Below are 115,343 nucleotides of genomic sequence, written 5' to 3'. Positions count from 1 at the left end.
ACGTTACTTCTCCAGCTTTCGCTGACAAGTCCACCAGACCACCAACCTTTATTACCAACGCTTGTGATGTTACCAATAAAGGCTACATTACGCATATTGGATTCATCTAGTTTGTTGACCATACCTGTAACGTCGTTATTACCAACCACATTACCTGTAACTTTAATATTCTCAATCGTTGAGTTCTTAAATAGTTCTCCAAGTGGAGCTGTTTTATCAGCCCACGGCATATTGATATTCACATTACCAAAGTTGATATCATGAATATGAGCGTTTTCCACACGATTGAACAACGGACGAGCTAGGTTGTGAATGGTATAACGTTTATCACCTTCACTATACAACTTACCTTTAAAGGTGTTCGTCACGTATTGTTTATTCGGAGTCGGAACATTCACAGCATTCAAGTCTGCACCAAGTTTGAACTCACCCCTTGGATTAGCTTGCATATCTTTTACAAGCTCGTTGAAGTTGTAGTAAACGTTACCTTCTTTTGATTTTTGTTTTTCAAAGTAATGAACATACTCTTCACTTAGTGTATCATCTTCTCTACGTTGAACTAAGTCTGGTGCTTTTGCTACCACTTTGTACAATGTTTTCCCATCTACAACAACTTCTTCAACAGAACTTACTGCAAGTCTTGTCACTTTGTTGTCATGAGTTGTCACACGTAAATATAATGGAGAAATATCTGTCGGTTTTTCAGTCAGTAAGCTCTTATCTGTTTCGTTACCTGCATCATCTACACTCATTAAGCTTGTTTCTTTGATGTTTTTGATTTCAACTTTTTTAAGGTCTAATTGAATTTGTTTATCTTCTAACTTCTCAGTTTCTTCACCTTCTCCACGATCATAAACCATTGTAGTAGATAGGGTGTAACCTTGATAATATTTCAATTTATCTAAAGTAGCGTTTAAATTATTTTCAGCTACTGTTACTTCTTTAACAACTTGTCCATCTTTATCTTTTAGCGCTAATTTGATGGATTTAATTTCTACTCCAGCTGGCTTAGTCAATGTATAACTAGCTGTCGCACTCTTCTTCAAGACATCTTTTTCAGTATTAGCCCATTGTAATGTTGGTTTTTCTAACCCTTTTGTACCATTCTTAATAATTTTATCTTGAGGTGCTTGAAGAACTTTTTCTTCTACTGTTGGAGCGTCATTTGTTTTTTCTCCACGAATCGTTTTATAGGTTTCAGTAATTTGTTTCTTACCATTTACACCTTCTTGAGTAACTTTAGTTGTTCCACGTTTTAAAGTGTCATCATCTTCTGTTTTTGTAGCGAAAGGAATGACTTCTTCTCTTGTTTCAACTTTTGTTCCTTCAATCGGTTTTGTACCTTTTTTAATAATTTTAGAAATAGCAGGAGTTTTCACTTCTGTAGTTGTAGAAACGACCTTATCTGTTTCTACACCTTCCACTGTTTCATAAGTTGTTTTCGTAACTTGAACTCCTTTAGAACCAGGGCTTTCAACTACTTCGTCACCCACATATTTTGTATCATCCGGAACTACTTCTGTTGTGAAATCCAATTCACTTTCGGTAGACTTCTCAACTGTACCTGTTGTTACTTTATATTCTGGATTGACTTCTTGTACTGGTGCTTGACCTTCTTGACCAGGTTCTTGAGTTCCCTTTGTTGAAACTGGTTTTTTATATTCAGGAAGTTCTGGCTGTGTGAGAGCTTGTCCTGTTTTCCCCTCCTCTTGAGTTCCTTTTTCTTCTACTGAGGCCTCTGGTAATTCAGGTTGCGTTAAGGCTTGGCCTGCTCTACCTTCTTCTTGGGTTCCTTTAGCTACTTGATGTGTTTGCTCAGTTTGTGGTACTGGAGTTGGGGCAGGTTGTACCTCTTTCTTCGTTCCGACTGCAATGACTTGCGACACAGGATTTTGAATCACTTGGTCTTCAATGACTTCTCTAACTTCTTGACCATTGACCATCGATACTTTAGATACAAGACGACGCTGACCATTTACTCCAGCTGTGACAATACGAGTCTCTCCTTCTGCTAGATTCGCATCTGGTCTTGTGACCGTTTCAAAAGAAATCTCCACCAAGCTCTCTTCCTGTCTTGTCTGAGGCTTCTCAGAAACTGGTTTTACTTCAACCGCAGGAGCAACTGGAGTCTCTACTACAGGATTCTCAACGATAGTTTCTGGAGCAACAGCAGGTCTTTCTTGAACTACTTCTGTTTTCTCGATTTCATTTGCACTTTGCTTTTCTACTGGCAACTGAGGCTGCTCAGCTGAAGCTGGTCTTGAGGGATGGAGTTCTGCTTCCTTAAAGTATCCAATATATTCATAGCCATCAATGTGGATGATTCCTTCAGCCAAGCCTTCATGGGTAGTAGTCGAAATAGTTTGGTTATAAGAAAGCAATTCTTTATTTTCAAACGCAAATGTCCCATAAGGTACAAAGGTGCTGGCTCCTAAAGAACCAATCAAGAGAACACCTAGAACCTCTTTACGACCTTTTTTTGACACCAAAAAGACTGCTAGCGAGGCCGTTGCTAAGCCAAGGCCTGCCAAGGTTAATTCTTTACTTCCTGTGTAAGGAAGTTGTTGACTGTCAGTTGCCTTCTTGCGATAAACTACATAGAGAATATCATCATCTTGAAACTCTGTAGGAACTTCATGGTGAATTAGAGCTTTTTCAGACTCGGTCAATTCCTGCTCCGCCAAATAACGGTAATGAACGCTATGAGCACCACCGACTTCATTGGCTTGAACCTTATCTACTAAAAGGGTACTGGCACCAAAAAGGAAGGCCCCAATGGCTACAGGACCTACCCCAACAGTTAGCTTACGAATCGAATATTTTGTGATTTTTTCTAGTTGTTGTTTTGTTTTTTTCATTTTTACGACTTTCTGATAGAATCTTGTGGATAATGCGCACGCGCACCTCCGATTAATTTTGGACGGCTAGCAAGAGCCGTTACATGGGCATGCCCAATTTCTCTCAAAAGAGGGCGAATCGGAACCTGAACATGCTTGACATGCATGCCAATTGCAGTGTCTCCGATATCCAATCCAGCATGGGCCTTGATAAATTCAACCTCGACTGGATCCTGCATAAACTTGAAGGCTGCCAACTGACCTGAACCTCCTGCATGGAGAGTAGGAAGGACACTGACGATTTCCAAACCAAACTGCTCTGCCACCTGACGTTCAACGACGAGGGTCCGATTGACATGTTCACAACCTTGAACAGCTAGATGAATTCCTTTTTTCTCTAAGATATCTAGGATGGTCTTTACAATGATTTCCCCAATTTCTTGGCTGGATTCCTTGCCAATCTGACCACCTATCACCTCACTAGAAGAAAGGCCCAAAACAAAGATAGATCCTTGCTTCAAATTGGCCTTTTCTAATACATCTTTTACAATCTGGCTTGTTTCTCTTTGAATGTCTTTTTCCTTCATACTTGATACCTCTTTTGTCATTATCTATCATATCGTTTTTTCTACGTTTTAGCAAGATAGACAACCTAGAAAGCTTGCCCAATTACGCATAAAACTCCCAGAATGAACTGGGAGTTAGCTAATTTCTATTCCATTTATGTATATTTCAACCGTCGTCCCTTTTGAGGGGACAGAATCGATCTTCATCTGGTAGTGTTCTCCAAAATGAAGTTTGAGCCGTTGATCAACATTTTGAAGACCAACTCCCCCACGTTTGAGTTGACTTTGACTACTATCGCTAGCATCTTGGAAACCAACTCCATCATCCTCAATACGGATGACCATTCCTGAATCCTGTTTCTGAACAGAAACTCTAATATGTCCCTTACCTTCCTTTTCCTTAATGCCATGGTAAAGAGCATTTTCTACCAAGGGTTGTAAGACCAACTTGGGCAAGACTAGATTATCAAAGGCAGGATTTTCCTCAATCTCATATTCCAGCTTATCCCCATAACGTTGTTTCTGGATAAAGAGATACTGGCGGACATGATTGATTTCGTCAGACAGGCAAATCAAGTCCTTTCCTTGATTGAGCGCTAAGCGGAAATAGGTTGCCAAAGACTTTGTCACCTGCACCACTCGCTGACTATCTTGAAATTCAGCCATCCAGATGATGGTGTCCAAGGTGTTATAGAGGAAATGCGGATTAATCTGGCTTGATAGGGCTTGAAGTTGGTACTGACGGGTCGTTTCTTCCTGCCTGAGAACATCTGCCATCAGCTGATCAATCTGATCCAACATGGTATTAAATTGGCGAGTCACTTCTCTCAGTTCATGGGCACCAGTTTCCTTGGCACGCAGATTCTGATTACCAGAAGCAATCTCCAGCATGGTTTCTCTCAAGTCATTCAGAGGAGCAATCCAGCGTTTAAGACTAAGCCACACCAAGCAGAGACAGGCAAGAAGAGAGGCGAAACTGGCTCCAAGCAAGGTCCACATGAGTTGACTCCTAACCTGGTCTAACTTCTCCAACGAAGACACACCAAGCACCGTCCAATCAGTTCCAGCAATCTTTTCTTGGCTGACATAGGATTTGTGGTCTGGAGTATAACCCTTCCCTGTCTCGATGTAGGGTTTCATGGCCTCCATTTCGCTAGACGAACTATAAACTGTGTGTTGAGGATGGTAAACAAATTCATGGTTTTCATTGATGATAAAGGCAAAGCCCTGCTGCCCCAACTGGAGTTGATTGAGATAGGCTTCCAGAGTTTCGTAGGAAATATCCAAACGAAGCACGCCCAGATTGGCTCCCTTTGCATCAACAAGTTCCTGAGTGACAGAAATGACCCACTGACTATCTGATTTACGAGCTGGTGTCAAAACTGGCTTAGACCCCTGATGAATAGCCTTTTGGTACCAATCCTCAGCCATCATATCAGAAGAAGTTTTCATCTGCACACTATCATCTGTAGAAATGATTTGACCGGATTTGGTCACCAGCACAACAGTTTTCAAGTCCTGATCTGCCTTTAAGATGGTCAAAAACAGATCTCGAATTCCCTTGATCTTGTCTTGACTGGGATTCTCAGCATAGGCCAGAACATCCGTCTGCTGGGTCAAACTAGTCGAGGTGGTTTCTAATTTTTTGATATAAGACTGAATAAAGTGGCTAGTCTGGCTGATGGTCGTTTGGCTGTTGCCCTCAATGGTGGCCTCAATGGCTGAAGAACTAGATTGATAGTAAAAAGTCCCAACCAGAGCTAGGAGAATGAGAAAGACCAGAAAGATGGAAATAACCATTCTGACTAGGAGAGAAGAACGCTTCATCGACCTCCCCCTTTCTTAAACTGACGAGGCGTCACACCTGCAATCTGTTTAAAACGTTGGGTAAAATAGTTCATATCTTCAAAGCCAACCTTCTCTGCGATCTCATAAATCTTCAGATCTGTAGTTAAAAGCAAGAGCTTGGCTTGTTTGACACGCTCTCTTACCAGATAATCCTGAAAAGGCAAGCCCAACTCTTTCTTAATCAAGGAGCTCAGATAAGTTGGACTAAAGCCCAAGTCACTGGCCAAAGACTTTAAACTAAATTGGCTATCAGCCAGATGGGAGTGGATTTTCTGAGCCAGGTTTCCCTCAAACTTATCGGTCAATAAATCTTGTAACTGCTCTTCCTTTTCTTCCTTGTCTAGTTTTTGCTTGATTTTCCCCAACATCTCCTCAATGTCCTGACGGGAAAAGGGTTTGAGCAGGTAGTCATCCACACCGAGTTTGACAGCAGACAAGGCATAATCAAAATCATCGTAGCCTGTCAAAAAAACTAGATGCACCTGAGGATAGGTTTCTCGTACCAGACTGGCCAACTGGATTCCATTTAGCTGAGGCATGTTGATATCGGTTAAAATGATATCTGGCACCTGCTTTTGAATCAATTCCCAAGCCTGCCTTCCATTTTCAGCCTGACCGATGATTTCCATATCGTAGGCTGCTACATTGACCAACTTGGTCAAGCCTTGTCTTACCAGATATTCATCTTCTACGATTAAGATTGTGTAGGTCATGCTTCTCTCCTTTGTCACTTACTAGTATCAGTATAGCAAAATTCTCCTCTAACTGCTTAGGAAAGACTTCTTATACTCAATGAAAATCAAAGAGCAAATTAGGAAGCTAGCCACAGGTTGCTCAAAATACAGCTTTGAGGTTGTGGATAGAACTGACGAAGTTAGCTCAAAACATGGTTTTGAGGTTGTGGATAGAGAGACTGGGCAAAAAGTCTTTTAAATTAGAAAACGCATAGTATCAGATGTTAAAAATTCTTGATATTATGTGTTTTATTGTTAGAAAATTTGCTTTATTTTCTCCTCAAATTGAGTTTTTGCCCAGTCTCAACCCTACCCACTGTAAGCCGATTCTGACGTGGTTTAAAGCGATTTTCGAAGAGTATTAATCGACATAATCTAGTAAATAAGCATAGCCTTTTTCTTCCATTTGGTCTTTGGGAATAAAGCGAATGGAAAGACTATTGATACAGTAGCGCAAGCCACCCTTGTCCTGTGGTCCGTCCGTAAAGACATGGCCAAGGTGAGAATCTCCAACTCGGCTCCGCACTTCCATGCGTGTCATATTGTAGGACTTGTCTTCCTTGTAGGTGGCAACATCTGGGCTGATGGGCTGGGTGAAACTAGGCCAACCACAACCAGACTCAAACTTGTCCTTTGATGAAAAGAGAGGTTCGCCAGTTGCCACATCCACATAGATACCAGATTCAAATTTATCCCAGTAGCGGTTTGAGAAAGCTCGTTCTGTTTGATTTTTCTGGGTAACTGCATACTCCTCAGATGACAAGGTTTTTTTCAATTCCTCATCACTTGGTTTGGGGTATTTGCTGGCATCAATGACGGGATAGGCTGCCTGATTGACATTGATATGGCAGTAGCCATTTGGATTTTTCTTGAGATAGTCTTGGTGGTAATCCTCTGCCACTACAAAATTCTTCAAGGTCTCCTTTTCAACTGCTAGAGGTTGATCGAATTTCTTAGCCACCTCATCAAAGACTTGGTTAATTACCTCTAAATCCTTGTCATCTGTGTAATAAACACCAGTACGGTACTGGGTTCCCACATCATTTCCTTGTTTATTTTTGCTAGTTGGATTGATAATGCGGAAATAGTGAAGCAGGATTTCCTTGAGAGAAATTTGCTTGGCATCATAGGTGACATGAACAGTCTCCGCATGACCTGTTTGGTTAATCAATTCGTACTTGGTTGTTTCCCCTCTACCATTTGCATAGCCTGATACGGCATCTGTCACCCCAGGAACGCGTGAGAAATATTCCTCCACTCCCCAGAAACATCCCCCAGCTAGATAAATTTCATGCAAGTCTGTATCTTTACTCACTTCTGTTTTTTTCACTGTTTTTCCTCCTTGGCTAACTGCCGCTTTCTCAATTTGCGAGGCATCTGTCTGCCCTGCATTTCGCATCAATAGAAAATAGAAACCGGTTATGGCTAGGAAAAAGATTCCTGCCAAGACAAACAATTTTACTTTATCATTCATGGCCTTTCTCTACCCCACTTCTTTCAATGTTTTTAAAATCATATCCTTATCCATAAAACCAGGTTGCGTTTTGACCAGCTTTCCTTCCTTGTCTATAAAGGCTTGAGTTGGGTAAGAACGGACACCATAACTTTCCAATAGTTTGCCCGACGGGTCAATTAGAACTGGGAAATTTTTATAATCCAAACCCTTGTACCAATTCTTAAAGTCCGCTTCTGCTTGTTCTCCCTTGTGACCAGGAGATACCACTGTCAAGACCACATAGTCGTCTCCAGCATCCTTAGCAATTTCATCCGTATCCGGAAGACTAGCCAGACAGATAGAACACCAAGAAGCCCAGAATTTGAGATAGACTTTCTTGCCCTTGTAATCAGACAAGCGGTAGATCTTGCCGTCTACTCCCGTTAGTTCAAAATCAGATACCTCTTTTCCTTTAGCCGCGCTTGTTTTGCTAGCTGTCTGCTCCATCTTCATTTCATCTTTCATTTGGTGTTCACTAGTCATGGACTTGCCTGAACAAGCCGTCAAACAAAGGAGCGAACCTGCTCCAAGAACACATGTTTGCCATTTTTTCATTTCTTTTTCCTCTCTATTCAAATAATGTAGTCAAAATGGAAGCATTTCCCAAAAGCACCAAGATTCCCATCACGATAATGAGGAAACCACCCACTTTTTTGAGAATCCCGAGATAGGGATGAAGTTTTCGGAAATGTTTCAAAACATAACTAGAGGCTAGAGCTAGAACCAAAAATGGTAGCGCCAAACCCAACGTGTACACCAACATGAGACCCGCTCCCTGCCAAGCACCTGAGCCACCTGAAGCCGCCAAGGCCAAAACAGAGCCAAGAACCGGCCCCACACAAGGCGTCCAAGCAAAACTAAAGGTCAAGCCCAATAAAAATGCCTGACTATAGCCCTTACCATTTTGCCCCTGTCCTTGCAGTTGTAACCTCTTTTCCTTATAAAGCCCCTTAAAGCGTAGAATCTCCATCTGGTGCAAGCCTAAGAGAATGATAACCGCACCCGTCACATATTGGAACCAAGAAGCATAAAGCAAGTCGCCTAAAAAACCAGCTCCATAACCCAGTAAAATGAAGATAAAGGATATCCCTGCTATAAAGGCCAGAGTTTGCAATAAACTGACAACTGAGATTGAAAATTTGCCACTAGAAGCCTGAGCACCATCTTTATCATCCAACAAGACCCCTGCATAAACCGGTAACAAGGGTAAGATACAAGGAGAAAAGAAGGAGAGAATTCCAGCAAGAAAAACACTGATAAAAAAGATAATATTATCCATTGCCTTCCTCCATTCTTTGATTTGATAGGACTATTATAGCCCCAAAACTCAAGAAAAAACAGGGACAATGATAGGGAAAAATAGGAATTTAATCAGGTTATTTAGAAATCTTGCAAAAAAAGCCAGACAAAGTCTGACTTGGATGGAAACAGAAAAGAAAATTCACTAGTCTTCCCTACTTATCTGATAATAAATAAGGTCCGCAAGATAGCCTTTTCTCTCTACACCATTGCTAATAGTCTTTAGATAGGACATCCCTGCTTTCTCCATGACACGACCTGAAGCTGGATTGAGACTGGCATAACGTGCCTTGACTTTTTGAAAGTCTACTTGAGTAAAACAGAAGTCCAAGACAGCTTTCAAGGCCTCTGTCATCATACCATGACCCCAGTATTTCTTGCCTAGCACATAGCCAATTTCACAAGAAGAATCGTTCTCATCTATTGCAACGATGCTGATATCTCCTATCACCTGCTCCGGGTTTTCTTTGAGACAAATGGCCCATTTGTAATAGTTGGTATTAGCATAGGAGGCAATCCAATTACGAATCGAGTTTCGAGTCACATCGACATCAGGATGGGGATCCCAAGTGACATAGGTTAGATTCTCAGCAGACGAAGCCCAATTCTGAAACATGGCTTCTGCATCACTTTCCACAAATCTTCGTAATATTAAACGATCTGTCTGTAACATTTGCGTACCGATAGATTTCATTACGCTACCTCGCTTTCTGATAGATGATTCTCTGCCCAACCTCAATTTAAATTTACTTTGCTTTTGAATTTCCAGGTAAGAAGCTAAAAAGGTCCACTGGACCTTCTGCGCTTTCTCATTTATAGGCTCAGGGTAAAAAGACTAAACTCAGTAATAACTAAAAAACAAGTTTTTCATCTAGTTCCTTGACGCAGTCGCTGTCTGGTTTGAAATGCGCTCTAGCAAGCTTTTTCAAACCTAGTCATCGTTGCGGGGGTGAGACGACGAAATCGAACTCTGTGAGTTACCGGACCTTCCTCGTTTTCTTGTTTCCGTGCTCGGGGTAAAAACCTCCACTGGAGGTTCCTCATTTTCTTATTTCTAAACTCGGGGTAAAAAGGTCCCCCGGACCTTTTTACTCCCAAAAGTCATCGAATACGGTGATGGGTAGGTGGCGTTTATGTTGGCCTTTGTGCCACCAGTTTTCGATTGTTACTTGGGCTTCTGGGCTGATTGTTTTGCCTTCTAGGTAGTCGTCAATCTCTTCATAAGTGACTCCGAGGGCTACTTCGTCAGCTAGACCTGGTTTGTCTTCTTCTAGGTCTGCTGTTGGGATTTTTTCATAAAGTGCTGGGTCTGCACCAAGTTCCTGCAAGAGTTGTTTTCCTTGGCGTTTATTGAGGCGGTAAAGAGGGAGAATATCCGCACCACCGTCACCAAACTTGGTAAAGAAACCTGTGATATTTTCCGCGGCGTGGTCTGTTCCAATGACCGCTCCGCTATGTGCACCTGCCAGGGCATACTGAGCAATCATACGGCAACGTGCCTTGATATTGCCCTTGTTAAAATCTGAAACAGGACTACCTGTCGCTTCAACTGCTGCCGTCATGGCGTCAGCTGATTCCTTGATATTCACAACCAAGCTGATATCTGGTTGGATGAAAGCAAGAGCTTTTTGAGCATCTGCTTCATCAGCTTGCACTCCGTATGGCAGGCGGACAGCGATAAATTTGTAGCTGTCATCTCCCGTTTCAGCTCGCAGTTCTTCTATAGCTAGTTGGGCTAAACGTCCTGCTAAGGTTGAGTCTTGTCCTCCAGAAATCCCTAGTACAAAGGTTTTTAGGAAGGGATGTTTTTTCAGATATCTTTTTAAGAAATCAATAGAACGACGGATTTCTTCCTGGGCATCAATCACTGGTTTCACGCCCAGTTCTTGGATAATCGTTTCTTGCAAACTCATTCTTCTTCTCCTTCACCAAGGGCTTCCTTACGCATTTTGTCAATCAAGTCCATCTTATCTTGCCATACATCACGCGCCAAATCCACTGGATAATGCTGAGGATTGAGCACGCGCTTGTACTCATCCCAAAGCTTGTCAAATTCCTTACGAGCATAATCCTGAATCTCAGTCAAACTAGGCAAGCTGTAAGTCAATTTCCCATCTTTAAAGATATCCACCAAGAGAGGAACGGCATCAAAATTACGAACCGTCTTCTTGATGTAAGTATAAGTCGGATGGAACATCTTGATTTCTGTCATACTGGAAACATCTACGCCATCATAAGTGATATAGTCGCCTTCTGACTTGCCTTTTTCACGACTGGTAATGCGCCACACCTGCTTCTTACCTGGCGTAGACACTTTTTCCGCATTATTAGACAGCTTAATCGTATTGCGCATGTTCCCATTTTCATCTTCGATGGCCACAATCTTATAAACTGCCCCAAGAGCTGGCTGGTCATAGGCTGTAATTAGCTTGGTTCCCACACCCCAGACATCAATCTTGGCCTTTTGCATCTTGAGGTTGAGGATGGTATTTTCATCCAAATCATTAGAAGCATAAATCTTAGCCTCTGTAAATCCAGCCTCGTCCAGTTGCTGACGGACTTTCTTAGAAATGTAGGCAATATCCCCAGAGTCAATCCGCACACCCATAAAGTTAATCTGGTCACCCAGCTCACGCGCCACCTGAATGGCCGCTGGCACACCGATACGAAGGGTGTCATAGGTATCCACAAGAAAAACGCAATTTTTGTGGGTCGCAGCGTAAGCCTTGAAGGCCTCATAGTCGTTACCATAAACCTGCACCAAGGAATGGGCATGGGTCCCCAAGACAGGAATGTCAAAGAGTTTACCAGCGCGCACGTTGCTGGTTCCATTGGCTCCACCAATCACCGCTGCGCGTGTTCCCCAGATAGCCGCATCCATTTCTTGAGCCCGACGTGTCCCAAACTCCATCAAGGGTTCATCTTCAATAACCGAGCGAATACGAGCTGCCTTAGTCGCCACCAAGGTTTGGTAGTTGACGATGTTCAAAAGAGCCGTTTCGACCAATTGACATTGGGCTAGAGGGCCTTCAACTTGCACAATCGGTTCATTAGCAAAAACCAAGTCCCCTTCTTGGGCAGAACGAACGGTCAGCTCCAACTTGAAATTGCGGAGGTAGTCCAAGAATGCCCCATGATAGCCTAGAGACTCCAAATAGGCAATATCACTATCTGAAAAACGCAAGTCTTCAAGATAACTCACAATTCTTTCCAAACCTGCAAAAACCGCATAGCCATTCTTAAAAGGTTGTTGGCGGAAATACACCTCAAAGACCGCCTTTTTATTGTGAATCCCTTGGTCAAAGTAAACCTGCATCATGTTGATCTGGTACAAGTCCGTGTGCAATGTCAAACTATCATCTGGATACATACTTTTCCTACTTCCTTAACTAGAAATACATGAAAATTTTCAAAAACTTTCATGCATTCCAATAAATTAGTACTATTATATCACATTTTAGCTGGATTGAGAAAAGAGTAACAAGCTATTCTCCACTCTCCAGTTCATCCATATCTTGTTCAAACTTTTTCTGAGCCCATTCGCCATAGCTCTTAAGACCAAGATTGCCAATAAAGACCCAGGGAAGGTAAATAACATAAGTAATTGCCCAAGCAGATAGGTATTTAACGTTCAAAGGATTGTGCTGATAAATTTCTATGTTGAATTGATAATTCTGTAACATCAAAAGAGCCGTAATAGCCAAGGTTAAGAAAAAACAACCCAAAATCGTAAAATGAAAACGACTATAGTAAGTTACTCCCAGATAACGAGCACGATTAAAAAAGAAGAAAATTCCTACTATCAGTGTATACACTAGAAAATTCGGATTAAAAAGAGAGGGAGCTAATACAGCCACCAAATAGCTTAGAAGTACAAGCCCAATAAAGAGTGAAAAGGATTCTGCCCCAGCTTTATTGATTAATTGTTCTTCTCTTTCGTCAAGTAATTGATAATGAATGAATTTATTTACCATCTTCTTCCTCCCAAAATAGTTGGTCTAGAGTTTTCCCTAAACATCTGCAAATAGACTGGCAAAGCGAGAGACTGGGATTATATTTTCCCGCCTCTATCAAACCAATAGTCTGGCGCGTCACCCCCACAGCCTCTGCCAATTGACCTTGAGTTAAATCAAGCTCTACCCGAGCTAATTTTAATTTTAAATTTTTAGCCACCTGCGTCCTCCTTATAGTTTTAAAAAGTTGCGCCTCTTTTTAACAACATTATATCATATATCTAACTTAATGCAATATATAAATGTCATTTTGTAAAATTTTATTAACAAAAACTCTCTACCATAAAAAATAGAGAGTGTTGAATCTAAATATATGATTTCAAAATTTCGACGACATCACTTCTTTTCTTAACCTGATAAGCCTTGATTCCCACCTTCTCAGCTGCGATTGTATTGTCCTCAATATCGTCTAGAAAGACACAATTTGTAGGATTTAAGGGGTATTTTATCGAGACTTATGTCAAGCTCCCCTCTTTGCTTTATTCTCCTTACAAATCCTTTTGGTAATAATATCTTTTTCCTGTGTAGGGATAGTCTTGCAAAGAAAAGACTTCCTTGTAGCCATGCCTTTTATAAAAATCAGGAGCTTGAAACTGGTAAGTATTGACAAAAGCAAAACGACAGTTTCGATTCTTAGCTTCAGTTTCTGCTTGCTGCAATAGTCTTGAACCGATTCCTTGCCTTCTCAGTTCCTCTTTTACAAATAAATACTCGATTTCTAGCCAATTTCCAAAAGTCTCTGCTACTAAGCCTGCCAGGAGATTGCCCTTTTCATCTTCGACATAAAGATTAAGTGGCTCACTTTCAGCTTCTTCTCTTTTTGAACGATTATAAGCACGAATCAAATTCCCAATTTCCTGCGCTTTCTGGGATTCCTTATTTTCCAATCTAAAGTACATCCAAACCTCCTTAAAAACTGATACAGCTTGATTATAGTCTTATTTCAAAAGACTGTCAAACTAGCAAAAACCCACCAACCTGAGTTGATGAGTTTCAAATCTATTTTCTAAATTTCCACTGGCTGTAAATCCCGAAACCGATAATCCAAATAGCTGAACCAATTGCTCCGACAAATGTAGACTCTTGTAAAAAGAGAGTTACAAAGACAAAGACAAAGAAGAGCATGGTTAAGGGATTTAGGAAACGATAATGGGGCATGAGATAGCCATCCGCCATAAAGTCTGGTGACTTACGATACTTAAGGTGCGCCAGCATAATCAAGATATAAATGGCGATATAGACACCTGATGATGATGCTGTAATCAAGGCAAAGGCATCGGAAACACCTGGCAATACGTTGATAAAGGCTGCTAGGGCAATCAAGATTGCTGAAGCGATGATGGCATTTTGTGGCACATTATGGCGAGAAAGAGTATCTGCTTTGATAGCCTTTAAGAATGGATTTGGCGAATCATGAGCAATTTGGTATAAATGACGTCCTGTTGAATAAAGGGTTGAGTTAAGAGCAGATGCTGCTGACGTCAAGACGACAAAGTTAATCAAGGCCGCTGCCCACTTGATACCTGCCAATTCAAATACTGTAACAAAAGGTGAATCAGCAGAAGCCAGTTCACGCCACGGAATGATAGCCATGATGGCTAAGAGGGCACCACCGTAGAAAAAGGCGATACGCAAAGGAATTTCCTTAACGGCTTTTGGCAAGACCTGACGTGGATTTTTGGTTTCAGAAGTTGTTACCCCGATAAACTCAATCATGAGATAGGCAAAGAAAACCATCTGGAAGGCCATGACAAAGTTCACTCCACCATTAGGGAAGAGGGAGAAACTGTCGGTGATATTGGCCAAACTTGCTACTCCATGAGGTGTCTTAAAGCCAGTCAAGACCATAAAGACTCCTGTGGCGATCATAGCTAAAATAGCCACAATCTTAACCATCGCAAACCAAAACTCAACTTCCCCAAAGAGCTTCACCGCAATCAGATTGACCAAGGCTAGAATAGTCAAAAATCCAATCTCAATCATCCAACTTGGCCAGCTAGGGAACCAAAACTGAACATAATGAGAGATGGCTGTGATTTCCGCCATACCGATAAAGACAACGGATAGCCAGTAGGACCAAACTGAGAAATAGCCCCAGCCCTTACCCAAATGGCGCGTGATAAAGTTGATAAAGGTATGTTGCTCAGGATCTTGATAGAGCATTTCCCCAACCGCACGCATCATGAGGAACATAAAGGCTCCAGTAATCATATAAATCAGTACAATGGAAGGACCTGTTAGGCTGATAGAGCGACCTGCTCCCAAAAAGAGTCCTGTTCCGATTGTTCCAGCGATGGCCATAACCTGCACGTGACGATTGGTCAGACCACGCTCCATCTTATTTTTTTCTTCTTTGAACTCATATCGTCTCCAATTCAATTTAAAATGGAAAAAGGAGTGAGTGAAGCGCACTGCCTCCCCACTCCTTTTTTCTGTTTTTAGGCTGTTTTTTCAACCTTCAAGATTTTTACATCATAGCTACCAACAGGTGTTTCAATGGTTGCTGTGTCACCTGTTTTCTTACCAATCAAGGCTTGTCCAATTGGGCTTTCATTTGAAACCTTACCTGCAAAGGCATCTGCACCAGCTGAACCTACGATAATATAAACTTCTTCTTCGTCCTCACCAATTTCTTGGATAGTTACTGTTTTACCAATCGCTACTTCGTCTTGGGCAACTGAGTCGCTATTGACGATTTCAGCATAACGGATTTTCGTTTCCAAGCTAGAGATTTGTCCTTCGACAAAGGCTTGTTCATCCTTAGCTGCTTCGTACTCACTGTTTTCAGAAAGGTCACCGTATGAACGGGCAATCTTAATGCGTTCTACCACTTCTGGACGGCGGACCAATTTCAATTCTTCTAATTCTTTTTCAAGTTTTTCCTTTTCCTCAAGGGTCATAGGATATGTTTTTTCTGCCATTTTTCTCAACTTTCTTTCGATAGTATTGAATCTCTATCTGAGATTCTTATTTTTGTAGTCTTAGTTTGAACTACTATTTTGAGTAAGCTTGCTATTAACGTGCTCAGCTACATTACGATCATGTTCTTCTTTATTGCTAGCATAGTAGACCTTACCATCTGTCACATCTGCAACAAAGTAAAGGTATTCACTCTTAGTCTGATTGATACTTGACTCGATAGCATCTAAGCTTGGACTATCTACCGGACCAGGCATGAGGCCTAGATTGGTATAGACATTATATGGTGAATTAATAGATGTATCAATTCCAGCATCGTCAGCAAGACTAATCTTCTGACCAAGTTTTCCTTGGGCATACAAGATGGCAATATTGCTTTGAAGTGGCATACCAAGATTCAAGCGATTGTAGAATACACCTGCAATCAACTTACGATCGTCAGTCTTAGCTCCTTCTTTTTCTACAAGTGAAGCAATCGTCAACAATTCATTGACCGTCAAATTCTTAGACTTAATCGTACTGTAATGAGGTGCCAAAGTCTTGTCCATAGCTGCCAACATCTCATCAATCAAGCTTTCAACAGTTGTGCTTTCTTTGATAGAGTAAGTAGCTGGGAAAAGGTACCCTTCCAAACGATAACGAGCCCCACTTTCCTTTGTAGGCAAGCTTTCAAGTAGACTCGGATATTTGGCAACTTCCTGACTGATAAAGCTATCATCTTGAACTTTTGCTAGGAAAGCATCTGCTGTCAAAGGCTCTTTGAAGTCACCTTGCAATTGACCTACAGCTTGGGCCATTTGATCAATCGTATAACCTTCTGGAATTGTCAAAGTCGCAAGGACAGGTTCTTGAGCTTCAGCTGTTCCACCTTTTTGTAGTTCGTGGATGATATCTTCTGTACTCATGCTCTTTTGCAAATTATAGTAACCTGATTTCAAATCAGCATAATTTTTGTACTTAGCATACAAGCCAAAAACTAAACCGTGTTTAATCAAGCCGGCATCTTCAAGTGTCTTACCGATTTCTTGAACATTAGCTCCTTCTGGGATTTGCAGCGTTACATATTGCTTAGAATCAGCGTCAACAGGCTGTAAAGATGACTGAACATACTGATAACCGAAGTAACCACCTGCCGAAATCAAGGCAAGGAAAATCAATAGAGAAATGAAGAAGGCCTTAAAGCCAGATTTTTTCTCTTTCTTCGGCTTAACGGGTTTCGCTCCTTCTCTACGGCTACGACGTGGTGTATCGCTGATGATATCCACTGTTTCTTTAGCAGGCGTCGGTGTTTCTGGACGTGCTTGTTCTTCTTTTTTCTCTGCTGTCTTATAGGAAACAGCTACCCTTGTTGGGGTTTCATTGTATTCTCTTTCAACTTTGCTAGGTCTAACAGGACCTGGTCCTGGTCTTGAGCCACTTTCTTCTGCTGGAGAAGAAGGTACATCTTGACTTGGGTGAGTAGGCACGGTAGGAGCTTTTCTCATAATCTCCTCTACCGTTGACAAGGAATCAGCCATGAGTTCTTCAGCTGAAGGTTCATTTGCAGGAGTGCGAACTACTGCCTTATCTTCTCTCAGAACTTCATCATAGCCTTTTACTTTTTCTAAATCTCTCAGAATCTGCTCTTTAAAGCTTAATTTCTCTTCTTCTCTTGACTTTTCACTCAAAAGTTTTTCCTCCTTGTTGACAATCCATAATATTATATCTTAAAAGTCCAAGAAAAGCAACCTATGATACTTTTCCTAGCTTATTTTTTATACTCAATGAAAATCAAAGAGCAAACTAGGAAGCTAGCCGCAAGCTGTACTTGAGTACGGTAAGGCGACGCTGACGTGGTTTGAATTTGATTTTCGAAGAGTATTAGCTTCCCAGACCATATCATACCAAGTTTCCCCTGCAAAGGTTGACTGGGACAGGCCTTCATTGACAAATCCATGTTTTTCATAGTAGGCAATGAGATAGTCATGACAGGTTAGGTTTATACCTTCTCTTTCGTGTTTAAGAGCCAGTTCTTTCAAGGCTGTTAGCAATGTCTGACCAAGTCCGAGACCCTGCGCCTCTTTGGCAATAGAGAGACAGGTGACAGAGATATAGCCACCCGACTCATGGCTATGGTCTTCAATCTCTTCTGTAAAAGACTGATCTTGCAGATGACGGTGGGGGCAAACTGGCCCTTCTATATAGCCCATGATTCTGCCTTCTTTTTCCGCAACCAGAAAAGAGGTCTGTATTTCTCGCAAATGTGCCTCAAAAACAGATCGAGGAATGGCTTCTTCAACCGAGAAATTCTCTAGTTCAATCTCGACGATACGATCCAAATCTTCTAATCTTGCTTGTCTGATTTTCATTGTGCCTCCAGATAAAAGGGATTAAACCAAATCATACTAAAGCCCTGGCTAGTTGCAGTTTCTTCATCAATAAAACCGTTCATTTCAAAATAGGAAAGAAGCTCATCAGGACTCTTCAAACGAATCCCTTTGTAATCCAGCTCAACTGCCACCTCTTTCAAAGCCGCAAGAAGCAGCGTGCCCAAGCCCTGTCTCTGATGATCAGACTCAATGACTAAAGAATGTATTTTTAGACATTGCGAATTGTCTGACTGGGGACTGCCTAGAATATAGCCTAAAAGCTGATTTTCATCCCTAGCTAGAAGAAAGGTATCCGCAGACTTACGGATACTTTCTTCTAAGATATGGGAAGTCAGATGATTTTCAGCTGGATAAGATGTGGCCTGAAGTGCCTCTATCTCAGCCAAATCAGACTTGCTTGCCTGAATGATCTTAATTGGAATTTCCATGGGAGCATCCTATTGAACATTGCTTGTCAAGTTTGACAAGAGACGCTCAAATGAGTATTCATAGGTTTGGATGTCTCCTGCTCCCATAAAGACGTAAACAGCATTGTCATGGTCAAGGAGTGGGGAAACATTTTCAACAGTGATCACTTGGTGTTTTTTGTTGATTTTTTTGGCTAGGTCTTCTACCTTAACGTCACCATGATCTACTTCACGAGCAGATCCATAAATTTGCGCTAGGTAAACAGCATCTGCTTGGTTTAAAGCATGGGCAAAGTCGTCCAACAAGGCAATGGTTCTTGTAAAAGTATGTGGTTGGAAGACCGCTACAATTTCCTTGCTTGGGTATTTCTGACGAGCCGCATCCAAGGTCGCAATAATTTCTGTTGGATGGTGGGCAAAGTCATCGATAATCACTGTATCATTGACAATTTTCTCAGTGAAACGACGCTTAACACCGGCAAATGTTTTCAAGTGCTCACGCACCAAGTTCAAATCAAATCCTGCTGTGTAAAGAAGACCAATAACGGCTGTCGCATTCATGATATTGTGACGACCAAAGGTTGGGATGTGGAATTGACCTAATTCTTGTCCACGGAAATGAACTGTGAAGGTTGAACCAGTTGTAGAACGAAGAAGCTCACTAGCTACAAAGTCATTACCTTCTGCTTCAAAGCCATAATAATAAATTGGTGCATCAGACGTAATTTTACGCAATTCTGCATCTTCACCATAGACAAAAAGACCCTTGGTAATTTGTTTAGCATAGTCGTTAAAGGCATTGAAAACATCCTCGAGACTTGTGAAATAGTCTGGATGGTCAAAGTCAATGTTGGTAATAATAGAGTATTCTGGGTGATAAGGCATAAAGTGGCGCTCATATTCGTCAGATTCAAAGACAAAATATTTGGCATTGGCCGAACCACGACCGGTCCCATCCCCAATCAAGAAGCTAGTGTCTGTGATGTGAGACAAGACATGAGACAACATACCTGTCGTTGAAGTTTTTCCATGCGCTCCTGCTACTCCCATGCTAACAAAATCACGCATAAAGCTACCTAGAAACTCATGATAACGTTTGTAGCTGATACCATTTTGGTCCGCATAGGCAATTTCGACGTTGTTATCTGGACGAAAGGCATTTCCAGCGATAATTTCCATGTCACCGTCTAGGTTCTTTTCATCAAAAGGAAGAATAGTAATTCCTGCCTGCTCAAGACCACGTTGAGTAAAGTAGTACTTTTCAACATCTGATCCCTGTACCTTATGCCCCATTTGGTGCAACATCAAGGCCAAGGCACTCATCCCTGATCCCTTAATTCCGATAAAATGATATGTCTTTGGCATGTTTTCTCCCCTATTCTGTAATTCTGGTCAGATTCAACTCTTGGGCAACCCGACGTTCTTGTTCTGTTTGTTTACTTTTTTTATTATAGATTTGGCTCTTTTTCAGAAAATCATAGTTGTTTTTCTTTGGAGCAGGTACTGACACTTCTTCATTCTTGGTAGGGATAGAATTGACTTCTTCCGCCAAGATGTACTGAGACTGGGTCAATTTTTGGCTATATTTGACAAATTCACCAGGATTTTCCTTTTGGAAAGGCGCTGTCGGTTGATTGCCCTGTCTAAGAAGGCCTGATTTAGAATGACGTCTCGCACGGCTGAAATCCTGAGTTAGATAGTTAGCAGAGCGTTTCTTTTTCAAGTCTGCACGCGCTTCTTCACGCGCCGCCTCCGCATAGCTCTTTCCTTCTTTTTTAACCCCTAAAGGAGCTTTTTTAGATTTCTCGACTTGCTTTTCAATCGGTTTTACTGGCGCCTCTTCAGTAATAGGAGCCCATTCTAAATAATTTTTATCTCGATACTCACCCTTGATATTACTGATCAGATCAGACTCATCATACAAGTTCATGACTGGCATTTCAGTCAACATGATCTCGTCATCTGACACCAATGGAAATCGTTCTTGTTTCATTTTCTATTTCCTTTCAACACTTCATTATAGCGTATTGTCTTGATTTTTCAAGTGCTGGCTTCAGAAATTCCCAAAATTTCTCTAATTTCTGCTAGGGTCAGACTGCCACGTGACTCTGTGCCATCCAATACTTGTGACACCAGATGTTTCTTCTGTTCTTGGAGTTCCTGAATTTTTTCTTCAATGGTTCCCTTGGTCACCAAGCGATAGACCTCAACCGTTTCTTCCTGACCCATCCGATGGGCACGGCCAATGGCTTGCGCCTCCACCGCAGGATTCCACCAAAGGTCAACCAAAATAACCGTATCAGCACCTGTCAGATTCAGACCGACACCACCAGCCTTGAGGGAAATCAGAAAGGCATCTCTTTCCCCTTGGTTAAAGGCCTTGGTCATGTCTTGTCTTTCCTTGGCTGGGGTTGAACCCGTAATTTTAAAGGAAGTCATGCCCAAGTCTGGCAATTCTTGTTCTATTTTCTCCAACATTCCCTTGAACTGCGAGAAAATCAAGACACGGTGTCCACCGTCTGCCACCTGTACCAGCAGGTCTCGGAGACTATCCAGTTTGCCACTGGCTCCCTGATAATCCTCCATAAAGAGGGCAGGAGTGTCACAGATTTGGCGCAAGCGCATCAGACCAGACAAGATTTCCACACGACTTCGCTGGAATTCCTGGTCTGAAACTTGAGCCAATCTATCTCTCATCTGTTGCAACTGGGCTAGGTAGATAGCCTTTTGCTGGTCTTCCAGTTCATTCTTATAAACCACTTCAATCAAGTCTGGCAATTCAGTCAGCACTTCTTCTTTCTTGCGTCGCATCACGAAAGGCTTGATAAACTGAGCCACGCGTTCAGCTGGCAATTTCATAAATTCTTTCTTGCTTGGCAAGAGTCCTGGCATGACGATTTGGAAAATAGACCACAACTCACCCAAATGGTTTTCAATCGGAGTTCCTGACAAGGCAAAAACTGACGGCACCACAAATTGTCTCAAGGTCTGGGCGATCTTAGTCTGAGCATTTTTCATGACCTGAGCCTCATCTAAGAAAAGGAAGTCAAAGGCCAGCCCCTGATAAAGCTCACTGTCCTGACGGAAGGTAGCATAGCTCGTCACATAGATTTGATGACTCTCAGCAAGAATCTCCTCACGACTAGCTTTCAAACCATGAACAACAGCCACATCTAACTGTGGGGCAAATTTTTGAAACTCATCTGCCCAGTTGTAAATCAAACCTGACGGTGCTAAAATCAAGACCCTACTTTCTTTTGTCACTTGACTGGTCAAAAAAGCAATGGTCTGAAGGGTTTTACCAAGTCCCATATCATCAGCCAAAATCCCACCAAAACCATAATGATGGAGCATTTGTAGCCAGCCGATTCCCTTTTCCTGATAATCTCGTAAGTCAGCCTGAACCTGAGTTGCTTGTCTAGGGAAGTCCTCTGGATGCGTCAAATCGTGAGCCAGATTCTGGAATTCTTGTGAAAAAGAAACACGGTCACGTCCTTCAAAGAGATGAGCTAAACTATAAGCCAAGGATTTCCGAGCCTGCAAGGCCCCATCTTTTAATTCAAATTGTCCTAGTTCCTGTAGATTTTGGCGAATTTTCTTGGTTTCTTCATCGAAAAAGTAGACTTGATTGGACGAATCGATATAAAAATCTTGATTGGCAACCAAGGCCTGCATGGCTTGGTCGATTTCCTCCTGGGCAATATCTTGAAAATCAAACTGGATTTCCAAGAGACCTCCCTTGGAAGCAATCTGCACTTGAGGACTCGCTAAGCTATAAAGCTCTTCTAGCTTGTCTGATAGGTCAACATGACCGAGTTTTTCAAAGACTGGAATGATTTCATGGAAGAAATGATAGACAGACTCTGCTTTTATGACCTGACGCCAAGATTGAAAGTCTGCTTCAAATCCCGCTGCCAAACAGACTTGGAAAATTCTTTCTTTTAAGTCAGCATCACTTGAAAATGGTAATTCTTCTAGCTCTTGTCGGCTTGATACCTGCCTATCCCCATAATCAAACTGAATTTCTAAACGAATCCGATTATCTTCTTCCCTGTCAAAGTAAAAAGAGGGCGCAAAAGTTTTGATTTGTAAACGTTCTGGAGCTGAAACAGTGCTCATCTGGCCAAAGAGCGTTAAACAAGAAGCTAACTTATCTCGGTCACTGCTATCAAATTGCAGGTATTTCTTTCCTTGTTGATCCACAGGTAGCGCTTTAATTTCCTTGAGAAGACGCATCTGCTGGTCTGTTTGAAAATAAACCTGTCCTTTATGGAAAAGCACAGCTCCCTGATAAAAGACATTGACCCTTGGACTCTCACTGATTTCCATTTCAAAATAATCCGAGTATTCTGTTACTGTAAAGGCAAATAGATTGGCATCAGCATGCATATCCTGAAAAAGCAGAGTCTGATAGCTATCCACTTGATGGTCAAATTGAAAATGAGGCAAGGTCATCAGTAAATTCACACCCTGCTCAAAAAAAGTCAGAGGAAAAAAGAGATGCCGACCCTGGTTTTGGAAAAAGAGGTCTGGAGCCTGTCCTTCCTCCATCAGTCCTCGTAAGAAATTCAGAAGTTCTTGACTGGCCTCATCAAAGGCTTCCCAAGAAAGAGACTCCTCATAAATCTTGCCAATCATATAAGACTTTCTCTGCTCGACAATCCTTAAAAAGAGTGGAATATCCCGAATGACGTAGTATTTTTGGCTATTGATTTGGCCGATTCTCAGAGTCCACAAGATATGATTGGTTCCTGCTTCCACCTGACCCACAGCCGATAATTCATAGACTCGGTCTGATTTTGGAGACAAGATTCGGTCCAAAAATTTGCCACCCAAGGTCACCTTGGTTTCAACGGCCTCTTTTTCTTCATGACCTTCTTCCAGACTCTGCAAGATTTCCTGACCACGCTCATCATTTTTTAGAAAATGCTCCAGAGCCGCCAAATGCACACAGTAGCCCCTCTTTGGGAAAAAATCACAGGCACAAAAAACCAAATCATCCTCTAAACTATAGCGCAGTTCTTCTTCTGCAACGCGAGCGTAGAGCCGATTGTTCTTTTCCTTGATGATGTCAACTTTACCAGTTTCATAAAGGGCAACGCCTTCGATACGGATTTTTCCCGGAATCAATTTAGCCATATTTTTACCTTTACCTTATCTTTTTATTATACCATATTTTCACCTATGAAAATAGCCTTCTAGGAAGACTTTTCTCCTAGAAGACTAGATTTTTAACGTTTGGCAAAAGTCGTCACAATCCGCTGACACACTTCTTGCAGCAGAGATTTAGGCATGGCTACATTGAGACGGGCATGGAGACTTCCTTCCTCTCCAAAATCCAAACCACGGTTGAGGATAACCTTGGCTTCATTTCTCAAAAGCTCTTGCAATCTTTCATCAGTCAGGTCATAGGCTGAAAAATCAAGCCAAATCAAGTAGGTTCCTTGCGGTTTCATGACCTTGATTTTAGTCTCTTTTCCAAATAGTTCCACCACATAATTAATATGGTCTTCAAAGACTTGCTTGAGTTCCTCTAACCAATCTTTACCGTATCGATAGGCAGCTTCTGTCGCCAAATAACCCAAGCCTGAAATTTCATGCTGGTTATTGGCTAACTGGCGTTTCTGGTAAGTCAGTCTCAACTTAGGATTTTCAATGACTGCATAGGAATTTTTTGTCCCAGCAATATTAAAGGTTTTAGTGGCACTGCTCAAGACGATAGCAAATTCTTTAAAGTCAGGGTTGACAGTATTGAAGGAATGATGCTTGTGACCAAAGAGGGCCAAATCTTGGTGAATCTCATCTGAAACCAAGAAAACACCGTATTTTTGACAGAGTTGACCAATCTTCTCCAACACTTCCTTTTCCCACACACGTCCACCAGGATTGTGAGGGTTACAGAGGATATAGAGTTTGACCTCCTCTTCCACCAAATCTTTTTCAAGTTGATCAAAGTCAATCTCAAACAGTCCATCCTTTTCCACCAAAGAATTGGTAATCAATCTACGGTTGTTCAACTTGACACTGCGAGCAAAAGGTGGATAGACAGGTGTGTTAATCAGAACAGCCTCACCTTCTTTTGTAAAGGCTTGAATGGCTGTTGAAATGGCTGGTACCACACCCTCGATAAAGACAAGGGCTTCTTTGTCAAAGTAGTAACCGTGTTGTGTAGCTTCCCACTTTTGAACTTCCTTAATTAACTCTTCACTTGCATAGGTATAGCCATAAACCAGTTGGTCTGCGTAAGTTTGCACGGCTTGGCGGATTTCAGGCAAGACTACAAAGTCCATATCCGCTATCCAAGCTGGTAGGACTTCACTATCCGTTTCCGCCTCTTTCCATTTATAGGTATGGTGCCCTAAACGATTGGGCAGGCTTGTAAAATCATATTTTCCCATCTTTGTCTTATCCTTCCAAGGCTTGGCGCAAATCTGCAATCAAATCTCTAGCATCCTCAATCCCAATCGACAAACGCAAGAGGTCATCTGTCAAACCATAAGAATGGCGCACTTCTGCTGGAATATCAGCGTGAGTTTGAGTCGTTGGATAAGTAATGAGACTTTCTACCCCACCCAAACTTTCCGCAAACGAGAAGACCTTGAGACTGTTCAAAATATGAGGAATGCGCGTTTCATCGACTACTTTAAAGGAAATCATCCCCCCACGACCAGTATAGAGAACCTCCTTGACTGCTGGAGAATCCTTCAAAAAGGCAACCACTTCTTGGGCGTTAGCTGTTGAGCGCTCCATACGAAGAGACAAGGTCTTGAGACCACGAATCAACTGGTAGCTGTCAAACGGTGACAAGACTGCCCCTGTCGTATTGAGATTGTAAAAGAGTTTCTCGTATAGTTCTAAACTATTGGTCACAACCACTCCAGCCAAGACATCATTGTGGCCTGCTAGATACTTGGTTGCTGAATGGAGAACGATATCTGCTCCATCTTCAATCGGACGTTGGTAGATAGGGCTGTAGAAGGTATTGTCCACCACCACTTTGGCACCCTTAGCATGAGCCAATTTTGCCAGTTTTTCGATATCAAATTCCAACATCAAGGGATTGGTTGGCGTTTCGATATAGAGAACGTCAACATCCTTTTCTAACTCAGCAATCAACTCTTCTTCTGTATTGGCATAGGTAAGATGGAAACGGCCTTCCTGCTCCACTTGGTTGAACCAGCGGAAAGAACCACCGTAAAGGTCACGGACAGCCACAACCTTACTTCCTACTGGAAAGACGCTAAAGGCCAGTACAATAGCTGACATCCCTGAGCTAGTCGCTAGGGCATAGTCTGCGGACTCAATAGCCGCCAAGACTTCTTCCGCCTTACTGCGAGTTGGGTTTTTGGTGCGCGTATAGTCAAATCCAGTAGATTTACCAAACTCTGGATGCTGATAGGTCGTTGAAAAATGAAGCGGTGTCACCAAAGCTCCTGTCGCTTCATCTGACTTGATACCCGCCTGGGCCAAAATTGTGTTAATGTGTAATTCCTTGCTCATACAATACCTCCAAATCTATAGTAACTATTGTACCACTTATTTTCATCAACTCATTTTCTTCTTTTCAAGAGCTAGTTATAGTTTCAAACTATAGACTTATCGAGTAAAGCTAAAAAAGAATCCAGAAAAGCTTCCAGATTCTTTTGTGAAAATGATTGCTAGTTCTTACTTAGACTGAAAGAAATTCTGTTGGGCTAAATAGTCATAATGGTCTTTGTTAAATTGGTACTGACCTACATGCTGACTAACCTGACCGACATCCACGGAAAAAATATAGGCTTCATTTTGATAGTTCCAGTTCAGCCTAACTGTATTCAAGACTGGCTTATAAGTAAAATCTTGAACTTGATTCCAAGGCATCTCTACGACTTGATTAGAACGATTTCCAGTTACATCACTGATGTCCATCAAGTAGATTCCCTTAGGCGTGAATGCCAGAATCTTAGGCTTCACACTCGACTGAACATAGTAGGCTCCTCCTACAATGAAAAAATCAATAAAGGATTTGAACCATGTCTTTTTCTTGAAAGCCATCAGAAAATTCTTTTGCCCTTCAATGTGGCAAGTTGAAAGAAATGATGCAATCTGTTTTTCTGTTGCAAACTCCATAATAGCGCCCATGATGTTACCTCCATAAAAATCACTAAATAGACAGTTAAGAATTCTTCACTTAAAGAAGAACTTATCATTTGTTGCATTTTATCTTACTTTTTCAGTAGACGGCATCCCTCCTATAAAATCATCCTAGCATGTGTATACTTCAATCAACATTGGGTAGATTTTCGAAAATATCGGCTCACGTTTTTGTTATATTCATTATAACATAAACTCAAGAAACAAAGAAAAAAATGTGAGATTTTTCTTCCAAATTTACCATCATTCTATTAAAAAACGACAGCTTCTTTCGAAACCATCGTTTTTCTTGAAAAATCCCTATTTGACATGTTTTGCCAATTCTTCTTGGGCTTTTTTATTGGATTCTTCTTTTTCTTTCAGCCATTTTTCTTTGGCTTTTTCATATTCATCTTTTGTGACTGTTTTATCTTGTACTTTGAGATATTTATATGATTCGATACCTTTATTACCAGCTAATGAATATGGTTCTGAGAAAGGAACTGTTTTTCTCAATACTGGTGTTCCGCCCTTAGAAACATTTGGAATTGCTAGAGAGCTATCCACCAACCAAGCTTGGATATCAGCATACTTTTCATAGCGTTTTGCAAGATCTTGTTCCTTATTGGCTTCTTCCAACATTTGAGTGTAGACATCTAATCCAACAGCCTTGGCCTTGTCATTGGCTTCACCTGGCTCTATACCTAGATTTTGCATCAAACCACCAGAATTAACGTTAAAGACGTCAAGATAGGTTGAAGGATCTTGGTAATCAGGACCCCAACCACCGTTGTAAAGGTCATAATCCTTCTGAGCTGCTGTCTGAGCCAAATAGCTTGTATTATCATAATCTTCAGTAGTGAGTTGTTGAATATCAATTACAACGTTCTCTGCACCTAAGGCTGCTTCAATAGATTGCTTCATAGAGTTTGCCTCTTGGACACCCTTTTTAGCAGCTTGGTCAACTGTCATGTCCAAGTGGATAGGGAATTGGACTCCTTTGGCTTGGAGTTCTTTCTTAGCTTCAGCAAATTTAGCTTTAGCTTTTTCAGCATTATAGTATGGATCCTGAGCATCCGCAAAGCTGATTCCTTGCCATTCCTTACCATAATTCACCATCTTAGAGGCTACTACTTCACCAAAGTCTTTTCCATTGATACTTACAAATGTTGGAGGAACGACGAGGTTACGCAAAATCTTAGTTGCACCATCTTCTCCTTGAGATTGGGCCCCGTAAGCTGTACGATCATAGGCAAAGTTAATGGCTTGACGGAAGTTTTTGTTAAGAACCGCTTCTTGTGTAGACTTCTTCTCAGCATCACTTGTTTTTGAAGTAAATTTATAAGATTTTCTATCCAAGTTGAAGTTTAAGAAGTAAGATGTAGCATCTTGCAGACTATAGATGATATTGTCTTTATTCTTCTCTTTGATTCCTTCGAAGCTTGAGCTATTTGGATAAAGACGAGCATAGCTATAGGCTCCCTCTACATAGTTACGAGCCAGTGCATCTTGGTCACTACCATCATAATAGGCCAATTTCACATCATCTACAAAGACATTTTTAGCATCCCAATAGTTAGGATTTTTCTTGTATTCGATGACCGATTTTGAAACAAAGGATTTCATCAAGAAAGGTCCATTGTACAAAATGCTAGATGGATCTACCTTACCAAAATCATCCCCTTTTGATTTCAAGAAATCCGCATTGACTGGGAAGAGAATGGTTGAGGTTGTTTTTGAGTTCCAGTAAGATTCTGGTCGTGTCAAAGTATATTGAACGGTTTGGTCATCTAGAGCCTTAACTCCGACAGTTGAAAAGTCTGTTGTTTTACCAGTGATATAGTCATCTAAACCTGCAACGGATTCTTGCACTAACTACAAGGCTTCTGATTTTTTATCAGCCGCATATTTCAAACCAGTTACAAAATCTTGGGCAGTTACAGGAGCATATTCCTCTCCATCTGCAGTATACCATTTAGCATCTTTCCGCAGTTTGTAGGTATAGGTCAAACCGTCCTTAGAAACACTCCAATCCTCTGCCAAGGATGGGATATAGTCCCCATACTGGTCATTTTCCATGAGCCCATCTACCAAATTAACCACGATATCATTGGTTGTTGCACGATTTTCTGCTAGATAGTTCAAACTTGATGGGTCACTTACGTAAACATAGTTATATGTTTTTGACCCTGTGCTAGAATTTCCACAGGCACTTAACAAAATACCTGCACTTAACACGACACCTGCAAGCGTTGCATACTTGGCCTTAGACTTTTTCATTTCCAGAACCTCCTGATTTAAATATTTGTTTTATTATACAGACTAACTACTTTTTAGTCAAGTGTTTTTTGACATAAAATTCAATTACTTTCGTTATTTATTCTCTGTTTTACATTTCATATCCAATTCTAACAATAAAAAATGAATAAGAGAGTGTTTTGGCTTTTAAAAAACTCAACTTATTCATTTTATTTATAAATTATTTTTTTAAGAAATTTTTAATTTTACTCGCAGGCGATCTGCTTGGGCTTTCCCAATCACCTTATCCAATAAACGAGTACGGAGACTCATGACTCCATATACTCCTCCACCCATGGCACCGACAAGAGCTACATAAAGGAAGCTCCACAAACGTCCACTTGGTTGGAAGACAAATCCAAGTATCCACTGGATGGCACCGACACCGAGAAACATAACAAGGGTCAACAAACTGATTAAAATGGTTCGCTTCAAAATCACCTTGCGCTTAACACCGGTTACTTGACAAATGTCCCGATACATCAAGACATTAGGAATAATGAGGCCGATTGTAGTGGAAATCAAAGGACCATAACTGTGGAAGAGGGCGATGGTAGGTATTTGCAAGACCAGCTTGGCAATGGAACCATAGATAAAATAGAGAACTGCCTTGCGGTTGCGGAACATGGCCTGAAGCATTGGAGACAAGACCATGTACAAGCCTAAAATAGTAGACTGCAAAACTGCAAAGACAAACAAGCCCATGGCCAAACTATCTGGCTTCCCATAAAAGACTGTGTAGAGGGGTTCTCCTACCATAACCACTCCAACCGTTGCTGGTAGCAGGAATACGAAAAGCATGGTAATGCTGTCCTGAACCAGACGAGAAGCCGCCTTCAAGTCCCCCTTGACATAGTTTTCAGTCAAAAGTGGTAAACCGACACCCCCAATTGAAACCCCAACAGAAATCAAAATCATAGTGATTTTATTAGGATTGGCTGAGAAATAAGAAAACATGACAACCAAGTCCTCGTTGCTGTAGTTGGTAAACCAGCTCATACTATTGATAAAGGTCATCTGATCCAGAATCTGGAAAAGCTGGATGGCAGACCCTGTCAAGATAAAAGGAATGGCTTCCTTAATGGTATCGACCAAGAGACGCTTGCTGTTAATCTTATCCCCTGTTTCAAAGACTCTTTTGAGTAAACCTTCTTGAGCAAGGAAATAAATCAAAACTGCAAAACTGGCTACCATACCGACAAAGGCCGCAAAGGTCGATTGGGTAACGGCTGCTAGGTAATCTCCTGAACCGAGCTTCATAATGATAAAGGTTGCTAAGAGCATCCAGATAACACGAATGACCTGCTCAGCGATTTGGCTCATGGCATAAGGTTTCAGGTTATTCATCCCTTGGAAAAATCCTCGGATAACACTCATAGAAGGGAAAATCAAGACTCCCCAAGCCAAGCTCTGCATGATCGGTATCAAGTCTTTGCCCACGCCAGATAAGTCTGCTAGCCAAGGAGCAAAGACATACAAGATTAGGGCAAAAACCAAACCTAGTCCTGTCATAAATCCTAAAAAACTCCGAATCAGGGCAAAGCTATGCTCCTCTTCTCTCATGGTATTGTATTTAGCAACTTGCTTGGCCACCGCAACTGGAATCCCCGCTGTTGAAACCAGCAAGAACCAGGCATAGATATTGTAGCCCATGGTAAAGAGACCATTGGCCGTAGCCGCATAAGACCCCATCCAGATGTACCAAGGGATAATGTAAATAGCCCCAAGCAGGCGACTGATAAAGTTACTAGCCGTTAACCAAGCAGTCCCCCGTAACATCTGGGCCTGCTGGTGATTGTTTTCGTGCGACATAGATTCCTCATTCAATTTTGATAACTAGGAAAAACTCCTTATCTTCCATTATAAACTTTTCCTTGTTACTTGTAAATTTGCGACTTTCGGTTTACAATAGAAAGTATGATTAAGATTGAAACCGTATTAGATATATTAAAGAAAGATGGTCTCTTCCGCGAGATTATCGACCAAGGACACTATCACTACAACTACAGCCATATCGTATTTGACACCATCTGCTATGACAGTCGCAAGGCCAAAGAGAAGAGCCTCTTTTTCGTTAAAGGTGCTGCCTTTAAGAAGGAATTTCTGATTTCTGCCATCTCTCAAGGCCTCGGTTGGTATATGGCTGAAGAAGACTATGAAGTTGATATTCCTGCCATTATCGTCAGCGATATCAAGAAAGCAATGAGTTTGATTGCTATGGAATTTTATGGAAATCCACAGAAAAAACTTAAACTCCTTGCCTTTACTGGTACTAAGGGTAAGACAACAGCAGCCTACTTCGCCTATAACATTTTATCTCAAGAGCATCGACCTGCAATGCTGTCGACCATGAACACAACTCTAGATGGCAAGACTTTCTTTAAGTCAGCATTGACAACCCCTGAGAGTATTGACCTCTTTGATATGATGAATCAAGCTGTGCAAAATGACCGCACCTACCTCATCATGGAAGTCTCCAGTCAAGCCTATCTGGTCAAACGTGTCTATGGTCTAACCTTTGATGTGGGAGTTTTCCTCAATATCAGCCCCGACCATATCGGCCCGATTGAACACCCTAGCTTTGAAGACTACTTCTACCACAAGCGTCTCTTGATGGAAAATAGCCGAGCAGTCATCATTAATAGTGACATGGATCACTTTTCTGTCTTGAAAGAACAAGTGGCAGATCAAGACCATGATTTCTATGGTAGCCAATCAAATAATCAAATCGAGAATTCCAAAGCCTTTAGTTTTTCAGCTATGGGTAAACTCGCTGGAGACTATGATATCCAACTGATTGGTCACTTCAACCAAGAAAATGCCGTTGCTGCAGGACTTGCTTGTCTCCGTCTCGGGGCTAGTCTTGAGGACATCAAAAAAGGAATCGCTGCAACCCGCGTCCCTGGTCGTATGGAAGTCCTCACTCAGAAAAATGGCGCTAAGATCTTTATCGACTATGCCCACAATGGGGATAGTCTGAAAAAACTCATCAATGTGGTTGAAACTCATCAAACTGGAAAAATTGCTCTGGTTCTGGGTTCGACAGGAAATAAGGGAGAAAGTCGTCGTAAGGACTTTGGACTTCTCCTCAATCAACACCCTGAGATTCAAGTCTTTTTGACTGCTGATGACCCCAATTATGAAGACCCAATGACCATTGCGGATGAAATTAGTAGCTACATCAATCATCCTGTTGAAAAGATTCCAGATCGCCAAGAAGCCATCAAGGCGGCAATGGCCATCACTGAACAAGAACTCGATGCTGTAATTATTGCAGGTAAGGGAGCTGATTGCTACCAAATCGTCCAAGGTAAGAAAGAAGCCTATCCAGGAGATGCAGCCGTCGCAGAAAATTATTTATAAGATAGTAAAAAATCAAGGGAAATGAAACCCTTGATTTTTTCTATTTTTATTTGAAAGCGTTTTTCAAACCTTCAACGGCACCTTCTACAGCACCTTTAGCATCTTCAACTACTTCTTTTGCCTTAGCAACTGTCTTTTCTACAGCGCCTTCCGCTTCAGTCTTGCTATCCCCAGTAACCTTACCAAATCCTTCTTTGATAGCGCCTGTTGCTTGTTCCAATTTGTTTTCAAGTGACATATGATTGTCTCCTTTAGTTTATTCCGATATGTGTTACCGGTTACATATAGTTTATACCGAATACTAAGGAAAGTCAAACAATGTGCTCAGAAACAAGAAATTACGCCAAGTAGAAAGTTAATCTTTCCTTATCAAAATCGATAGCCAACTCATACTTTCCATCTTCATTTTGGAAAATATAACCTAGGACAACTAAGCTGTCCACAAAGATATCACGGCGTTTCTGCATAAGCTGGTCTTTTTTGAGAAATTTCAACAAAAAAGTCGTCATATATTTGAGAGCATACTCAGGATTGACATCTCCCAAAATGTCATAGAGATCCTGCTGTTTTTCTGTCAAAGGATACTGATGTTTGACCTTGTAGAAATAATTGGACAGGGTCATTTTTGATCTCGCAAAGTCCGTTTTTTCAACTAAAATAGCTGCATTGGTTTGATTTCGTAATTCTGTCTCAAAACGCTGCTCCAACAAAGTTTGATAGGCCGGACTATCTTCGCTGACAAAAATCTCTTGATCCAGTTCGAGACTATCGAGTGATTCAAGCATAGGAAGATTGAGGTAATAACGCTTATTTTCCCGTAGAATCAAGTCAGCCTTTATATACTCTTCCATGAGTTTGTCAACTGCAACATCTGGAAATTGAGCCTTAATTTCCCGTAGAATCACATCATCATGCTGGTCCAGATAGCGGATCAATTCTCCAAAAAATGGCTGTCTCGTCAAACGAGATGGATTAAAAATCTGAATCATGAAGATTCCTTTCTTTACATTCTAACAGAGGCGATGTTGCCAATTGACTGGGATTGGTCCCAGCTTGGTTCAGAGGAACAGGCAGACCTAGTTCTCTGTAATACTCTCTCCAAAAATCACTAATCTCCTGCTCCCCATTCCCAAATTTCATAGGTATGGTCTCAAAAATCGGTAGGATTTCTGCCATGTACTGGGAACAGTAAAAACCATGTCCATCTGGATAGAAAGAAGCATTGTAGGGTGCCCCAAGATGTTTGCAAGCATTTTCCTTCACAGACTGGATATCCATTTCTGGGTAAACATAGATGTCGTACAAATGATTGGGCGCAAAGAAGTCTGCTGGTTCCTGACAGATAACACCCGCCTTTCCACTAGCGTGGTAAATCATCCCATCCAAATAAATGGCAACATGGTTATAGTTGCCTGTGGAAGTCTGGATAGCCTGTCCCATGTCCGACTCATCTCTCACAAAAATCAAATCGCCATTTTCTAACATGCTTCACTCCTAGAAAAAAAGGAGCCGAAACTCCTTTCGATATAAGGCAAACTAGCCTTTCCTAATTTGAATTAACACTCAAAATCTTAAGCATTAAAGCTTTCAGTCAATTGAGGTACCACTTGTTTCTTACGTGAAACGGCACCAGCAAGGAAGGCGTGGTTGTCTGCAAGTTTGAAGTTGAAAGCTGCTTCAACCTTGTCCATGTTGGCACCAAGAGCCACGATTTCTGAGTTTGAGTTGACGATATCTGTAATCATCAAGACAAAGTCAGAGTAGCCGTTTGCTGCGTTAGCAGCTTGCATTGCAGCTTCAATTTCTGCTTGGCGCTCCAATACTTCAGCGATGTCAACTGTGTTTACTTGAGCAACACGGACATTATTTCCGTTCAATTCAAAAGTCTTAGCATCGATGTCAATCAATTCTTCAGCAGATTTGCTAGCCAAGTTTGTACCAGCTTTCAACATTGCCAAACCATATTCTTCCAAGTTGACACCAGCTAATTCAGCCAATTCAGGAGCAATGACTGTATCTGTTGGGTGTGTTGTTGGTGATTTCAAAAGAAGTGTATCTGAAATCAAACCTGAAAGCATCAAACCAGCAATCTCTTTAGGCACAGCCACACCATGTTCTTTGAACATACGATAAACGATTGAAGACGCTGAACCAACTGGCTCCAAACGCATGTAAAGTGGACTTGCAGTTTCAAAGTTAGCCACACGGTGGTGGTCTACAACACCATAAACTTCTACTTCAGCGATATCTGATACAGATTGTTGGAATTCATTGTGGTCAGTCAGGATAACTTGCTCTGCGCCTTCTGCTTTGGCAGAAGTGATGACACGCGGTGCTTCCACACCAAAATAGTTCAAGACAAAGGCTGTTTCTTCATTTGGAGTTCCAAGGGCAACAGCTTCCGTATCCAAACCGTAAGCTTCTTTTGCAAGGTAGGCAAAAGCTACAGATGACCCGATGGCATCTGAGTCTGGATTTTGGTGACCAAATACTAGAATCTTAGACATGATAATACCTCATTTTGTTTATTCTCTTTATTGTAGCATTTTTTTCACTTTTTGACAAAAGTAAGAGGAGTCAAAGGGCTCCTCACGATTCTTCAAAATAACTGAGTAAATTTCTATCTTGATTTTCAGATAAAAATTGCTCCTTCTGTGGCCTCTTCTTACGCTTGAGAAGTGCTTCAGCTGACATGGCTTCTTCCTTACTGGCAAAACCTTGAGCATAGATAAGTTTGACTGGCAAGCGTGCTCGTGTATATTTGGCTCCCTTCCCACTATTGTGGACAGCGAGGCGTCTTCTCACATCAGTCGTATAGCCTGTATAGTAGGAGCCATCACGGCACTCCAGCACGTACATATAAGCCTTATGATCCATAATAAATCTCTTCGAGTTCGGGCGTATAAGAGCCATCATCATTGTGAACAATAAGAGGTGGCAAGACCTTAAAGCCACTTGTCGAGCCATCCTTAATGGCCTCAATCAAGAGCATATTGGCTTCCTTTTCTCTTTTTGGATAAACAAACTGCAGACGCTTAGGTGCTAAATTATGTCGTTGCAAGCTGTCCAAGATATCTAAGAGCCGATCAGGACGATGAACCATAGCCAAACGTCCATTGGACTTAAGAATACTCTGGGCACTACGACAGATTTCCTGCAAATTGGTCGTGATTTCATGGCGCGCCAAGAGATAATGTTCGCTCTCGTTCAGGTTTGAATGAGGATCCACCTTGAAATAGGGCGGATTACACAAAATCATATCCACCTTACTCCCCTGGATGTAAGCAGGCATATTTTTCAAATCATCACAGATGACCTGCATCTGCTCCTCTAATCCATTCAAACGGACAGAGCGCTCAGCCATATCCGCCAAACGCTCCTGAATCTCAACAGCCAAAATCTGTGCCTGAGTACGAGTGCTAGCAAATAGCCCCACTGCTCCATTTCCAGCGCAGAAATCCACTATCAAGCCCTTTTTAGGAAAACGTGGAAAGCGTGACAAGAGAACACTATCCACCGAATAGCTAAAAACCTCTCTATTTTGAATAATTTTGATATCTGTCGAAAAGAGCTGGTTAATGCGCTCTCCTGATTTTAATAATTGTTCTTCTTCCATGGTTCTATTATAGCAGATTTATATTAACATTACAAAAAATATAAAATTCTAAACTACTTCTTCTTTTTTAAATAGTGCAGGGCTTCTCTAGTCCAAATTGGCATCATTCGTTTAAGAGGCGCAAAGCCGTAGTTAAAACGGTCGCTTGAAAAGCGTCGCCGTCTCGGAAACTGGTGCTTTTCTTCCTCCAAAGTGCGGATAGAAAGACTTGCTTTCCCTGTAAATTCATCTAAATCCACTACCTGAACCTGAACCTCTTCATCGACTTTCAAGGCTTCATGAATATTTTCAATAAAGCCTGTCCGAATCTCTGAAATATGAATCAGCCCCGTATCACCTGTCTCTAGCTCAACAAAGGCACCGTAGGGCTGAATCCCTGTAATACGACCCTTTAGCTTATCACCGATTTTCATCTTAGTCCTCGATTTCAATTGTTTCAATCACAACATCTTCAACTGGCTTGTCCATCGCCCCCGTCTCAACAGCAGCAATGGCATCCAAGACAACGTAAGAAGCTTCATCAGCTAACTGTCCAAAAACCGTGTGACGGCGGTCTAGGTGAGGTGTCCCTCCTTGGTTGGCATAGATTTCCGCAATCGGTTCTGGCCAACCACCACGAGCAATTTCTTTCTTAGAATAAGGCAAATGCTGATTTTGCACGATAAAGAACTGGCTGCCGTTGGTATTTGGACCAGCATTGGCCATGGAAAGAGCACCACGGATATTGTAAAGTTCTTCTGAGAATTCATCTTCAAATGATTCGCCGTAGATTGACTCGCCACCCATACCAGTTCCAGTTGGATCTCCACCTTGGATCATAAAGTCCTTGATAATACGGTGGAAAATGACACCATCATAGTAGCCATCTTTTGAAAGAGCTACAAAGTTAGCCACTGTTTTAGGAGCATGTTCAGGGAAGAGCTTGATCCGCAAATCTCCGTGATTGGTCTTAATAGTCGCGATAGGACCTTCTACTGTTTCAATGTCTACTTGTGGGAAATGCAATTCTTTTTCTACCATACCAAATCCTTCTAAGGCATCAAAAATGCCATCTTCTTCTAATGTTTTTGTAATGTAATCTGCTTTTTCTTTGATGTTATCATGAGAAATTCCCATTGCAACGCTGATTCCAGCATAATCAAAGAGTTCCAAGTCATTCAGCCCATCTCCAAAAACCATGACGTTCTCTGGTTTCAAGCCAAGGTATTCCACAACCTTTTCCACACCCGTCGCTTTGGAGCCTGAAATCGGCACAATATCAGACGAATGTTGATGCCAACGAACCATGCGAAGTTTGTCTGAGAGACTGTCAGGCAAGTGCAAGTCATCTCCTTTATCTTCAAAAGTCCACATCTGATAGATGTCTTCTTTCTCATGGAAATCTGGATCCACATCTAAATCAGGATAAATTGGATTGATAGCCTCACTAATCATATCGGTGCGAGTAGACAACTTGGCATCATGGCTCCCAACCAAGCCATACTCAATTCCTTCTTGCTTAGCCCAAGTGATATACTCCTCAACATCTGATTTCTCAATCTGATGTTGATAAATGACCTGACCTTTTTTATCTTCGATATAGGCCCCATTTAAGGTCACAAAAAAGTCAGGCTTGAGCTCACGAATCTCCGGAACAACACCAAAAATCCCTCGTCCAGAAACAATACCTGTCAAATTTCCTTTCTCACGTAATTGCTTAAAAACAGTTGGGATTGAAGCTGGAATAAAACCTGTCTTTGAATTCCTCAATGTATCATCAATATCAAAAAAGACAATCTTGATCTTCTTTGCCTTGTATCTTAATTTGGCATCCATCTCACTACCTCTTTCAATCTAACTCTTTCCATTATACCATAAAGTAGAGAAATCCCCTATCTTCAAAGAAATTCACTATCTCTTATTCGAATTTCTTGGATAAATACAGAACTAAATCATCATTATTTTGAATAGTAGCATTCATTTCCAACGGCTGATTTCGATACCAAACGCCTGAACCATCTGGAATATAGCCTCGTTTGATGTACAATCTCTGGGCAGGTCCATAGCCTGAGTGCAAACCTACACCCAACGTCACTTTGTCTGAAAAAAACTTAACTCGATTTTCTGCCTCTTCCATCAAGAGGTTTCCAATACCTTGATTTTGAAAGGGCTCAAACACATTAAAATCTGATAATTCTGGATAGACTTCTGCAAAAGGACCATGTTTAGCAGAGGGCAAAATGGTAACGTAGCCCGCTACAGCACCATCAATCTCTGCAACTAAGACTTCTCTCTCCCCACTTTCCTGTTCCAGAAAATATCTAGCCAAAATTTCCTCTCTACCAGGCCAACCTTGATTGATAAATCCATGAGATAAGGATTCAATATCAGACTTAATCATATTTCTAATCGTACAATTCATCTTTGACTTACCCACCTTTACTCTTTCTATTACCATTATAGCACGCCAAGATCAGAAAAAAACTATCTCGTGAAAAAAAGACCCAACCGGGTCTTAATTCGCTTTCTTGTTTCCAAGCTCATGAAAAAGAGGTCCACCCGGACCTGAAAAAAAGACCCAACCGGGTCTGAAAAAGAGGTCCACCCGGACCTCTTTTTTAATCTTCGTTTACGAAAGGCATCAAAGCCATTACGCGAGCGCGTTTGATAGCTGTTGTTACTTTACGTTGATTTTTAGCTGAAGTTCCTGTTACACGACGAGGAAGGATTTTCCCACGTTCTGAAACGAAACGGCTAAGAAGCTCAGTATCTTTGTAATCAACATATTCAATTTTGTTTGCTGCGATGTAATCAACTTTTTTACGGCGTTTGAATCCGCCACGACGTTGTTGAGCCATGTTTTTTCTCCTTTATAATTTTAGTTGTCCATTAGAATGGTAAATCATCATCTGAAATATCCAACGGATTTGTTGCTCCAAATGGATTTTCATCACGTGAAAAGTCTGGTACTGAATTTGTAGGTGCTGAATAGTTTGCAGTTGGTGCAGAGTAAGCTCCACCTGTGTGACCCTCACGCACACTACGGCTTTCCAACATTTGGAAATTCTCAGCCACGACCTCTGTCACGTAGACACGTTGTCCTTGCTGGTTATCGTAACTACGAGTCTGGATACGGCCTGTCACCCCGATAAGCGAGCCTTTTTTAGCCCAGTTAGCAAGATTTTCAGCCTGTTGGCGCCACATAACGACATTGATAAAATCAGCCTCACGTTCGCCATTTTGACTCTTAAATGTACGGTTTACTGCAAGAGTAAAAGTCGCAACTGCTACATTTGATGGGGTATAACGCAACTCAGCGTCACGTGTCATACGCCCTACAAGTACAACATTGTTAATCATAGTTTACCTTCTTACGCGTCAGTTTTGACGATCATGTGACGAAGAATGTCAGCGTTGATTTTTGAAAGACGGTCAAACTCTTTAAGAGCTACGTCGTCGTTTGCTTCAACGTTAACGATGTGGTAAAGTCCTTCACGGAAATCTTTGATTTCGTATGCAAGACGACGTTTTTCCCAAGATTTTGATTCAACAACAGTTGCACCGTTGTCAGTCAAAATAGAGTCAAAACGTGCTACCAAAGCGTTTTTAGCTTCTTCTTCAATGTTTGGACGAATGATATAAAGAATTTCGTATTTAGCCATTGATATGTTCCTCCTTTTGGTCTAATGACCCCAAGACTTTGCAAGGGGTAAGTGAGGTTCGCTCACAATAAACTATTATACTAGAAAAAATTTTTTTACGCAAGTAAAAACACTAAAATAAAAAAAGAAGATGACGAATCATCTTCTCAAAAACTATGAGTTTTTAGTCCTCTTTTTTCTTGCGAGCAAGAAATCCAAATCCACTCAAAGCTCCAAGGAGTCCAAGTGCAGCTAGACTAGCATTAGCTTCTGTACCTGTGTTAGGTAACTCTTTTTGACCTTCAACATATTTAGGTGTTGCTGGTTGAGTAGCTGAATCAGTTGCTACTGATGTTTCAGCTGGTGTTGGAACAGCAGGTTGGGTTGGAGTTGTTGGTTGTTCCGGTTGCACTGGAGCTACTGGTTGTTCAGGAGTCTCTGGTGTTGATGGAACTGGTGCTGGTTCCGGCTTAGGCTCTAGTTTAGGCTCTGGCTTAGGCTCTGGTTTAGGCTCTGGCTTAGGCTCTGGCTTAGGCTCTGGTTTAGGCTCTGGCTTAGGCTCTGGTTTAGGCTCTGGCTTAGGCTCTGGCTTAGGCTCTGGCTTAGGCTCTGGCTTAGGCTCTGGCTTAGGCTCTGGCTTAGGCTCTGGCTTAGGCTCTGGTTTAGGCTCTGGTTTAGGCTCTGGTTTAGGCTCTGGTTTAGGCTCTGGTTTTGTATCTGCTTCATAGTATACATCAATTGTTTTATCATCTGTTGTTGATGTTACTTCTGTCGCTTCTACTCTTGTGACACTTGGAACTTTGTAGTTTGCTATTGATTCTGGTATTACTTCTGACCAACTGCCCTTGCTCCATTCTCCGTATGTAACTTCTCCAGTGACTTTGTTTGTTGTTTTTGTTCTTGATAACGTCACGCTTTGTACCGCTGGATCTTTCAAGACTTTATTTGTACCTTTTTCTAGGTAGTTGATCCTACGTGTGATGACTTTTGTTTCTACTTCGTCTTCTTTTGCTTGTGGATACTTCACGACTACTTCGGCATTTTCCATTGTTGGTGTTACTGCCACTGACGCTACACTTGCTTTATCTGGTGTTCCATAGTTTGCTACTGTTGGCGAAGCTTGTTCTGCCCAACTTCCTTGTGACCATGTTCCTTCTTCAAGTGCATTCGTTACTTTGTTTCGCTTGTTTGTTCTTGTTAGCGTAACATTCTGAACAACTTTTGGCGATACTTCTGTAGTTTCGTCGTTTGCATCTACATACTTAATTGTACGCGTGATGACTTTTGTTTCTACTTCGTCTTCTTTTGCTTGTGGATACTTCACGACTACTTCGGCATTTTCCATTGTTGGTGTTACTGCCACTGACTCTACACTTGCTTTATCTGGTGTTCCATAGTTTGCTACGGTTGGTGAAGCTTGTTCTGCCCAACTTCCTTGTGACCATGTTCCTTCTTCAAGTGCATTCGTTACTTTGTTTCGCTTGTTTGTTCTTGTTAGCGTAACATTCTGAACAACTTTTGGTGATACTTCTGTAGTTTCGTCGCTTGCATCTACATACTTAATTGTACGCGTGATGACTTTTGTTTCTGGAACATTTTCATACAAAGTATCATAAACATAAGTCACTGTAATTTCTTCACTGTTAATAATACCTTCAACCGGAGCCGAAGTTTCTTTGACTCGCATATATCTATACGCTATGCCATTATATGTAAATTCATCAGGACGATATTCTTCTGTATCTACATTATAATCTTTTGTATAAGCTCTTTTTTCAATAGCTGTTATTGTTGGTTTAATCGCATTTCCCTGCATATCTTCATATGCAATTTTGACAGCTCCATTTTTTATATTTTCTATTTTAATAGTAACAGAAGCTACATTCGCCTCATTATATATTTCCTCCGCATTTGTTTTTGCTGCTGCTGAAATATAAGCTACCTGTTTATCTTTTGCATCTTTAGAAATTCTTGCTGGTACTAAAAATTCATTTGATAATCCCGGATTTAATGTAGTTCCTTGATTAGAAACAAACTTAACTGCTGTAACCTTGCTCCAATCTGTCACTTGATCAGCTGTTAAAGTTGTTGCTGTAGCAACTTCATTTGCATTTCCATTAATTGGAGAAGTTGAGTAGTATGCTGTCCATCCTGCAGGAGCTATTGCTTCTCCTGTAGCTTCCACATCAAATGCAGAATTACGAGCTATACTTGTATCAACAATATTCTTGTCCCCTTGTTTAGGTAATGTCACAAGCACTTCATTATTCGATAATTTTGAATTATCTGTATTTGATAATGTAAAACGATATGTCACATCTGTTTTTGGAGCTAAATTCTGTAACGATGTTGTGTAACCTTCTCGTTGATCATTTTTATCGGTTACATCTACGTGTAATCGTGTCGCTGATGTATTACTTACAGGAATTTCATAAGTGAAAGTTGATGTATTGATAATTGTCTTATCTCCATCAAACTCATTATTAGGATTTAACCCATGTAGGAATCTATTTTCATCCCAAACTAATGTATATTTCAAACGATAACTACCTGTTTGAACCCATTGTGCTACATTAAACTCTAAATTCGGAGTTACATTCTCACGAGTATTTGAATCTTTCGGGTCAATAATCAATACACGTTTACCAGTATTTTGATAATTATCATCTTTAGTTACAAGTGGGCTATCTCCTGCATAACTAAAGCCATCCGGCAATTCCACAATAATTTTAGGATTCTTCGCTCCAAGATAATCTAATTTTTTATCAGTAGTAGCAAGGTGTGATGTCAATGTACTATATACACGATTCCCTAAACCTGAAGGTGAGTAATCATAAGCTTCTATTCCAGAACTTAATGATTGTGTTTTATTCCCTGCTAGAACCGTTTCTATTTTCCCAGTTCTCGATGTCAGTTTTAAAGCTGTTCTAGTATCTGCTAAAATCGTTTTAGAAATACTTGTATTGACCACATCTGTATCTTGAGTTGAAACTTTTGCAGTAACGATACTCTTAGCTTCTTTTCCTTCTAAAACCATTTGTTTAGCTTTTTCTAAGCCTTTTAAGTTTTGATGTAAATAAATACCCGCTTGACTAAGCGTATCATTTGTAAATGTCATTTCACCTTTTGGCTTTAATAAAACTCGGGTTGTACCTTCAGGTAAATCTATTGAAGTACCTCCATTCTTTTTAAATGCGATCTCTCCAATTTTTGTTTCATTTGTTCCAGTCACTGTATACACTTCAAAAGTATTACTTGTTCCTAGATTATCCGGTGCATACCAAGCTGCATATGCTCCATTCTTATTCCAAGTCCCATAAAATTCAATTGATCTCTTTTGATCAAAATCACTATCAATCGTTAATTCAACTTCCTTAACTTTTGTTGGAGTATCTACACTTCTCCAGAAAACAATAATTCTCTTATCATCTGTTTCCGTATTAATTCCAGGAATTGCTATATTCACTCTATTTTCATGATTTTGTTCATTAGTATAGTTATTAATTACTAATGGAGGTTGTGCTCCTGCTACATTTGGCGTTGCTCCATCTCCGTTATCTTTATATGGATTCACAGCCTTCACAACTAACGAAGTTGTTCCTTGACTTGTATTCGTTTCTCCTGATTTATCTGTATAAGTTACATTATCTGTAAAAGTAAATTCTTTTCCTTTAAGAAACTCTTCTAAGGTTCCTGTTTGACGCATGTTTAAGCGAAGTGTATCATCACTAGTATTATTTCCTTGATCAAATACAGGTTTCGCATCTGGTATTATTCTTGTATAACGAGCAATATTTCCTTCCTGTGTCCATCCTGCATTCTTAGATGTTTCTGATACTATAGCTCCTGTCGGTAAAGTAATAGCATGTTGTATTTTATTGACAGCAGCAACTTCTTTATTTAATGTCGTTAATTTTAAAACTAATTCTTTATTCTTAGTTTCATCAATAGAGTCGCCGGGTGCATTTGTGTTAAATAAAGCTAAATCTCTAGCACCACTTTCACTGTCCACATGAATACTAGCATATCCACTCTTATTTGTATTTGCTACCACTGACTTAGTAGTCTTTTCAGGTGAAATTGGATTCCCATTTTTATCCATCACTTGAGAAGTGATAGAAGTTTGAGAATTACGGCCAGTTCTATATTTATCAAATTTATAACTAATATTGAAATTACCATAAGAACCACTTGGAACTTCTCCAGTATAAATCTTATACTGTGTATCCGTTACTTTTTCCACTCTTAAAGCTGTACCAAATTGTACATCAGTAATAGGTTCATTCTCAGGTAAATTCACTAAAATATAAGAACCTTCTTCTAATTTTGAAGGAGCTGATACATCTAATCTAAATGTTGAGATGATCTGTTCTCCTACATTATATTCTGTTTGATTTCCGACAAGATGCCCTTGTAAACTGACTCTATTTTCAGCAGTTGGTTGTGTTTGATTAGCAGTAGCTGATGTAGAATCTGAATTATTAGAATTTTCTATAGTAGCTACAGATTCTGTTGTAGTATTCGGTTGATTTGTTGTAGTAACCGGTACATATGTAATTTTATATTTATTTATTCCAACAAGTTGTAAGCTTGTCGCAGTAAATCCTGGATAATCTTTCTTTAATTGATCAAGATTTTCTGAAAAATTTGATTTTAAAATAGCTACATCTTCTACTACACCACCTGGTTTCTCATGTGTCACCATTACAAATTCTTGCGCGTCTACTACTTCTGAATTACCAGTTCCAGTTCTGTTGTAACCACTATCTGTTACATTTGCAATCGATGCATCTTTTTCACTAGCTTCAACATGATAACCAAACAAAAATCCTGCCCCGATTAAAACACTCGCAGCACCAACTTTTAATTTTTTGATCGAATATTTTTCGTATCTATTGCCACAAAAATATCGATGATCTTTTTGTTGTCTCGACAATTTAAACATTGTTTACCACCTTATATATATATATATATATATATATATGCACTCGCGAGTACAGATATATTTTGTTAATTGTATCATATTCCAACGTAATTTTTAAGTAATTGGTCTATTTTTTCAAAAAAAAGATTATTTTTGTGTCCTAGGTACAGAAAAATAATATTATTAGGCTACTTCCAAGTATGCTTGAATGTATATTTATATATATTGCATAAAAATGCAAATAAATAGGGTGATAAATCATCTTTTAAAAAATTATAATATTTTTCAATTTCGACATCAAAAAAAGTAAAAGGCCGATAGAACCTTTTACTTTTATCTCATTATTTATGGTTTAATACGGTGCAACATACGTGGGAACGGAATGGCTTCACGGATGTGTTTTGTTCCTGCCGCGAAGGTTACCATACGCTCGATACCGATACCAAATCCACCGTGTGGAACTGTACCGTATTTACGAAGGTCAAGGTAGAATTCGTACTCTGTACGATCCATACCAAGTTCATCCATCTTAGCTACAAGAGCATCGTAGTCTTCCTCACGCATAGACCCACCGATAATTTCTCCATAGCCTTCTGGGGCAAGCAAGTCCGCACAAAGCACGCGCTCTGGATTTCCAGGAACTGGTTTCATGTAGAAGGCCTTGATGGCTGCTGGATAGTTCATGACAAATGTTGGCACACCAAAGTGGTTTGAGATCCAAGTTTCATGTGGTGAACCAAAGTCATCACCATGCTCAAGATGCTCGTAGTCAGCATCTTCATCATTTTCATGCTCTTGCAAGAGGTCAATAGCTTGATCGTAAGTGATACGTTTGAATGGCTCTGCAATGTAGCGTTTCAAGAGTTCTGTATCACGTTCCAAGGTTTCCAAGGCTTGAGGCGCACGGTCAAGAACACCTTGAAGAAGAGCTTTTACATAAGCTTCTTGCAAGTCAAGCGACTCATCATGTGTCAAGTATGAGTACTCAGCATCCATCATCCAGAACTCAGTCAAGTGACGACGTGTTTTTGATTTTTCAGCACGGAAAACTGGACCAAAGTCAAAGACACGGCCAAGGGCCATAGCTCCTGCTTCCAAGTAAAGCTGACCTGATTGGCTCAAGTAGGCTGGCGTTCCGAAGTAGTCTGTTTCAAAGAGTTCCGTTGAATCTTCAGCCGCATTTCCTGAAAGAATTGGGCTATCAAACTTCATGAAGCCGTTCTTGTCAAAGAACTCATAAGTTGCGTAGATGATAGCGTTACGAATTTGCATCACAGCTACTTGCTTACGAGAACGGAGCCACAAGTGACGGTTGTCCATCAAGAAGTCTGTTCCATGTTCTTTTGGTGTGATTGGGTAGTCTTGAGATTCACCAATCACTTCGATGTCTGTAATGTCCAACTCATAACCAAATTTAGAACGTTCGTCTTCTTTGACAATTCCTGTCACATAAACAGAAGTTTCTTGGCTCAAGCGTTTGATGATATCAAACTTCTCAAGTCCCACTTCTTCACCAAATTTTTCGACAAAGTTTGGTTTAAAGGCTACACCTTGAAAGAAGGCTGTTCCATCACGCAATTGCAAGAAGGCGATTTTCCCTTTTCCTGATTTGTTGGCAACCCAAGCGCCAATCGTCACTTCCTGACCAACATAGTCTTTTACATCAATAATCGTTACACGTTTTGTCATTGTTTTTCCTTTTTCTTTTTTATTCTTTATGGCAAACCACTTCTATATTGTTCCCATCTGGGTCAATCACAAAAGCAGCGTAGTAAATCGGATGCTCACTGCGATAGCCAGGATCTCCATTGTCTCGCCCACCTGCCTCTAAACCAGCCTCATAACAAGCTTGAACCTCTTCCTTATTTTCTGCTAAAAAAGCAAAGTGAATAGGATTTTGCTTCCCCTGAGCCAGCCAAAAATCACCACCAGGATGAGGGCTGTTTGGGGCAAGAAAACTGATTAGAGAAGTGGTCTTAAAAGCCAATTTATAGCCCAAAGGAGCGAGAAAACTCCTATAAAATCCTTCTGAAATTTGTAAATCCTTTACCTTAATTTCAAAATGATCAATCATTCTCACTACCCATAAATGCTTTCAAGCGTTTAACTGCTTCTTTAAGCGTGTCTAGGTCTGTCGCATAACTGAGGCGCACATTTTCTGGTGCTCCGAATCCTGCTCCTGTAATCAAGGCTAGACCAACTTCTTCAAGAATAGCCGTCGTAAATGCTGTTACATCGCTATAACCTTTCATCTCCATAGCTTTTTTGACATTTGGAAAGAGATAGAAAGCTCCTTGTGGTTTGACAACTTCAAAACCAGGGACTTCACACAAGAGTGGATAGATGGTATTGAGACGTTCTTCAAATGCTTGACGCATAACTTCCACAGAATCTTGCGGTCCAGTTAGGGCTTCGATAGTTGCATATTGTGAAACAGCAGTTAGGTTAGAAGTTGTTTGACCTGTCAATTTGCTCATAGCAGCAATGATTTCTGGATCACCCACTGCATAACCTACCCGCCAACCCGTCATTGCATAGGCCTTAGATACACCGTTAATGACAATGGTTTGCTTGCGAATGGCTTCTGATAGACTAGAGATTGGTACGAACTCATTCCCGTTATAGACCAAACGACCATAAATATCATCTGCTAAGATGAGAATGTCATGTTCAACTGCCCAATTTCCGATAGCCAAGAGTTCCTCGCGAGTGTAAATCATACCAGTCGGATTAGATGGCGAATTCAGCACCAAAACCTTGGTTTTGTCTGTGCGAGCTGCTTCCAACTGCTCTACGGTCACCTTAAAGTGATTGTCTTCCTTAGCAGGAACAAAGACTGGCACACCTTCTGCCATCTTGACCTGATCTCCATAGCTGACCCAATATGGGGTTGGGATGATAACTTCATCACCTGGATTGACCACAGCCATAAAGAAAGTATAGAGGGAGAACTTGGCACCTGTGGCAAAGGTAACCTCATTACTTGCGACAGAATAGCCATAGTAACGCTCGAAGTAGGTATTCACTGCAGCTTTTAATTCTGGTAGACCTGAAGCTACTGTATAGAAGGAAGCCTGTCCTTCTCGAATAGCTTTAACTGCTGCATCTTGAATATTTTTGGGAGTATGGAAATCGGGCTGACCTAAAGTTAAGAAAAGTACATCTTTTCCTTCAGCCTTTAACTTCTTTGCTCTCGCATCACTAGCTAAAGTAACACTTTCTTCCATTTCTAAAACACGCTTGGATAGTTTCATAGGCCCTCCTTATCGACCAATGCTCCTGTTTCAAAATCTACTAGATAAAAATCAGAGCCTGACTTGACTTCCCAGATTGGCTTATCTTGATAACGACCAAAAGTAATCTTATCAATTTCGCCAGCTCCTTTTTCCTTAGAAACCGCTTCTGCTTTTTCTTGTGAAACACCTTGATTTAGCTGATAAACGTAGATCTTATGGTCATCTTTCCCAATCAGGACAGCAAGTGCTTCTTGTTTTTTATTACGACCAAGAACGCTGTAATAAGATTCCAAGCCATTGTATAAGTCAACCTGATCAGCCTGCTCTAATCCTGCATACTGCTGAGCTAATTTTTCTCCTTCACTTTTAGCTGTTTGATAAGGTTTCATACTCAGAAACACTAGATACAGAAAGGAAGCACTGATAACCACAAACAAAATCGTCATCCCTAGACCATACTGCCACAGTAGATTATTTTTTGCTTTGTTTTGTCTTTTTTTCACTCGTCTATTTTACCATCTATCTTGCTTTATTACAAGTGAATATAAGAATACTCTGCGAAAATCCAATTCAAACTTTGTCAGCGTCGCCTTGCCGTACCCAAGTACTGTCTGCGGCTAGCTTCCTAGTTTGCTCTTTGATTTTCATTGAGTATAAGAAACCAATTCTATTTCTCCCTTCAAAGCAAACAGATTTTTCTTAGTTAAAACCGAGCAAGAAAATTAAAGACAGCTCCAAAATCAACCTATTAAAAAACCTGAGCTTGGCACTCAAGTTTTCGTAAGTTCTTTTAATCTATGGAATTATTTTATCATCTATTCTTTTAGCCATTTTTCCTAAAAATACAGGCAGTAGAAGGCTAATCATGACTAAAAAGAATCCTAGATAAAGAAATGTTACTACAAAGCCTAAATGATCAATCAACCAGCCTGTCAGTGGGAAGAAGACAATCATACTCAGGCTAAACATCATAGAGTAGACACTCAGCATGGTTGCCCTTACTTCACTTGGAAGGCGCTCTTGCAAATCGTTGTCAAAAATCGGCTGAAAAAGAGCATATAGAGCATTACTAATCAAATAAATCAAAATATAGATTAGAGGTGTTCCAAAATAGGACAGTAGGTAGGTAACTCCAGTCAGCAGGACGAGGACAGGGAAAAGCTTCAAGGCAGCATAGTTCTTTCCAATCCTACTCGCTAGATAGACTGCGACGATATTCAAGAGACTACCAAGTAGCATAACTGCTGAAATTTGCCAACCACTTAAATCTGGTAACTGATTTTGATAGTAAAAGTAAAACATGCACATGAGTACTCCGACAATCTGAGACAAAATCATCCAGTTGAACAGCATGGGATTTCGCTTCAACTCATCCTTAACGGTCCAAATAATCTGTTTCATGCTCACACTATCAGCTTTTTCTAGCTTGACACTAGGTTCTTTCAGCATCCAAATCAGGAAAAGAACTATGATAGAAGTCGCAATCATGATATAGTAGGTCAGGTGCAATTGACCATGGACAAAAAATCCCGCCAACACTGTCCCCAAAGACCGAGTTCCTTCTGACACTCCTGACATAAAACTTGAAATAGATAAGTAACGCTCCTTTAGTCCAGCCTCTACAGCCGAGTCATAGACCATTGCTGCGCTTGTGCCTGAATCAAAATTATAAGACAAGGCACTCACCGCCATTGCTAGTGCATAAATCCAAAAATTTCCCTGCCCAGCCAACATGAGAATAGAAGACACAATCCCTGCTATACGACTTAAATAAAGGTTGGTCTTATAGGAATAGCGGTCAGCTAACATTCCAGATGGAATTTCACAGAGAAGACTGGTCGTATGAAAAATACTTTCCAGAAGTCCAATCTGCCAAAGAGACATTCCGTTTTGACTGAGAAAGAGAATCCAAAAACTGGTAATCCCTAAAAATGCAAAAAACTCAACTCCGGCCATCAGGCCAATATTTTTCCGATAATTTCTTATTAACATCTTTTCTCCTTAACAAGTGTATTATTATTTCTTTTGTCCGTCACTTGTTAATCTGTGCCTTACATGATCTCCACCCCTTTTTAGAAGCATTCTTCAATGCCATTATTGTTCCTTTAATAATTTATGAAATGATACCGGAAAATAGCTGTTCTGCGGTTTCTATTGCGAGTTTTCTTGTTTATTTTAGCACTTATGTCATCATATTACAAGAGAATATAGGAACAATCGCACTTTATTTCTTCCTGCAAAGCAAACCAGAATCCAAAAAACAGTTCTTACTTTTCCAGTGGCAACTGACCAGAGCTTCTGTAATTTTATAATTTTCAAATAAACTCTGAGCAAATTTCTTGCAAGTCCTTTTGTTTTGTTGTAATATATTTCATAACAACGAGAGAGCTCTCGGAAATTTAAGAAAAAGGAGACACATCATGTCTAAAAAAGTATTATTTATCGTCGGATCACTACGTCAAGGTTCTTTCAACCACCAAATGGCTCTCGAAGCTGAGAAAGCACTTGCTGGTAAAGCAGAAGTTAGCTACCTTGATTATTCATCCCTTCCTCTCTTCAGCCAAGATTTGGAAGTTCCAACACATCCAGCTGTAGCGGCTGCTCGCGAAGCGGTTCTCGCTGCGGATGCCATCTGGATCTTCTCGCCAGTCTACAACTTCTCTATCCCTGGAACAGTGAAAAACTTGCTTGACTGGCTATCTCGTGCCCTTGACTTATCTGATACACGTGGTGCTTCTGCTCTTCAAGACAAGTTTGTCACAGTATCATCTGTAGCCAATGCAGGTCACGATCAACTTTTCGCTATTTACAAAGACCTCTTGCCATTTATCCGTACACAAGTCGTTGGTGATTTCACTGCTGCACGTGTCAATGACTCTGCCTGGGCAGACGGAAAATTGGTTCTCGAAGAATCAGTCCTAAACTCACTTGAAAAACAAGCTCAAGACTTGGTCAATGCGATCTAGTAACACATAATAAAAGCGAACAAGACTACTTTTCTGACACTCAGAAGACTAGCTTGTTCGCTTTTTTCTCATTTATAAACTAAAATAGCTGATGATACATATTGCCAAATACAAAATATCTTTTCATACTTCCTTTACAAAAACCAATTCCTGTGGCTGTGACAAATCTTCTCGGTAGTTAAATCCTGCAAAGCTTAAGCGACGAGCTTCCTCAACCGTCTGTACTTGATTTTCTATCAGGGCTGTCAGGAAAGAACCACGCGCTTTCTTAGAAATGGTTGAGTGAATCTTCAGCTGACCACCTCTGCCCTCCATGAATTTGAAGGTCACCATCTTTTCTCTAATTTCCTTAGAAAATACAGTCTCAAATTCTGATGACAAGAGAGAGAAAATCACTTCTTCCTTCTTCACAGCTTCATCATAAGCTGCCTTCCAATGGCTCTTCAAAGTCTTACCAGCGACTTTCAACTTCATCAAAAAATCCAAACGGTGAGGAGCCATAGGTGACAAGACTGGAACGACACCGTACAACGCTGAGGTAATAAAGACATGGTTTTCAAGATAGGCTTGTTCTGCCTCGGTCAGTTTGTCTCGCTTGATATGACGGTACATAAGCCCATCAAAAAGTTTCAAGGCTGGGTAGTGTTGAGCAGTTTGCCTTTTCAAAGCTTGGATATGTTGAAATTCTTCCGCAGCTTTCTCGGCTGAAACTTTGTAAAAACTCTCCAATTGACTAGCAGAATAGAGGACCAAGGCATCAAGCACGGCCTGACTTTCTGGTTTTAAAGGAGTTGCCTCGATACTTGGCAAGTCTGTGTTCATTTCTTTTGCTGTTGGGATTAAAATTTTCATATCAATAGTGTAGCATATTTTTTTGCCACTACCAAGAAATTCATCTAAAAAACCTCGGTTTGACCGAGGCTTCTCTATTTATTTTGGCCATCCTAACCAGACAGCTACGAGAACAAGTGCTAGGCCAGCTAAACTTGTTAAGATAGATAAGAATTTATCTTTTTTCTCCTTGAACTGAGAAAAACCTATCTTCAAAGCGAGCAGTCCGAGTAGCATTGAAGCAAGCATCACATAAAAACCCATTTGTTTGTCCTCCATTAGTCTTAATTTACCTTATTATAACATACATTTCTTAAATAAACCTTTTTTACTGCACTTTAAAGGTCTTGAGATAGTTATCTTTTCCTACTTGACCTTCGAAGGTTTTACCATTTTCAAGGTAAGGAAGGTCATCAGATACAGAGGCCTTGACCTTGTAAATCTTGCCATCAACTTTAAAGAAGTAGACGGTGTCTCCCTTGATAACAGCTGATTTGAGGTCTGCTACCACACCCTTGATGCTTTCTGTTGTTGCACTGTCAATTTCAAGGTCGTTTTTATTGGCATACTTACTGAGCATCTCTTCCACTGTCGTAGCTACGATGACATTCTGGTACTCGACTGCGTCTACTAGAGCGTACTCTTTGACCAAGCCTGCATTGTCCTTCAAACCCATGATGTAGAGAGGCTTGTCATTGAGGTTGATGAGGATTGGGAAGGTTGCCTTGTAGGATTTCTCCTGAACAGCACCTTCGGCTGATTCACGGGCTGATTCTTCGGTCGCAGAAGCCAAGCTGTACTTAGTGATTTCTCCTGTTCGCATATTTTCAAGAATGAAACCAAGATTACTTTCATCTGCATTGGCCGATGTCACACCTGTGTAGAGGTAGATGTCATTACCGATAGACAAGTAATTATAGCCCTTGGTAGTCTGGGTCACGTTTTTCTTGGAAATCATGGCATTCCAGAAACCATCCTTGTACTTGCCGTTGTAGTTGATTTGCTCAATGGTTTCCTCAGCTGGATAAACTCTGTCCACCCATTCCGGAACATCTGCCAAGCTGTATTCCTTGGTTTCTCCATTTGTAGCATCCAAGATAATAACTGAAACAGGACGAGGAACCGCAAGTCCAAATTGCTTTTGGTAAACTGTAGCCACATAGAAAGGATTGCCCTCATCGTCCACCTCAAAAGATGGAGTCTTGAAGATTTTAGTTGGGTACTTCAAGCGTAGGTGACGTTTGACGTCACGGTTAAAATACTCCGAATCAGAATACTTGATTGGTGTCTTCAAGTCCACCAAGTCCGCATTACCAGTTACCATGTCTACCTTGATATACTCGCCGATTCCCTTGGCTTGATTGTTAAACCATTTGATAGGATCTGCGTATTCTAGTGGTGTAACCCGATAAGGTTTCCCATCAATCGTCAATTGGGTATAGGTATCTGCCGCTACGTACTGCGACACCTTATCCGTTAGGGAACCCAAGTAGCGGTCGCCAATTTTTTCAGCAGTACTTCTATCTAAGATAGGAACCTTACTAGTGTCAGTCTTAGGAAATTCAGTAAAGTCTTTTTCCGTAACCGTGACTACATTGGCATAATTTTTAGCCTGAAAAATGCTGGAAGTCACCAAGGAAACCAAGGCTGCTAAGAGAAGAATTCCTCCAATAGAAGCTAAAAGGATTTTCCCTAACCGATTGATTTTGAAACCCTCAAGATTTAAGGCAGCTTCTGCCTTGCCGTGGCGCACATGAACCGTTTTGACAAGGTTTATCCCCTTGCCAAAGCCAAATAAGATTGCTACAAGCAGCAAATGCCCACAGAGGAAAAAGAGAAATTCCCAGCTGGTTAAGTTAAGGGGCGGTAAAAAGATATACCAGGTCGTTGCGATAAAAATAAGTTCAAAGATTATCCGTTTCATTTGCTTTCCTCCTAAATGATTCGTCCTTTCAAGTGATCCAGTTCATGCTGGCAAATCTGAGCTGGGAATCCTGTCAAGGTAATGGTCTGTTCCTGCCACTTGCTGTCACGATATGCAATCCTTATGGTTTCATAACGCTTAGTAGGTCTCACACCTGTCAAGGACAAACAACCTTCTTCCGTCTCATAAGGTCCTTCAGAGGACAGGAGCACTGGGTTAAACATGACCACAGGAACCAAACCAAGATTAAAGATAATCACGCGCTTCTGCACCCCAATCATATTGGCAGCCAGACCAACACAAGTTTCTCGATTTGCTAAGAGTGTATCCTGCAAATCTCTGGCAAGATACAGGTCTTCCTGACTTGCCGGCTGAGATACCTGAGATAAAAACAAAATATCCTTCACAATTTTCTTTTCCACTTCCTCACACTCCTCTTGCTTTTTACTATATTATAGCAATTATAGCACAAAAGCTGATAACTGCAAGCCCTTTCCCTCAACTGTAGCAAAAAGCCATCCGAAGATGACTTTTTTGCTATTTATACTCAATGAAAATCAAAAAGCAAACTAGGAAGCTAGCCGTAGGCTGTACTTGAGTACGGTAAGGCGACGCTGACGTGGTTTGAATTTGATTTTCGAAGAGTATTAATTTCTTTATAAGTTACTTCTGTACCACGCTTAACAGCAGGACGATTGGCAATTTTTCTGACCATTTTACTAAATTCTGATAACTTGAGGTATCTAAGAATTTTGCAGAACCTTGGTAAAGCTTTCCTTGAACTAACTGTCCATACCAAGACCAAATAGCAATATCTGCAATCGTATAATCATTGCCTGCAATATAAGGTTTCTTAGCCAATTCCTTATCCAATAAATCCAACTGGCGTTTCACTTCCATCGTAAAACGATTAATTGGATATTCCAATTTTTCAGGGGCATAATTAAAGAAATGTCCAAATCCCCCACCTAGAAAAGGTGCTGCACCTGCTTGCCAGAATAGCCAATTCAAAACTTCTACCTTTTCCACAGGATTACTTGGTAGAAAGGCTCCAAATTTCTCAGCAAGGTACAGAAGAATATGAGCAGACTCAAAGACTCTTACTTCTTCAGTCCCAGACTGATCCAACAAGGCTGGAATCTTTGAATTTGGATTTAGCTTTACGAAGTCTGAACCGAATTGATCCCCATCCATGATAGCAATCTTATACAAGTCGTAAGCCGCTTGCTCAAAACCAGCTTCTAGTAATTCTTCCAATAAGATAGTGGCCTTTACACCATTTGGTGTTCCCAGTGAATAAAGCTGAAAAGCTTGTTCTCCTTTTGGCAAGTTTTGTTCGAAACGCGCACCTGCTGTTGATTTATTTAAGTCCGTAAAGGCTCCTTGATTACTAGCTTCATCCTGCCATACGGTCGGTATAACATTTTGAAATAACTTGCATACCATTCAACTATTTTGACTTAACTTAAGAATATTTTCAACATACACAAACAATACGATGAAACGTAAGCGTCCAATAACCAAGTATATTGAAAAACAGCTCTCCACGTGATACGGAGAGCTGTTTTTCGACAAGGTGTTTTAACAATCTGAGAATATAGTTTTCATTTTGAAAATGTCAAACTCTCTTCTTGCTTCCATAATCTCTTGTCTATTGATTATTCATCTTCTTTTTTCTTTGTTGCAAATACGCCTACTCCTGATAATAGAGCTGCGATTGCTGGAAGAACTGTTCCAAATGTTGATGTACCTGTGTTTGGAAGTTCTTTTTGACTGTGTCGTTTTGAAACGTTCGCTGCTAATTTAGCATCTGTTGCATCTTCTGAAGTTTCTCCGTTTGATGCATTTGTTGCATTGTTAGCTGCTTGATCATCAGTTGCTACTGAAGCTTGGTTTAACTTGAATTCTTCTAAACGTTTCACCATTGCATCTACTTCTGCTTGACTTGCGTCTGCATTAGCAAATACTTTCTTAGCGTCTGCTAATAAGTCATTCGCTTCTTTTGCTTTTTCTGCATCAAGCTTAGCTGATTCTTTAATGATCAATTCATCTAATTGATGGATAGCACCTTCTAACTTAGCTTTATCCACTTTTGCGTCAGTGTTAGTAGCTCCGTTATTACCTCCACCATTTGATGGTACATATGGACGTTGTTTGAATGCGTCATCTCTTGGAATAGCTAATACTTGACCTTCTTTTGTAACGATCGTTACATTTCCGGCTTTATCAATATTAACAGCTACTTCTTTCTTACCATCTTTTTCGACTGTTGCTGTTGCATTACCATCTTCATCAATAGTAATTTTCACGTTAGGATCTTTTTTAGATGTGTAAACTGTGTTTCCTTTATCATCTGTAGATTTAATGTAAGCATCTAAATCGAATTCTGGAACGTTTGTGATAGCACCTAGAACTTTGAATTGGAATTTCGCTTTTTCTTCTAGAGTAATAGCCGCAAGATTTGTTACCTCTACTTTACTCAAGTCGATATCAAGATTATCCCCACCATGTTTAGATTTAGACACAGCTTCTTTATCTTTCACTAGTTGTTCATTAGAAATTGTCGCTGTAGAACCGTCTGGTAATGTTACTGTTGCGTTTCCTTGGTTGTCTACTACTACAGTTGCTCCTGGGTTGACTGCTTCAATTGCTTTCTTAACAGCTTCTTTTGCGTCTTTTGTTAAATTTTCTTTAGCTCCAACTAATGTACGAGTAACTGGTGTTTTCACTTTAGCATTTGTTGCTTCGTCAGCAAGGTTGGTAGCAGGGATTACTAAGTCTGTTGATGGGATGTTAAGAACTGTTCCGTTAGCTTTCGTTACTGTTGCGTTTCCTTTGTCGTCTACCACTACAGTTGAACCTGGGTTGACTGCTTCTACAGCTTTCTTAACAGCAGCTTTCTCTTCTGGAGTTAAGCTTTCTTTATCTGCTACTACAGTCTTAGCTGCTGGTGTGTTTGCATCGTTACCACCATTATCTTTCTTAGCATCGTCTTGGACTTTAACTAAATCTGTTGATGGGATAACTGATACATTACCGTCTTTAACTACTGCTGCTTTTCCTTTGTCATCTACTACAACTTCAGCACCTGGATTTGCTGCTTTAACTTTGTCTTCGATTGCTTTCTTCTCAGCGTCAGTTAATTTCTCAGGGTTTGCTACTTTTGTTTTTGCTGCTGGTGTAACTGCGTTGTCTTTAGCACCATTAGGTTGTGTAACTTCATCAGTAGAAACTTCAGTGATGTTACCATTCTCAGGATTTACAGTATAAACTGTAGTAGTTTTAACAACGTTATCACCTTGTTTTTTATAAGTAACTTTATCTTTTGCAGCTACTTTAACAACAGTGTTAGTCGCTGGAGTAATAACAGGTTCTTGTGGATGTTCTTCTACTGCTCCTGTATTTTCATTTACAGTATATGTTGTTGTTGTAACCTTGCTACCTTTTTGACCAGGAGTAGTGATATTTTCTGAATCTTTTTCTCTTGAATCATCTTTTTCATAAACAACTTTTGGTTCAATATCTTCAGTAACTACTTTGTCTTTAGCACCATTAGGTTGTGTAACTTCATCAGTAGAAACTTCAGTGATGTTACCATTCTCAGGATTTACAGTATAAACTGTAGTAGTTTTAACAACGTTATCACCTTGTTTTTTATAAGTAACTTTATCTTTTGCAGCTACTTTAACAACAGTGTTAGTCGCTGGAGTAATAACAGGTTCTTGTGGATGTTCTTCTACTGCTCCTGTATTTTCATTTACAGTATATGTTGTTGTTGTAACCTTGCTACCTTTTTGACCAGGAGTAGTGATATTTTCTGAATCTTTTTCTCTTGAATCATCTTTTTCATAAACAACTTTTGGTTCAATATCTTCAGTAACGATCTTATCTTTAGCACCATCTTCAGAAATAGTTTCTTTTGTTGAAGCTTCAGTTACATTTCCATTAGTCGGATCGACTACGTAAGTAGTTGTAGTTTTAACTACTTTATTACCTTCTTTGCCGTAAAACACTTTTGGTTTTGTACCAACTTCATAGACATTCTGAGTCATTGGTGTAGATGTTTCTGAAGTACTCGGATCTGAAAGATTTCCAGTCGTCTCATTAACAGTGTATGTTGTAGTTATTGTACGTAAACCATCTTGACCTTGAGTTATCAGATTGCTATAACCGCGATCTTTTTCTGTATTACCGACATAGCGATTAGTTGCCGGAATAGATTCTGTAACAACTTTCTTATTGCCTACTTTAATCACTTTTGGTTGCATTTCAGTTGTAACTCTTTCAGACTCAATAGGATTTGTTAATTCACCTGTATACGGAGCTACAGTATAAGTAGTTGTGATAGTTTTCTCACCTTTTTGACCAGCCACTTCTTGTCTAGACTCAAAAGGAATTGTCTCATCAGCACGATAAATTGTCGCTATAGGTATTTCTTCAGTTCTTGTCGTAGTATTATTCACTGGTTGCCATAATGGTTGTAAAGTAATCGTTTCACCAGGTTTAACAGCATCGCGCGTCAATAGGTTTGTTCCGTCTTTTGACCACCCTAGGAATTTATGATTTTGTTTTGGTTGACTCGGTCTTGATAATGTTGGTAATGCGGTATCACTTGGAGCTACCTTAACCGGAGTAAAGTTCTCACCTTGGAATGTCAACGTTGCATTTGATACTTCACGTACCCACGTTCCAGCAGTTGCAGTTGAGTCACCAGCGTATGCATCCGCCCAATCTGAAACCGTATACGTGTGTTCTTTATCCTCAATCTTGTGCCATTTATCGGTATATTGGTTGCCGTAGGAGTGAGTTGGCATTATCGTTCTAATCCCATCAGCTTTAAATTTATCTCCGAGTTTAAGTTCTTTAAGTTTGCCTGCACCATCGAACATAAGATCCATTCTTGTTACTTTACTTGTGTCAAAATTCGTCACATCTAAGTTAGTTAAGTTAGACATACTTCTGAACATAGAATCCATTCTTGTTACTTTACTTGTGTTAAAATTCGTCACATCTAAGTTAGTTAATTTAGACATACCAGCGAACATAACACCCATATTCGTTACTTTACTTGTGTCAAAATGAGTCACATCTAAGTTAGTTAATTTAGACATACCACTGAACATAGCACCCATATTCTCTACTTTACTTGTGTCAAAACGCGTCACATCTAAGTTAGTTAAGTTAGACATACCATAGAACATAGCACCCATATTCTCTACTTTACTTGTGTCAAAATGCGTCACATCTAAGTTAGTTAAGTTAGACAAACCATAAAACATAAAACTCAGAATCGTTACATTACTTGTGTTAAAATTCGTCACATCTAAGTTAGTTAAGTTAGACATACCATAGAACATAGAACCCATATTTGTTGCATTACTTGTGTCAAAATTCGTCACATCTAAGTTAGTTAATTTAGACAAACCATAGAACATATAACTCATATTCTTAACTTTACTTGTGTCAAAATTCATAGTATCAAAAGTTAACGGGTTGAATTTTTTATCTGTGAATTTAATATTATCATAACTATGTCTAGCAAATATAAACCTACTATTTTCAGGCGCATAAACCTTACCCGCAAAACCAACATGCTTAATTTGTTCACCATAATTATCTTTCCAAGTAGATACACCAGAATTATTCGTCAACGTATCCTTACCAACTTCTGGCTTAAACAATAGATACCCGTTTCCATATAATTCCCAAGGCACACCGTCTTCACCATGAGCAATCACGTTACCTTCTGGTTGAGGTGTTGATTCAGGCGTTCCTTCGCCTATTCTGAAACCAGTCCCTTTTACCATCTTTTTACCATTACGGCTGTCTTGGTTTTTCTTTGGTTTTACAGTTTCTTCTGCTTTCATTGATTTTAAGATAAAAGTTAGTGATTTAATTTCTTTAACTTTTGCATCTACTTCTTTTTGAGTAGCTGTTTTTGAAGCTTGTAAGTCATTTACTTCCTTGATTAATTTTTCAGCTTGTTCAATTTGTGCTTTTTGTTTTTCATTTGCACGAATACGATTCACTTCTGATTGTAACGCACTCACTTTTTCTTGTAATTCAGTCGTTTGTACTTTTGATTCTACATTATCTTTCAAACCAGTCAATACACCTTCTGTCGCAGCTTTTGATTCAGTAGCTGCTTTTGGTTCAATATTATCTTTCAAGCCAGTCGATACACCTTCAGTCACAGCTTTTGGTTCAGTTTCAACTTTTGATTCAATATTATTTTTCAAGCCAGTCGGTAAACCTTCAGTGTCAGCTTTTGGTTCAATAGCTGCTTTTGGTTCAATAGCTGCTTTTGGTTCAATATTATCTTTCAAGCCAGTAGATAAACCTTCAGCCAGTTCCGTAACACTATCATTTACCTTTTCAGTATTAGCCGTAGCAGATGATACTGGTAAAGTATCTGCCTTAACCGCACCATTTGCAAAAAACATTAATGCTGCAACTGCAACACTTGCAGCACCAAAATGGCACTTACGAATAGAATAACGGAATACCTTTTCTCCGTTCTCTTCACGATATGATTTTCTCATTTAATCGCCTCTCTTTTATTTTTATTTTAGAGCACTAAAAAATACCCCCCCTTAAATATTTTAGGAATTTAAGGAAAAGGATATGATTTTTAATTTTTGGTACCACACTTGTTTTAAAAACATAGTCCACCTTCTATTTTACACTATTCTTGTAAAAAACAATATATATGCTTACGCTATTTTTTCTAATTTAATTGCTCTGATAATTTTGTTGCCAAATTTGTTTCATCTCGTTGAGTTTCTATGACTACACAATCTCTCGTTAAATAAGTTTTCTTTGTATTTTCTTTGTGAATACAACATCTTTTCTACACATAATATGCATTTAACTTATGCACTGTATTTTCCACTTTTACCCATACGCATTTTGTGTCCCTTATGAAGTATAGTAGATTGAATATAGAACCGTACGACACGACTGCTAAAATATTTCTAGAAATTAATTTGACTTTCCTAATTGATTTGTTCATATCTTATTTCAATTTACTATAATTGATATGCTGACATCCGAAACCTCCCTTAAATCGCATTCTTATCAAAACCGAGTTTACGTTGAACAAACTTAACGATTTCGACGATAATAATCATTGAGAAGCTTCCGCCCATAACGATTCCCCATTGTGACAAGTCTAGTTTGGTTACGTGGAAGATTCCTTCAAGCGGTTCTACGACAATTGTTGCCATAAGAAGGATGAAGGATACCAAGATAGACCAGTTGAAGGTCTTAGACTTGAATGGGCCAACTGTCAAGATGGATTGGTAAACAGATTTCACATTGTAGGCATGGAAGAGCTGAATCAAACCAAGGGTTGCAAAGGCCATAGTTAGGGCATCTGCATGAATGGCATGATTGTCACCCACATGAATTGGGTAAGCAATCGCAAGACCATAAACACTCATAACAATAGCTGCTTGGAGTACACCTTGATAGATAATAGAACTCAAGACACCACCTGAGAAGAAGCTTGCCTTGCGTCCACGTGGTTTATGGTTCATGACACCAGGCTCAGCAGGTTCAACACCTAGAGCGATAGCTGGGAAGGTATCCGTTACCAAGTTGATCCACAGGAGATGAACTGGCTGTAAGACGTCCCAACCAAAGAGGGTTGATAGGAAGATGGTTAAAACTTCAGCCGTATTGGCAGAAAGTAGATACTGAATAGTCTTTTGAATATTTGAGAAGACCTTACGTCCTTCTTCCACTGCGACGATGATAGTCGCAAAGTTATCATCTGCAAGAATCATGTCAGATGCACCCTTAGAAACCTCAGTACCAGTGATTCCCATACCGATACCGATATCGGCTGTTTTCAGAGCTGGCGCATCATTGACACCATCACCTGTCATGGCAACAACTTTACCTTGTTTTTGCCAAGCCTTGACAATACGAACCTTATGTTCTGGAGACACACGGGCATAAACAGAGTATTGACCAACTACTTTTTCAAAGTCTTCATCTGACAGTTCGTTGAGTTCAGCACCAGTTAAAACGTGGCCTTCTGTATCATTTGCATCAATGATTCCCAAACGTTTGGCAATAGCTTCTGCAGTGTCTTGATGGTCACCCGTAATCATGATTGGACGAATTCCCGCTTCCTTAGCCACACGAACAGCCTCAGCAGCTTCAGGACGTTCAGGATCAATCATCCCAATCAAACCAGTAAAGATTAAATCATTTTCAAGCTCTTCAGAAGTCAGGTCTTCTGGAATGCTGTCAATAATCTTATAAGCACCTGCAAGGACACGCAAGGCTTGGTGAGCCATTTCAGAGTTGTTTGTCTGAATGAGGTTTGTAACCTTCTCATCAATCGGAGCAATATCCCCAGCCTTATCACGAAGAACACAACGTTTCAAAAGTTGGTCTGGCGCACCTTTGACTGCTACAAGGAAACGACCATCTAGCAACGGGTGAACCGTTGACATAAGCTTACGATCAGAGTCAAATGGCAACTCAGCTACACGAGGATATTTCTCTAAGAAACCTTTAACATCATAACCCTTGTCCAAGGCATATTGGATGAAGGCTGTTTCGGTTGGGTCACCAATCAAGTTACCTTCCACATCGATTTTGGTATCATTGGCCAAGACAACTGAACGAAGAAGGGGCATTTCAAGACCTAGTTCAATGTCATCAGCTGAGTCATGTAGGACTGCATCGTAGAAGACTTTTTCGACTGTCATCTTGTTCATAGTCAGCGTACCAGTCTTATCAGAAGCAATGATTTCAGTTGAACCAAGTGTTTCTACTGCTGGCAACTTCCGAACGATAGAGTTTCGTTTGGCTAAAACTTGAGTACCAAGGGCAAGAACGATGGTTACGATAGCAGGAAGCCCTTCTGGGATAGCTGCAACGGCAAGCGCAACAGAGGTCATCAACTCACCAAGTGGATTTTTCCCTTGAATGAAGACACCCACTACAAAAGTAACAAGGGCAATGACCAAGATTGCATAGGTCAAGACCTTAGAAAGGTTGTTCAAGTTTTGTTTGAGTGGTGTATCTGTCTCATCAGCATCTTGAAGCATGCCAGCAATATGACCAACTTCCGTGTACATACCTGTATTGACAACAACACCAAGACCACGACCATAAGTCACATTTGAGTTTTGAAAGGCCATGTTGACACGGTCACCAATACCAGCATCTGCAGCAAGTTCAACTGTCAAGTCTTTTTCGACTGGCACAGACTCACCTGTCAAGGCTGCTTCTTCAATTTTAAGAGAGTTGGCTTCTAGTAAACGTAGGTCTGCAGGTACTACGTCGCCAGCTTCAAGGGCAACAATATCACCTGGTACCAATCCTTTAGAATCAATCTCAGCCATATGACCATCACGAAGAACTCGGGCAGCTGGACTTGACATGGATTTGAGGGCTTCGATTGCTTCTTCTGCTTTCCCTTCTTGGTAAACACCAAAGGCAGCGTTGATGATTACCACGGCTAAGATGATAATGGCATCTGCGATATCTTCCCCACCAGAAGTCACGACTGACAAGATAGCTGCCGCAACTAGGATGATAATCATCAAATCCTTAAATTGCTCGATGAATTTGACCAGGATTGATCGTTTCTCGCCTTCTTCGAGTTCATTGTGGCCAAATTCGGCAAGGCGCTTTTCCGCCTCACTTGATGACAAACCTTGCTCGGTCGCATCCACAGCCTGCAAGACCTCTTCAGGACTCTGAGTGTAAAACGCTTGGCGTTTTTGTTCTTTTGACATGTGTCTCCTCCTTGACATTGTGTGCAAAACAGACTCTCTTTTCCTCATCGTATATTTTCACGACAAACAAAAAGAGACCTGTTAATCATAACAAGTCTCGCTGTTTAAGATAGTGCCGGAAAGCATACTTTTCAGTATAAAATTCGGAATGACGACACTATCACAGGTTTCTGCCAGCTACTCCCTTGAGTAGTTCTATTATACCAAATTTTGAAAATTTTTCAAAGAGTAAAAAATGCCTTATTTGAATTTTCCCTTGAAAACCAGTATAATGGTAGAATGCTATATGACTAGAAAGGAAGTTGAATGAAGCAATCTATCTCAAATCTCAAGTTAGCTGAGCGTGGGGCCATTATCAGCATTTCGACCTATTTGATCTTGTCTGCAGCGAAATTAGCAACTGGACACCTCCTCCATTCATCCAGTTTGGTGGCAGATGGTTTTAACAACGTATCCGATATCATCGGAAATATTGCCCTCTTGATCGGCATTCGGATGGCACGCCAGCCTGCAGACCGTGACCACCGTTTTGGTCACTGGAAGATTGAAGATTTGGCTAGTTTAATCACTTCCATCATCATGTTCTATGTTGGTTTCGATGTACTAAGAGATACCATTCAGAAGATTCTCAGTCGTGAAGAAACGGTCATTGATCCTCTTGGTGCAACTCTAGGAATTATGTCTGCAGCAATCATGTTTGTGGTCTATCTCTACAATACTCGTCTCAGTAAGAAATCCAACTCCAAGGCACTGAAGGCTGCCGCCAAGGACAATCTTTCTGATGCTGTCACCTCACTTGGTACTACCATTGCCATCCTAGCCAGCAGTTTCAATTATCCCATTGTGGATAAACTGGTTGCTATCATCATCACTTTCTTTATCTTGAAAACTGCCTATGATATCTTCATCGAGTCTTCCTTTAGTCTATCAGATGGCTTCGACGACCGCCTGCTTGAGGATTATCAAAATGCCATCATGGAAATTCCCAAGATCAGCAAGGTTAAGTCTCAAAGAGGTCGTACTTACGGTAGCAATATCTACCTTGATATTACGCTAGAAATGAATCCTGACTTGTCGGTTTATGAGAGCCACGAGATTGCGGATCAAGTTGAGTCTATGCTAGAAGAACGATTTGGTGTATTTGATACCGATGTCCATATAGAACCGGCACCTATCCCTGAGGATGAAATTTTAGATAATGTCTATAAAAAATTGCTTATGCGTGAACAATTGATTGACCAGGGAAATCAACTGGAAGAACTCTTGGCTGATGATTTTGTCTATATTCGCCAGGATGGAGAGCAGATGGATAAAGAGGCTTATAAAGCCGAAAAAGAGTTGAATTCAGCTATCAAGGATATTCAGATCACTTCCATCAGTCAGAAGACCAAACTCATCTCCTATGAGTTAGATGGTATCATCCATACCAGTATCTGGCGTCGCCACGAAACCTGGCAAAATATCTTTCACCAAGAAACAAAAAAAGAATAGAGAAATCCTGTCCATGAGACGGGATTTTTCTATTCTTCTAGCTATCAAAGTCACTTAGATATTCATAGCGTTCGTATTTTTCAAGGAGTGCTTCGTTCTTCTCATCTAGTTCTTTTTGGAGAGTAGCCAGCTTACCAAAGTCGGAGCCGTTGGCCTGCATCTCCTCTTCAATAGCAGAGATACGATCTTCCAAGGCTTCAATATCACCTTCAATACTTGCCCACTCCTGCTTTTCTTGGTAAGTCATGCGTTTCTTGTCTTCTCTGACTTTGACCACTTTTTCCTTTTCGGCTTTTTGCACTTGATTGGCCATCTCTGTTTCAAAGACTTTTTCATCAAGATAATCGGTATAATGACCAAAGAAAGGACGAATCTTGCCATCCTCAAAAGCGAGAATCTTGGTCGCTACCTTATCCAAAAAATAGCGATCATGGCTAACTGTCAAGACAGGACCTGCAAAGCTCTGCAAGAAATTCTCCAAAACTGTCAAGGTTGCAATATCCAAATCATTTGTTGGCTCGTCCAAAAGGAGAACATTTGGTTTTTCCAAGAGCAGTTTGAGGAGATAAAGACGTTTTTTCTCTCCCCCAGACAATTTCTCAATCAAGGTTCCATGTGTCGAACGTGGGAAAAGGAACTGCTCCAGCAGCTCTGCAATCGAAGTCGTAGAACCACCGCTGGTCTTGACCTCTTCTGCCACTTCCTGCAAGTAATTGATCACTCGCTTACTTTCATCCAAGCCCTCAATTTGCTGAGAGAAATAGGCGATGCGAACAGTTTCCCCTATGACAACTTGACCTGCTGTCGGCTCAAGACTTCCTGCAATCAAGTTAAGGAGAGTTGATTTCCCAACACCGTTGTCCCCAACAATTCCAATACGATCTTTGGCCTGCACCAAGAGATTAAAATCTTGCAAAATAGGCTTGTTTTCATAAGCAAAGGAAACATCCTGAAACTCGATAACTTTCTTCCCAATCCGACTGGTTTCAAAGTTCATGGTCAAGTCTGTCTCAGCAGTACTGCCTGAAACCTCTTTCTTCAAGTCATGGAAACGATTGATACGAGCCTGCTGCTTGGTCGCACGCGCCTGCGGTTGTCTGCGCATCCAGGCCAATTCTTGCTTATAAAGTTGTTCCTTTTTATGGAGAAGGGCTGCATCGCGCTCATCCTGTTCCGCCTTAAGGCGAACATAGTCCTGATAATTTCCCTGGTACTCGGTCAATCCTGCTCGGTCCAATTCGAAAATCCGAGTTGACAAAGCGTCTAGGAAATAACGGTCGTGAGTAATAAAAAGGACGGTCTTCTTAGAATTTTTTAAAAAGAGGGTCAGCCACTCAATAGTCGCAATATCCAGATGGTTGGTCGGCTCATCCAGTAGCAAAAGGTCGTGATTACCAAGAAGAACTTGCGCCAACTGGACTCGTCTTCTCAGACCACCTGACAATTCCCCAACAGGAGTAGATAAGTCCTGAATACCCAGCTTGCTGAGAACCGTCTTGACCTGACTCTCGATTTCCCAAGCTTGGAGAGAATCCATTTCAACCATGACACGTTCCAAACGCGCCTGCTTCTCCTCACTGTAGTTGAGCATGATCAATTCGTACTCACGAATGAGCTGGATTTCCTTGAGGTCGCTAGATAGAACCGTATCCAATACCGTCTTGTTATCATCAAAATCAGGATCTTGGGTCAAGTAACCAATCTGGTAATCATTCTTAGCTGAAAAGGGACTGACATCCCCATCAAAGCCAGAAACACCAGAAAGAACATCTAAAAGTGTAGTCTTCCCTGTTCCATTGACACCAATCAGACCAATTCTGTCTAGGTCATGGATAATAAAGGAAATATCCTTAAAAACGGTCTTGTCACCAACGGATTTACTTAGTTTTTCAACGATAAAATCACTCATTTTTTCTCCCTCAGATAAGCATGGATGGCTTGACGGTCATTTTCCAATTCTCCATCGACAATGGCATATTCAATCTCTGTTAAAATCTCTCCCAAGTCTGGGCCCGGCTGATAACCATATTCCTTGATCAAAATACCACCGTTGATTTGGATTTCTTTCTTGTCATGAATGGTCAAACTCTGATAGGTTTCTGTGATGGCTTGTGGGTTGACTGGTTTCCCTTGAGCCTGACGAAGATTTTCAGCCTGTAAAAGTAAATCCAAGTCAAAGCGGTAACAATCGCGCTTGCTCAATTCTCTCTTTTCACGCAGAGCCAAAATAATCAGCAAATCCTGTACCTGCTTGGCAAACTGACGTGAGGTCTTCCAAGCTTTCAAAAATGGCTGCGCATTTTCAATCTCCAAAGCCCACAGTAGAGCCGCCCAGGCTTGTTCAGAGGATTCAAAGGTGAAATTAGACTCCAAATCAAACAATCTGTTGAGCTTGTCCTGGCTAGCTGCCATATCAGGGAGATAGTCATAAGCTTGACTCTCAATCATGGAAGCCAAGCCCCTTCTCCAAAATGGAGCCAGCAAGAGTTTATCAAACTCAACAAAAGTACGCTCTACAGAAATTTTCTCCAAAAGTGGCGTCAAGGTCTTCATAGCTTTAAATGTTTCTGACTCAAGCTCAAAGCCAAGACTGGCCTGAAAACGGAAACCACGCATAATCCGTAGAGCATCTTCGTTGAAACGCTCACTAGCTACACCAACCGCCCGCAAAACTTGATTTTCCAAATCTTCTAAACCACGGAACAAGTCAATGATTTCCCCTGTCTCGTCCAAGGCAAAGGCATTGACTGTGAAATCACGGCGCTTGAGGTCTTCTTCTAGCGAACGCACAAAGGAAACCGCACTGGGTCTTCGATAGTCCACATAGACATCTTCTGTCCGAAAAGTGGTTACCTCATACTCCTCATCCCCATCTAAGACCAAGACGGTTCCATGCTCGATTCCGATATCGGCTGTTCGCGGAAAAACCTGCTTGGTCTCCTCTGGATAAGAAGACGTCGCAATATCCACATCATGGATAGGACGATTGAGGAGAGCATCTCGAACAGAACCCCCAACAAAATAGGCTTCAAAACCTGCTTCTTTAATTTTTTCTAATACTGGTAAAGCCTTCTGAAATTCAGAAGGCATTTGCGTTAATCTCATAATAAGTGTTCTAATCCATAGACAAGCTCATGACGCTTGACAACTTCTTTAATTCCCAAATTCACCCCTGTCATGAAGGAGCTACGATCATAGGAGTCATGACGGAGGGTCAATCCTTCTCCCTGATTGCCAAAGATGACTTCCTGATGGGCTACCAAGCCTGGCAAACGAACTGAGTGAATACGCATGCCATCAAAGTCAGCACCACGGGCACCTGCAATCAATTCTTCTTCATCAGGCGCACCTTGCTGGGTAGACTCTCGAACTTCTGCCATTAACTCAGCTGTTTTAATAGCTGTTCCACTCGGGGCATCCTTTTTCTTGTCATGATGGAGCTCGATAATCTCCACATTTGGGAAATGTTTGGCAGCCTGCTTTGCAAATTGCATGAGTAAAACAGCACCCAAGGCAAAGTTAGGAGCAATCAAGCCACCCAAATTTTGTTCAAGAGAAAATGCTTTTAGCTCTGCAATTTCTTCACTTGTGAAACCAGTCGTTCCAACTACTGGAGCAAAGCTATTTTCAAGAGCAAAACGTGTATTTTCATAGGCAACAGTTGGAGTAGTAAAATCTACCCAGACATCCGCTTTAAAGCCTGCTAAATCAGCCTTATCCTTGAAAACAGGAATACCCTGCCATTCTGACTCAGACTCAAAAGGATCCAAAACTGCTACCAAGTCCAAGTCTGGATCAGCCAAGACCATCTGACAAGCAGCTTGGCCCATCTTTCCCTTAAAACCAGCAATAATTACTCGAATACTCATCTCTACTCCTGTCTAAGATACAAAGGACGTTAGCTGCCCATGAAAAATAGGGAATGGCGCTGACTTTCCACGAAAGGCAAGACAGGCATCTTTTTTCATGAGGCAGGTAGTCCGTGTTCAATTGCTAAGATACAAAGCCTGTAGGAACACAAAGTGAAAATAGGAGTTTTGATCAAGAAGTGTCTACTCCTTGGAAAATCTATCTTTTTCACACAGGGTTCCAGGCGTGTTCAATTATCAAGATACAAAGGACGTTAGCTGCACATGAAAATAGGGAATGACGCTGACTTTCCACAAAAGGCCAGACAGGCATCTTTTTTCATGAGGCAGATAGTCCGTGTTCAATTGCTAAGATACAAGGCATCTTAACTAGTCTAGAAGTGCCAACTAAATTACTGGAATATAACCCAGGGCAATGCTTCCTGATCCTAGGTGTGTCCCAATGACACTACCAAATGTAGCTAGTGAAATATCCGTACCCACTCCAGATTCAAGCAAGTGTTGACGCAACTCTTCAGCCTTTTCAGGAGCATTCCCATGAATGACAATGACCCGATATTGGCCTGAAGCCGTTGTTTCCTTGATAATTTCAATTAAGCGCTTGGTTGCTTTCTTTTCAGTACGAACTTTTTCGTAAACTTCAATCACACCTTGGTCATTGAAATAGAGGATTGGCTTAATGCTAAGCAGATTACCCAAAATCGCAGCCCCATTTGAAAGACGTCCACCTTTCACCAAATGATCCAAATCATCTACCATGATAAAGGCTGACGTACGACTGATTTGAATGGCTAGCTTATCCTGAATGCTGGCAAAATCATCGCCCTGGTCACGCCAATTAAAGACGCTTTCAACCATGATACCTAGAGGAGCACTTGTAATCAAAGTGTCTGGAAAAGCAATGGTTAAGCCCTCATATTCATCTATCATATACTGGATATTTTGGTAAAAACCTGAAATTCCAGAAGATAGGAAAAGCCCCAAAGCATGGGTATAACCTTGTTCTTTGAGCGAAGTTAAGATTTCATCTAACTTGGCAATACTTGGTTGACTAGTCTTAGGCAATTCAGAAGCCTGAGCCATTTTTGGGTAAAATTCCTCAGCAGTCAGATTGATACCTTCGACATACTCCTCACCATCAATATTGACAGGAATATCCAAGACATACAAATCTTCTCTTTGCAAGGTCTCTGCACTGAGATAGGCAGAAGAATCTGTGATAACAGCTAGTTTCATATTAGAACTCCAAATTGATTCCTGGTAAGTCTAATGCAATTTCAGTTACTTCGTAAGTCAAACGGTTGAGCATATTCAAACATGGACGAGCCAAAGTTTCCACTTCTTCTTGGCTCAATTCACTTGGTTCATTGACAATACGGCCATCGATATGATTTACCTGTGAAATGGTTCCACTGATGACAAACTTATCAAATACAATCATAAATGTCAAGATGACAATCAAGGAAGTCACTTGATTTTCTTGGTCATGTTGGAGCAATTGGAAGTTCACATCCACCTTAGTTTCAGGAGCTCCATTTTCATTTTCCCATTCAAAATTACGCGCATCAAAATGATACTGACTAACAAATTCTTGTTCACGTTTAAGATTCATGTCTTTCTCCCTTGGCTACAATATTATAAGCTATTGTACCATAATTTTTTATTTTCATCTAGTTTTCTAGGATTTAGTCAATCCCGATTTCAGCACGAACAACGTCTGCGATGGTATCAACATAGTAGTCTACTTCTTCTGTTGTAGGCGCTTCTGCCATAACACGCAAAAGGGGCTCTGTTCCACTTGGACGAACAAGGATACGACCATTCCCTGCCATTTCAGCTTCCATCTTCTCGATAATAGCCTTGATAGCTGGCACTTCCATGGCCTTTTCCTTCATGACATTTTCCACTCGGATATTAACTAATTTTTGTGGGTAAATGGTTACTTCTGCTGCCAACTCTGACAAGCTCTTACCAGTTTCCTTCATGATTTTAGTTAATTGGACTGCTGATAATTGGCCATCACCTGTTGTATTGTAATCCATCAAGATTACGTGACCAGATTGTTCACCACCAAGGTTGTAGCCTGATTTTCTCATTTCTTCAACAACGTATCGGTCGCCAACTGCAGTAACTGCCTTGTTAATACCTTCGCGATCCAAGGCCTTGTGGAAACCAAGGTTAGACATAACAGTTGTCACAATTGTATTTTGGGCCAATTGTCCTTTTTCAGAAAGGTATTTCCCGATAATGTACATAATCTTATCACCATCGACGATGTCGCCATTTTCATCAACAGCAATCAAACGGTCACTGTCTCCGTCAAAGGCCAAACCGATAGCTGACCCGCTTTCTTTGACCACTTCTTGAAGGGCTTCTGGGTGGGTTGAACCAACATTAAGGTTGATGTTAAGACCATCTGGTGTTTCCCCGATAACAGTTAATTGAGCACCAAGATCTGCAAAGATTTGACGGGCACTTGTAGAAGCTGCACCATTGGCTGTATCCAAGGCAACCTTCATTCCACCAAGAGGAGTTCCAGTTGAAACAAGGTAGCCTTCATACTTACGCAAGCCTTCTGGGTAATCTACGAAGGTTCCCAATCCTTCAGCACTTGGACGAGGAAGAGTGTCTTCCTCAGCATCTAGCAAGGCTTCAATTTCTGCTTCTTTTTCGTCATCTAGTTTGAAGCCATCCCCACCAAAGAACTTGATTCCGTTATCAAGGGCTGGGTTGTGGCTAGCAGAAATCATGACACCGGCACTTGCTCCTTCAGTTTTAACCAAGTAAGCTACTGCTGGTGTTGCCATAACGCCTAATTTGTATACGTGAATCCCCACAGACAGCAGGCCTGCCACCAAGGCTGATTCCAGCATTTCCCCTGAAATACGTGTATCACGTCCTACAAAGACTTTCGGTGCTTCCGTTTCATGTTGGCTAAGAACATAGCCTCCAAAACGTCCTAGCTTAAAAGCCAATTCTGGCGTTAGTTCTACGTTAGCTTCTCCACGGACTCCATCAGTCCCAAAATATTTACCCATTTTTATAAAATCCTTTTTCCTATTTTTAATTCGTTTTTGAACTAGTTGCTTTCGTTGACGAAGATGTCTCCGACGAACTGCTTGTGCTTGAACTTGGTGCTACTGGTTTCGTAGTGACCTTCATTGTTGTATCAAAGGGAGTAATCACTACTGGTAAGATAACCCCATTGCGGTCGATTGCCTGCAAAGGTACTGAGCCACTGTAATTACCTGTTATGCGTTCGCTGGTTGGTAAAAGCGCAATAACTTTGTCAATCTTAGCTAATGTTTCCTGGTCAGTTGTGACCGAAACGCGTTCATTTGACACGGTTACACTATCAAGTTGTAGCTTGGGATCAATCTGGCTTTGATCAACTTGTGGCACAACAATCATCCCATCTCGCTTAACCTTCTTCCCAACTTTCACTGTGATCTTTTGAGGCGTTGCCACAGCGGTCAATCCACTTGGAAGATTTTCAATATTCAAGGGAACTTCAATCGTTCCAACACTAGCATCTGTTAGGTCAGCAGTAACCTTGAATTTACGTGTACTTTCTTGCATTTCACTGGACAAGGTCACACGATTGGCACCTGTCAGCACAACTGAAACCTCTGATGCAAATCCGCTGATGAAATACTGGTCATCATCATAGTGAATATCGATAGGAACGTTCGTTATCGTATTGGTATAGGTTTCTGATTTGACCTGCCTTACCGTATTGTTATTTTGAAAATTAGTCGATGTTGCATAGATGAATAAGACACAAGCAAAAAATAGAGATGAAATGATATATAGACTATTTTTTCTCATATTTCCAACCTCCTAGCAAACGGTCCTTGAAACTGACTTTTTCCTCAACAACTGGCAAAAGAATTGTTCGTAGCTCTGCTTCAAATTCTTCAATCGTCAAATCATGCTTGAAAACCCCATTGTAGGTAATAGAAATACCACCTGTTTCCTCTGAAACGATGAAGGTCAAGGCATCCGACACTTCTGATAAACCAATAGCCGCCCGGTGTCTGGTCCCAAATTCCTTGGAAATCCCTGTACTTTCTGTCAAGGGCAGATAGGCAGAGGTGACTGCAATCCGATTTTCTCTGATAATCACAGCACCATCATGTAAGGGAGTGTTGGGAATAAAAATATTGATAAGGAGTTCTGCTGAAATTTTGGCATCCAAGGGAATTCCTGTCGCGATGTATTCTTGTAAGGTACGAACTCGTTGAATGGCAACCAGAGCACCAATCTTACGAGGGCTCATATATTCAACTGACTTGACAAAAGCACGAATCATTTTCTCTTCCGCACTTATTTGAGTAGTAGAAAAGAAATCTGTCGCCCTTCCCAAGCGTTCCAAACCAGTCCGAATCTCTGGAGAGAAGATAACAACCGCAGCAATAACCCCATAAGTGATAATCTGGTTAATCAACCAAGAAATCGTTGTTAAACCAAGGATATTGGCCACAACCTGGGCTAATACAAAGATCAAGACCCCCCGTACCAAAATCATAATCTTGGTGCCAGCTATCGCTTTTGTAAAACGATATAAAATATAGGTCACAATCAAAATATCAAACAGATTGATGGCAATACTCCAAGGACTAGAAAACAAGCTAGTCCAATATTGCAGGTTGGATAATTGTTGAAAGTTCATCTGCTGTCTCCTCTCTGTCCAAACACGTTCCTTTCTATTATACCATTTTTCTGACATTTTTTTCCCTATCCTACTTCATTTTAAATTAAAGAAAAAATATGATAAAATAAACTGACTAGAAAAAACAAAGGAGAAACCATGTCTCAACTATATGATATTACCATTGTAGGTGGTGGTCCCGTCGGTCTTTTTGCAGCCTTTTACGCCCACCTACGCCAAGCCAAGGTCCAAATCATCGACTCCCTTCCCCAGCTAGGTGGACAACCTGCTATTCTCTATCCTGAAAAGGAAATCCTAGACGTCCCAGGCTTCCCAAATCTAACTGGAGAAGAGTTGACTAATCGTCTAATCGAGCAATTAAATGGCTTTGATACTCCTATTCATCTCAATGAAACGGTTCTTGAGATTGCAAAACAAGAAGAAGGCTTTGTCATTACAACTTCTAAAGGTAGTCACCTGTCTAAAACAGTTATCATTGCTATGGGTGGCGGTGCCTTCAAACCACGTCCGCTGGAATTGGAAGGTGTTGAGGAGTATGAAAATATCCACTACCACGTTTCCAACATTCAGCAATATGCTGGTAAAAAAGTGACGATTCTTGGTGGGGGAGACTCAGCTGTGGATTGGGCTTTGGCTTTTGAAAAAATTGCGCCAACTACCCTTGTTCACCGCAGAGATAATTTCCGTGCCTTAGAGCATAGTGTCCAAGCCTTGCAAGAATCATCTGTAACCATCAAGACACCATTCGTCCCTAGCCAACTCCTTGGAGATGGAAAAACACTCGATAAACTTGAAATCACAAAAGTCAAATCTGATGAAACAGAAACCATTGACCTAGACCACCTCTTTGTCAACTATGGTTTCAAATCTTCGGTCGGTAACCTTAAAAACTGGGGTCTGGACCTCAACCGCCACAAGATTATAGTCAACAGTAAACAGGAATCCAGCCAAGCAGGTATCTATGCTATCGGTGACTGCTGCTACTATGATGGAAAAATTGACTTGATTGCGACAGGCCTCGGAGAAGCTCCAACTGCTGTCAACAATGCCATCAACTACATCGACCCTGAGCAAAAAGTACAACCAAAACACTCTACTAGTTTATAAAAAAGAACCACGAGTCACATAGGATTCGTGGTTTTAAAATGAACGACACCTCAAAAATTAGACAGAAATACATCTAACTTCTGATATGCAGCCCACCTTCCCTTTGCTCTTGTTTGAATAAGAAATTTTTTTGCAGAATCATTAGATTATACAAAGTATTTCATATCAGTCTTTTAAAAATCTATCAAAACTCTCCAACTATTCTATTATACCATATAAAAAATTAAAAATAGGCTTGTTTTTCCTTTTTTAGATGTATAATAAATTTAGAAGAGGATATAAAATAAAAGGAGATTTTATGAGAAAAGTAAATAAGGACATTTTATTCTTGAGTGGAATCATCGTTTTATGTTTTGGTTTTTTGTTATTTCACATCAACCCCTATTATGCCGGACCCGATGAGCCACTGAAAGGAAGGTTAATTTTACTCTTTTGGAATCTATATTGGAGACCTATAGGAACTCTCAGTATCTTTTTTGGGTGCATTATGACTTTCAAAGGATTGAAAAAATAATCTTTTGATTAGGAAGAAAGAAAACTTTTATGATTAAACTGAAAATTTTGTTTTTCTCTCTACTATCAAGTTTATTATTCTTAGTCACAACGTCTACAGTTTTTGCCGATATCTATCCTGGCACAAATTATGAAATTGTATCTAATCGTATTATAAAAGAAATCAACACAGGGGAGTTACTCTCATTTTATACGACTGAACTTAGAGATGCCTATTTGGAGTCTACATCTATGTATCAGACTCGTTCTAACGCGACTGGTGTTGCAGATTATAGAACTAAATACTCTCACTCTTACGAGAGCAGTGCCACATCAGGAGCTCTAAGTTCAACAGCCTATGGTGGAAAAGCTGGAGCTACCCTAACTATAGGTGCAGGTGCTAGCTTTTCTGCTCCGGAGTCTGGAGTTGGACTTAGTTTAAATCACTCAGTCTCCCATAACGTACCACCCTACACTTATGGTTATATTAGACTAAAAGCATCTTACACAGTAAATGTTCGTAAACTAGAAGTTAGATACTTAGGCACCAACAAATGGGTTCCAGCTGGTGAAACCTCTACTATATCGAATATTAGCGTTTGGAGCGAACTGGTCACTTGGAAATAACTCATTAGAGATTAGATAAAAACTCAATTTCAAGAGAAAATGAAATAAATTTTCTCACAATAAAACGCATAGTATCACGGTTTTCAATACCTGATATTATGCGTTTTTGATTTTAAAGAGCTAAATTTCTTAACTTAATGACATTGCTTTTTGCCTTTCCCCTTCTTTTTCAAAAAGTAAAATATCCTATCAAATTGATGCAGCATATAATATAATAACGATGGCACTAACGATACGCCTTGGAAAAGGATGTATTATAGATGCTAGAACTTCTCAAAATAGTACTTATCGCAGTCATCGAGAGTATCATCTCATGGCTGGTGACTCGTTGGTTAGACGATCACTTCGACAAGTAATACTCTTCGAAAATCAAATTCAAACCACGTCAGCTTCGCCTTGCCGTACTCAAGTACAGCCTACGGCTAGCTTCCTAGTTTGCTCTTTTATTTTCATTGAGTATAACCTTCCTGGTTAGTGCTATCTAACCCAGAAAAAATCCCCTCGGTACTGCAATACCGAGGGGATTTCTGTTAGCACTAAAATGCTAGAACTTCTCAATTCCTCTTTATTATCTCACATGCTCTATTCAATTGTCAAGAAAAAGGTGTTTTATATCTTTATAACTCATCGGCTATCTTATTGATTTTTCTCAGTCTGTGGTTGACGCCACTTTTGGTCAGAGGGGTGCTGAGGCTATCTGCCAACTGCTGGATAGAGTAGTCTGGGTGCTGAATCCGCAATTGCGCTACTTCCTGCAAATCCACTGGCAGATTTTCTAAGCCCATAATATCTTTGATTTTGCTGATATTGTTGATAGTCTTCATGCTGGCAGAAACTGTCCGAGCGATATTAGCTGTTTCAGCATTATTAGCCCGATTGAGGTCATTACGGGTTTCTCGCAAAATCTTTACTCTCTCAAAATCATCACGCGCCTTCATGGCTCCGATTACTATCAAGAAGTCCATAATATCTTCGGCACGCTGGAGATAGGTTACAGCCCCCTTCTTACGCTCAAGTACCTTGGCATCCAGTAAAAACTGCTGGAGAAGAGAGGCAATCCCTTGCGCGTGGTCCAGATAAACAGAACTGATTTCCAACTGGTACTTACCCGATTCAGGATCACGAATGCTCCCATTTGCCAAGAAAGCTCCACAAAGATAAGCACGTCCTGCTTCCTCGTCCGATAAAATCGCCTCATCAATACCTGTTTCCAGGCCAAAGAAGGAGTCTGCCAAGTGCAAATCACTCAACAAGTCCTGCACCTTTTCATCTGTAAAAACGGTATAGACCCGATTCTTGCGAAGATTGCTCCGTTGGTGGTGACGGATTTCCGATTTGATTTCATAGAAATGGAGAAAGGACTCATAGAGGTGACGGGCCAGCTTGGCATTTTCTGTCACGATGGACAAGGTCAAGCCCGAAGTCGAGAGACCGATACTACCAGACATCTTGATAATGGCAGATAATTCATGCCGGCTCAGATGGTGTTGACCCAGAATTTCTTCTTTTACTGCTACTGTGAAACTCATTTTCTCACCTGTATAATCCGCATCAACTCGTCCACAATCAAACCCCCATCGTGGAAGGCACCTCCATTTTCCAGACGAAGGAAGTTGGATGAAATCACGCGCGGAACTTGCTTACAAAGACCAGCAAAATCATGTTCCACCTGCACCAAGTATTCATCAAACCGGTTGGAATTCATGTATTCCTGAGGCACTTTTTCGATATTCACCAAGACAGTGTCGATAAAAGGGCGACCAAGGTGACGATGCAAGACTTCCACATGGTCGCTATCTGTAAAGTGTTCCGTCTCCCCACGTTGGGTCATGATATTGCAGACATAGGCGATTTCTGCCTTGGTTTCCAAAAGCGCCTGCCCGATTTCCTTAATCACGATATTAGGTAAAATAGAGGTAAAGAGAGAGCCAGGCCCTAGGACAATCATGTCACTTTCAAGAATGGTCTGCACTACTCGACGGCTGGCCAGAGGTGTATCATCGTTGAAGGTATTGGTTACATAGACATGGTCAATCATGCCTGGATGGTCTGCGATATGACTCTCTCCAGCCACTTCTGTCCCATCTTGAAAGACTGCATGCAAGGTCAAAGGATGGTCGCTGGAAGGATAAATCTTCCCAGTTGTATGGAAAAATTTGCTCAGCAACTGCATGGCATTATAGGTCGAACCCTGCATTTCTGACAGACCTGCAATAATGAGATTGCCCAATGGATGGCCAGCAAAGGCTCCGGCATCCTCGGAAAAGCGATACTGAAAGACTTTCTCATAAAACTTAGGCATATCCGACATGGCCACAAGGACATTACGCAGATCACCTGGCGGTGTCAATTGCTGCATATTTTTTCGGAGTTCACCTGATGAACCACCATCATCCGCCACCGTTACGATAGCAGCGATTTCCACATCTTTTTCCCGCAGACTTTTAAGAATGACGGGGATCCCAGTCCCTCCACCAATCACCGTTATCTTTGGTTTTCTCATGAACGGTTTACCGTTTCCTTTCTTCGATCTTTGTCGCGATGCCCTTCATTAACAGGCCAATTCTTGGATAAGTCCTGCGCCAAGCGTTTAGCAAAGGCCACACTACGGTGTTGTCCACCCGTACATCCCATGGCAATGGTCAAAACAGACTTCCCTTCCTTTTGGTAACTTGGCAAAATCGGCTCAATCAAGGCCAACAAATGTTGATAAAAGTCTTCTGACTCAGGATGGTTCATGACATAATCATAAACAGGTTCATCTATACCCGTTTGGTTTCTCAGTTCTGGAAGGTAGTAGGGATTTGGCAAGAAACGAACATCAAAGACCAAGTCCGCATCAATCGGAATTCCATATTTAAAGCCAAAAGACATGACTTCGATACGGAAAGACTGGGCTTGTTCTTGATCCGAAAACTGCTCTGCAAGGGTTTTACGCAGCTCACGAGGAGTGAGTTCAGTCGTATCCACCACATTTTGGCTCATATTTTTCAAAGGTGCCAAGAGCTCACGTTCCAGCTTGATTCCATCCAAAATCCGACCATCTGCAGCTAGTGGGTGACTCCGTCTGGTTTCCTTGTAACGCGCGACCAATTCCTTATCAGCTGCATCCAAAAAGAGAATTTTGAAGTCCAGTTCTTCCTTGTTTTCCAACTCATCCAAAACAGCTTGAATCTCTGAGAAGAAAGAACGGCTACGCATATCTACTACCAAGGCCAACTTATGGTCGTCTTCCTTTGTTTCCACCAACTGCAAAAACTTAGGCAAGAGAGCTGGAGGCATATTATCAATAGTAAAATAACCCAAATCTTCGAAGGACTGAATGGCTACAGTTTTGCCTGCCCCACTCATTCCTGTCACAATCACCAAGTGAAGTTGTTTCTTTGTCATCTTTTTCTCCTTATATCAAAAGAAGTTTGGCAACACCAAACTTCAACTAGCTTATCCAATCTCTGCGATGACTTCAATTTCGACTTTTACATCACGAGGAAGACGAGCTACCTCCACAGCTGAACGAGCTGGAAATTCCTCTTTAAAGGCCGTTTGGTAAACCTCGTTAAAAGGAACAAAGTCGTTCATATCGCTCAAGAAGCAAGTTGTTTTGACAACATGGTCAAAGTCTGTTCCTGCCTCTGCCAAAATAGCACCGATGTTTTTCAAGACTTGTTCTGTCTGTTCTTGGATCGTTTCTCCAACGATTTCCCCAGTTTCAGGAGATAGGGGAACTTGACCGCTAGCAAACAAAAGGTTACCAACGATTTTTCCTTGAACATAGGGTCCGATAGCCTTTGGGGCCTTATCTGTATGAATTGTTTTTGCCATTTTCTTTTCCTCACAATTTTTCTAAGATTGCATCCCAAGCCTCATCCATCCCTGCCTTGCTGACAGATGAAAAGAGGATGAAGTCGTCACTTGGGTCAAAGTTTAATTTCTTTTTGATTGCTGATTCATGCTTATTCCATTTACCACGAGGAATCTTGTCCGCCTTGGTTGCCACAATGATGACTGGAATCTCATAATACTTGAGAAATTCGTACATCTGCACATCATCTGCTGACGGATCATGACGAAGGTCAACTAGACTGACCACTGCACGGAGATTTTCCCGAGTCGTTAAGTACTCCTCTATCATGCGCCCCCACTTTTCACGTTCCTTTTTAGAAACACGGGCATAGCCATAACCAGGCACATCCACAAAGCGCATCTTGTCATCAATGTTAAAGAAGTTAAGAAGCTGAGTTTTACCAGGTTTCCCCGATGTACGAGCTAGATTCTTACGATTCAGCATGGTGTTGATAAAGCTAGACTTGCCAACATTGGAACGCCCTGCTAGGGCAATCTCTGGTAGTTCATCCTGCGGATAGTGGGACTTGTTAGCCGCACTGAGCAAGATTTCAGCATTATGTGTATTAAGTTCCATAGTCACCTCTAGGCTGTTTCTAGGATTGGTTTATCCGTTCCATCGACAGCTTCTTTAGTGATGCGGACCAATTTCACATTTTCCTGACTCGGTACTTCAAACATGACATCTAGCATGGTTTCTTCGATAATCGAGCGAAGTCCACGCGCCCCTGTCTTTCGTTCGATGGCTTTATTAGCAATCTCTTGTAGGGCTTCGTCGTCAAATTCCAACTCGACATCATCATAAGATAACAAGGTTTGGTATTGTTTGACCAAGGCATTTCTTGGCTCTTTCAAGATGCGAACCAGGTCATCAACAGTCAATTGCTCAAGAGCTGCAAAAACAGGCAAGCGTCCAATCAACTCAGGGATAATACCAAATTTTTGAATATCTTCTGCGATGATTTCTTGCATGTAGGAGCTATTTTCGTCAATCGCCTTGTTGTTTTGACCAAATCCAATGACTTTTTCACCCAGACGTTGTTTGACAATTTCTTCGATGCCATCAAATGCACCACCCACGATAAAGAGGATATTTTTAGTATCCACTTGAATCATCTCTTGTTGCGGATGCTTGCGTCCACCTTGAGGCGGTACGCTGGCAACAGTTCCCTCGATAATCTTGAGAAGGGCTTGTTGCACCCCTTCACCAGAAACGTCACGTGTGATAGAAACGTTCTCACTCTTCTTGGCAATCTTGTCAATTTCATCCACGTAGATAATCCCACGCTCTGCACGTTCAATGTTAAAGTCAGCAGCCTGCAGGAGTTTTAGGAGGATATTTTCTACGTCCTCACCCACATAACCAGCCTCCGTCAGAGCTGTCGCATCTGCAATCGCAAAAGGCACGTTCAAACTCTTAGCCAAGGTCTGGGCAAGGAATGTTTTCCCTGAACCAGTTGGGCCAATCATCAAGATGTTTGACTTCTGCAAATCCACATCTTCTGACTCTTCACGCGTATCGTGGAAATTGATGCGTTTGTAGTGGTTGTATACTGCTACTGCTAAAGCACGTTTGGCACGATCTTGACCGATTACATAGTGGTTCAAGATATGGAGAAGTTCGATTGGTTTTGGTACCTCAGACAAGTCTGCTAAAACTTCCTCAGCCAACTCCTCTCGAATGATTTCCTGGGCCAACTCCACACATTCATTACAGATAAAAGCATTGTTGCCAGCGATTATTTTTTGTACTTCTTCTTGGCTTTTGCCACAAAATGAGCAATAAACCATCATATCATTTTTCCTAGTTGTAGGCATGATTTCCTTCCGTTCTATTCTATACTGTCATTCTATCTAAAATAAGGTCATGTAAAAGGCATGGACACTATTGACCAAATTAGTAAAGGCATTTAACCAAAGGAGGATAGAAAGCCCGTAACGCTTTTTACGAAAAGCCTGTGCTCCTGCCAGAAGGCAGATGAAACACAGAAAAGCCGTGAATAAACCAAATAAACTCCGTTCCATTAGACTTCCTTTCTCTTGCGGTATTGGATGGTAAAATCATAAGGATTTTTCTCATCTTTGGTATAGGATTTGCTTGAAACTGTCTCAAAAAGAGATAAGTCAAACTCCTCAGGAAAATAGGTATCTCCCTCCACCCGAGCATGAATGTGAGTCACAATCACTTCATCCAAATAGGACTCAAAAGCCTGAAAAATCTGCTTCCCACCGATAATGTAGAGATTCTTTTCTTGACCCTGATACCAGTCCAAGACAGACTGGACATCGTGAAAAGTAGCAACCCCATCTATCTTTTCTTCTAGGTTACGTGTCAAAATCAAGGTCTCACGTTTTGGAAGCAAGCGACGCCCCATCCCATCAAAGGTCACGCGCCCCATCAAGATAGCATGATTCAGAGTTGTTTCCTTGAAATGTTGCAGTTCTGCTGGCAAATGCCAAGGCAGACGATTGTCCTTACCAATCACACCCTCTTCATCCTGGGCCCAAATAGCTACGATTTTCTTAGTCATGCTTCCATCCTTTTTACTGATAGTACTATTTTATCAAAAAACTCAAAAAAAGACTGGTTTGGAATAGCTTACAAAATAGAAAAAATCTGTAAGAAATTTCCTACAGATTTATCTATGTTACCTTGTTTCTTACAAACCAGGTGCTTGTCCAAGTTCTGCTGCAAGCATCCAGATTGTTTTATCCGTTTCAGTTTTAGCATCTGCAAAGATACCGTTTGTCACATCGTCACCTTCTTCATCAGTGGCATCCAAACCTTTTTGGAAAAGTTCTGACAAGTAACGGTAGATAGCAAGAACACGTTCCAAGCTTTCTTCAACATTGCGGTATTCACCAGCTTCTTCTTCGATTTCACTGTTTTGAAGGAATTCTGTCAATGTAGAGAATGGGCTTCCACCAAGTGTGATCAAGCGTTCGCTGATTTCATCCAATTGACCGTCAAGAGCTTCCATATACTCATCCATTTTTGGATGCCATACAAGGAAACCACGACCACGCATATACCAGTGTACTTGGTGCAAAGCCACATGAGCTACGTACAAATCAGCAACAGCTTGATTCAAGACTTCCTTTGTTTTTGCCAATGCTACTGGCGCTGCTTTTGTCAATGATGTTACATCTTTTACTGCTTCTTTTTTCAATTCTACCATTGTTTTTACCTCATTCATTATTTTTATGTAACCACTTCTTAATGATTACTACCTTAGTATACTACTAAGGAAAGACAATTGCAAGCCAAATGACCCACATGAGAAAAGTTGCAATAGACTGATAATTTAAGAATTCTTTAGAATAAAACACAGTCCCCTTACACATCTCTTAACTGCGACAAAATAAAGAAAAAGAGGATGCAATTTTCTTGCACACTCCTTTTTCAAACTTATATCTTAATACCAAACGCTGACATCCACACGCCCTTGGATTCCTTTCATGTATTCAGAAGAGGTATATTGCCAACCCTTTTCTCCTGAGTAATGAGGATTTTCCCATTCTAAAGCATTCGTATAGGCTGCTACCCAGTTTACATGTTTTAAAATATCTGGGTGTTTTAAACGCGTCTGTAATAAACTACGATAGCTATAGACATACACATTTTGATAGCCCGCCTGCTTCATCGTCTCCATGTACTTGTTAATAATCTTAACCCAAGTACCTGTATCACTCGGAGCACGCTTACTTTTATTCACATACTCCCAGTTCTCAACATCATAGTAGATAGGATAAGACAGGTTCATATTGTATTTCTTCAGAAGTTCAATGGTCTGTTCAGCATCATTCTCAGCATCAGTCTCATTTTCAGCATAAGTATAGAGATAGACACCATAAGGAATTCCCAGACGGTTTAACTCCTTAATGTTATGCGCCAATTCCTTGTCTTCTTTACCGCTATAACCTAGACGAACAATGACACCATCCACCTCGTTCTCATCAATAACCTTTTTCCAATCATTGATACGACCATTGTGCTCACTAATATCAATAACTTTCTTAGCATGTTCGGTTCCCACTTGCTCTTCTCTATTATTAAAGAAATAGCGTTTACCATCTCTGTGAACCCAGCCGACATTCAAATCTTTCTTTTCTTTGAGCTCACCAGAAGCCGCAAAGATATAGCGAGCACCATCCATAATCACTTCATCAGTCGCCATGGCACCACTTCCAGTCAAATAGTAGTTGCCTTGCCACTCATTCCGCGCCATATAGCCCCACTTCTTGAAATAGTACCATTTGCCGCCCACTTTTTGCCACTCTTGGTTGGCATAAGTTCCATCGGATTTTAGATAAAAATAAGCAGAATAAGCCGGATCATAAAGCCATTCATTTTGCATCATGGCACCTTGACCATTCAAGAAATAACTTCCTTGCCATTGGCTTTTAGCCATGTAACCCCACTCCTTGAAGTAATACCACTTATTTCCAATCAATTGCCATTCTTGATGAGCATAGGCCCCATCTGACTTGAGATAAAACCAACTCTTGTAATTACTGTCATAGATCCACTCGTTTTGGGCCATATATCCACCTGATTTCAGGTAGTAATTTCCATGCCATTCATTCTGCGCGTAACGACCATCTGATTTAATATAAAACCAAGCCTTATAGTAGTTGTCAAAAATCCATTCACTTTGAGCTTTAGAACCATCAGCCTTTACATAATAATCCCCATCCCAGTGGGCAGAGACACTGTTTCTCTGTTCATTGCTACTAGTTGATGAAGTTCCTGTTGATAAACTAGATTTTTCTGAAACTGTGCTTCCACTTGTTTCATCTGCCGCAATTCCTGAAACTCTTGCGCCAAGTAAGCAAAGACTTGCTAGCCCTATACATACAAATTTTGTTTTCAATCTTTCCTCTCCTATAAAAAATGGAACAGGCACCTGAATGCTGTTCCACCTAGCTTTTGCTACTTACTGATTATTTTACAAAGTCAAGCAAAGCCAAGAAGCTTTCAGCTTCAAGTGACGCACCACCTACAAGGGCACCGTCAACGTCTGGACAAGCCATGTATGAAGCAACGTTCTCAGGTTTAACAGAACCACCGTATTGAACACGAACTTTGTCTGCCACTTCTTGACCAAAGTCAGCAGCTACAACGTCACGAACAACTTTACACATTTTTTGTGCATCGTCTTGTGAAGCTGATTTACCAGTACCGATAGCCCAGATTGGCTCGTAAGCGATAACTGAGGCAGCAACTTGTTCAGCAGTCAATCCAGCCAATGCAGCAGATACTTGAGCACCTACGAATTCAGCAGCTTTACCAGCTTCGTAAGTTTCAAGTGACTCACCACAACAGATAATTGGAAGCATACCGTTTGCAAAGATTGCTTTTGCTTTTTTGTTGATATCTTCGTCAGTTTCATGGAAGTAGTCACGGCGTTCTGAGTGACCGATAACAACGTAGTCAGTACCGATTTCTTTCAAAACTTGTGGGCTAGTTTCACCAGTGAAAGCACCTGCATTTTCAAAATAGCAGTTTTGAGCAGCAACTTTAAGGTTTGAACCTTTTGCAGCAGCAAGAACAGTTGTCAAATCAAGAGCTGGAGCAGCGATACCTGCTTCAACAAGATCTGATGAAGGAAGTTTTGATGCAACTGCTTCAACAAATGCTTTAGCTTCTTCTGGATTTTTGTTCATTTTCCAGTTACCAGCGATAAATGGTTTACGTGACATTTCACATACCTCTTTTTTCAATTTATTTTCTATTTATTTTATCACAATTAAACACAGCTTGCAAATCTTACTCGGATTTCAAGCCTGCTTACATGGATTAATCCTTCCAAAGATCCATAGCATTTCTGAAATCTGCAGATACCTGTGTCAACTGAGGATTGCTGGCTTCTCTTTCTGCCCGCTTGGCCTCTATTTGGGCCACACTTTTGATGCCTTCATGGCGCCAGTTTCTCAAAATGGCCTGGATGTACTTCCAGTTTGCTTTTCCATTCAAAACAGCTTCACGAAGAGCTTCCTTAATCAAGTCAGCACTGGTCCCATCTTCCTTTAGTGTCTTGGTCAAATCCTCAATCTCAAAAGGTGTCAACAAACGTCCCAATTCCTGCTGGAAGGTTTCTACCAAATCCTTGAGCTGATTTTGAGGTGTCAACTGGTCTGAACTCGAATGAGCGACTCCAAGCAAATCATCCAAACGTTCCAAAGCCAAACTAGCATCAAAAAGCAATTCGATTTCACCATTTAATTCGATAGTACGGTACTGAAGCAGTCCCCTCTCCGTCAGATTAGAGATAGACTGGTTGACATCCGAAATTTCCTTGCCAATCCTTTCAGCAATCTGGCTTGGTGACATTTCTTCTAAGCCTGTCGTATTTTGCAAATAGAAAAATTGCCAGACTAGAAAATCATCGCTAGAAGGAAAGAGTTCCTTAAAATGCAAGAGCAGGGCACTCGGTAAAACCAAGTTCCCTGATTTAAAAGCGTCTAAATATGTCATAATTCCTCTTATAAATACCCAAATGCGGATGCATCATCTTCTATTTTTCTCCAGTCAAAAGGCGTCTCCTGATAGACCGCATAGTTCACCCAGTTACTGAAAAAGAGGGCTGCCGATGAAGACCAACAAAGACAAGGCGTCTGATTAACATCATCATCCTTAAAGTAATTTTCTGGAATATGAGGAGCTAAACCTGCGTCACGATCCCTAAAATACTCTTTTGCCAAGGTATCACGGTCATATTCCAAATGCCCAAAACTATAAATTTCTCGTAAATCACGACTAGCCAAAATCGAAACCCCAACCTGAGGACCTTCTGACAAAATCTCGAGATTGGTCTTATTCAGAATCTCTTCCTTAGAAATCTCCGTGTGCCGAGAATGAGGAGCTACGTAACTATCGTCAAAACCTCTAAAGAGAAGGTGACCCTCTTTTAGGGTGTCCTGAGGATAAATACCTGATAGCTTACTGTCCATCTGGTATTTTTCCACTCCATAACGCAGATAAAGACCAGCCTGAGCACCCCAACAGATATGAAGGGTCGAATAGACATGGGTCTTAGACCACTCAAGCACCTGGCTAAATTCTTCCCAATAATCCACTTCCTCAAATGGTAAATGCTCAACTGGAGCACCCGTGATAATCATGCCATCAAAATACTCATCCTTGACTTCAGGAAAAGTTTTATAAAAGGTCTCCATGTGCTCTGAACGAGTTGTCTTAGAACGGTGGCTCTCCATATAGAGAAAATCAATATCCAGTTGCAGGGGTGTATTGGCCAAATGGCGCAACAACTGGGTTTCTGTGACCATTTTCTGTGGCATGAGATTTAAAATTAAAATCTTCAAAGGGCGGATATCTTGGTGGGCAGCACGTTGATCATCCATGACAAAGATATTCTCTGTCCGTAAAATCTCAACAGCTGGTAATTTTTTATCAATTCGAATCGGCATAACCCTCTCCTAACTGTATTCTTTCAGGAATCATTGCTTGTGTTTAGAGTTAAAATGCAAACACTTGTTCCTTTTATTATACTGTAAGAAGATATAGTTTTCAATTATAGTTTTTCTCTAACTAGCTATAGTCTATTTTTATATCCCAATGTAGAGAAAACAGCCCTAGGGACTGTTTTTCATTAATAATGCATCAAAACTTTGTAATCGTAGTCACCGATTTTTTCACGGCCGTTCAATTCATCCAATTCAACAAGAAAGGCACAACCTGCTACAACACCGCCAAGTTTTTCAATCATTTCGATAGTTGCCTTAACAGTTCCACCTGTTGCCAAGAGGTCATCTACGATAAGAACACGTTGACCTGGCTTGATGGCATCCGCATGCATAGTCAAGGTATCGACACCGTACTCTTTTTCATAGTCAGCAGAAATGACTTCGCGTGGCAATTTTCCTGGCTTACGAACAGGTGCAAAGCCAATTCCCAACTCAAAGGCAACTGGACAGCCCACGATAAATCCACGAGCCTCAGGCCCTACGATCATATCAATTTTCTTGTCAGTAGCATACTGAACAATTTCACGAACAGCGTAGCTATAAGCATTTCCATCAGCCATCAAAGGACTGATATCACGGAAGGTGATGCCTTCCTTTGGATAATTTTCAATTGTTGCAATGTAATCTTTTAAATTCATCTTTTTCTTTCTTTCAAAGTTTTTTACTCTCTATTATAGCATATTTTTCAAGAAAGAAAAAAGGAAAAGTTAACTTCAATGATTATCTAAGGATTTGATCTTTTATGACTAGCCATAGCAATAAAGCCCAAGTTCTTTTTATTCTTATCAAACATTTTATACATAGTTAAAAACTGCTTTCTATTCTCCTTTTTACAAGCATTTACACAAATTTTCAAAGTTCCTAGCCAACCTTCGTCATAAATCATACCTGATAATTTCATTAATGTCATTTCACCAGTCAATACTTTCACATCACAATAACCTGATTCTATCATCACCTGTTCCCAACCATCTTGGGTTAAAGGACCTACATTTACATGAATTGCTTGCGACAATTCCTGCCTGACAGACTCTTTAGCTTCCTTAAGAAGCACATCATGTGTCAAAAGAAGACCTTCAAGTTTTAAAACCCTTAGATATTCCATTACACATTTTTTCTTAGCTTGATCGGCTTGCATAGTCAGCATAGCTTCATTTATAACAATATCAAAACTAGCATCTTCATAAGGAAGTTTCATTGCATTGGCTCTTTCAAAACTGATTAAATGAGCAACACCTGCCTTTTCAGCAGATTTTTTTGCCACTTCTAAAGCTTGACCATCCATATCAACAGCAGTTATCTTACAACCAAAACGCTGTGCCAACTCAATTGCTGTAGTTCCCCTATTACACGCAACCTCTAGTATTCTCTTTTCTTTTGAAAATTCTCCTTCCGCAATTAACCAATCTGTGGCACGTTTTCCACCTGGGCGTAAGCGTTTTTTCCCCAGTTTTGCTAAAAACTTATGACCTGCTTCTGACATTTGAACACCTCTGTTTTTTTCTTCATTATAACATAAAATGATATTATCTGACAATTCTAATCTATTATTTGATAAACTAGAATCAAAAGCATACAAACCACCATGACTATAGCATAAATTTATTATTACCTCTCTAGTTCGAATTCAACTCATCCCATCATTTACACATTCAGGTTACGACTATTTTTGTACTTTGGAATTGCTCTCATCTTCATCCGCTATACGAACCTCCACCTTTCTGTTCGTAGAGCTACGATTTCGCTATCCCTTCCTCTGCCGATTCTTATTTCCAGCGTCAAACTTGAGAATCACTAACAGCTTCACTAGTAAATGGTACCCACAAATAATACTCAATGGAAATCAAAGAGCAAACTAGGAAGCTAGCTGCATACTGTACTTGAGTACGGCAAGGCAAAGCTAACGTGATTTGAAGAGTATTACAAATCCAGATGAACGACATGCCCGTCGTATCCAAAAAAACGAGCACTTTCGTACTCGTTCTCTGATATAAACTACTGATTAAAGTGAGTTTACGTCAACTTTGATACCAACACCTTGAGTAGTTGTGATAGTCAAGTTTGTTACGTAAGTTCCTTTAGCTGTAGCTGGTTTTGCTTTTTGGATTGTTTCGTTGAAAGCTTTGAAGTTTTCAACCAATTTTTCAGCTTCAAATGATACTTTACCGATGATTGCTTGAACGTTACCTGCACGGTCAGCACGGTAAGTGATTTTACCACCTTTAGACTCTTCAACTGCTTTAGCAACATCCATAGTTACAGTACCAGTTTTAGGGTTTGGCATCAAGTTACGTGGTCCAAGGACACGTCCAAGACGTCCAACAAGAGCCATCATATCAGGTGTAGCGATAACTACGTCGAAGTCCAACCAACCGTCGTTGATTTTAGCAACAAGGTCATCTTCACCAACAAAGTCTGCACCAGCAGCTTTTGCTTCTTCAGCTTTTGCACCACGTGCAAAAACAAGAACGCGTGAAGTTTTACCAGTACCGTTTGGCAATACCATTGCTCCACGGATTTGTTGGTCAGCTTTTTTAACGTCGATGTTCAAGTTGTAAGCAACTTCTACAGTTGCGTCAAATTTTGCAAAGTTAGTTTCTTTTGCAAGTGCTACAGCTTCTTCTACGCTGTATGCTTTTGTGCTGTCGATTTTCTCAAGAGCAGCACGAAGTTGTTTGCTTTTTTTAGCCATTTTCTATTCTCCTTGTAAGTGGTTCAATCGATTTTCATCTCCCACGTCACTTCTCGAAATGATGAAGTCTTGCGGGTTATATTGGGGGTGTTATTGATTAGTCAACAACAGTGAATCCCATAGAACGAGCAGTACCTTCGATCATACGCATTGCAGACTCTACGTTTGCTGCGTTCAAATCTGGCATCTTAGTTTCTGCAATTTCTTGTACTTGCGCACGAGTAACTGTAGCAACTTTAGTTTTGTTAGGTGTACCTGATCCTTTTTCAACACCTGCAGCTTTTTTCAAAAGAACAGCAGCTGGTGGTGTTTTAGTGATGAAAGTAAATGATTTATCTTCGTAAACTGAGATAACAACTGGAATAATCATACCAGCTTGGTCAGCTGTACGAGCGTTGAACTCTTTTGTGAATCCCATGATGTTGATACCAGCTTGACCAAGAGCAGGTCCAACCGGTGGAGCTGGTGTAGCTTTACCAGCAGGGATTTGCAATTTTACAAGTTTTTCGACTTTTTTAGCCATTTTTAAATCCTCCTTTGTGGTTTTGGCGGTAATTAGAGATTTTTACCTCCCACAAGTATGCTTTTCACATACCCATCTATTATACACTATTTATCTGGAATTGCAAGAGAAAAGTTTATTTTTATACTCAATGAAAATCAAAGAGCAAACTAGGAAGCTAGCCGCAGGTTGCTCAAAGCACTGCTTTGAGGTTGTAGATAAGACTGACGAAGTCAGTTACATATATCTACGGTAAGGAGACGCTGACGTGGTTTGAAGAGATTTTCGAAGAGTATTAATCGACGTAATCTCCGCCTTCAAAGCCGTAATACTCTTCCAAACTGAGACCACTCTCAGCAATTTCTTTAGCTTCTTTTCCTACATAACGCAGGTGCCATTCCTCAGCCATATAGCCTGTTTCCTTTTCCTTGCCTTTGAGATAACGGACAACAAAGCCATAATCAGCCGCATGGTCCAAAAGCCATTGGGCTGCTTTTTCTTCTGTCACCAAATCACCATCAGTCCCAATCACATCAAAGGCCAAGCCTGTCTGGTGTTCGCTATAGCCAGGACGGGCAGAGTAACGGTCAGCTGCTACTTTCCCGTCTTGATTGACATAATCTTGATAGAGCTTGGTCTGAGTCTCATAACTTCTAAAGCCACTGTAATGGTCACTGATTGAGAAACCTGCCTCTTGCATCGCTTTGATGAGTTTGAGTAACTCAGCCTTGGCTGTGGGATTTTCCCCTGGATTGTAGTCTTTAGACAATGGATAGTGTTTGTTGGCTACGATGATTTCATCGTATTTCCCTTGAATGCTGTAATAGTCTCCTTTGTTAACCACTTCTGCTTTTTTCTGGGCAGCTCCTTGAGATTTACTGCCGACTGTCCCATCAGCTTTGGCTGTCTGTTCTGTCTTAGTTTCTCCATCTTCATTTTTTGCTTTTTCTTGTGAACAAGCTGCTAGACTCAAGGCTAGCAAGGCTGTCAAGATAAGGTATCTTTTTTTCATTTCTACTCCTTTATTTCTAATAGTTTATCTACTTCTAACGATAAACATTCGACTAATCTTTTAATCTCTTCCGGTTTTGCTTGGCAGGTTTCTGCTGTCATTTCTTCAAAGGGAACCCACCAGACTGGACCACGTCCATTGAGACCGTGACCATTCATATCACCTCTTCGTCTAGGGAAAAGGTGCCAATGAAGATGGGCATCGCCATTTCCTAGCAGTTCGATATTCATTTTCTCAGCAGCAAAGACCTTAGCAACTGCCTCTTGGACTAGACTCATTTCTTCGAGAAAACGGAGTCTTGTTTCCTTTTTCAAATGGTGCAATTCGGTAACGTGTTCCTTAGCTAGAAAAAGACTATATCCTGCAAAATACTGGTGGTCTCCAATCACAAGATAGCCTGTTTCCAACTCTTTGACAAAGTAAGGATTTTCTTCCTTCTTGATGAGGTCAATTCTCTGGCAAATCAGGCACATGAGTCTCTCCTCTCAACTATAATAAGTTCAAAATATCTTGAGCCTGACAGCTCTGGATTAGTTATACTTGCATTCTCAAATATATAGGGATTAAATCACTCACTGTCAATCCCTCCTTGATTTACCCCTTGGATATCCACTGTTTCAAAATCGATAAGGGTATGATTAAGGTCAAAGAGTCCGTGTTTATGGATCATCATTCCCCTCCCTCTTATCTTTGTGAAATAATTTCTGAATCTTATTAAAAAATGGAATAACTGTAAAATTATCTATAAAGCGTCTCTTACTTAACTTAGGTTCCTGTAGTTTTCTATATTCTTCGATATAGATTGTAGATACTTTACCAATTTCACTTGCCCCGAAAATGATGGCTTTTAAAATTAATACACCAACAATTAGACAAAGTGAAACTATTCCAACAAGAGGGGCAATAAAAACATTATTATACGATTTAAACGAATAATACGCTGTTATAGCATCAACTGCGACAATAGAGAAAATGAGCACTGTAATGCCTATTTCAGATTTTCTATGATCGCTTTCATTAACACTCAATTCTGGGAGTAAAAAAATTAAAATTACCACAACAATCAACCAATAAGCCAATAACAAAGAGAGTTCAGTAGGTTGTTCGATGAAACTATTATATCCAAAGTAAATGAGAAACATCTGAAGTAATAACATCCCATACTGAAATAAATAAAACCATATTTTAACTGAATTTATAGGCGAAATATTTTGTTCTACTTTTATATTTAGTAATCGTTTAGAAATTTGTATCCGATGAGCCAGTTCTTTTAAATCTTCTATTTGAAGTATTTTAGAAGCAAGTTTTTTCTCTATCATTTCTATTTGATACCACACGTATCCATCATCTTCTATCCACTGATATTTTCCAAAAGTTTTTATTTCTCGTCCGTACGGGTTAATTTTTTGAGAAATTTTAAAAAGTAGTTTTTCTAAATCTGGATTAGTAATTCCTTTATCTACTAGTTCATCGACATAAACAACTAGTTCTTTAAAGTTTTCTTGTTTATTTTCATACACATACTTATGATATTCTTCTTTTCTCTTTTGGAAATAAGCATACAAACTCGAAATTAGCCCCGTTATTATAGCAGGCGTTGCTAATTGTTTCAATATTTCATTCATAATACTTTATCGCCCCTTTACTCCACCAACTCACTCTTAAGATAGGCATCAACCATACGCTCCGTCGCGACAACTGAATCAATATGAGTACGCTCATAAGAATGACTAGACTCGATACCCGCGCCAAGGAGGGCGTGTTTGACCTCTGCCCCTGCGGACATGGCCGCTGAAGCGTCCGATCCATAAAATGGATAGATATCCAACTTAAATGGAATATCTTGCTCTTTAGCCAAGGCAACTAAGTGTTGACGGAAGTCATAGTGATAAGGGCCTGAAGCATCCTTGACACAGATAGATACTGTGTACTCATCTGTCTGCTGGTCATCGCCCATGGCTCCCATGTCCACAGCCAGATATTCAACTACTTGAGCAGGAATGCTAGAGTTTGCACCGTGTCCCACTTCTTCAAAGACTGAAAAAGCAAAATGGGTTGTTACGGGCAACTCAATCTTCTCTTCCATATAAATACGAAGCAGATTAAGCAAAATCGCCGCACTGACCTTATCGTCCAAATGACGAGACTTGATAAAACCTGTCTCTGTCACGACAGTTCGTGGGTCAAAACTGATAAAATCACCGACCTCAATGCCAAGAGCACGAGTTTCTTTTTCACTAGTTACTTTGGCGTCCAAACGCACTTCCATATTGTCTTGCGTGCGTTCTGCAGTTCCTGCATCCTTATAAACATGGCAAGAAGTTTGGTGGATAAGGATGGTTCCTGATACTTTTTGACCTGTACTAGCCACATAAACGGTACAGTTTTCTCCTTCAATCATGTTCCAAGGGAAACCACCGATACGATCCAATTTGAGACGGCCGTCTGGTTTGACAGCACGGACAATGGCCCCCAGCGTATCCACATGGGCAGTCACATAGCGATGCTCTTCATCATGTTGACCTTTGATAGTCACATTGACACCGCCCTTGGTTGTACGAACTGGCTGGTAACCAAAATTTTCTAGAGTCTTGACTAAATAGTCCGAAATCTCACGAGTGAAGCCTGTTGGCGATGCGATGGCTGTTAGTTCTTTGATATATTCTACTGTTTGATTCATTTCTTCACCTCTTTTGCTACCTATTATAACACATTTATCATCGGATAAAAAAAGAAAATCACTCCTGTAGACTTGGCTACAAAAGTGATTTCAATGATTATTCCATTTCAAAAACATCGCTTTCTTGCTTGTTTGGTAGAACCAGTGAGAGCAAGATTCCAACGATAGCTGGTACCAACCATGGGAGAGATGCCTTAGCAAAAGGAAGAGCGTTGACAAGATTTGCAAGAAACTCAACCTTAAATGAGCTTCCTAATACGCTTGCAATGGCAATAGCTGTAACCACAGCAATTGTCAACTGCATACCCGGTTTTGAAAGAGCCACAAATTTGTTGACAATGACAATCATAACGATGGCAATGGTGATTGGGTACAAAATAACCAGTACAGGGATTGAGTACTTGATAATCGCATCAAGCCCCAAATTGGCAATAGCAAATCCAATCAAGGTAAAGGCTGTCGCATAAACCTTGTAGCTGATTTGTGGGAAGCGTTCATTAAAGAACTCAGCTGTTGACACAATCAGACCAACTGTTGTTGTGAAGCAGGTTACGGTAACCATAGCTGCAAGGAAGAGTTGAGCTGTTGAGCCAAAGATTTCTTGAGTGGCTTGTGACAAGATGTAAACACCTGGTGTTCCACCCTTCATCGCTTCAGCTGGTACTGGGAAATGATTCCCAAGGAAGCCTAAACCGATGTAAAGCGCGCTGAAAGCAAGGGCAACAACGATACCAACCACCCAAATAGTTGAAATGTATTCTTTCTTACTTGAAAATCCAAGTTGTTTCAAGGTTTGGACTGCGATTACACTAAAGGCAACTGAGGCAAGGGCATCCAAGGTATTATAACCTTCTAGGAAACCTGTCCCAAAGGCAGAAGCTTGATAAGCAGCTGAAGCAGCTTGAGGACTTGTTCCACCGTATTTGAAAGCTCCTAAAACAACTAAGATAACAATCAAAATCGCAAAGACTGGCGTTAAAATACGGCCGATACGATCCAAGATTTTTGATGGATTAAGTGAAATCAAATAGGCTGTCGCAAAATACAGAACCGTAAAGACAATCAAACCAAGACCTTTATTTGCATCCGACAAAAGGGGGCTAATCCCTACTTCGTAAGCTGTTGTAGCTGTACGTGGAATAGCAAAGAATGGACCGATTGACAAGTAAAGAACTGAGAGGTAAAGAGTCGCAAACCAAGGCGCTATCTTTGTTGAAATCTCGTAAATATATCCTTTAGGATTTAGCGTTCCAATAATAAGAGTCAAGACGGCGATACCGACACCTGAAAAGACAAAACCTGCGATGGCAGGAAGAAAATGTTCTCCAGATAGAGCACCCAGAGAAGGCGGAAAAATCAAGTTCCCCGCACCAAAAAATATTCCAAACAGGAGCAAACCTGTTAGGGCACCTTTTTTAGCCATGAAAATCTCCTTCATATTTATAAAATACTGACTTAGTATACCATGATTAGGAGTATGAAAAAAGTATCACGAAGTAAATATTGAATGTTTTCAAGATTCTCAAAAATGAGAATTGTCTAAAAATAACATTCTCCTACCCAGTCCACACCAAGTAGGAGAAATGCAAATTTTTAAAGTTCTTCAAAGGACATCATGCCACCTTGGACATCGATAACCTCATAACCTTGTTCTGATAAGAATTGGCAAGCACGCGCCGATCTCATTCCAGATTTACAAATAACATAATGTAACTGGTCCTTGTCCAACTGATCAAAGGTATCAGCTAATTGACTGAGAGGAAAATTCTGAGCACCTTCTAAATGAAGAGTTTCAAACTCATCCATTTCTCTCACGTCCACTAGAGAAAGTTGGTCGTTTTGGTAAAGCTGGTAAAATGCGTCAAAGGAAATTTCTTTCATTCTTTTTCTCCTAATACTCTTCGAAAATCTCTTCAAACCACGTCAGCGTCGCCTTACCGTAGGTATGGTTACTGACTTCGTCAGTTCTATCCACAACCTCAAAGCAGTGCTTTGAGCTGACTTCGTCAGTTCTATCCACAACCTCAAAACAGTGTTTTGAGCTGACTTCGTCAGTTCTATCTGCAACCTCAAAGCTGTACTTTGAGCAGCCTGCGGCTAGCTTCCTAGTTTGCTCTTTGATTTTCATTGACTATAAAATAGTTTTAATTCTTTTTTTCAAATCTGGCACCACTTCTGACTCAAACCAAGGATTTTTGGCCATCCAGATTTGATTTCGCGGTGAGGGGTGAACTAGTGGAAAATAGGCTGGCAGATAGTTCTGGTAATGTTTTACCCGTTCTGTTACCTTGCCACTGATTTTCTCCTTTAAATAGTAGGCCTGGGCATATTGCCCAATCAAGAGGGTCAACTGGATATCGGGTAATTCTTGCAAGAGCTGTGGATGCCATTTTTCTGCAAACCCAGTTCTCGGTGGCAGGTCACCTGACTTGCCATGTCCTGGAAAGTAAAAATCCATAGGCAAAACAGCAAAATATCCTGAATTGTAAAAGGTATCTTCATCCACACCTAGCCAGTCCCGCAAGCGGTCACCACTCTTGTCCTTCCAATAAAGGCCTGCCTCTTGGGTTTTAAAACCAGGCGCTTGACCGATGATATTGATGCGAGCAGTCTTTGGCGCTGCAAAGAGAGGCTCAATGCCACGCTCTGTATAACTGGCATTCTGTGGATCTGACATAATAGCCTGCTTGATTCTTTCAATTTGAGACATCTACTTTCCCTCCAAAAAGAAGTCTAAGCATACAATCTCAGACTTCTATCGTTTTATTTGATCAATTCGTAAATAGCTTCGGCATAGATTGCTGCTGCTCGGAAGAGATCATCCAAGGCGATAAATTCATTGGCTTGGTGCATGGTGTCAATTGAGTCTGGGAACATGGCACCGTAGGCAACTCCGCGTTCGAGCAAACGACCAAAGGTTCCACCACCGATAACTTGCTCGTGACCTTTAAGTCCAGTTTGTTTTTCATAAACATTCAACAAGGTTTGCACAAGTGGATCTTCCATTGGCACATAGTGAGGCGTATGACCGTGCTCAGAAAGGCTAACAGAAGCAACTGGCAAGTTTTCAAGGATTAACTTGATTTGCTCTGGACTTGTTCCTTTTGGATAGCGGATGTTGAGGGCAATGGTATTATCAGCGCTTGTTTCGTCAAAGCGGAAGACACCGGCATTCATAGAAAGGGCACCCATCTTTTCATCCACATGAGCAATCTTGAGATTTTCACCCTCATGATCGTTCAAGAGAATCTTACCAGCGATGTCAAGGTAGTCTTTGGCTGGACCAGCAAAGTCAAACTGGCTGAGGAAGAGGGCTAGGTAAGTCGCACCATTGACACCTGAAGCTGGCATAGCACCGTGGGCTGATTTACCAATGATCGTCACCTTGTATTGACCGTTTTCTTCTTGGAGTTCTCCTCTAAGTTTGTGTTCTGCAACAAAGGCATCTAGTTTCGCTTGCAAGTCAGCCAAATCACCTGAAACGACAGCTGTTGCTGATTCTGGTACCATGTTTTCACGCAAACCACCTGCAAAGCTGTGAAGACGGGCTACACCTGTATTTTCACCTGCAAAGTGGAGGTATTCAGTGATGTTACCTTTTTCACCATTGATGATAGGGAATTCAGCATCTGGAGAGAAACCGAAGTCTGGTTTTGCAAGTCCTACATGCTCGAAGTAGTAGTCCATGTCTGCCCAGCCTGATTCTTCGTCTGTTCCAACGATGAAGCGAACTTTCTTAGAAGTTGGAAGACCCAATTCTTTGATGATTTTCAAACCATAGTAACAAGCTGTTGTAGGCCCCTTGTCATCCGAAGCACCACGCGCATAAAGGCGACCATCTTTGATAGTTGGTGTGTAAGGGTCTGTGTCCCAACCACTACCAGCTGGAACCACATCCATGTGGGCAAAGATACCGAGAACTTCTTCTCCATCACCAAACTCGAAGTGTCCTGCATAATTGTCGACATTCTTAGTTGGATAGCCATCACGGTCTGCGATTTCAAGGAATTTTTCCAAGGCTTTGACAGGCTCAGGCCCAAATGGATGCTCAGCATCAACCTTGCTATCATCACGTTCTGAGTTGATTTCCAAAAGGCTAAACAAGTCAGCCAAGAGGTCTTCTTTGCGTTTTTCTACTTCTGCTGTAAAATCAATTGCTGTCATTTTTTTCTTCTTTCTATCTTTTCTCGATGATTTCATCCACTGGCAAGCGGTAGCTTGGTTCCAATTTTTCGTCTGTGTAACCCACTGTAATCAAGAGTTCTGGGCGGAAGCGGTCTTCGATATCCAAAACTTCGTTGACTTTTGATTTGTCAAATCCAAGAATCATATTTGATCCAATTCCTTGGTCTGTAAGAGCGAGAATCAAGTTCATGGCAACTAAACCTGCATTGAGTGCTAGGTAGTCGCTGACTTGTTGTTCATTGTAACGTGCAAATTCAGCAGGCAAATTTTTCATGAAGTATTGTAGTTGTTCTTCTGAGAAATTGTTAGCACCACCAACTCGGGCAATTTTACGGGCACGTTTGGCAAGGTCCGTATCTGTAAAGAGGGCAATGGTTACAGGTGCTGATGATACCTGTTCAAAGTTTGAACCGTAAGCCAATTTTGCTAGTTCGGCATTTTTCTCACGCACCACTACAAATTTCCAAGGCTGGCTGTTGTGGGCACTTGGTGCCAAGGTTGCAATTTCGATAGCCGTACGTACATCTTTTGGATCAACTGGCTTATCAGTGAAATGCTTAGTCGCATGACGTTTTTTATTTAATTCAAGAAATTTCATAACCGATTTCCTTTTCTAATTCTACTGCTTCCATTCTACCATATTTTGAAAGAGCTTGCAGAGATTTTTCATAGAAATAAACTGGAACAAGGATAAGCAACCAAATGAAGAAAAGCATTTAAATCAGGAATCCCCTCATCCAGTTCCAATTAATTTTCAGTTACTTAAAGAAACTAGTCTATCTTATATTCTGACTTTATAATCTCCAAGAAATCTTTCACATCCTCTACATACCCATGCTTTTCTATTAAGCTTGCTAATAATTCCAGATTGTGTCCCTGATAGTTATCTTCACGACGCAGTTCTTCATACATTTCGATAAAGGGAAGCCCCTTGGATTTGGCCAATTCCAACTCAGCTTCGTAATCATAAGCGACTTTACGAAATAGGATATTTACCAATTCCCCATCTTCAACTTCTATCACGGCATACTGGGCACGGTGATTTTTTAACGCATCCCAATTAAAATAGGGCATGCCAATCGACCCTGGATTGATGATTTGTTGCCCTTGACTGCCGTAACGAAGCAACTGCTTGTGGACATGACCATAGACTGCCACGTCGGTTTCCGCATCTAGCAGTTGGTCAAATTTATCTGTATTATTCCCAACCAGTAGATCCCCACCATAGTTTTTGTCAGGTAAATTATGAGAGATAGAAAAGCGCAGCCCCTCAACTTCTTTCTTTTCCAGCAAAGGCAAGCTTCGTAGCCAGACAATCGTTGCAGGATCCATTCGCTCCATCAAAAACTGAGTCATTCGCATTGACTGGATTTCTTGTGGATCTTCCAAACCGTATTCACCATCCAAGGCCTCAAGGATACAATCATCCCAATTTCCTCGAACACTGGCTGTGATAGGAAGGTCCTTTAGCAGGGCCACCAAGTCATTTGCACCTGGACCAGGAAGAAAAATATCTCCTAGAAGCCAGTATTCACTGACTCCTTGATTTTTAGCATCTGCAATCACTGCTTCTAAAGCCGTCGCATTTCCATGAATATCTGATAAAATTGCGATTTTATGTTTCATTGTGATTTCCTTCCGTTTGGTAATCTACTCTTTCTTCTGCCGCTTGAGGCAAGGTTTCTGTTTCATGCGGGTTCAACTTCCTCTGCACAGCCTCTGCAACCGATCTAGGCACACCGACTTCGACAATCTCATCCACACTTGCTTCCTTGATTTTAGTTAGAGACTTGAAATGCTTCATAAGATTCTGCTTGCGTTTAGGTCCCAGACCTTCAATCCCATCCAATTGAGATGAGAAAGAATTTATGGAGCGTAGTTGACGGTGGAAGGTGATGGCAAAGCGATGCACCTCATCTTGGATGCGTTGGAGGAGGAAAAATTCCTGAGAATTACGAGATAACTCCACCACCTCAAGTGGATCTCCAAAAAGCAATTCATGGGTTTGGTGCTTGTCATTCTTTTGCAGACCTGCAATTGGGATATCCAAACCTAGCTCTTCTTGGATAACCTGCTTGGCGATATTGACTTGACCTTGTCCCCCATCAATGACAATCAAATCTGGCGGAGTCAAGCCGTCACGCTGTACTCGACCATAGCGTCTGCGAATGACCTCTCGCATACTAGCATAGTCGTCTGGCCCGACTACAGTCTTGATTTTATACTTACGATAATCCTTCTTACTTGGTTTGCCGTTGACAAAGACCACCATAGCCGAAACAGGGCTAGTTCCCATGATGTTGGAGTTATCGAAGGATTCGATGCGGACTGGTGTCGGAATTTGGAGCAAACGTCCTAGATTTTCAATAGCCCCCTGTGTTTTTTCGACAGATTTCTCTAGCAGGTTGAACTTCTGCTCTAGGCTGACTCGAGCATTCTTTATAGCCAAATTGACCAGTTGCTTTTTCTCTCCACGCTGGGGTTTGAGAATCTTGGAATCCACCAAGGCCTTGACAGCTTCTTCGTCAATATCCTGCGGAATCAGCACCTCATTGGGAACTAGATGAGATTTTTCTTGATAGAATTGTCCCACATAGGTCAAGAAATCCTCATCCGGATCATTATAATAAGGGAAAAGATTGACATCGCGCTCAATAAGCTTGCCCTGACGAACAAAGAAAACCTGAACACACATCCATCCCTTGTCCACATAGTAGCCAAAGACATCCCGATTTTGGAGATCCTTAGCCATGACCCGTTGCTTGGTTCGAAGCGTTCCAATAGCCTGAATGAGGTCACGGTATTCCGCTGCACGTTCAAATTCCATAGTCTGGGCTGCCGCTGCCATTTTTCCCTTAAGATCATCAATGATTTTGTCATCCTGCCCTTTCAGAAAATCAGAAACCTCCTGAGCCATAGACTTGAAGTAGGCCTCATCCTTCTTACAGATGGTGTGGGCCATACATTGACCGATATGGTAGTAAAAACAGACCTTAGACGGTGGATTGGTACACTTTCGAAAAGGAAAAATCCGATCCAGCAGCCTCTTGATTTCATTGGCTGCCCCTACATCTGGATAAGGTCCAAAGTAGAGACCGCCGTCCTTTTTGACCTGACGAGTGATAATCAAGCGAGGATAGCGTTCATTGGTGATTTTGATGAAAGGATAAGACTTATCATCCTTGAGCATGATATTGTATTTAGGCTTATTTTCCTTGATCAGATTGATTTCTAGGAGAAGTGCCTCAATGTTGGACTCCGTAACGATAAATTCAAAATCCACAATTTCAGACACCAAGGCCTCTGTTTTGGTATCGTGACTTCCACGGAAATAGGACCTCACGCGGTTGCGCAGATTTTTAGCCTTTCCTACATAGATAATAGTGCCATTTTTATCCTTGTGAATGTAACAACCAGGGCTGGTCGGCAGGAGCTCTAGTTTTGATTTAATCAAGTTATTCATAGTTCCATTATAGCAAAAAAGTAGGGAAAGATTGTTCCCTACTCACTAGTCTCATATATTTTTCGAAGGTTTGCAACATCCACTTCCTGGATACCATAAAAGGAACCCGCAGGTTGCATGACAGACTTTTCATCTGTATGGTCCAAGCCAATCGCATGACCCAACTCATGTTCTGCTGTATGGACAATGCGCTCATAGGAATAGCCATAGTTTGGATTGGACAGATAATAATGATTCAACCGCACCGTGACAGACAAGAATTGCCCCGTCAAGAGATTGGTCTGACTTTCTGCCTCTCCTGCCACAGGAGTGCTTCCATCGTTCATCTCCGTAGCCAAGATATCCGCCTTGCTGGACTCAGTCACAATTTCAAAGTTAAAAGCACCAGTTTGATTCCAGCTCTGGATTGCTTCTACATAAGCCTCTTGAAAGCGTGAATCCATCTGGGGATCTAAGTAAATACGAGCAGAGGCCTGCGGCCACCTTCCTTCAGAATACTGGTGGCTATCTGTCTGGCTTAACTTAGGCAGTTGCCCTGTTTTTTCCCATTGGTTTATACTTTGTTGACCAATTTTTACTGACCGCTCTACTTGCTTCAGCGCTCCTTGAAAATCCCCGTTCAGATACCAGAGAAGTCCGAAAGCAAGCGCACATAAGAGCACAACTATCCAAACCAGGCGCCAAAACAAACGCCACACAAAAGAAAAGAAAGCCCCTATCAAACGAAAAATCCAGCGCATATCTCTCCACCTTTCTAGCAAATAAAGTCTATTTTACTAAAACAAGCTGAAAGAAAGCTAAATACTGGCCTTTTCATCTTAACGTCCTAATATTTTTTTGAGTAATTGAATAGCTTTGTATTTTAAAGACGATGGATGGTAACGGAAAGTACCTGCTTTGCGTACAATATAGCCATTAAAATTCTGTTTGAAACGCAAAACACCATCACTACCATCAAAAATCCCTTGAATACCTAGGAAATTGTATTGATGGATGTTTCGTTGCATTGTCTGCTTCATCGCATGGTATTGAAGTAAAAATGGAGCTGAGAACTTCTGGTACTCTGCGTACGACCCCCCAAACAAGTATGTCGCTTCTGTATTTGTGTAGATTATTAAAGCACAAGCTAGAGCAACATTGTCAGACTCACTATCCAAGCTAGTTAGAAAATCTTTTTTCTTTTGCAAGGCTTGGTATTGCTGGTTAAATTGTTTCGACTCCTTGTCAAGACTAGCCATCTTCACATTTAAAGCATCTATAGACTGTTGCGGATTGACTTCAGCAATTAGAAAATCCGCCTTATCTCCAAACATATCATACAATTTAAAGTAATAATCTAAATTCTTATCCTCAAAACCTTGTCTCTTACCTGTTTCTTCAATAATTTTTTTGAACGTTGGAATTTCTTCCCGTTCTGCATTGCGAATAAGAATATTAAAATCAAAGGCCGACTGAATGTTGCGAATACTATTTTTATTAAAGGATTTCAATAAGGAAGCAGCATCATAATCTTGCAAATCTTTGATGTAATGCCAGCTGACTTCTCCATTAGGATACCCTGTCGTCAATCCATCAAATTGATAACCTAAATCAGTTAAACCTTGAATGATACTTTTTTTCTCAGCATCTATTGGATTACCTTCACTATCAAAAGTTTGATAAGTTTCATAAGGTTTTACAAGCAACTCTAATACACCATTTTGCTTGGCATATTCTTTTAACTCCGCATAAAAAACTGGAAGAGCATCTTGTTGGGTATAAATCGGCCCCGAATTGAGCTCCATATGCAGACCACCCAGCATGGGCAAGCTATAAACCAGAGCTACAACTTGAATCTCTCCTTCTTGTTTCAAAGCAAGATAAACAATTCGAGCCCCTCTTTTTTCTAACAAGTCCCCCATCTGGACCGATTGCATAAAGGAACGAGAAGAAACCTGATCAGAATAAGCCTGAAACTCTTCTTTCGTGAGTGTAATTAGTGCCATATACTTACTTTCTATGTTTTTTTCTTAATGTTTTACGGAAATCAAGAGCAAGTCTTAACAGAGGATAGAGAGGATGAGTGGGTATTGTAAATTCACCCAAGTATTCTTCAATCGTTGGATTAAAATTAGCTTTAAAACGATAGAGTCCACCATCTAAAGCATTCTCGACGCCTCCTAAATTTTGCCATAAAATGCCACGTTCAAAGGAATATTGAGCTGTCTCATACCAAGTCAAAATAGGGGCTTTATATCGTTTAAAATCTTCATCCATTCCTGCGTATAGATTGACAGAAGTTTGTCCGAATTCTAAAGTCAAGGTAGCCGCTAAGGGAACTCTTGCTTGACCTGCATCCATATATTCCTGCAGGAAAGTCAATTCCTCTAACAAACGTTCTTTTTCCTTCTTCTGCGCTTCTACTTTTGATGTTCGAGTCGACTCAGTAAAGGTCTCTTCCAAGGCTCTGTTTTTCGCTAACTGTTCTTCTAATTCTTGCGAACGTTTAGAAACATCCAAGGTTGCCAAGGTGATATAGGCCTTGTCCTTAAAATTATCTAATAACTTTTTATAATAGGCTTCATTCCTCAAATGAATCTCTTTCCGCTTCTCGGTTTTTTTCATCAAAAAGGAAAAAGACTCCAATAATTCAGTTCCACCAAATTGAATCTCTACCCCCTTATTCCGTGCTGTTCGAATAGCCTGTTTTGTTGACTTGGAAAGTTTATCTTCTTCAAAATTTTCCTTGTATATTTTCGCCTGAATACGAGGTTGAATGGTGTCTCCCATTTCCTCTGTTTTTCCTGACCACCTTACTCCCATTTGTTGCAAACTGTCAATAATAGCCAGATTTTCAGGAAATTCTGTTTTTTCCTGATTGATTAAACTTTGAGATAGGCAAATACTTGGGTCAAAAGTCACAAAAACCGCTCTCTTACTGCGAGCATAGGACTTAATAGACTGAATGACAAAACTCAAGAGTTCCGTATCCCCATAATCCAATATAGGCCCTCTTGGGATGTAAAACATTTTATAGCCTAGCGGAAGAGTTCTTATCAAAATACTAGCTGTCGCCAGTAATTTTTCTTCCCTGTAGACACCAAACTTCTCATGTTCCCAGTCAGACTTCACTTCTTCCCAAGCACTACTTTGTAATACATTGGCTAATTCATGGTCTTTGACAAACTGATCATATTCTAATGTGGGAATGCCAATTTGATAACGGTACATTTCCTACTCTCTTTCCTCCAGTATTTTATTACTATTCTACTACTTTCGTTTGAAAAGTCTAGTGAAAACATATTTTATTTTAGTTCTACTCCCCCTATGCTGAAGTTCAAACTAAGTCAATCTCTCTTCTAATTTGAAATCAATTGGTAGGGTTGTTAAAAAAACTTCCAATTGTTTTTCCCAATAATACCACTCGTGAGTTCCAGCGCTATGGCTATAGGTCACATCAAAACCTAATTTTTTGAGATTTTTCACCGCTAGATTATTGGCTTCATACAAGAAATCCTGCTCGCCACACCAAGCCCACAGCTTGGTCTTTTTGTCCGATTTTTTAGCCAGACTTTCTAGAGAATAAGGACTAGCTGTCCAGTCTTTAATCTCCCCAAACACACCTCTCCAATAAGCCGGCGTCCCCAAATCTTGAGTTTCAGGCGAAAAATCTTCAAAGCTAAGGGCACCCGAAAAGCTAGCCGCATGAGAGAAACGATTTGTAACAAGAGCCAGTTTAAAGCAGCCGTAGCCTCCCATAGAGAGGCCAGCGATAAAGGTCTTTTCACGCTTGCTAGTCATATTAGGGAAGAAGCGTTTCAAAACCTCTGGCAATTCCTCTGCTAGAGACGTGTAGTAGTCAAAACCATATTGGGTATCGGTATACCAACCGTTGCTGGTATTGGGCATAACAACGATGAGATTAGTCCCCCGAAGCAAGCGTTCTACATTGGTCCGCTTGAGCCAACTATTATGATTGCCAGACATCCCGTGCAAGAGGTACAAGACGGGAATATCTTTACAATCTGGATTTTCCACTCGATTGGCATCAGGGTAGAGGACATTCACCCCCCACTCCATATCCAAAACTTGTGAGTAATACTCGATTTTCATTACTGCCATAATTTTTCCTCTATTTTTCTATAAGAAAAAGCCGAAACTCGACTTTCTCTCTGTTTATTTCAACGATTATTTTGCTTCCATGACCACTGGTAGAATGGCTGGACGACGCTTGGTTTGGTCAAAGAGGTACTTGGTCAGATTATCACGAACCTTCCCTTTAAGATCTGCCCAGTCAAAGTCATCTCCTTGAAGATAGTCTTCTACCGTCTGGTTAATCAATTCTGAACTTTCACGGAGAATATCGCGACTCTTCTTGAGATAAACAAATCCGCGCGTATGAACACGAGCCTTGGCCACAATTTTCTTCTCACGACGGTTAACGGTAATTGCTACGATGAAAATACCGTCCTCTGACAAGACCTTACGGTCACGAAGAACTACATTTCCAACATCACCGATGGCATTCCCGTCAATCAAGACATCCCCTGCCGAAACTGCTCCAGCTGGGACAAAGTCTCCATTCTCATAAGCCATGCTGGTTCCCTTTTTAGGAATGAAAATGCGTTCTGGCAGCATCCCGACCGCCATAGCAGCCTTAGCATGGGCATCCAACTCACGGTATTCCCCTTGAATTGGGAAGAGATACTTAGGTTGCAAGAGATTAATCATCAACTGCAAATCACGCGCATTCCCATGTCCTGACACACGCAAGCTTTGGGTAATCAATTTGACAACCCCGCCAGCTTGGTAAATCATGTTTTCCACACGCGCCATAACCGCTTCTTTGGCGATAGACGGAGTGGTTACGATATAGACCAAATCACCGTCCTTGATTTCCACATAACGGTGGCGACCAATCGACATCTTGCGAAGACCGTTGATAGGCTCACCCATACGACCTGTCTCAAGGATAATCAACTCCTGGTCTTCAAAACGAGACATATCTTTTGGCTTAATCAAAAGACTCTCATTAGCTAGAGACAATTTCTTGAGGCGAATAGCAGTGCGGACGATATTTTCAATATCAAATCCTGTCAAGACCACACGACGGCCTGTTGCATCCGCAGCATCAAATACCTGCTGGATACGAGAGAGGTTGCTGGCTACTGCTGCAACAATGATACGACCATCCCAGTCCGAAATGGTTTGAGTGATCTCGTCCCCAACTTCACTTTCGCTAGCCACTTGGATATTACTATCTGCATTGGCTGAATCACTAAGAAGAGCCAGAACTCCATCACGACCGATTTCTGCCAAACGAGCGAAGTCTGTCGCATAAGATTCACTAGCCGTCTGGTCAAATTTGAAGTCACCTGTATAAACGATACTACCTTCAGCTGTCTTCAAGACAACACCCAGACTTTCTGGGATAGAGTGGGTCGTACGGAAGAAGGACACCACAGTCCCTCCAAAATCTATCTCCGTATCCTCATCAATGACATGGAAATCATTAAATTTCTTAACCGTATCATTTCCTTTGACAAAGAGTTTTGCCAACTCAATGGTCAACTCAGACCCAAATACAGGTACCTTGGCTTCAGCCAAGAGATAAGGCAGAGCACCAATGGCATCCGCATGGCCGTGGGTCAAGAAGACCCCAGCGATACGATCGCTATTTTCAAAAAGGTAGTCCATATTGGGAATAACGACGTCCACCCCTAGTTGTTCATTTTCAGGGTATTTTAGACCTGCGTCCAAAACGAAAATAGATCCATCGATTTCAGCGATATACATATTTTTCCCGTTTTCACGTACACCACCAAGTGTTGTTAAACTGATATTACTCATTTTTCCTCCGAAAGCTTAGTTTATCTTGATTATAGGGTTACTTACCCTCTTATTCTAAAAGCACTATTACTTTTAGCCGAATCTTTTCCTACCATTATACCATTTTTTTGATGATTTTCAAAATGAAGATTTGTTTTCAAAAAAGAGCTGGTTGCCCAACTCTTTCCTATCATCTACTCTTTTTCCATTAAAAAGTCATAAATTTCTTGCACCGTACCCAGCGCCATCATTTCTTGGTCTTTAACGGTTTGTTTGAGATTTTGGTAAATCCGACTTTCTCCGATCTCCCGCTTTGGCGCTTCCTTATTAACTGTCATAACGCCATCTTTAATCATCACAAAGCCTAGTTCTTCAAATACTTGAATCATCTTGACCAGCAAGATTTGTTGGATATTGAGATAAGTGGCCAAATCCTTCAGTTTATAGCGAATATCAAACTCTGGGAACTGGTAAATAGTCTTGTACAATTTGGCAAACTGCTCTCTAGTCCCATACCCTGTCAGATAGTAGGCCTTGTCAATATCATTTTTGAAATAGACAGCAGAGAAATTCTGTTCCTGAAAAATGGTCTTCAGCAGGGTAATATCCTCAGGAATGGTTTTTACGACAACAGCTTCACTAGTCGCTAAATCTGGCAGTTCTCCAGCAAAATCCAAGACTGGAACTCCTTCTGGTAAGACTGCATTCTTCCCACGGATGTTAAAAAGTTGAACACCCTCCACACGCGCATCCACCATCATCAACTGCAGGGCAGTTTGACCATTCCATTGATTGACAGACAATTTGACTGCTAGCTCTAGATTCTTGGTTTGAGCAAATTCTGTTGCCCACCTGCCTTGGCCAAAGGCTACCACTTCAAAACTCGCCTCACCCTTGGAAATTTTCAGCTTGAGATGGGCATTTCCTGCTCCCATAGTACGAGCACTTTCGACCTGAAAATCCTTGATATAAAAGATAGGTTTCTGATTGTCCATTCCAAAAGGTGCCAAACGTTCAAAACTTTTGACCGTTTCCAAGCTAAGTGCCTCCAAATCCAGTTCTTCATCTAGATTTAACTTGTTCTTGCCAGCAGCATCTGCACCTTTTTCACGAACATAATCTTCCAAGACCTGAGATAAATCTGAAAGTTTCTCCACTTCCAGCGTCATGCCAGCCGCACCAGCATGGCCACCAAAGGCGATAAAGAGGTCGCGATGGGGATCTAGGGCTTCAAAAATATCGACCGCTTCCACGCTACGAGCACTACCCTTGGCACGACCGTCCTCTATATTAAGAACGATGACTGTCTGCCCTAGCTCTTCCAACAAACGACCAGCTACGATTCCTAGAACCCCAGGATTCCAGCCTTCCTTGGCCAAGACTTGGACCTTCTTCTCAGGGTCCACCATGGTCTTAGTTTCTTCATAGATAGACTGGACAATTTCCTTGCGCTCTTCGTTTTTCTGATGAATCATAAGGGCAATCTCGTGCGCTTCCTCATCGTCAAATCCAGTCAGCAAATCAATGGCAGGATTGGGATCGTCCAAACGCCCCAAGGCATTCAAACGAGGGGCAATCTGGAAACCAACCGTTTCTTCTGTCACTTCATTGGTAGCAATCCCAGCCATGTCTAGCATTTCTTGTAGACCAATACGCTGAGTGTGTCCCAACATTTCCAACCCATACTGAACCAAGATACGGTTCTCATCTGTCAAACTAACCATATCAGCAATGGTACCAATAGCGACCAAATCAAGCAATTCCACTTGTACTTCTTCCAAAAGTGCACAAGCCAACTTGAAAGCAACTCCACAACCAGCCAAATATTTGAAAGGATAGTTCGCATCCGGATGTTCAGGATGGACAATAGCATAGGCATCTGGTAAGGTTTCAGGCATGGAATGGTGGTCAGTCACAATGACATCCACTCCCATCGACTGGGCCAATTCAATAGCCTCATGACCAGCAACCCCATTATCCACCGTCACAATCAAGGAAATCCCTTCTTGCTCGATAAAATATTTGTAAACACTGGCATTAGGTCCATAACCGTCGGTAAAACGATTAGGCAGATAAACCCGGCACTCGGCACCAAGCTGTTCCAAACTTTCCTTAACAATAGAAGCCGAAGTCATTCCATCCGCATCGTAATCTCCATAAATGAGGATATTTTCCCCTTCTTCAATGGCCTGACGAATCCGTTCCACTGCCTTGTCCATATCATGGAGCAGATAAGGGTCGTGCAAGTCCTCCAAGGAAGGTTCTAAAAACTTCTTCAGACTTTCTTGGTCCTGAATCCCTCTTTCAAATAATAGCCGAGCCACCTCAGGACCCAGTCCAGCCTTCTTGGCTATCTTTGTAAAATCCGCATCTTCTACCTGCGGGGCAAACTGCCATTCATAAGTAGGTGTTATCAAAAAGACATCCACTCTTTCTAAGAATTCTATTGCTTCATTATAACATGATTTAGTCGTTTTCTCTATCCAGATTGCTTTTTTATAAAATTTTAGTGAATTTTTTCAGATATGATTTGACAAGACAAATTTTTTGGTGTAGAATCATGTCATAAAATATAACACAAAGGAGATTCCTTATGGCTTTAGTAGAATTTGAACACGTCGAAAAATATTACGGAGACTACCATGCACTCCGCGACATCAATCTCCGTTTTGAAAAAGGGCAAGTCGTTGTCCTACTCGGACCATCTGGTTCTGGAAAATCCACTCTTATCCGCACCATCAATGGTTTGGAGGCTGTTGACAAGGGAAGTCTTCTAGTAAATGGTCACCAAGTTGCTGGTGCCAGCCAGAAAGATTTGGTTCCTCTTCGCAAGGAAGTCGGCATGGTTTTCCAGCATTTTAACCTCTACCCTCACAAAACAGTGTTAGAAAACGTAACACTCGCACCCATAAAAGTTCTAGGAATTGATAAAAAAGAAGCTGAAAAAACAGCCCAAAAATATCTGGAATTTGTAAATATGTGGGACAAGAAAGATTCTTATCCAGCCATGCTATCTGGTGGACAAAAACAACGGATTGCCATTGCACGTGGACTCGCTATGCATCCTGAACTCCTCCTCTTTGATGAGCCAACATCCGCTCTTGACCCTGAAACTATCGGTGATGTTCTGGCTGTTATGCAAAAATTGGCCCACGATGGTATGAATATGATTGTCGTTACCCATGAAATGGGCTTTGCCCGTGAAGTTGCCGACCGCATCATCTTTATGGCTGACGGAGAAGTTTTAGTGGATACGACAGATGTTGATGACTTTTTCGACAATCCAAGCGAACCTCGTGCCCAACAATTCCTCAGCAAAATTATCAACCACGAAAGTGACAAAGTCAAATAAGGAGGCACCTATGAAAAAGAAATTCTTTTTATCCGCATTATTGATTAGCCTTTTGGGTCTTGCTGCTACAAAACCAGTTCAGGCCGACACCAGTGTCGCAGATATTCAAAAGAGAGGCGAACTGGTTGTCGGTGTCAAACAAGATGTTCCTAATTTTGGTTACAAGGATCCTAAGACAGGGACCTATTCTGGTATCGAAACAGACTTGGCCAAGATGGTAGCTGATGAGCTCAAGGTCAAGGTTCGCTATGTACCTGTTACAGCGCAAACTCGTGGACCGCTCCTAGACAATGAACAGGTCGATATGGATATCGCAACCTTTACCATCACAGACGAACGCAAAAAACTCTACAACTTTACCAGCCCTTACTACACAGATGCTTCTGGATTTTTGGTCAATAAATCTGCCAAAATCAAAAAGATTGAGGAGCTAAACGGCAAAACCATCGGAGTTGCCCAAGGTTCCATTACCCAACGCCTGATTACTGAACTGGGTAAAAAGAAAGGCTTGAAGTTTAAATTCGTCGAACTTGGTTCCTACCCAGAATTGATTACGTCCCTACACGCTCATCGTATCGATGCCTTTTCCGTTGACCGCTCGATTCTATCTGGCTATATCAGTAAACGCACAGTACTACTAGATGATAGTTTCAAGCCATCAGACTACGGTATTGTTACCAAGAAATCAAATACAGAGCTCAACGACTATCTCGATAACTTGGTTACTAAATGGAGCAAGGATGGTAGTTTGCAGAAACTTTATGACCGTTACAAGCTCAAACCATCTAGCCATACCGCAGATTAAGGAGGACACCCTATGACAGATTTATCATCTTGGACAGCCTATTTTCAGGATTTTGGACAATTTTTCAATGGTTTCCTCTTCACCCTTGCCCTAGCGATCGGATCCTTTATCCTAGCCATGATTTTAGGCATCTTCTTCGGAGCCATATCAACCAGCAAGCGTCCAATATTGAGAATTTTGGCTCGTATCTTTGTAGAATTTTACCAAAACACTCCCCTCTTGGTGCAGTTTGTTATCGTTTTTTATGGCCTACCTCTTATCAGTGACCACACCATCATGATTCCGATTTATTGGACAGCTGTTCTCTGCGTCGGACTTTATCACGGCGCCTATATCGCTGAGGTTATTCGCTCAGGTATTCAGTCTATTCCTAGCGGTCAGATGGAAGCCGCCTTGTCACAAGGTTTTACCTATATCAGCGCCATGCGCTTGATTATCTTGCCTCAGGCCTTTCGTATCATTCTCCCACCTTTGACTAACCAAATCGTCAACCTCATCAAGAACACCTCTACAGTCGCCATTATCTCTGGAGTAGACTTGATGTTTGTGACCAAGTCTTGGTCGGCCCTCAACGGAAATTACATTCCAGCATTTTTAGGCGCTGCCCTGCTCTACTTTTCTCTTTGCTTTCCTGTTGCCCAGTTTGGTCGCAAGATGGAGCAAGCAAACAAAAAAGCCTATTCACTTTAGGAGGTTACTATGGAATCCATTTTAGAAGTTTTGACCCCAGATAACCTAGTCTTTATCTTTAAAGGATTTGGCTTGACTCTCTACATTTCTCTAATTGCCATCGTCCTCTCTACCCTTATCGGTACGGTGCTAGCTGTCATGAGAAATGGCAAAAATCCTATCTTGCGCATCATCTCCAGCATTTACATCGAGTTTGTGCGTAACGTTCCCAACCTCCTCTGGATTTTCACTATCTTTTTAGTTTTCAAAATGAAATCCACACCAGCAGGAATCACTGCCTTTACTCTCTTTACCTCAGCAGCCCTAGCTGAGATTATCCGAGGCGGTCTCAATGCCGTAGACAAGGGGCAGTACGAAGCAGGAATGTCACAAGGCTTCACCTCAGCCCAAATCCTCTACCATATTATTCTTCCACAAGCCATCCGCAAAATGTTGCCAGCCATCATTTCTCAGTTTGTAACCGTGATTAAGGATACCAGTCTTCTCTACTCTGTTATCGCCCTACAAGAACTCTTTGGAGCCAGCCAAATTCTCATGGGCCGTTATTTCGAACCAGAGCAGGTCTTCAGTCTGTATATCCTGATTGCCCTCATCTACTTCAGCTTTAACCTAGCAATCTCTAGCCTATCTCATATGCTGGCCAAACGTTGGCAACAAGCTGCAGAATAATAAATTAGCTCTCCAAGTACATGGAGAGTTTTTTTCTACTCAATCTCCAAAAAACACTGCCAGATTTCTCTAGCAGTGTTTTGATATTTCATTTGCTTAGTAGACTGTTTTTTCAGTTTCTACATCGAAGAAGTGTGCTTTGTTCAAGTCAAATCCAAGTTCAACTGTTGCACCTGTTTGCAAGTAGTCACGAGCGTCAACTTTAGCAACAAATTCGTCTTTACCAACTTGGCAGTAAAGGTGAGATTCTGAACCAAGCAATTCTGATACAGAGATAGTAGCTTTGACAACTGATTCTGGGAATGTTTCAAGGAAAGCAGGTTCTGCATTCACGTCTTCTGGACGGATACCGAAGATCAATTCTTTACCTTCGTAGCCTTTTTCACGAAGAACTTTCAATGCTCCTTCTGGAACTTTCAAACGGAAACCGTCTGAAATAATTTCGCTTCCAACCAATTTCACGTTGATGAAGTTCATAGCTGGGCTTCCGATGAATCCTGCTACGAATTTGTTAACTGGGTTTTTGTAAACTTCTTGAGGAGTACCGATTTGTTCTACACGTCCGATAGTACCTGTACCAGCAGGGTTCTTAGTTGCTGACATGATAACGATACGGTCTGCAAGTGTCATCGCTTCTGTTTGGTCGTGAGTTACGTAGATAGTTGTAGCTCCGATACGACGATGGATTTTCGCGATTTCAGCACGCATTGATACACGAAGTTTGGCATCCAAGTTTGACAAAGGTTCGTCCATCAAGAATACTTTTGCATCACGGACAATCGCACGACCCATGGCAACACGTTGACGTTGACCACCTGAAAGGTCAGCTGGTTTACGTTCCAAAAATTCTTTCAATCCAAGAATTTCAGCTGCTTCTTGCACACGTTTGTCGATGTCTTCTTTGCTGTATTTACGCAATTTCAAACCGAAAGCCATGTTATCATAAACAGTCATGTGTGGGTAAAGAGCGTAGTTTTGGAATACCATGGCGATGTCACGGTCTTTTGGAGCTACGTCGTTGACAACCACGCCATCGATAGATGCAGTACCTTCTGTGATGTCTTCAAGACCAGCAATCATACGGAGTGTAGTTGATTTACCACATCCTGAAGGTCCTACGAAAACGATGAACTCTTTGTCTTTGATGTCCAAGTTGAAGTCTTCAACTGAGTAGTGTTCGCTATTTGGATATTTTTTGTAAATGTTTTTAAGATTCAATTCTACCATGAGGTGAACTCCTTTTGTCTTTTGATAGTTTTATTATAGATGAAAACGCTTTATATTTCTATGGCAAGGTGACCAAAAAAACAAAAAAGTTCTGTGCAACTTGCACAAAACTTTAGAGAATATCTGGTAAAATCAATTGATAACACAGAGTCAGGTCGGTCAACTCCTTCAACTGAAGCCCTGTCAATTCTTCCCATTTATCAATCTTGTATTGGAGAGAATTGCGGTGCAGATAAAGTTGCTGGGCCGTTTTAGTGAGGACAGCACTATTTTCCCAAAGTGAAAGAATGATTTCCTGAATCTGATCTTGGTCCAAAATCATCTGGTGCAGGCATTCCTTGATTGCCTTCAAGTCCACGAGTCTTTCTCCCATACTCCAAAGATAGAGCTGAGAAAAAGTATGAACACCTTGGTGACCCTGACGCCACCAAGTCTTAAACAAATCTCGCTCTGCTTTAATCAAGTCTGATAGGGCTTGATGGCCTGTCTGAGACCAAACCTGGCCTAACATGATAGAGAGACGCAGTCCAAAGTCATACTCAACTGCTTCAATCGTATCACTTAAAATAGCTCGTACAGAGGTGTATTTGTCTTGTTGCAGCACGAAAACATAATCCTGAGCTCCGACCTGAAGCACCGTCTGACAGTTAGGAAAAAGAGTCCGCATCATATCTAACCAAGAAGCTAGATTTTCCTGCTGAAAATAGGAAAGATGACAATAAACCAACTGAATCTTTTTAAAAGTTTGTGGTGCTTGTCCCTTTCCCTCAACCAGATAAGAATACCAAGGATTGAGTGAACGAGCCTGCTCCTGCTGGGTCAAAAGAGCAACCAACTGCTTTTCACGCTCGCTGAGCCCAGCTTCCTCCAGCAAGATCCACCGCTGAGAAGCTAAAAGGAGCGTGAGATAACCTTCTTTCTCTACTGGTTGGTCTGAAATCTGAGCTTCAGGAAACCAGTCTTGTAGTTCTTTTGCCATCATGTCCTAGCCCTCCACTTTTTGGATGCACCACGAAATCAAGCTCTCAAGACGTTCCAGATTTTCAGTCATATGGAGATATCCCATGACTGCTTCAAAACCTGTGGACATGCGATAAGTCACCACATCAGCATTTTTGGCCTTGGTATGGCTATTGGTATTGCGACCACGTTTGTAGATTTCCTCTTCTTTTTCCGTCAAGACTTGCTCCTCCAACATAAGGGAAATCAGGCGAGCCTGAGCCTTGGCTGAGACATACTTGGTCGCTTCTTGGTGGAGTTTATTGGGCTTGGTCATGCCTTTAAGAATGAGGTGACGGCGAATATACATGGAATACACCGCGTCCCCCTCAAAAGCTAACGCAATCCCGTTAATGAGATTGACATCAATCACGTGTCCACCTCACTCCATCCTTGGTATCAAGGAGCTTAATCCCTTGAGCAGCCAATTGGTCACGGATCTGGTCCGCTGTCGCAAAGTCACGATTGGCACGCGCTTCTTGGCGTTTTTGAATCAAGGATTCGATCTCTGCATCCAAAACCTCCTCGACAAAGA

Annotated in this window: 105 protein-coding genes and 2 pseudogenes (2 of these 107 cut by a window edge); 10 read left to right on the top strand and 97 right to left on the bottom strand. The window is 41.0% G+C overall.

All coding sequences use genetic code 11. The annotated features are described in order from the left end of the window. The 4 genes from HMPREF9957_RS10105 to HMPREF9957_RS10090 all read right to left on the bottom strand — a co-directional run. Positions 1 to 2,858, bottom strand: partial view of a ZmpA/ZmpB/ZmpC family metallo-endopeptidase gene (locus HMPREF9957_RS10105; protein ID WP_000751574.1) — the 5' end (the start) only. The gene continues 2,947 nt to the left of window position 1, outside the view; the window shows 2,858 of its 5,805 coding nt (coding positions 1-2,858); the start codon lies at positions 2,856 to 2,858; its stop codon lies off the left edge, out of view. Between the two features lie 2 nt (positions 2,859 to 2,860). Further along, the gene (locus HMPREF9957_RS10100; RefSeq protein ID WP_000659521.1) at positions 2,861 to 3,424 is read right to left on the bottom strand and encodes a TIGR01440 family protein; all 564 of its coding nucleotides are present in this window, start codon (positions 3,422 to 3,424) and stop codon (positions 2,861 to 2,863) included. 114 nt (positions 3,425 to 3,538) lie between these two features. Continuing rightward, positions 3,539 to 5,230 carry a cache domain-containing sensor histidine kinase gene (locus HMPREF9957_RS10095; protein ID WP_000831090.1) on the bottom strand — a complete coding sequence of 564 codons (1,692 nt, stop codon included), beginning with the start codon at positions 5,228 to 5,230 and terminating at the stop codon, positions 3,539 to 3,541. Further along, the gene (locus tag HMPREF9957_RS10090; protein WP_000222624.1) at positions 5,227 to 5,964 is read right to left on the bottom strand and encodes a response regulator transcription factor; all 738 of its coding nucleotides are present in this window, start codon (positions 5,962 to 5,964) and stop codon (positions 5,227 to 5,229) included. The genes HMPREF9957_RS10095 and HMPREF9957_RS10090 overlap by 4 nt, the downstream gene beginning before the upstream one ends. Before the next feature lie 79 nt (positions 5,965 to 6,043). Between HMPREF9957_RS10090 and HMPREF9957_RS13625 the strand changes: the two genes are divergently transcribed. Continuing rightward, on the top strand, positions 6,044 to 6,184 hold the full coding sequence (locus HMPREF9957_RS13625; protein WP_004242593.1) for a hypothetical protein: 141 nt from the start codon (positions 6,044 to 6,046) through the stop codon (positions 6,182 to 6,184). 162 nt (positions 6,185 to 6,346) lie between these two features. Here the strand turns inward: HMPREF9957_RS13625 and msrB are convergent, their stop codons facing one another. The 22 genes and pseudogenes from msrB to HMPREF9957_RS09975 all read right to left on the bottom strand — a co-directional run bounded on the left by msrB (position 6,347) and on the right by HMPREF9957_RS09975 (position 30,709). Next, positions 6,347 to 7,459, bottom strand: a complete 1,113-nt coding sequence (msrB, locus tag HMPREF9957_RS10080; protein WP_000998571.1) for a peptide-methionine (R)-S-oxide reductase MsrB — start codon at positions 7,457 to 7,459, stop codon at positions 6,347 to 6,349. Positions 7,460 to 7,468: 9 nt separating this feature from the next. Then, positions 7,469 to 8,035, bottom strand: coding sequence for a redoxin family protein (locus tag HMPREF9957_RS10075; protein ID WP_000759273.1), 567 nt, complete (start codon positions 8,033 to 8,035; stop codon positions 7,469 to 7,471). Between the two features lie 13 nt (positions 8,036 to 8,048). Further along, positions 8,049 to 8,759, bottom strand: coding sequence for a thiol-disulfide oxidoreductase-associated membrane protein CcdA2 (gene ccdA2, locus HMPREF9957_RS10070; RefSeq protein WP_000368748.1), 711 nt, complete (start codon positions 8,757 to 8,759; stop codon positions 8,049 to 8,051). Between the two features lie 165 nt (positions 8,760 to 8,924). Then, positions 8,925 to 9,473 carry a GNAT family N-acetyltransferase gene (locus HMPREF9957_RS10065; RefSeq protein ID WP_000835671.1) on the bottom strand — a complete coding sequence of 183 codons (549 nt, stop codon included), beginning with the start codon at positions 9,471 to 9,473 and terminating at the stop codon, positions 8,925 to 8,927. Between the two features lie 394 nt (positions 9,474 to 9,867). Beyond that, a complete protein-coding gene (gene nadE, locus HMPREF9957_RS10060) occupies positions 9,868 to 10,692 on the bottom strand; it encodes an ammonia-dependent NAD(+) synthetase (RefSeq protein ID WP_000058021.1) in 825 nt (274 codons plus the stop codon). After that, the gene (locus HMPREF9957_RS10055) at positions 10,689 to 12,149 is read right to left on the bottom strand and encodes a nicotinate phosphoribosyltransferase (RefSeq protein WP_000283135.1); all 1,461 of its coding nucleotides are present in this window, start codon (positions 12,147 to 12,149) and stop codon (positions 10,689 to 10,691) included. Before HMPREF9957_RS10055 ends, nadE begins: the two co-directional genes overlap by 4 nt. A 115-nt stretch (positions 12,150 to 12,264) precedes the next feature. Then, positions 12,265 to 12,753 carry a DUF6773 family protein gene (locus HMPREF9957_RS10050; protein ID WP_000247408.1) on the bottom strand — a complete coding sequence of 163 codons (489 nt, stop codon included), beginning with the start codon at positions 12,751 to 12,753 and terminating at the stop codon, positions 12,265 to 12,267. Then, a complete protein-coding gene (locus HMPREF9957_RS10045; protein ID WP_001107500.1) occupies positions 12,743 to 12,952 on the bottom strand; it encodes a helix-turn-helix transcriptional regulator in 210 nt (69 codons plus the stop codon). Before HMPREF9957_RS10045 ends, HMPREF9957_RS10050 begins: the two co-directional genes overlap by 11 nt. A gap of 328 nt (positions 12,953 to 13,280) precedes the next feature. Then, a complete protein-coding gene (locus HMPREF9957_RS10040; protein WP_000273902.1) occupies positions 13,281 to 13,691 on the bottom strand; it encodes a GNAT family N-acetyltransferase in 411 nt (136 codons plus the stop codon). A 100-nt stretch (positions 13,692 to 13,791) separates the two neighbouring features. Beyond that, positions 13,792 to 15,129, bottom strand: coding sequence for an amino acid permease (locus tag HMPREF9957_RS10035; protein ID WP_000439443.1), 1,338 nt, complete (start codon positions 15,127 to 15,129; stop codon positions 13,792 to 13,794). 101 nt (positions 15,130 to 15,230) lie between these two features. Further along, positions 15,231 to 15,713, bottom strand: a complete 483-nt coding sequence (greA, locus tag HMPREF9957_RS10030; protein WP_000818768.1) for a transcription elongation factor GreA — start codon at positions 15,711 to 15,713, stop codon at positions 15,231 to 15,233. Between the two features lie 60 nt (positions 15,714 to 15,773). Beyond that, positions 15,774 to 17,378, bottom strand: coding sequence for an endolytic transglycosylase MltG (gene mltG, locus HMPREF9957_RS10025; protein ID WP_001291669.1), 1,605 nt, complete (start codon positions 17,376 to 17,378; stop codon positions 15,774 to 15,776). Positions 17,379 to 17,501: 123 nt separating this feature from the next. Continuing rightward, on the bottom strand, positions 17,502 to 18,059 hold the full coding sequence (locus HMPREF9957_RS10020; RefSeq protein ID WP_000702429.1) for a GNAT family N-acetyltransferase: 558 nt from the start codon (positions 18,057 to 18,059) through the stop codon (positions 17,502 to 17,504). Continuing rightward, on the bottom strand, positions 18,056 to 18,508 hold the full coding sequence (locus tag HMPREF9957_RS10015) for a GNAT family N-acetyltransferase (protein WP_000405278.1): 453 nt from the start codon (positions 18,506 to 18,508) through the stop codon (positions 18,056 to 18,058). Before HMPREF9957_RS10015 ends, HMPREF9957_RS10020 begins: the two co-directional genes overlap by 4 nt. 9 nt (positions 18,509 to 18,517) lie before the next feature. Next, positions 18,518 to 19,852, bottom strand: a complete 1,335-nt coding sequence (gene murC / locus HMPREF9957_RS10010; protein WP_001127124.1) for a UDP-N-acetylmuramate--L-alanine ligase — start codon at positions 19,850 to 19,852, stop codon at positions 18,518 to 18,520. Between the two features lie 10 nt (positions 19,853 to 19,862). Then, a complete protein-coding gene (locus tag HMPREF9957_RS10005) occupies positions 19,863 to 20,480 on the bottom strand; it encodes a divisome accessory protein ZapJ (protein WP_000808212.1) in 618 nt (205 codons plus the stop codon). Positions 20,481 to 20,527: 47 nt separating this feature from the next. Next, positions 20,528 to 23,626, bottom strand: coding sequence for a pilus expression-regulating Snf2 family helicase (locus HMPREF9957_RS10000; protein WP_001096222.1), 3,099 nt, complete (start codon positions 23,624 to 23,626; stop codon positions 20,528 to 20,530). Positions 23,627 to 23,718: 92 nt separating this feature from the next. After that, complete coding sequence (locus HMPREF9957_RS09995) at positions 23,719 to 24,885, bottom strand: MalY/PatB family protein (RefSeq protein ID WP_000521359.1); 1,167 nt, start codon at positions 24,883 to 24,885, stop codon at positions 23,719 to 23,721. Positions 24,886 to 24,892: 7 nt separating this feature from the next. Continuing rightward, the gene (locus HMPREF9957_RS09990; protein WP_000031939.1) at positions 24,893 to 25,987 is read right to left on the bottom strand and encodes a cystathionine gamma-synthase; all 1,095 of its coding nucleotides are present in this window, start codon (positions 25,985 to 25,987) and stop codon (positions 24,893 to 24,895) included. A 165-nt stretch (positions 25,988 to 26,152) separates the two neighbouring features. Then, positions 26,153 to 26,608, bottom strand: a complete 456-nt coding sequence (locus tag HMPREF9957_RS09985; protein ID WP_000500940.1) for a hypothetical protein — start codon at positions 26,606 to 26,608, stop codon at positions 26,153 to 26,155. A gap of 312 nt (positions 26,609 to 26,920) precedes the next feature. Further along, positions 26,921 to 28,879: pseudogene (locus HMPREF9957_RS09980) on the bottom strand (peptide ABC transporter substrate-binding protein). Positions 28,880 to 29,086: 207 nt separating this feature from the next. Then, positions 29,087 to 30,709 carry a putative polysaccharide biosynthesis protein gene (locus HMPREF9957_RS09975; protein WP_000017782.1) on the bottom strand — a complete coding sequence of 541 codons (1,623 nt, stop codon included), beginning with the start codon at positions 30,707 to 30,709 and terminating at the stop codon, positions 29,087 to 29,089. Between the two features lie 105 nt (positions 30,710 to 30,814). On the opposite strand from HMPREF9957_RS09975, the gene HMPREF9957_RS09970 reads away from it, so the two are divergent. Continuing rightward, a complete protein-coding gene (locus HMPREF9957_RS09970) occupies positions 30,815 to 32,260 on the top strand; it encodes a UDP-N-acetylmuramoyl-L-alanyl-D-glutamate--L-lysine ligase (protein ID WP_000590282.1) in 1,446 nt (481 codons plus the stop codon). Between the two features lie 46 nt (positions 32,261 to 32,306). On the opposite strand, the gene HMPREF9957_RS09965 is transcribed toward HMPREF9957_RS09970, so the two are convergent. From HMPREF9957_RS09965 to HMPREF9957_RS09880, 18 genes are all read right to left on the bottom strand, one after another. Beyond that, complete coding sequence (locus tag HMPREF9957_RS09965; RefSeq protein ID WP_000051184.1) at positions 32,307 to 32,498, bottom strand: CsbD family protein; 192 nt, start codon at positions 32,496 to 32,498, stop codon at positions 32,307 to 32,309. 100 nt (positions 32,499 to 32,598) lie between these two features. Beyond that, the gene (locus HMPREF9957_RS09960) at positions 32,599 to 33,249 is read right to left on the bottom strand and encodes a DUF1803 domain-containing protein (protein ID WP_000614468.1); all 651 of its coding nucleotides are present in this window, start codon (positions 33,247 to 33,249) and stop codon (positions 32,599 to 32,601) included. After that, the gene (locus HMPREF9957_RS09955; protein ID WP_000892240.1) at positions 33,233 to 33,745 is read right to left on the bottom strand and encodes a YiiX/YebB-like N1pC/P60 family cysteine hydrolase; all 513 of its coding nucleotides are present in this window, start codon (positions 33,743 to 33,745) and stop codon (positions 33,233 to 33,235) included. The genes HMPREF9957_RS09960 and HMPREF9957_RS09955 overlap by 17 nt, the downstream gene beginning before the upstream one ends. A gap of 86 nt (positions 33,746 to 33,831) precedes the next feature. Continuing rightward, positions 33,832 to 34,767: a manganese-dependent inorganic pyrophosphatase gene (locus HMPREF9957_RS09950; protein WP_000036052.1), complete on the bottom strand. Its 936-nt coding sequence runs from the start codon at positions 34,765 to 34,767 to the stop codon at positions 33,832 to 33,834. 82 nt (positions 34,768 to 34,849) lie between these two features. Next, positions 34,850 to 35,137 (bottom strand): GIY-YIG nuclease family protein, encoded by a 288-nt coding sequence (locus HMPREF9957_RS09945; protein WP_000349612.1) that lies wholly within the window; start codon positions 35,135 to 35,137, stop codon positions 34,850 to 34,852. Next, the gene (locus tag HMPREF9957_RS09940) at positions 35,127 to 35,876 is read right to left on the bottom strand and encodes a tRNA1(Val) (adenine(37)-N6)-methyltransferase (RefSeq protein WP_000390777.1); all 750 of its coding nucleotides are present in this window, start codon (positions 35,874 to 35,876) and stop codon (positions 35,127 to 35,129) included. Before HMPREF9957_RS09940 ends, HMPREF9957_RS09945 begins: the two co-directional genes overlap by 11 nt. A gap of 53 nt (positions 35,877 to 35,929) precedes the next feature. Then, a complete protein-coding gene (locus HMPREF9957_RS09935) occupies positions 35,930 to 36,289 on the bottom strand; it encodes a S1 RNA-binding domain-containing protein (protein WP_000689593.1) in 360 nt (119 codons plus the stop codon). Between the two features lies 1 nt (position 36,290). Next, positions 36,291 to 37,691 (bottom strand): bifunctional Cof-type HAD-IIB family hydrolase/peptidylprolyl isomerase, encoded by a 1,401-nt coding sequence (locus HMPREF9957_RS09930; protein WP_000339010.1) that lies wholly within the window; start codon positions 37,689 to 37,691, stop codon positions 36,291 to 36,293. Between the two features lie 82 nt (positions 37,692 to 37,773). After that, positions 37,774 to 38,277 carry a GNAT family N-acetyltransferase gene (locus HMPREF9957_RS09925; RefSeq protein ID WP_004242617.1) on the bottom strand — a complete coding sequence of 168 codons (504 nt, stop codon included), beginning with the start codon at positions 38,275 to 38,277 and terminating at the stop codon, positions 37,774 to 37,776. 196 nt (positions 38,278 to 38,473) lie between these two features. After that, the gene (rpsR, locus tag HMPREF9957_RS09920) at positions 38,474 to 38,713 is read right to left on the bottom strand and encodes a 30S ribosomal protein S18 (RefSeq protein WP_000068664.1); all 240 of its coding nucleotides are present in this window, start codon (positions 38,711 to 38,713) and stop codon (positions 38,474 to 38,476) included. 31 nt (positions 38,714 to 38,744) lie between these two features. Beyond that, complete coding sequence (gene ssbA, locus HMPREF9957_RS09915; RefSeq protein ID WP_000609606.1) at positions 38,745 to 39,215, bottom strand: single-stranded DNA-binding protein SsbA; 471 nt, start codon at positions 39,213 to 39,215, stop codon at positions 38,745 to 38,747. Positions 39,216 to 39,226: 11 nt separating this feature from the next. Continuing rightward, complete coding sequence (gene rpsF / locus HMPREF9957_RS09910; RefSeq protein WP_001151780.1) at positions 39,227 to 39,517, bottom strand: 30S ribosomal protein S6; 291 nt, start codon at positions 39,515 to 39,517, stop codon at positions 39,227 to 39,229. A gap of 163 nt (positions 39,518 to 39,680) precedes the next feature. Next, positions 39,681 to 44,441: a mucin-binding protein gene (locus HMPREF9957_RS12305; protein WP_000475595.1), complete on the bottom strand. Its 4,761-nt coding sequence runs from the start codon at positions 44,439 to 44,441 to the stop codon at positions 39,681 to 39,683. Positions 44,442 to 44,765: 324 nt separating this feature from the next. Further along, positions 44,766 to 46,109: an asparagine--tRNA ligase gene (asnS, locus tag HMPREF9957_RS09900; RefSeq protein ID WP_000167142.1), complete on the bottom strand. Its 1,344-nt coding sequence runs from the start codon at positions 46,107 to 46,109 to the stop codon at positions 44,766 to 44,768. 19 nt (positions 46,110 to 46,128) lie between these two features. Next, positions 46,129 to 46,494 (bottom strand): VOC family protein, encoded by a 366-nt coding sequence (locus tag HMPREF9957_RS09895; protein WP_000565228.1) that lies wholly within the window; start codon positions 46,492 to 46,494, stop codon positions 46,129 to 46,131. Continuing rightward, positions 46,487 to 47,674 carry a pyridoxal phosphate-dependent aminotransferase gene (locus HMPREF9957_RS09890; protein WP_000777454.1) on the bottom strand — a complete coding sequence of 396 codons (1,188 nt, stop codon included), beginning with the start codon at positions 47,672 to 47,674 and terminating at the stop codon, positions 46,487 to 46,489. The genes HMPREF9957_RS09895 and HMPREF9957_RS09890 overlap by 8 nt, the downstream gene beginning before the upstream one ends. Next, complete coding sequence (locus HMPREF9957_RS09885) at positions 47,671 to 48,159, bottom strand: cell wall elongation regulator TseB-like domain-containing protein (RefSeq protein WP_000747243.1); 489 nt, start codon at positions 48,157 to 48,159, stop codon at positions 47,671 to 47,673. Before HMPREF9957_RS09885 ends, HMPREF9957_RS09890 begins: the two co-directional genes overlap by 4 nt. A 292-nt stretch (positions 48,160 to 48,451) precedes the next feature. Continuing rightward, complete coding sequence (locus tag HMPREF9957_RS09880) at positions 48,452 to 49,648, bottom strand: MFS transporter (RefSeq protein ID WP_000908500.1); 1,197 nt, start codon at positions 49,646 to 49,648, stop codon at positions 48,452 to 48,454. A 428-nt stretch (positions 49,649 to 50,076) separates the two neighbouring features. Between HMPREF9957_RS09880 and HMPREF9957_RS09870 the strand changes: the two genes are divergently transcribed. Continuing rightward, entirely contained in the window at positions 50,077 to 50,622 is a 546-nt protein-coding gene (locus HMPREF9957_RS09870; protein WP_000039640.1) for an NADPH-dependent FMN reductase, read from the top strand. Between the two features lie 123 nt (positions 50,623 to 50,745). On the opposite strand, the gene yaaA is transcribed toward HMPREF9957_RS09870, so the two are convergent. The 7 genes and pseudogenes from yaaA to HMPREF9957_RS09835 form a co-directional block, all read right to left on the bottom strand. Continuing rightward, on the bottom strand, positions 50,746 to 51,474 hold the full coding sequence (gene yaaA / locus HMPREF9957_RS09865; protein ID WP_000697788.1) for a peroxide stress protein YaaA: 729 nt from the start codon (positions 51,472 to 51,474) through the stop codon (positions 50,746 to 50,748). A 78-nt stretch (positions 51,475 to 51,552) separates the two neighbouring features. After that, on the bottom strand, positions 51,553 to 51,717 hold the full coding sequence (locus HMPREF9957_RS09860) for a YczI family protein (RefSeq protein WP_000508321.1): 165 nt from the start codon (positions 51,715 to 51,717) through the stop codon (positions 51,553 to 51,555). A gap of 64 nt (positions 51,718 to 51,781) precedes the next feature. After that, positions 51,782 to 53,377 (bottom strand): hypothetical protein, encoded by a 1,596-nt coding sequence (locus tag HMPREF9957_RS09855; protein WP_000821215.1) that lies wholly within the window; start codon positions 53,375 to 53,377, stop codon positions 51,782 to 51,784. Between the two features lie 11 nt (positions 53,378 to 53,388). Beyond that, positions 53,389 to 53,799 (bottom strand): peptide deformylase, encoded by a 411-nt coding sequence (locus HMPREF9957_RS09850; protein WP_000412228.1) that lies wholly within the window; start codon positions 53,797 to 53,799, stop codon positions 53,389 to 53,391. A 227-nt stretch (positions 53,800 to 54,026) separates the two neighbouring features. Then, a pseudogene (gene yghU, locus HMPREF9957_RS09845) lies at positions 54,027 to 54,823 on the bottom strand (glutathione-dependent disulfide-bond oxidoreductase); the annotation flags it as partial. A 212-nt stretch (positions 54,824 to 55,035) separates the two neighbouring features. Then, a complete protein-coding gene (locus HMPREF9957_RS13425) occupies positions 55,036 to 59,919 on the bottom strand; it encodes a BspA family leucine-rich repeat surface protein (protein WP_001232443.1) in 4,884 nt (1,627 codons plus the stop codon). A gap of 519 nt (positions 59,920 to 60,438) precedes the next feature. Then, positions 60,439 to 63,135, bottom strand: coding sequence for a cation-translocating P-type ATPase (locus HMPREF9957_RS09835; protein ID WP_000032448.1), 2,697 nt, complete (start codon positions 63,133 to 63,135; stop codon positions 60,439 to 60,441). Between the two features lie 306 nt (positions 63,136 to 63,441). Here HMPREF9957_RS09835 and mntE point away from each other — a divergent pair, with 306 nt between their 5' ends. Then, positions 63,442 to 64,626: a CDF family manganese efflux transporter MntE gene (gene mntE, locus HMPREF9957_RS09830; protein WP_000813925.1), complete on the top strand. Its 1,185-nt coding sequence runs from the start codon at positions 63,442 to 63,444 to the stop codon at positions 64,624 to 64,626. A gap of 37 nt (positions 64,627 to 64,663) precedes the next feature. Here the strand turns inward: mntE and HMPREF9957_RS09825 are convergent, their stop codons facing one another. From HMPREF9957_RS09825 to cdaA, 8 genes are all read right to left on the bottom strand, one after another. After that, positions 64,664 to 66,535, bottom strand: coding sequence for an ABC-F family ATP-binding cassette domain-containing protein (locus tag HMPREF9957_RS09825; protein WP_001279106.1), 1,872 nt, complete (start codon positions 66,533 to 66,535; stop codon positions 64,664 to 64,666). Further along, positions 66,532 to 67,731 carry a CCA tRNA nucleotidyltransferase gene (locus HMPREF9957_RS09820; RefSeq protein ID WP_080563544.1) on the bottom strand — a complete coding sequence of 400 codons (1,200 nt, stop codon included), beginning with the start codon at positions 67,729 to 67,731 and terminating at the stop codon, positions 66,532 to 66,534. Before HMPREF9957_RS09820 ends, HMPREF9957_RS09825 begins: the two co-directional genes overlap by 4 nt. After that, positions 67,728 to 68,495 (bottom strand): 4-hydroxy-tetrahydrodipicolinate reductase, encoded by a 768-nt coding sequence (dapB, locus tag HMPREF9957_RS09815; RefSeq protein ID WP_000027871.1) that lies wholly within the window; start codon positions 68,493 to 68,495, stop codon positions 67,728 to 67,730. Before dapB ends, HMPREF9957_RS09820 begins: the two co-directional genes overlap by 4 nt. A gap of 387 nt (positions 68,496 to 68,882) precedes the next feature. After that, positions 68,883 to 69,731 (bottom strand): DegV family protein, encoded by an 849-nt coding sequence (locus HMPREF9957_RS09810; RefSeq protein ID WP_000762176.1) that lies wholly within the window; start codon positions 69,729 to 69,731, stop codon positions 68,883 to 68,885. 1 nt (position 69,732) lies between these two features. After that, positions 69,733 to 70,107: a DUF1149 family protein gene (locus HMPREF9957_RS09805; protein WP_001050087.1), complete on the bottom strand. Its 375-nt coding sequence runs from the start codon at positions 70,105 to 70,107 to the stop codon at positions 69,733 to 69,735. A 73-nt stretch (positions 70,108 to 70,180) separates the two neighbouring features. Next, complete coding sequence (glmM, locus tag HMPREF9957_RS09800) at positions 70,181 to 71,533, bottom strand: phosphoglucosamine mutase (protein ID WP_000521463.1); 1,353 nt, start codon at positions 71,531 to 71,533, stop codon at positions 70,181 to 70,183. A 25-nt stretch (positions 71,534 to 71,558) separates the two neighbouring features. Continuing rightward, on the bottom strand, positions 71,559 to 72,323 hold the full coding sequence (locus HMPREF9957_RS09795; RefSeq protein WP_001230935.1) for a CdaR family protein: 765 nt from the start codon (positions 72,321 to 72,323) through the stop codon (positions 71,559 to 71,561). Then, positions 72,310 to 73,167: a diadenylate cyclase CdaA gene (gene cdaA / locus HMPREF9957_RS09790; RefSeq protein ID WP_001011072.1), complete on the bottom strand. Its 858-nt coding sequence runs from the start codon at positions 73,165 to 73,167 to the stop codon at positions 72,310 to 72,312. Before cdaA ends, HMPREF9957_RS09795 begins: the two co-directional genes overlap by 14 nt. Positions 73,168 to 73,305: 138 nt before the next feature. Between cdaA and HMPREF9957_RS09785 the strand changes: the two genes are divergently transcribed. Further along, complete coding sequence (locus HMPREF9957_RS09785) at positions 73,306 to 74,274, top strand: NAD(P)/FAD-dependent oxidoreductase (RefSeq protein WP_000080995.1); 969 nt, start codon at positions 73,306 to 73,308, stop codon at positions 74,272 to 74,274. Between the two features lie 543 nt (positions 74,275 to 74,817). Further along, complete coding sequence (locus HMPREF9957_RS09780; RefSeq protein ID WP_000593531.1) at positions 74,818 to 75,393, top strand: hypothetical protein; 576 nt, start codon at positions 74,818 to 74,820, stop codon at positions 75,391 to 75,393. A 617-nt stretch (positions 75,394 to 76,010) separates the two neighbouring features. Here the strand turns inward: HMPREF9957_RS09780 and whiA are convergent. The 34 genes from whiA to recJ all read right to left on the bottom strand — a co-directional run bounded on the left by whiA (position 76,011) and on the right by recJ (position 109,483). Beyond that, entirely contained in the window at positions 76,011 to 76,922 is a 912-nt protein-coding gene (whiA, locus tag HMPREF9957_RS09775; protein ID WP_000011265.1) for a DNA-binding protein WhiA, read from the bottom strand. Then, positions 76,919 to 77,896, bottom strand: a complete 978-nt coding sequence (locus tag HMPREF9957_RS09770; protein ID WP_001231072.1) for a YvcK family protein — start codon at positions 77,894 to 77,896, stop codon at positions 76,919 to 76,921. Before HMPREF9957_RS09770 ends, whiA begins: the two co-directional genes overlap by 4 nt. Then, the gene (gene rapZ, locus HMPREF9957_RS09765) at positions 77,893 to 78,783 is read right to left on the bottom strand and encodes an RNase adapter RapZ (protein WP_000163054.1); all 891 of its coding nucleotides are present in this window, start codon (positions 78,781 to 78,783) and stop codon (positions 77,893 to 77,895) included. The genes HMPREF9957_RS09770 and rapZ overlap by 4 nt, the downstream gene beginning before the upstream one ends. Positions 78,784 to 78,834: 51 nt before the next feature. Beyond that, positions 78,835 to 79,215 (bottom strand): RidA family protein, encoded by a 381-nt coding sequence (locus HMPREF9957_RS09760; protein WP_001140420.1) that lies wholly within the window; start codon positions 79,213 to 79,215, stop codon positions 78,835 to 78,837. Positions 79,216 to 79,225: 10 nt separating this feature from the next. Further along, entirely contained in the window at positions 79,226 to 79,813 is a 588-nt protein-coding gene (yihA, locus tag HMPREF9957_RS09755) for a ribosome biogenesis GTP-binding protein YihA/YsxC (protein WP_000422605.1), read from the bottom strand. A gap of 8 nt (positions 79,814 to 79,821) precedes the next feature. After that, positions 79,822 to 81,054, bottom strand: a complete 1,233-nt coding sequence (gene clpX / locus HMPREF9957_RS09750) for an ATP-dependent Clp protease ATP-binding subunit ClpX (protein WP_025170719.1) — start codon at positions 81,052 to 81,054, stop codon at positions 79,822 to 79,824. A 206-nt stretch (positions 81,055 to 81,260) separates the two neighbouring features. Continuing rightward, complete coding sequence (locus tag HMPREF9957_RS09740) at positions 81,261 to 81,767, bottom strand: dihydrofolate reductase (protein WP_000162445.1); 507 nt, start codon at positions 81,765 to 81,767, stop codon at positions 81,261 to 81,263. Positions 81,768 to 81,896: 129 nt separating this feature from the next. Continuing rightward, the gene (locus HMPREF9957_RS09735; RefSeq protein ID WP_000229880.1) at positions 81,897 to 82,415 is read right to left on the bottom strand and encodes a Dps family protein; all 519 of its coding nucleotides are present in this window, start codon (positions 82,413 to 82,415) and stop codon (positions 81,897 to 81,899) included. Positions 82,416 to 82,652: 237 nt separating this feature from the next. Continuing rightward, positions 82,653 to 84,143, bottom strand: a complete 1,491-nt coding sequence (gene lytC / locus HMPREF9957_RS09730; protein ID WP_080563543.1) for a choline binding-anchored murein hydrolase LytC — start codon at positions 84,141 to 84,143, stop codon at positions 82,653 to 82,655. Between the two features lie 37 nt (positions 84,144 to 84,180). Then, positions 84,181 to 84,939: a triose-phosphate isomerase gene (gene tpiA / locus HMPREF9957_RS09725; RefSeq protein ID WP_000087893.1), complete on the bottom strand. Its 759-nt coding sequence runs from the start codon at positions 84,937 to 84,939 to the stop codon at positions 84,181 to 84,183. Positions 84,940 to 85,036: 97 nt separating this feature from the next. Beyond that, on the bottom strand, positions 85,037 to 85,714 hold the full coding sequence (locus tag HMPREF9957_RS09720; RefSeq protein WP_000221596.1) for a DnaD domain-containing protein: 678 nt from the start codon (positions 85,712 to 85,714) through the stop codon (positions 85,037 to 85,039). Positions 85,715 to 85,722: 8 nt separating this feature from the next. Further along, positions 85,723 to 86,667, bottom strand: coding sequence for a homoserine O-acetyltransferase MetA (gene metA, locus HMPREF9957_RS09715; protein ID WP_001122718.1), 945 nt, complete (start codon positions 86,665 to 86,667; stop codon positions 85,723 to 85,725). A gap of 182 nt (positions 86,668 to 86,849) precedes the next feature. Next, positions 86,850 to 87,362 (bottom strand): adenine phosphoribosyltransferase, encoded by a 513-nt coding sequence (locus tag HMPREF9957_RS09710; protein WP_001049318.1) that lies wholly within the window; start codon positions 87,360 to 87,362, stop codon positions 86,850 to 86,852. 86 nt (positions 87,363 to 87,448) lie between these two features. Continuing rightward, a complete protein-coding gene (locus HMPREF9957_RS09705; RefSeq protein ID WP_001287221.1) occupies positions 87,449 to 88,207 on the bottom strand; it encodes a class I SAM-dependent methyltransferase in 759 nt (252 codons plus the stop codon). Positions 88,208 to 88,726: 519 nt separating this feature from the next. Beyond that, positions 88,727 to 89,416 carry a 50S ribosomal protein L1 gene (gene rplA / locus HMPREF9957_RS09700; RefSeq protein WP_001085675.1) on the bottom strand — a complete coding sequence of 230 codons (690 nt, stop codon included), beginning with the start codon at positions 89,414 to 89,416 and terminating at the stop codon, positions 88,727 to 88,729. Between the two features lie 97 nt (positions 89,417 to 89,513). Beyond that, a complete protein-coding gene (gene rplK, locus HMPREF9957_RS09695) occupies positions 89,514 to 89,939 on the bottom strand; it encodes a 50S ribosomal protein L11 (protein WP_001085807.1) in 426 nt (141 codons plus the stop codon). Positions 89,940 to 90,213: 274 nt separating this feature from the next. Next, the gene (gene ldcB, locus HMPREF9957_RS09690; protein WP_000747754.1) at positions 90,214 to 90,930 is read right to left on the bottom strand and encodes an LD-carboxypeptidase LdcB/DacB; all 717 of its coding nucleotides are present in this window, start codon (positions 90,928 to 90,930) and stop codon (positions 90,214 to 90,216) included. Between the two features lie 2 nt (positions 90,931 to 90,932). Further along, the gene (locus tag HMPREF9957_RS09685; protein WP_000335590.1) at positions 90,933 to 91,403 is read right to left on the bottom strand and encodes an HIT family protein; all 471 of its coding nucleotides are present in this window, start codon (positions 91,401 to 91,403) and stop codon (positions 90,933 to 90,935) included. A 186-nt stretch (positions 91,404 to 91,589) separates the two neighbouring features. Continuing rightward, a complete protein-coding gene (locus HMPREF9957_RS09680; RefSeq protein WP_255263238.1) occupies positions 91,590 to 92,543 on the bottom strand; it encodes a hypothetical protein in 954 nt (317 codons plus the stop codon). 29 nt (positions 92,544 to 92,572) lie between these two features. Then, positions 92,573 to 93,610 carry a M42 family metallopeptidase gene (locus tag HMPREF9957_RS09675; RefSeq protein WP_001077218.1) on the bottom strand — a complete coding sequence of 346 codons (1,038 nt, stop codon included), beginning with the start codon at positions 93,608 to 93,610 and terminating at the stop codon, positions 92,573 to 92,575. Positions 93,611 to 93,707: 97 nt separating this feature from the next. Then, complete coding sequence (brnQ, locus tag HMPREF9957_RS09670; RefSeq protein ID WP_001074584.1) at positions 93,708 to 95,033, bottom strand: branched-chain amino acid transport system II carrier protein; 1,326 nt, start codon at positions 95,031 to 95,033, stop codon at positions 93,708 to 93,710. A 170-nt stretch (positions 95,034 to 95,203) separates the two neighbouring features. After that, positions 95,204 to 95,491 carry a rhodanese-like domain-containing protein gene (locus HMPREF9957_RS09665; RefSeq protein ID WP_000659132.1) on the bottom strand — a complete coding sequence of 96 codons (288 nt, stop codon included), beginning with the start codon at positions 95,489 to 95,491 and terminating at the stop codon, positions 95,204 to 95,206. A 10-nt stretch (positions 95,492 to 95,501) separates the two neighbouring features. After that, entirely contained in the window at positions 95,502 to 95,738 is a 237-nt protein-coding gene (locus HMPREF9957_RS13620) for a hypothetical protein (RefSeq protein WP_000693344.1), read from the bottom strand. A 3-nt stretch (positions 95,739 to 95,741) separates the two neighbouring features. Further along, the gene (locus HMPREF9957_RS09660; protein WP_000078160.1) at positions 95,742 to 96,320 is read right to left on the bottom strand and encodes a uracil-DNA glycosylase family protein; all 579 of its coding nucleotides are present in this window, start codon (positions 96,318 to 96,320) and stop codon (positions 95,742 to 95,744) included. Between the two features lie 53 nt (positions 96,321 to 96,373). Continuing rightward, a complete protein-coding gene (gene pepV / locus HMPREF9957_RS09655; protein WP_000125059.1) occupies positions 96,374 to 97,774 on the bottom strand; it encodes a dipeptidase PepV in 1,401 nt (466 codons plus the stop codon). Positions 97,775 to 97,787: 13 nt separating this feature from the next. Next, positions 97,788 to 98,393 (bottom strand): nitroreductase family protein, encoded by a 606-nt coding sequence (locus HMPREF9957_RS09650; protein WP_000670160.1) that lies wholly within the window; start codon positions 98,391 to 98,393, stop codon positions 97,788 to 97,790. A gap of 173 nt (positions 98,394 to 98,566) precedes the next feature. Beyond that, positions 98,567 to 99,421, bottom strand: a complete 855-nt coding sequence (locus tag HMPREF9957_RS09645; protein WP_000680851.1) for a metallophosphoesterase family protein — start codon at positions 99,419 to 99,421, stop codon at positions 98,567 to 98,569. Continuing rightward, entirely contained in the window at positions 99,411 to 101,258 is a 1,848-nt protein-coding gene (gene uvrC, locus HMPREF9957_RS09640; RefSeq protein ID WP_001061120.1) for an excinuclease ABC subunit UvrC, read from the bottom strand. Before uvrC ends, HMPREF9957_RS09645 begins: the two co-directional genes overlap by 11 nt. Before the next feature lie 38 nt (positions 101,259 to 101,296). Further along, complete coding sequence (locus HMPREF9957_RS09635; protein WP_001267193.1) at positions 101,297 to 101,998, bottom strand: M57 family metalloprotease; 702 nt, start codon at positions 101,996 to 101,998, stop codon at positions 101,297 to 101,299. Positions 101,999 to 102,076: 78 nt separating this feature from the next. Beyond that, complete coding sequence (locus HMPREF9957_RS09630) at positions 102,077 to 103,243, bottom strand: aminoacyltransferase (RefSeq protein WP_001174049.1); 1,167 nt, start codon at positions 103,241 to 103,243, stop codon at positions 102,077 to 102,079. 4 nt (positions 103,244 to 103,247) lie between these two features. Continuing rightward, the gene (locus HMPREF9957_RS09625; protein ID WP_000286551.1) at positions 103,248 to 104,468 is read right to left on the bottom strand and encodes a peptidoglycan bridge formation alanyltransferase MurM; all 1,221 of its coding nucleotides are present in this window, start codon (positions 104,466 to 104,468) and stop codon (positions 103,248 to 103,250) included. A gap of 111 nt (positions 104,469 to 104,579) precedes the next feature. Continuing rightward, positions 104,580 to 105,359: an alpha/beta hydrolase gene (locus HMPREF9957_RS09620; protein WP_000290039.1), complete on the bottom strand. Its 780-nt coding sequence runs from the start codon at positions 105,357 to 105,359 to the stop codon at positions 104,580 to 104,582. Between the two features lie 66 nt (positions 105,360 to 105,425). After that, entirely contained in the window at positions 105,426 to 107,087 is a 1,662-nt protein-coding gene (locus HMPREF9957_RS09615) for a ribonuclease J (protein WP_000065615.1), read from the bottom strand. 173 nt (positions 107,088 to 107,260) lie between these two features. Beyond that, a complete protein-coding gene (recJ, locus tag HMPREF9957_RS09610) occupies positions 107,261 to 109,483 on the bottom strand; it encodes a single-stranded-DNA-specific exonuclease RecJ (RefSeq protein ID WP_025170718.1) in 2,223 nt (740 codons plus the stop codon). 176 nt (positions 109,484 to 109,659) lie between these two features. Between recJ and HMPREF9957_RS09605 the strand changes: the two genes are divergently transcribed. Genes HMPREF9957_RS09605 through HMPREF9957_RS09590 form a run of 4 tightly spaced genes read left to right on the top strand, consistent with a single transcriptional unit; the run spans position 109,660 to position 112,582 of the window. Further along, complete coding sequence (locus HMPREF9957_RS09605) at positions 109,660 to 110,418, top strand: amino acid ABC transporter ATP-binding protein (RefSeq protein ID WP_001229569.1); 759 nt, start codon at positions 109,660 to 109,662, stop codon at positions 110,416 to 110,418. Between the two features lie 10 nt (positions 110,419 to 110,428). Further along, a complete protein-coding gene (locus HMPREF9957_RS09600; protein ID WP_000726198.1) occupies positions 110,429 to 111,223 on the top strand; it encodes a transporter substrate-binding domain-containing protein in 795 nt (264 codons plus the stop codon). A gap of 12 nt (positions 111,224 to 111,235) precedes the next feature. Then, on the top strand, positions 111,236 to 111,913 hold the full coding sequence (locus tag HMPREF9957_RS09595) for an amino acid ABC transporter permease (RefSeq protein ID WP_000131121.1): 678 nt from the start codon (positions 111,236 to 111,238) through the stop codon (positions 111,911 to 111,913). A 9-nt stretch (positions 111,914 to 111,922) separates the two neighbouring features. Further along, positions 111,923 to 112,582, top strand: a complete 660-nt coding sequence (locus HMPREF9957_RS09590) for an amino acid ABC transporter permease (protein WP_000443883.1) — start codon at positions 111,923 to 111,925, stop codon at positions 112,580 to 112,582. A gap of 96 nt (positions 112,583 to 112,678) precedes the next feature. Here the strand turns inward: HMPREF9957_RS09590 and HMPREF9957_RS09585 are convergent, their stop codons facing one another. The 4 genes from HMPREF9957_RS09585 to cysS form a co-directional block, all read right to left on the bottom strand. Beyond that, positions 112,679 to 113,809, bottom strand: a complete 1,131-nt coding sequence (locus HMPREF9957_RS09585) for an ABC transporter ATP-binding protein (RefSeq protein ID WP_000229949.1) — start codon at positions 113,807 to 113,809, stop codon at positions 112,679 to 112,681. Positions 113,810 to 113,921: 112 nt separating this feature from the next. Then, positions 113,922 to 114,791, bottom strand: a complete 870-nt coding sequence (locus tag HMPREF9957_RS09580; protein ID WP_000968022.1) for a helix-turn-helix domain-containing protein — start codon at positions 114,789 to 114,791, stop codon at positions 113,922 to 113,924. 3 nt (positions 114,792 to 114,794) lie between these two features. Next, the gene (locus HMPREF9957_RS09575) at positions 114,795 to 115,181 is read right to left on the bottom strand and encodes a Mini-ribonuclease 3 (protein ID WP_000567927.1); all 387 of its coding nucleotides are present in this window, start codon (positions 115,179 to 115,181) and stop codon (positions 114,795 to 114,797) included. After that, on the bottom strand, positions 115,174 to 115,343 hold the 3' end of the coding sequence (cysS, locus tag HMPREF9957_RS09570) for a cysteine--tRNA ligase (RefSeq protein ID WP_000591111.1). Its footprint extends 1,174 nt past the window's final position; the window shows 170 of its 1,344 coding nt (coding positions 1,175-1,344); its start codon lies beyond the right edge, outside the window; the stop codon is at positions 115,174 to 115,176. The genes HMPREF9957_RS09575 and cysS overlap by 8 nt, the downstream gene beginning before the upstream one ends.

This window comes from Streptococcus mitis SK1080, assembly GCF_000220085.1.
Classification (GTDB): domain Bacteria; phylum Bacillota; class Bacilli; order Lactobacillales; family Streptococcaceae; genus Streptococcus; species Streptococcus mitis_K.
Note: the sequence above shows the minus strand (reverse complement) of the source record. Positions and strands in the feature narration are given on the sequence as shown.

What these genes read in the sequence shown, in the direction of transcription:
- HMPREF9957_RS09995 (WP_000521359.1), bottom strand. Translation starts at nt 24,885, where the DNA reads ATGGGAAAATATGATTTTACAAGCCTGCCCAATCGTTTAGGGCACCAT.
- tpiA (WP_000087893.1), bottom strand. Translation starts at nt 84,939, where the DNA reads ATGTCACGTAAACCATTTATCGCTGGTAACTGGAAAATGAACAAAAAT.
- HMPREF9957_RS10000 (WP_001096222.1), bottom strand. Translation starts at nt 23,626, where the DNA reads ATGGCTAAATTGATTCCGGGAAAAATCCGTATCGAAGGCGTTGCCCTT.
- HMPREF9957_RS09600 (WP_000726198.1), top strand. Translation starts at nt 110,429, where the DNA reads ATGAAAAAGAAATTCTTTTTATCCGCATTATTGATTAGCCTTTTGGGT.
- HMPREF9957_RS10100 (WP_000659521.1), bottom strand. Translation starts at nt 3,424, where the DNA reads ATGAAGGAAAAAGACATTCAAAGAGAAACAAGCCAGATTGTAAAAGAT.
- HMPREF9957_RS09735 (WP_000229880.1), bottom strand. Translation starts at nt 82,415, where the DNA reads ATGGTAGAATTGAAAAAAGAAGCAGTAAAAGATGTAACATCATTGACA.
- HMPREF9957_RS09805 (WP_001050087.1), bottom strand. Translation starts at nt 70,107, where the DNA reads ATGAATCTTAAACGTGAACAAGAATTTGTTAGTCAGTATCATTTTGAT.
- greA (WP_000818768.1), bottom strand. Translation starts at nt 15,713, where the DNA reads ATGGCAGAAAAAACATATCCTATGACCCTTGAGGAAAAGGAAAAACTT.
- HMPREF9957_RS10075 (WP_000759273.1), bottom strand. Translation starts at nt 8,035, where the DNA reads ATGAAAAAATGGCAAACATGTGTTCTTGGAGCAGGTTCGCTCCTTTGT.
- HMPREF9957_RS09740 (WP_000162445.1), bottom strand. Translation starts at nt 81,767, where the DNA reads ATGACTAAGAAAATCGTAGCTATTTGGGCCCAGGATGAAGAGGGTGTG.
- dapB (WP_000027871.1), bottom strand. Translation starts at nt 68,495, where the DNA reads ATGAGTATTCGAGTAATTATTGCTGGTTTTAAGGGAAAGATGGGCCAA.
- rpsR (WP_000068664.1), bottom strand. Translation starts at nt 38,713, where the DNA reads ATGGCTCAACAACGTCGTGGCGGATTCAAACGCCGTAAAAAAGTTGAT.
- HMPREF9957_RS10065 (WP_000835671.1), bottom strand. Translation starts at nt 9,473, where the DNA reads ATGAAATCTATCGGTACGCAAATGTTACAGACAGATCGTTTAATATTA.
- HMPREF9957_RS10005 (WP_000808212.1), bottom strand. Translation starts at nt 20,480, where the DNA reads ATGAAACAAGAACGATTTCCATTGGTGTCAGATGACGAGATCATGTTG.
- HMPREF9957_RS09835 (WP_000032448.1), bottom strand. Translation starts at nt 63,135, where the DNA reads ATGTCAAAAGAACAAAAACGCCAAGCGTTTTACACTCAGAGTCCTGAA.
- rapZ (WP_000163054.1), bottom strand. Translation starts at nt 78,783, where the DNA reads ATGACAAAGAAACAACTTCACTTGGTGATTGTGACAGGAATGAGTGGG.
- HMPREF9957_RS13625 (WP_004242593.1), top strand. Translation starts at nt 6,044, where the DNA reads ATGAAAATCAAAGAGCAAATTAGGAAGCTAGCCACAGGTTGCTCAAAA.
- brnQ (WP_001074584.1), bottom strand. Translation starts at nt 95,033, where the DNA reads ATGGCTAAAAAAGGTGCCCTAACAGGTTTGCTCCTGTTTGGAATATTT.
- metA (WP_001122718.1), bottom strand. Translation starts at nt 86,667, where the DNA reads ATGCCGATTCGAATTGATAAAAAATTACCAGCTGTTGAGATTTTACGG.
- HMPREF9957_RS09990 (WP_000031939.1), bottom strand. Translation starts at nt 25,987, where the DNA reads ATGAGCAAGGAATTACACATTAACACAATTTTGGCCCAGGCGGGTATC.
- mntE (WP_000813925.1), top strand. Translation starts at nt 63,442, where the DNA reads ATGAAGCAATCTATCTCAAATCTCAAGTTAGCTGAGCGTGGGGCCATT.
- HMPREF9957_RS13425 (WP_001232443.1), bottom strand. Translation starts at nt 59,919, where the DNA reads ATGAGAAAATCATATCGTGAAGAGAACGGAGAAAAGGTATTCCGTTAT.
- HMPREF9957_RS09630 (WP_001174049.1), bottom strand. Translation starts at nt 103,243, where the DNA reads ATGGCACTAATTACACTCACGAAAGAAGAGTTTCAGGCTTATTCTGAT.
- HMPREF9957_RS09595 (WP_000131121.1), top strand. Translation starts at nt 111,236, where the DNA reads ATGACAGATTTATCATCTTGGACAGCCTATTTTCAGGATTTTGGACAA.
- HMPREF9957_RS09645 (WP_000680851.1), bottom strand. Translation starts at nt 99,421, where the DNA reads ATGAAACATAAAATCGCAATTTTATCAGATATTCATGGAAATGCGACG.
- ldcB (WP_000747754.1), bottom strand. Translation starts at nt 90,930, where the DNA reads ATGAAAAAAAGATACCTTATCTTGACAGCCTTGCTAGCCTTGAGTCTA.
- HMPREF9957_RS09590 (WP_000443883.1), top strand. Translation starts at nt 111,923, where the DNA reads ATGGAATCCATTTTAGAAGTTTTGACCCCAGATAACCTAGTCTTTATC.
- clpX (WP_025170719.1), bottom strand. Translation starts at nt 81,054, where the DNA reads ATGCCTACAACTAGGAAAAATGATATGATGGTTTATTGCTCATTTTGT.
- HMPREF9957_RS09760 (WP_001140420.1), bottom strand. Translation starts at nt 79,215, where the DNA reads ATGGCAAAAACAATTCATACAGATAAGGCCCCAAAGGCTATCGGACCC.
- HMPREF9957_RS09960 (WP_000614468.1), bottom strand. Translation starts at nt 33,249, where the DNA reads ATGATTCAGATTTTTAATCCATCTCGTTTGACGAGACAGCCATTTTTT.
- HMPREF9957_RS09975 (WP_000017782.1), bottom strand. Translation starts at nt 30,709, where the DNA reads ATGTCGCACGAAAACAATCACCAGCAGGCCCAGATGTTACGGGGGACT.
- HMPREF9957_RS09955 (WP_000892240.1), bottom strand. Translation starts at nt 33,745, where the DNA reads ATGTTAGAAAATGGCGATTTGATTTTTGTGAGAGATGAGTCGGACATG.
- ssbA (WP_000609606.1), bottom strand. Translation starts at nt 39,215, where the DNA reads ATGATTAACAATGTTGTACTTGTAGGGCGTATGACACGTGACGCTGAG.
- HMPREF9957_RS09950 (WP_000036052.1), bottom strand. Translation starts at nt 34,767, where the DNA reads ATGTCTAAGATTCTAGTATTTGGTCACCAAAATCCAGACTCAGATGCC.
- HMPREF9957_RS09820 (WP_080563544.1), bottom strand. Translation starts at nt 67,731, where the DNA reads ATGAGATTAACGCAAATGCCTTCTGAATTTCAGAAGGCTTTACCAGTA.
- HMPREF9957_RS10040 (WP_000273902.1), bottom strand. Translation starts at nt 13,691, where the DNA reads ATGTACTTTAGATTGGAAAATAAGGAATCCCAGAAAGCGCAGGAAATT.
- HMPREF9957_RS09675 (WP_001077218.1), bottom strand. Translation starts at nt 93,610, where the DNA reads ATGAATCAAACAGTAGAATATATCAAAGAACTAACAGCCATCGCATCG.
- HMPREF9957_RS09870 (WP_000039640.1), top strand. Translation starts at nt 50,077, where the DNA reads ATGTCTAAAAAAGTATTATTTATCGTCGGATCACTACGTCAAGGTTCT.
- HMPREF9957_RS09825 (WP_001279106.1), bottom strand. Translation starts at nt 66,535, where the DNA reads ATGAGTGATTTTATCGTTGAAAAACTAAGTAAATCCGTTGGTGACAAG.
- HMPREF9957_RS09605 (WP_001229569.1), top strand. Translation starts at nt 109,660, where the DNA reads ATGGCTTTAGTAGAATTTGAACACGTCGAAAAATATTACGGAGACTAC.
- HMPREF9957_RS09895 (WP_000565228.1), bottom strand. Translation starts at nt 46,494, where the DNA reads ATGATTGATCATTTTGAAATTAAGGTAAAGGATTTACAAATTTCAGAA.
- HMPREF9957_RS09705 (WP_001287221.1), bottom strand. Translation starts at nt 88,207, where the DNA reads ATGTCAGAAGCAGGTCATAAGTTTTTAGCAAAACTGGGGAAAAAACGC.
- HMPREF9957_RS09635 (WP_001267193.1), bottom strand. Translation starts at nt 101,998, where the DNA reads ATGCGCTGGATTTTTCGTTTGATAGGGGCTTTCTTTTCTTTTGTGTGG.
- HMPREF9957_RS09580 (WP_000968022.1), bottom strand. Translation starts at nt 114,791, where the DNA reads ATGATGGCAAAAGAACTACAAGACTGGTTTCCTGAAGCTCAGATTTCA.
- uvrC (WP_001061120.1), bottom strand. Translation starts at nt 101,258, where the DNA reads ATGAATAACTTGATTAAATCAAAACTAGAGCTCCTGCCGACCAGCCCT.
- HMPREF9957_RS09890 (WP_000777454.1), bottom strand. Translation starts at nt 47,674, where the DNA reads ATGAAACTATCCAAGCGTGTTTTAGAAATGGAAGAAAGTGTTACTTTA.
- HMPREF9957_RS09940 (WP_000390777.1), bottom strand. Translation starts at nt 35,876, where the DNA reads ATGGAAGAAGAACAATTATTAAAATCAGGAGAGCGCATTAACCAGCTC.
- HMPREF9957_RS09685 (WP_000335590.1), bottom strand. Translation starts at nt 91,403, where the DNA reads ATGTGCCTGATTTGCCAGAGAATTGACCTCATCAAGAAGGAAGAAAAT.
- HMPREF9957_RS09925 (WP_004242617.1), bottom strand. Translation starts at nt 38,277, where the DNA reads ATGAATTGTACGATTAGAAATATGATTAAGTCTGATATTGAATCCTTA.
- whiA (WP_000011265.1), bottom strand. Translation starts at nt 76,922, where the DNA reads ATGAGTTTCACAGTAGCAGTAAAAGAAGAAATTCTGGGTCAACACCAT.
- murC (WP_001127124.1), bottom strand. Translation starts at nt 19,852, where the DNA reads ATGCCAAAGACATATCATTTTATCGGAATTAAGGGATCAGGGATGAGT.
- HMPREF9957_RS09860 (WP_000508321.1), bottom strand. Translation starts at nt 51,717, where the DNA reads ATGGGTTTTTATGTGATGCTTGCTTCAATGCTACTCGGACTGCTCGCT.
- HMPREF9957_RS10015 (WP_000405278.1), bottom strand. Translation starts at nt 18,508, where the DNA reads ATGGAAATTCCAATTAAGATCATTCAGGCAAGCAAGTCTGATTTGGCT.
- HMPREF9957_RS09625 (WP_000286551.1), bottom strand. Translation starts at nt 104,468, where the DNA reads ATGTACCGTTATCAAATTGGCATTCCCACATTAGAATATGATCAGTTT.
- yihA (WP_000422605.1), bottom strand. Translation starts at nt 79,813, where the DNA reads ATGGAACTTAATACACATAATGCTGAAATCTTGCTCAGTGCGGCTAAC.
- HMPREF9957_RS09810 (WP_000762176.1), bottom strand. Translation starts at nt 69,731, where the DNA reads ATGAAACTAGCTGTTATCACAGATTCTTCTGCCTATCTCAGTGCAGAG.
- HMPREF9957_RS13620 (WP_000693344.1), bottom strand. Translation starts at nt 95,738, where the DNA reads ATGAAAATCAAAGAGCAAACTAGGAAGCTAGCCGCAGGCTGCTCAAAG.
- HMPREF9957_RS09650 (WP_000670160.1), bottom strand. Translation starts at nt 98,393, where the DNA reads ATGAAATTTCTTGAATTAAATAAAAAACGTCATGCGACTAAGCATTTC.
- HMPREF9957_RS09965 (WP_000051184.1), bottom strand. Translation starts at nt 32,498, where the DNA reads ATGTCACTTGAAAACAAATTGGAACAAGCAACAGGCGCTATCAAAGAA.
- HMPREF9957_RS09880 (WP_000908500.1), bottom strand. Translation starts at nt 49,648, where the DNA reads ATGTTAATAAGAAATTATCGGAAAAATATTGGCCTGATGGCCGGAGTT.
- yaaA (WP_000697788.1), bottom strand. Translation starts at nt 51,474, where the DNA reads ATGAAAATTTTAATCCCAACAGCAAAAGAAATGAACACAGACTTGCCA.
- HMPREF9957_RS09970 (WP_000590282.1), top strand. Translation starts at nt 30,815, where the DNA reads ATGATTAAGATTGAAACCGTATTAGATATATTAAAGAAAGATGGTCTC.
- HMPREF9957_RS12305 (WP_000475595.1), bottom strand. Translation starts at nt 44,441, where the DNA reads ATGTTTAAATTGTCGAGACAACAAAAAGATCATCGATATTTTTGTGGC.
- HMPREF9957_RS09935 (WP_000689593.1), bottom strand. Translation starts at nt 36,289, where the DNA reads ATGAAAATCGGTGATAAGCTAAAGGGTCGTATTACAGGGATTCAGCCC.
- HMPREF9957_RS09785 (WP_000080995.1), top strand. Translation starts at nt 73,306, where the DNA reads ATGTCTCAACTATATGATATTACCATTGTAGGTGGTGGTCCCGTCGGT.
- HMPREF9957_RS09780 (WP_000593531.1), top strand. Translation starts at nt 74,818, where the DNA reads ATGATTAAACTGAAAATTTTGTTTTTCTCTCTACTATCAAGTTTATTA.
- HMPREF9957_RS09585 (WP_000229949.1), bottom strand. Translation starts at nt 113,809, where the DNA reads ATGGTAGAATTGAATCTTAAAAACATTTACAAAAAATATCCAAATAGC.
- HMPREF9957_RS09985 (WP_000500940.1), bottom strand. Translation starts at nt 26,608, where the DNA reads ATGGGCGCTATTATGGAGTTTGCAACAGAAAAACAGATTGCATCATTT.
- HMPREF9957_RS10050 (WP_000247408.1), bottom strand. Translation starts at nt 12,753, where the DNA reads ATGGTAAATAAATTCATTCATTATCAATTACTTGACGAAAGAGAAGAA.
- HMPREF9957_RS09795 (WP_001230935.1), bottom strand. Translation starts at nt 72,323, where the DNA reads ATGAGAAAAAATAGTCTATATATCATTTCATCTCTATTTTTTGCTTGT.
- HMPREF9957_RS09660 (WP_000078160.1), bottom strand. Translation starts at nt 96,320, where the DNA reads ATGTCTCAAATTGAAAGAATCAAGCAGGCTATTATGTCAGATCCACAG.
- HMPREF9957_RS09770 (WP_001231072.1), bottom strand. Translation starts at nt 77,896, where the DNA reads ATGAGAAAACCAAAGATAACGGTGATTGGTGGAGGGACTGGGATCCCC.
- HMPREF9957_RS09615 (WP_000065615.1), bottom strand. Translation starts at nt 107,087, where the DNA reads ATGAGTAATATCAGTTTAACAACACTTGGTGGTGTACGTGAAAACGGG.
- asnS (WP_000167142.1), bottom strand. Translation starts at nt 46,109, where the DNA reads ATGACAAAACGTGTAACGATTATTGATGTAAAAGACTATGTTGGTCAG.
- glmM (WP_000521463.1), bottom strand. Translation starts at nt 71,533, where the DNA reads ATGGGTAAATATTTTGGGACTGATGGAGTCCGTGGAGAAGCTAACGTA.
- rpsF (WP_001151780.1), bottom strand. Translation starts at nt 39,517, where the DNA reads ATGGCTAAATACGAAATTCTTTATATCATTCGTCCAAACATTGAAGAA.
- HMPREF9957_RS09710 (WP_001049318.1), bottom strand. Translation starts at nt 87,362, where the DNA reads ATGAATTTAAAAGATTACATTGCAACAATTGAAAATTATCCAAAGGAA.
- HMPREF9957_RS09665 (WP_000659132.1), bottom strand. Translation starts at nt 95,491, where the DNA reads ATGAAAGAAATTTCCTTTGACGCATTTTACCAGCTTTACCAAAACGAC.
- HMPREF9957_RS10095 (WP_000831090.1), bottom strand. Translation starts at nt 5,230, where the DNA reads ATGAAGCGTTCTTCTCTCCTAGTCAGAATGGTTATTTCCATCTTTCTG.
- HMPREF9957_RS09720 (WP_000221596.1), bottom strand. Translation starts at nt 85,714, where the DNA reads ATGACATATTTAGACGCTTTTAAATCAGGGAACTTGGTTTTACCGAGT.
- msrB (WP_000998571.1), bottom strand. Translation starts at nt 7,459, where the DNA reads ATGAATGATAAAGTAAAATTGTTTGTCTTGGCAGGAATCTTTTTCCTA.
- ccdA2 (WP_000368748.1), bottom strand. Translation starts at nt 8,759, where the DNA reads ATGGATAATATTATCTTTTTTATCAGTGTTTTTCTTGCTGGAATTCTC.
- nadE (WP_000058021.1), bottom strand. Translation starts at nt 10,692, where the DNA reads ATGAGTTTGCAAGAAACGATTATCCAAGAACTGGGCGTGAAACCAGTG.
- rplA (WP_001085675.1), bottom strand. Translation starts at nt 89,416, where the DNA reads ATGGCTAAAAAAAGCAAACAACTTCGTGCTGCTCTTGAGAAAATCGAC.
- HMPREF9957_RS10055 (WP_000283135.1), bottom strand. Translation starts at nt 12,149, where the DNA reads ATGTATCCAGATGATAGTTTGACATTGCACACGGACTTGTACCAGATC.
- pepV (WP_000125059.1), bottom strand. Translation starts at nt 97,774, where the DNA reads ATGACAGCAATTGATTTTACAGCAGAAGTAGAAAAACGCAAAGAAGAC.
- HMPREF9957_RS09945 (WP_000349612.1), bottom strand. Translation starts at nt 35,137, where the DNA reads ATGGATCATAAGGCTTATATGTACGTGCTGGAGTGCCGTGATGGCTCC.
- HMPREF9957_RS09855 (WP_000821215.1), bottom strand. Translation starts at nt 53,377, where the DNA reads ATGAAACGGATAATCTTTGAACTTATTTTTATCGCAACGACCTGGTAT.
- HMPREF9957_RS10090 (WP_000222624.1), bottom strand. Translation starts at nt 5,964, where the DNA reads ATGACCTACACAATCTTAATCGTAGAAGATGAATATCTGGTAAGACAA.
- HMPREF9957_RS09620 (WP_000290039.1), bottom strand. Translation starts at nt 105,359, where the DNA reads ATGGCAGTAATGAAAATCGAGTATTACTCACAAGTTTTGGATATGGAG.
- cdaA (WP_001011072.1), bottom strand. Translation starts at nt 73,167, where the DNA reads ATGAACTTTCAACAATTATCCAACCTGCAATATTGGACTAGCTTGTTT.
- HMPREF9957_RS09930 (WP_000339010.1), bottom strand. Translation starts at nt 37,691, where the DNA reads ATGGATGCCAAATTAAGATACAAGGCAAAGAAGATCAAGATTGTCTTT.
- HMPREF9957_RS10035 (WP_000439443.1), bottom strand. Translation starts at nt 15,129, where the DNA reads ATGGAGCGTGGTCTGACCAATCGTCACGTGCAGGTTATGGCCATCGCT.
- rplK (WP_001085807.1), bottom strand. Translation starts at nt 89,939, where the DNA reads ATGGCTAAAAAAGTCGAAAAACTTGTAAAATTGCAAATCCCTGCTGGT.
- HMPREF9957_RS10020 (WP_000702429.1), bottom strand. Translation starts at nt 18,059, where the DNA reads ATGAAAATCAGACAAGCAAGATTAGAAGATTTGGATCGTATCGTCGAG.